Below are 115,343 nucleotides of genomic sequence, written 5' to 3'. Positions count from 1 at the left end.
TCTCCCAGGATACCTGCGGTTTTCCGAGTTGCAATTTTACTTGCAACTGCTACGTCGTCCATTAGAGCGGCGATATCATCCAAAACCGCGAATATTCCTGATGCCATATATGAATTTTTTAATTTAGTCCTAAAAATAAACAGATTTTGCTCAAAATCATCCAATCACTTAATTTAATTGAAAAAATGCACGAATTATTCATTAAAATCCACCTCGATAAAAGCAAATCATATACCAAAACTTACAGAGTCGCAGTCCCTTGCCTCCGCTTTTTAGGACCTGGGATCATTGGAAAATTCTCCTTAACAAAACCAAATTTTAATCATTGGTTTTACAGAAAAACCATTGGTTAATCCGAATATTATTTCGTTAATATTTTTAATTAATGAATATTATTCGTATCTTTGCATCAGTGAAGGAAAAAAACACATTTGTGTATAATGATCATTCAGCATCGCCTAATTATTACTTCCTTTAATTTTAGCGTCACGAATACTTGGTAAATTTTTACCTATTACATTCAACACGCCCTCTACTTCCCTTATTGGGAATCAATACAGCCTTATTGCATCTATCTACAGATATTGGCTTATGAAAAATTTAAAAAATTTATAAAAAGAATAAAATATGACAGATTTTAAAGTTGGAATTATTGGAGCTGGCCCTAGTGGTTTAGCTATGTTAAGAGCATTTGAATCAGAACAGAAAAAAGGTAATCCCATCCCAGAAATTAAATGTTATGAAAAACAAGATAATTGGGGCGGCATGTGGAACTATACCTGGAGAACGGGTGTAGGGAAATTTGGCGAACCATTGCATGGCAGCATGTATAAATACTTATGGTCTAACGGACCTAAAGAATGTTTAGAATTTGCGGATTATACCTTTTCGGAGCATTTTGGACAGGCAATCTCGTCCTACCCTCCTCGTGAAGTGTTGTTCGATTACATTCAAGGTCGAATCAAGAAAAGTAACGCCAGAGATTATATAAAATTCAATACAGTAGCCCGTTGGGTTGACTATATGGAAGATAAAAAGCAATTTAGGGTAGTATTTGATGACCTCCAAAAGAACGAGACCTTCGAAGAATACTTCGATTATCTTGTGGTTGGTACTGGTCACTTCTCCACTCCTAACATGCCTTATTTCAAAGGGATTGACAACTTCCCTGGAGCTGTAATGCATGCCCACGATTTCCGTGGAGCGGATCAATTCATCGGACAAAAGCTATTATTGATCGGTAGTAGTTATTCTGCGGAGGATATTGCGGTTCAATGTTTCAAACATGGCAGTGATTCAGTTACCATTTCCTATAGAACAAACCCTATTGGCACGAAATGGCCTGAAGGGATCAAGGAAAAACCATTGGTAACCCACTTTGACGGGAATACTGCTTATTTTAAAGATGGAACTACAGAAGATTTTGACGCGGTAATCCTTTGTACTGGTTATCAGCACAAATTCCCATTCCTTCCAGATGAATTGCGCTTGAAGACAAAGAACTGTCTATATCCAGACAATTTATATAAAGGTGTAGTATTCAATGAAAATGAGCGACTTATATTCTTAGGAATGCAAGATCAATACTATACATTTAATATGTTTGATACCCAAGCATGGTTCGCAAGGGATTATATGTTAGGAAGAATTGATTTCCCAGCTAAAGAAGAAAGAGATGCTGATATCAGGCAATGGATGGATTACGAAGCGAAAACTGTAACGGGTCCAGACCATGTGGATTTCCAAACGGATTACATCAAGAATTTGATCAGCTATACAGATTACCCTGCTTTCGATTTAGATCAGGTGGCAGAGATGTTTAAAAGCTGGTTAAACGATAAGGAAGTCAATATCTTGAACTATAGAGATCAAGTATATAAATCGGTAATGGACGGTACGAGTGCGGAACCACACCATACCCCTTGGATGAAAGAATTGGATGATAGCTTAGAGCGATATCTGAACGAAGTCACCATTGATGAAAAAGAATTAGATAAGGTTATAAATTACTAATGGAGAAAGCAGGGAATTTATTCTCTGCTTTTTTTAATAGCCACTGAATCAGTACTGTCCCAAAAAACAGTACTTTTTTAATGTATTAAAATTTAGAGGCTTACTTTAATCTATTGTTAAGAATGCTTAATTTAGGATATCACTATTAATAAATTACCTATGGCGACCCAATCTCAGAACATAACGGACTACCCGAATAATAACACCATTTTTTCAGTATGGAAATTCAAGGATGGTACAGACTACAAACCTGTTTTTGAAAGGCTATGTGCGTTGGTTTCCAATTTAAACCATTCATTCGTGGTTCGAACGCCAAATGGCAGAACCAGTTGCATCATGGGGATCAGCTATGAAGCTTGGAATAAGTTGGGCATGCCAACTCCAGCACCCAAAGAATTAAAAACTTTTGAAAAAATAGTTGGAGGTAAACATACAGCTGTCTCCACAGAAGGCGATTTGCATTTTCATCTTCGTGCCGAGAATGCTGGAATCTGTTATGAGATGGCGAAGGATATCTACGATATCATCAACCCGGTTGCAGACAATCTGGTAGAAGTTCATGGCTTTAGGTATTGGGATGGACGTTCTATCCTTGGCTTTGTGGATGGCACAGAGAATCCGATTGGCGATGAACGAGCTCAATTTGCTTTAGTTGGAGAAGAGGATCCTAAGTATGAAGGCGGTAGCTACCAGTTTGTTCAGAAATACATCCACAACCTCAAGGCTTGGGAAGAATTACCAACTACCGAACAGGAAAAGGCATTTGGTCGCTATAAACTGTCAGATGTTGAAATGACAGATGAAGTAAAACCAAAGAATGCGCATAGTGCATTGACAAGTATCACCGATGAAAATGGCAATGACCTCAAGATAGTACGAGATAACCTTCCCTTCTCGAATCCATCAAAAGGTGAATTTGGCACTTACTTTATTTCCTACGCCAATAAATTCTCTACAACTCAAAGGATGTTAGAGAATATGTTCTTAGGAGATCCCATTGGAAACTATGACCGGATATTGGATTTTAGCACCGCCGAAACCGGCACACTTTTCTTTGTAGCTACGCAGGAAATGCTAGATTCTTATTCGGCCACAACATAAATAAAATATTTTATTCAATAAATTTTCAGAAACCCTAGTATGATTTTCTTATAAATATCATTCTAGGGTTTCATTTTTATATCTACTTTTGTTGACTTCACCAAATAATTAATCGCTAATGAGAAATAAGCTTTTCAAAAGGAAGAGTCTAGAACTGATCATCAAGGAGAAAGGTCAGTCCGAAAGTATGAACAAGGTCCTTGGGGTTCGAGACTTAGTTTCTTTGGGAATTGCTGCCATTGTAGGTGCCGGAATATTCAGCACCATCGGTTTGGCTAGTTACGAGGGAGGCCCTGCCATTTCTCTTCTTTTTGTTTTTGTTGCTTTTGCCTGCGTCTTTACTGCGCTTTCCTATGCGCAATTTGCAAGTACCATCCCTGTTTCCGGAAGTGCCTATACCTATGCCTATGTGGCATTTGGGGAACTGTTCGCATGGATTATCGGCTGGGCCTTGGTCTTAGAATACGCCGTTTCCAATATTGTGGTATCCATTTCTTGGTCGCAATACTTTGTGACTATGCTGGAAGGCTTTGGCATCCATATCCCAGCATGGCTATCTATGGCGCCACAGTACGCCTTAGAAGCCCATCAAAAACTCGTAGAATTAGGTCCGGAGGCTTTGACCGTTGCGGATAAGCTTGGATTGAAAGCCTATGAATCTGCACCTAGAATAGGCGATTTGCCTATTATTTTCGACTTGCCTTCAGGGGTTATTATCACCTTGATCACTTGGTTGGTATATAGAGGGATTAAGGAGTCCAGAAGGGCCAGCAATATCATGGTAATGGTCAAGATAGGTGTGATATTGGCAATCATTGTCGGTGGAGCCTTCTTTGTCAATCCAGAAAACTGGGTTCCCTTTGCTCCTAATGGCATCCAAGGGGTCTTGGGCTCCGTAGCGGCCGTTTTCTTTGCCTTTATTGGATTTGATTCCATTTCCACCACCGCTGAAGAGTGTAAAAATCCGCAACGGGACCTTCCTAAAGCCATGATCATCACCTTATTGATCTGTACGGTATTATATGTCGGGATAACTTTGGTATTGACAGGAATGGTCAATTATACCGAACTGAACGTCAAAGATCCATTGGCATTTGTATTCAAGTATATTGGCGTAGATTATTTAGCCGGAATTATTTCTGTTACCTCCGTTATTGCTATTACCAGCGCTTTGTTGGTGTATCAATTGGCTCAACCCCGGATCTGGATGACGATGAGCCGTGATGGTCTGCTCTGGAAAAAGTTTGCTACAATCCATCCCAAATACAAGACCCCTTCCTTTGCGACCATCGTTACAGGCTTTGTTGTAGCTCTACCTTCCATGTTCTTCAAGATGGATTTCTTTGTTGATCTAACATCTGTAGGTACCTTTTTTGCCTTTATCTTGGTCTGTGCGGGAGTCCTTTATATGGATCATTCAGGTCTATCCAAGCAATCCAAGTTTAGGGTTCCTTATATCAATGGAAAATACCTGATCGGTTTAGGATTCATCATAGCTTGGGCATTGATCTGGAGATTCAACCAAGAAGCTATACAAGAATGGCAGCACCTGGATTTCCTGTATATCCTCGAACATAAAGTATTGATTTTGATCTTCTGGACAGTATGGATTATCCTTGCCATCATGGCATATAAATATAACTTTTCATTACTTCCAGTAATCGGCATACTGATCAATCTTTACTTAATGACTGAATTGGGAACAAGTAATTGGGTTATCTTTTTGATTTGGCTAGCCATAGGTTTAGTGGTCTATTTCTTTTATGGATATAAAAATTCAAGACTCAATAATCCTCCGCAAGAGGATATCAAATAAAACAGAACCGCATTTCATGGAATGCGGCTTTTTCATTTAACAGCATCACGATTAACAACAAAATTAGCGGTTATCAGGGATGGTTTTTATGCCACATTCTCCCCATTTTTGTGGAATAACATCATCATTAATGAAAAAACTATTATTCACGTTTTTATTTATTGGCTTTTGCCATCTAACATTGCTAGCACAAAACCAAAAGCTTCACAGAATCGACTATCGAACTACTACCGCTGGGAAGCTAAATAATCAGGATATCAATCCAGATAACTATTACTTTAGGGCTTGGTTCAATGACACTTTTATTAAGGTATCTGTCAATGAACAACCTAGTAGATTGCAGATTATCAACAAAAAGACAGATCGCTCTTTCTTGTTGTTTCCTGAATCTGAACAGTATTACATTTACAATGAGGGTAATGATAAGGAAGGAGGAAAGCAAGATGTGGAATCAGAGGGAAAAATTGAATTCGTCCCAGGAAAAACTAAAACAATAGCAGGAATTCCATGTAAGTTAGCCATTTTGACTGGTGAATTTTACCTTCAGGGCGAAGAGCTTAGCAAGATAGAAGTCTGGTATTCCGAAAAACTTCCAAAACTCTATTGGGATAATTTTGCCTTCCTAAAAGAAATACCTGGAGCGGTAATGGAGCTAAAAATCGGAGAAATTGGATTAATTGCATATAAGCTTACTCAAGAAAGCCTAAGTTATAGTGAATTTGAAATCCCTAGTTACTATTCTGAACTGGTAGTTGATAATGACGAGGGTGAATACTTGGAGGAAGACAGCACAATTTCCGATGACCCTCAAGTCGACGAAGACCGCTTTTTGTACCATGATGAAGCCGGGAACTTAATGGGCTTAAAGGATGAAAATGATAATCCGATCACCGAAGCTATTTACGCATATTTTGACTATTTCAATGGAGGGATAAGCACGGTCATCAATGCAGATAGTAAATATGGTGCAATGGACAAGGATGGTAATATCAAGATCCCTTTCAAATATGATTTTCTAGCTTATGACCCAGAATACCAACAATATATCTATGCAGAAAACGATAAATTCGGTATCCTAGGAGCCAATGACGAACCTATTATTAAAGCACAATATGACATGGTGAGCCATATGAGCCATGGGTATTTAACGGCTACTGTCGGCGAACATACTGGAATCTTGGATAGATCGGGTAAGGTAGTAGTACCTATCTCCCATCAACTCATCTTGGAATTCAATACAGAGGTTTTTGTGTCTAATGTAAAAGAACAATATGTCTTGTACAATATCAAACAGAACAAGATAATCTCTCCCGGCTATGATTTGATCTCCCTTTCTGAAAAAGACCCATTGCATCTTGTTCAAAAGGCAGGTAAATTCGGATATATTAATAATCAAGGAAAATTAATCATCCCTATTAAGTATAGTAGCGCAACTACTTTCGAAGATGGAATAGCATCAGTTATGGATTCCGATGATGGAGATGCTTACTTTATCAATAGCAAAGGTGAAAAAGTAACGATTGAATAATCTAATGAAAGCATAAACAGAGCCCAATTATTAGGCTCTGTTTATGTACTTTTGTTAACACACACAATAAAGCGAGAATGAACATTAACTTCAGAAAAATCTTATTATCTATATTTTATGTTTTTCTATATAGCATTCTTGCCCTCCTTCCCAACTCGGCAAATGCTCAGGACATCCTGAACAAATTGCAACAGGAATACGATCAGTTCAAACCTGATGATCCAAATAAATTCTTCAGCACTGGGAAATTGGCACAAGCCCTCTTTTTCAATCAACAAGAGGCTGAAGCCTTTAAATTACTCAAAAAGGACATCGCCATAGCCAGCAAATTAAGTGATGGCCGATATTCTGCATATCTGTATACCATTCTCGCCATCAATCAATTGATCATTGAAGAAACCAGCAATTCTCGACAGAGCATCTTGAAGGCCAAGTCCTTGGCAGACCGCAGCAAGGACATTGAAACCAAAGGATATGTCTACTATGGCTATGGATGGATATTGGCGCGACAGCAACAAGAGGTAGAGGCTGTCAAGCAATTCTTGATTGCACTAAGTTATTACGATCAAGCCAAGCAATCATCCACCCTATTCAATCGAAAAGCGAATGTCTATAAAGAACTGACATCCATCTATGCGAACTGGAATGAATTTGACTTGCAGGAAAAATACAGCAAATTAGCGCTAAATATTGCACTGAAACAGAAAGACCCCTTGACCATCTTTGATTCTTACATGTCCTTGGGCTATATGTATGAACAGAAATATTTAGAAGACCAAGCGAACCTAGCGTATAGAAATTCAGCAGAGCAATATTACCTCAAGGCATTGAACACCTATTTGGAAAAGCAAAATGAGATACCGATCCCATCAAACTTAGCTTTTGTAGCCAATAACCTATCGCATCTTTATTTCAAGTTCTATCCTGAAGAATACCGAGATAAAGCCACGCAATATGCTGAACTGGCGAAAACGAAGGGCTTAGAATCCAAGCAGTATAACTTGGTCGCTTCGGCTTATGGGATTTTATCTGAATTGGAATTACTAAAAGGAGACACCAAAAAAGCCAAAGAACATTTGCTTTCCTCCTTGGTTGAAATCAATAAATCCCAGGTTCAGGACCAACAGATTCTCATGAGCATCTATAATACCCTTTCCCATATCAGTGAGCAAGAGGGAAATTACCAAGAAGCCATTAATTACTATAAAGAATACACGACCCTCTTTACCAATGTCTATGACCAGGAAAAGCTGGGAATAGGCAAGCGCCTTGAAGCCCAATACGAAAAAGGAAAACAGGACCAAGAACTAGCCCTTTTGCAGGTTGAGGCAGAAAAGAAAGAACAACAGATCCAATTGATGGCCGCATTGGGAATCCAGCAGAAGCAGGAATTGGAAAACATGCGCCTGATCCAAGACAACCAATCCAAAGAATTGGAAGTATCTAAATTGACTGCAGAGAAACAATTTCAGGAAATCCAGATGTCTAAGTTGGAAGCCAAAAATAGAGCACAGGAAATCAGCAACTATCAACAGGAAATCAGCTTAAAAGATAAGATCAACACCTATTATATCGCTTTGATGATAGCTGCACTCACCCTATTGGCTGTTTTATTCTATGCCTATACGCAGCGTCTGAAGCACATGAAACAAAGGGAAAACTTCCATAACCTAGCTATCGAACAAGAAAGGCAAAATGCCAAGATTTCCATGCTTACAGCCCTACTTGATGGACAGGAACAGGAACGTGCTAGGATTGCCCGCGACCTGCATGATGGCTTGGGAGGGTTGCTTTCCGGCACCAAATTACAATTATCCCATCTGAACGATCAAACCTCCGTTGAGATCCAAGAAAAGATGCAAAAGGGGATTACCCAATTGGATATGGCAGTGGATGAGCTCCGTCGCGTTGCCCACAACCTAACGCCCGATCTTCTACAGAAGTTCGGTCTGCAGGAGGCCCTGAATGACTATGCCTCCAGAATGTGCCATGACAATCTAGAGATCGATGTGCAGTTCCTGCATTTCAATAACAGCATGAATCTCGACCAACAATTGGTGATCTATAGGATTATCCAAGAACTGGTCAATAACGCCATAAAACATGCCGAACCTTCCCAAATCATTATACAACTAGTGGAAGAAGACTCCGAATACCATATCACGGTGGAAGATGACGGAAAAGGATTTGACAGCAGCAATCACAGCAACAAATCTGCAGGTTTGCAGAATATACGATCAAGAGTAGAATTCCTAAAGGGTACATTAAATGTACAATCTGATATTGGACAAGGTAGTAGCTTTGAAATCAATATCCCAAAAACCAAACAAATATGATAAATATCGCAATCACTGACGACCATCCTCTACTATCGGAAGGCTTGAAAAATATCCTAGCCCAAGAACCAGATTTAAACATCATTGGTTGCTATCCTAATGCTCAAATCTTGATCAAAGCATTGGAAGAAACTACGATAGATGTCCTACTTTTGGATATCAATCTTTCTGATGCCAATGGATTGGAATTGATCAAACCCTTGTTAAAAAAACACAAGGACCTGAAGATCATTATGCTCAGTGTCCATAATGAATTTGCGGTCATCAACAGTGCTTTTCAAGAAGGGGCGCATGGCTATATCCAAAAGAATGCTTCCATAGATGAGATTAAGCTAGGTATCCAAGAAATCCTTTTTGGAAAGAAATTCCTGTGCAAACAGACTAAACTGATCATCGACAAGAAAAATAGCACGGAGTTGAAAAGCGTGCCTAAACTAACCCGTAGAGAGAAGGAAATATTGGCTGAGGCTGCACAGGGTTTAACCACATCACAAATTGCCGAAAAGCTATTTATCAGTCCGCATACCGTCGAGAGCCATCGCAAGAACTTGATTGAAAAATTCAAGACCAGCAACTTGAGTTCAGCAATAAAAATGGCCTTAGATTACGGCTTAATACGCGAATCTGTTGATTAGAAAGCCTTTTCAAACCATTTGCTCTCTTATTTGTTTATGATTAGTAAACTAATAGAGAATCAAGATGGAAGAAAAAGAAGATGAGCATGGAAACAAAATCAATAATGCCGAAGATGTAGACCCAAACAAGGTCCCTGAAACGGTCGTTAAAGAGAAGGATGATCAGCCTGCGGCGAATAACCTTAAGAGAACAATTATTATTGCAATTATTGTTTTGGCTATCATCTACTTTATCTATGAATTGGTTTTAAAAGGCCAATAATAAAAACATTAAAAAGGGAAAGGCTATCCAAATGGATAGCCTTTCCCTTTTTTAATACTCTTTATCTAGAACCCTATGGTCCTTCCGTGTTGGATCACAGCGTTTTTCTTGATCACAATGATACCCTCACAGATTGTATATTCTGGATAATCTCCGTCTTTCAATTGTTTTCCACCTTTAATGCGCACATCATTTCCAATCCTACAATTTTTATCCAAGATGGCATTCTCGATATAACAGCGTTCGCCCACCCCGATTGGAGGAGGAGCTTGGGAAGAAGTCAATTGAACGACCTCATTTAATTCCTCATAATAATCAGAACCCATCATATAGGTCATCTTTATCACAGTGCCTTCCCCTATCCTAGAGCGGATCCCAATAACAGAACGTTGAATCTTTTCCGCTAGGATAATACATCCATCCGCAATAATGGCATTGTTCAGCGTCGTTCCAGAAACTTTAGAAGGAGGCAACATACGCGCACGGGTATAGACCGTTTCGCCAAAAAGGTTGAATTCCGGAATATCATCGGTCAGCCCGATATTGGCTTCAAAGAAAGATGGAATTGTACCGATATCAGTCCAATAACTATCAAAAGGATAGCTCAATACATTGGAAGTTTCGATAGCATCTGGAATAATCTCCTTTCCAAAGTCCATCCCATTGTTTTCTTCCAGCATCCTTGACATTACGCCTTTCGAAAACACATAGATCCCCATGGAAGCCAGATAGTTTCTACCTTGTTTCTCCAGGTCTTCCGGTACTTCAGAAGTCCAATCGTCCAATAAATCTTTAGTAGGTTTCTCAATAAAGGAAATCACTTTATTATTCTCATCCGATTTCAGGATTCCGAAGCCAGGTGCTTCCTTAGCCGTCACTGGAATGGTTCCAATGGTAATTTCACCACCATTTTTGACATGGAAATCGACCATCGCTGAATAGTCCATTTGATAGAGTTGGTCCCCAGACAGGATCAGCACATAATCATAGTCCACATTCACCAAATTCTTTTGGGTCCTTCTTACCGCATCCGCAGTACCTTCAAACCAGCGATCACCTTCATTAGTCTGTTCCGCAGCCAAAATATCCACAAAACCCTTACTGAAAATACTGAAGTTGTAGGAGTTCTTGATATGCTTGTTCAATGAAGCCGAGTTGTATTGCGTCAGTACATAAATCTTATTGTAGCCAGAATTAAGACAATTTGAAATTGGGATATCAACCAATCTGTATTTTCCTGCAATAGGAACTGCTGGTTTCGAACGTTGGTCTGTCAACGGAAATAAGCGGGTTCCTCGACCCCCACCTAGTACTATAGAAACAACTTTATGCGACATATCATTTAAGTAATTGGTTATATAACTCTATATATTTTTTTGCCGATTTGTTCCAAGAATAATCCAATACCATCGCAGCGTCCCTTGTTTTGGTCAAGTTATCAGCATAACTCAAATATTTGATTGCTCTTTTCACGGTCTCAGCAGCTTCTTCAGCTTCCACATCATTGAAGAGAAAGCCATAGCCCCCCTCTTCAACATCCTTTACAGTATCTCTTAGACCCCCTATCTTGCGTACGACAGGAATAGTCCCATATTTCAATGCATACAGTTGGTTCAATCCACAGGGCTCTACACGCGAAGGCATAATCAATAGGTCTGAAGCCGCATAAACTCGGTGAGCTAATTGCTCATTATAGCCAAAGAATACTGCTAAATCACTCTTATAGTTAGGCGTGATAGCCTCTATTGATTGTTGAATGCCCGAATCACCAGAGCCTAGTATAAATATACTTAATTTACCTGAGTTTTTCTTCAAAAGATTCTGAATTAATTCAGGCAAAATATCTGCTCCTTTTTCGGTCGCAAATCGGCCGATATAGCTCAACAAAGGCTTGCTTGGATCTAATCCAAACTCCTTGCAAAAGGCCATTTTGTTTTCTGCTTTTCCCTGATTCACGGTCATCATCGAATATTGATGATCGATTAATGCATCAATTTCAGGATCCCAATAGGAAGTATCAATTCCATTTACAATCCCTACAGCCTTGGAGCGTTCATCTGAAAACAGATGCTGCAATCCATTGGCTTCAACAAATAGCTCTTTTAGGTAGCCTTCTGAAACGGTGGTATAGGCATCACAGCATTTGATGGCTGTGGCCAGTGGGTTGATCAGGCCATCCCAATCCAACAGCCCCCACTTCCAAGTATCGAATGATGGAAGGATAATCCCTTTGCTCCAGGACATCCAACCTTGATATTGTCCATTATGGACCGTAACGACGGTCTTCACATTTTTGAAAACATTGAATTCATTGCTCCATTTCGTTAAGAATGGAACCAACCCAACATGATGGTCATGGCAATGCAAGACATCTGGATGGATATCATTATATTTCAGGTAATGGAGGACAGCATGCTGGAATGCTATCCATTGATCTGCTTCATCTTGATAGCAATAGATCTCTTCCCGATCCAGTAGATTAGGGATCTTCAACAAATACAAGGGAAAACCCAGTTCATCCGTTTTCTCCTTCAATATTTCATAGGCCAATAAGCTTGAACCTTGTTGGAACTCTCCTTTTGCGACAACATCAAATTCATGATCTTGAACAAACTTCCTGTTGAAATAAGGCATGATCACTGATGCATCTATACCTAATTCCCTTTGGTATTTAGGCAAGGCACCAACCACATCAGCCAGTCCTCCGACTTTGGCTACAGGAAAACATTCTACACTTAAATGTATGACTTTCATTTGCCGAATTTTCTTTTAAATACCAAACCGCTCAATGGTGGCAGATCCACCACAATGGCCTGCTCCTGTCCCATCCAGGGTTCATTTTCTGTAATCAATTCTTTTTTAACCGATACCCCACTACCATTATAGGCCTGATCATCTGAATTCAAAACCAACTCCCATTTACCCGGATGTGGAACCCCCAACTTGAATTTCCTCCTGACAACCGGTGTTAGGTTGAGGACCACTACTAGGTCGTTTACCATATCATGGCCGCGCCTGCAATAAGCAAAGACACTTTGGTCCCGTTCGCCTAATTCTATCCAGAAGAAACCTTCCGGACTGAAGGCTTTCTCATAGAGTGCCGGATACTTTTTATAGATCTCATTTAATTTCGCTACGAAATCCTTCAAGCTGGAATGCGGCTTATATTGCATCAGGTGCCAATCCAAAGATTGATTGACATTCCACTCTGCAGTTTGTCCAAACTCACCACCCATAAAGAGCAATTTCGTTCCGATGAATGTAAACATATATAGGTATAAGGCCCTCAGGTTGGCAAACTTCTGCCATTCATCCCCCGGCATCTTATAGACCAAGGACTGTTTGCCATACACCACCTCATCATGGGATAAAGGCAGCATAAAGTTCTCCGTAAATCCGTATACGGTAGCAAATGTCAGCTTATCATGATGGTATGAGCGATTGATAGGATCTTCCTTAAAATAAGCTAAAGTATCGTGCATCCAGCCCATCATCCATTTCATCCCAAAACCCAATCCACCATTAAATGTAGCGCGGCTTACCCCTGTCCAAGAAGTAGACTCCTCGGCAATGGTCTGCACATTGGGATAGTATTTAGAGATCGCTTCATTGAATTCCTTCAAGAAAGCAACGGCTTCCAAGTTCTCATTCCCGCCCAGTTCATTCGGCTCCCATTCGCCAGCTTTCCTGGAATAGTCCAAATAAAGCATGGAGGCAACCGCATCGACACGAAGTCCATCAACATGATAGCGGTCCAACCAGAAAAAGGCATTACTGATCAAAAATGATTTCACCTCATTCCTGCCATAATTGAAAATATAGGATTGCCAATCAGGGTGGAATCCCTTTCGTGGATCTGCATGTTCATAGAGATGGGTTCCATCAAAATTATAAAGTCCATGCGCATCCCCCGGAAAATGGGATGGTACCCAATCCAAAATAACGCCAATATGGCTTTCATGCAACAGCTCGATCAATTTCATCAAGTCCTGGGGTCCTCCAAATCGGGAGCTCGCCGCATAATAACCCGTAATCTGATAGCCCCAAGAAGGATAATATGGATGCTCCATGATCGGCATAAACTCCACATGGGTAAATCCGGTTTCCTGGATATAAGGGATCAGTTGTTCTGCAATTTCCGTATAGCTCAAGAAACGGTCGGGATCCTTCGGGTCGCGCAACCAAGATCCCAGGTGCATTTCATAGACCGACATCGGTCTGTCCAGTGCATTATGTTCCCTTCTATTGAACATCCATTCCGAATCGCTCCAATCATACCAAGTCGTCGCAACAATAGAAGCTGTCTTGGGTGGAATCTCGGCATGTAGGGCAAACGGATCTGATTTCTCTAGATGTTCACCTGTATTGGAATGGATATGATATTTATAAACTTCCCCATTTTCCAATCCAGGAATAAAACCTTCCCAAATCCCAGAACTGTCCCATCGTACATGTAATTGATGCGAATGTGGATTCCATCCATTAAAATTCCCGACTACAGAAACTGTTTGGGCGTTTGGTGCCCACACCGCAAAATATACTCCCTTGACCCCGTTAATTAGAATCTCATGAGAACCAAATTTCTCATAAAGCTTATAATGCCGTCCAGATTTGAATAAAAAAACATCAAATTCGGACAATAAGGAGTGTACTTCAACTGGTTGAGGCATAGTATAGTGGTTTTTAGCTAGTTATTGTATGTTTACTTTTTTAAAATCTCTCTCTAATTTAATAAAACTATTCCCCTGCTCATCTTTTTGCAAAGCAGCTTTCATTCCATCAACTGTAATTTGTTTTGGCTCAAACGGTAAACCGATCAGGTACAAGTGGAAATCACTGTAATATGGAGTATACAGTCCTTCCTCTCCTTGTATTAAACTGACCTGCTTGGAATCACAGCTTGCAATAAAATTCTTCTCCACATAAACACCTTGTTCATAGGCAAAGGTTTCTCCATGATCGGAATATAGGTAGGATGCATGTTCACCTTCTGAATAGTACAGGTTCAATCGTAATGACTCAACCCTACGCTCTCCAGTAAACTGCATAACTGGATATTCAGGGATAATCGACCCACCGCGAACAAAGAATGGCATCTCATCCAATGGTGTATCTATGGTGTATTCCTGACCTCCTTCATAAAAACTGTTATCAAAATAGTAGTACCAAGTTCCCTCAGGCAAGTAAACGATCTTGTTCTGCTGACCTGGATGAAGAACTGGCGAAACCAACAATTGATTTCCAAAACCAAATTCTTCCTCACGAACCATGTTCTTCGCTTTTTCCTGCTCCATTAAGGCTACAGGTCTTAAGATAGGTTCGCCATATTTGTGTTGCAACCAAAATGTTGAATAGATATACGGTAACAACTTGTATCTCAACTCAATAAACTTTTTACAGATGGCCTCCCATTCTGGACCGAAGCTCCAAGGCTCACGATCGCGGGTATCACCTGCTGAGTGGACACGCATAAAGGGCGAGAATACCCCAAACTGCATCCAACGTGTGTACAATTCACCATCAGGTTCACCAGTGAAGCCTCCAATATCAGTTCCACAGAATGAAAGTCCCGATACGGATAGACGCTGTAACTGCAAGGTCCCGATTCGCAAATGTTCCCACGTTGCGATATTATCACCCGTCCATACCGATGAATACCTTTGTGTTCCGGCATAGGCCGCACGGGTAATGGTAAACGGACGTTTATTCTTATATAACTTCTTTAAACCATCATAGGTCGCACGCACCATCTGCATACCATAAACATTATGTGCTTTACGGTGTGAACCACGATGGCCTTCAAATTGATGCCTTACATCGTTCGGGAAAGTTCCTCTTCCAAATACCGCTGGCTCATTCATGTCATTCCAAAATCCTGCAACGCCATCCTCAACCAGACCTTTGTACAGAGTACCCCACCAAGACCTTACCTCCGGATTTGTAAAATCTGGGAATTGACATCTTCCCGGCCATACAAAGCCTTCCATAAAGTAATCATCCCCCCTACGGCAGAAATAATTGTTCTCTTGACCTTGCTTGAAAACCCAATAGCTATCATCCACCTTGATCCCTGGATCAATCATCACCACAGTTTTAAAGCCATTCGCATTTAGATCAGAAATCATCTTTTTCGGATCGGGGAAATAGCGTTTGTTCCAAGTAAAACAACGGTAGCCATCCATATAATCGATATCTAAATAGATCGCATCACATGGAATCTCCCTTTTTCTGAACTCGTAGGCAACCTCACGAACCTTATTCTCCGGATAGTAACTCCATCTACATTGATGGTAACCTAAGCCCCACATCGGCGGCATATAATGGGTACCCGTCAGTTTATGATAGCGTTTTACCACATCCATCATTTTCGGTCCTTGGATATAATAGTATAGCAGTTCACCACCTTCAGACCAGAAACTGGTTTGATCCTGATGTTCTGCTGCAAAATCAAAATAAGTCTTGAAGGTATTATCAAAGAAAATCCCATAAGCTTTACCTTCCGTCACACCCATATAAAATGGGATAGTTTTATAGAGCGGATCTTGGTTGAATGCATAGGAATAGGTATCGGAATTCCAGTTCCGCACCCTTTTACCTCTCAAGTTCAGGTTGGTCGCTTTATCGCCCAATCCAAAAAAAGCTTCATCAGCAGCTGCTTCCTTAGAACAATAGACATAATAGCCACCAAAATCCACATTCTCTTCCCAGTGCATTGGCGAATGGTCTTTGTTTAATACCTTCTCATTGGTATCGGCAAAGGAAATGGTAAAATCCGATTTACGGATCAAGCATATTGTTGAATTAGTTTTTACTTTGTAATATTCGTCATCTTCCAAAAGTTCATAACTCACATAGTTATCCTCTTTGAAACTGATGGCATAGGAAAAATCCACCAAAAATGAACCCTCTGGGGCCAACCGTACGCGGATGATATCCTCGGAGAAAACTTTCACTTCCACTTTCGAGCGACCGTCCGAAAAATAAAATGCATTTCGGTCTTGTGTATAGCCTTTAACTGTTGTTAGATAAAGCTTTTCAATATTAGGAAGGTCGAGAACTGGATTATTTACGTGATGGATTCCATCATCTAGTGTGTCAGGGTTAGGTATTAAATCATTTGCAAAATCGCCCTTCTTTGTTGTATCTGTCATAAAAAATTAATCTAAATAGGTAATAGACAGTGTAAATGTCAGTTTTAAATTACAATATATTTTATAGAAATCAATGTTATTAAATAAATTCGCTTGAACATGTCCTAAAATGTACAGTCATAGCTACATGATTTTACCGGATATTATCATTAAATTGTTGTAATACAAGAAAAAGGGAATAATTAGCTTTTAATTTCGTAATTTTGTAAGCCTTTTTAAAATCTAGCCCCAGTAAGGCTAGAGGGCATAATACATCAGTAGAATAACATGAAATTATCTCAATTCAACTTTAATCTTCCAGAGTCATTGCTAGCATCTGAACCTTCAGAACAAAGAGATGAATCTCGTTTAATGGTTTTACACCGCGATAGTGGAAAAATCGAACACAAGATCTTCAAAGATGTTCTGGATTATTTTGATGATAAAGATGTCATGATCTTGAACAACACAAAGGTTTTCCCTGCTCGTATGTATGGCAATAAAGAGAAAACTGGAGCGACGATCGAAGTATTCTTGTTGAGAGAGCTTAACAAAGAATTGCGCCTTTGGGATGTTTTGGTTGATCCTGCTCGTAAAATCCGTGTTGGTAACAAACTTTATTTCGGTGATGATGATCTATTGGTCGCTGAAGTAGTGGACAATACCACCTCACGTGGTCGTACTATCCGTTTCTTATTTGATGGCACTGATGAAGAGTTCCGTAAGAACATCGAAATCTTAGGGGAAACTCCACTTCCTAAATACATCAAAAGAAAAGCAACTCCTGAAGATAAATTCCGTTACCAAACCATTTACGCAAAAAATGAAGGTGCTGTTGCTGCTCCTACTGCAGGATTGCACTTCTCACGCGAATTGATGAAACGCCTGGAACTGAAAGGTGTAGATTTCGCCGAAGTTACGCTTCACGTGGGTCTAGGTACTTTCCGTACGGTTGAAGTAGAAGATTTAACAAAACATAAAATGGATTCTGAACAGTTCATCATTTCTGAAGAAGCTGCTCGCATCGTCAATACAGGTATCGATAACAAGCGCAAGATCTGTGCTGTAGGTACCACCTCTATGCGTGCTATCGAATCCTCAGTTTCTGCCGACAAACATTTGAAAGCAGCAAATGACTGGACTTCCAAGTTCATCTATCCTCCTTATGATTTCAGCATTGCTAACTCGATGATCACCAACTTCCATACTCCGCAATCAACCCTTTTGGTAATGATTGCAGCATTTGCTGGGTATGAAAACGTCATGAATGCTTATGAGGTAGCAGTTAAAGAGAAATACCGTTTCTATAGCTATGGAGACGCTATGTTGATTATTTAATAAATCACTCCTTAAATAAGAAAAACGCAGGTCAATGACCTGCGTTTTTTATTCCTTTTTATTTACTTTGTTCTATTAAACGCTATATTGAAGCTATGTCTACCCATTTTGTCATCATCGTTGCTGCCGGAACAGGCTCTAGGCTCGGAGGAAATCTCCCTAAGCAATTTCTGCAATTGGATGAAAAACCCATCCTGATGCATACCCTGGAGAAATTTGCGGCTTCACAGTCCAATCCGCAAATTGTCCTCGTCCTTTCCGAACAAATGTTTGCCCTTTGGGATGAACTCTGCAAAGAATTTGATTTCCATATCCCTCACCAAGTGACAAAAGGTGGAAACAGCAGGTTCCAGAGCGTAAAGAATGGAATTGAATTTATTAAAGGAAGCCCTAAGCTCAGCCAAGAGAGCAAAATCGCCGTACATGATGGTGCTAGGCCTATGGTGAGCAGTAAATTGATTGATGAGCTTTATTCGACTTGCAATGTGGATAAACCGGCGGTGATCCCTGCGGTACAGAGCACAAATTCGGTCAGGATGGGCAATCAGGATCAAAACCATGCCGTGGATAGGCAAATGGTCTGGTTGGTGCAGACTCCGCAGCTCTTTATGAGCAATCTATTGATTGAAGCCTACGAGCAGCCTGAAGAAAACTATTTTACGGATGATGCATCTGTGGTAGAAAAGTTGAGCAACAACTTATACCTACTCCCAGGTGACCAACAGAACCTGAAGATTACCTTTGAAGAAGACATAGCCATTGCTCAACAATTATTTAATAAAATTAAGCGTTACCTCTGATTATTCTCAATAATATCACAATAATGGCGATTACCAATAGGATGTGAATAATACCACCAGTAGCATAACCTCCAAAGAAGCTAATTGCCCAAATGATGACAAGAATAACTGCGATTAAATACAAAATATTTCCCATAGTAGTTAAAATTTGTGTTTTGTAAAATAGTTTATTCAATGATTCAATTTTCATTAGGATAAACAAGCCATTCAAACAAATTGTTTTAAACAGACAATTTTTTTTATAACAAATCAATAACTAACTGATCGTAAGACACATAAATTCCATCCGGTAACATGGCTTCGATCTCCACATGTTTGCCGAAGCGATGTGAAATATGGGTAAGGTAGGTTTTTTTGGGATTAATTCGATTGGAAACTTCAATAGCTTCCTCCAAAGTCAAATGCGAAATATGGGGTTCTCGCTGTAGGGCATTCAACACCAATACCTCCACACCTTCTAATAACTTAAAGGTTTCTTCAGATATAGTCTTGGCATCGGTGATATAGGCAAAATTATCGATCCTGAATCCCAAAACTGGCATTTTATAGTGCATCACCTCAATCGGCAAGATTGATTTCCCGTATAGCTCAAAAGCCTGTCCAGCAAAGATCTCCTCGAGCTCCAGTTGTGGCACACCAGGGTATTTATAATCACTGAAGGCATAATAAAATTCTTTCCTCAGCGCATCATGCGTAGCCTTATTGGAATAGATAGGGATAGATTGCTGTTGTTGGTAATTGAATGCACGAACATCATCTAGACCAGCAATATGGTCCTTATGGGAATGGGTCATCAATACCGCATCCAGGCGTTTGACCTCTTGGCGCAACATTTGGTACCTAAAGTCAGGTCCTGTATCTACAATGACGGTATAGCCATTGTATTCTATCAAAATCGAAGAACGCAAGCGATTATCTCGATTATCCTCCGAATGGCAGACTTCACATGGACATGCAATAACCGGAACTCCCTGCGAGGTTCCTGTACCTAAAAATGTTACTCTCAAACCGTAATTTTTGTCTTTTTTATTTGCTGGTAAAAAGCCTTTAACTTTTCTTGGATCAAACTCTCATCCACTTCCATGGTTTCCAAGATTTGCAATAAAGAAACCACTTTCATATCAACCGTAGAGAATTTGTTCACTACGACTACTCTAGCGTTCTGTAGAACACATGCTCCCGTCCTAAATGAACCTTTCTCATAGCGCAATTTATAGCCAAGATCACTGAACAGTGTCTCTAATTTATCTAAACTTCCTTGAGTTAATGAAATCATATTATCTCCTCCTCACAATTTAACAAAGCCTCAGGAATTTATCAATTCTTTGCAGCCTTTTTATTCGTAATAAATTTATGGGCATATTGGCTCAAAAAGCCAGATCCATACGCGATCAACTGCGTATAAGCTGCAATCACCGATAAGAAGGCAACCTTTAGTCTCTTGGTACTGACCAAGGCATGCAGAAAAAGTAAAATGGTATAGATTGCAAGGAATGAATTACCGATCAGGCCCAAAATATGCAAAAAATAAATCTCGTCCATGGTCAACAGATTGATGACATCGATCATGAGCAAGAACGCCAAACCCAACACAAATACGGCAGGCAAGGCATGCACAGGCTTTAATTCTTTCGGGTAAAGACAGTAGATATCGATCCTTCCCTTCCCAAAATTATAAGTCTGTTTATAGAACTGGGCAAAGCTCGTTCTTCGTTTATGGTATACAAATGCATCAGGGATCAAGCCAACCTTAAATCCAGCATTGATCATCCGGATACTGAATTCAATATCTTCTGAACGACGGGACAATTTAAACCCGCCCGTTTTCTCCCATACTTCACGGCTGACCCCCAGGTTAAAACTCCGAGGATGAAATTGACCGACATGGTTTTTATTGCCACGGATGCCCCCCGTTGTAAACGGACTGGTCATCGAATAGCTGATTGCTTTCTGTATGGCGGTAAAGGAAGAGTGTGCGGCATCTGGCCCACCAAAGGCGTCCAATTTATCTTTTTCAATCCCCTCGATTACCTTCAGTAGGTAATCCTCAGGAACAATGATATCAGAATCAAAAACAATAAAGAAATCACCCTTTGCTCTTTCAAAACCATAGTTCCTGGCAAAGCCTTGACCTTCATTTTCCTTAAAGAAATACTGTATGTCGAGCTTGTCCTTGAACTTATCTACAATATGTTCTGCTTTATTTTTCGACCCATCCTCCACTATGATGACCTCGAATTCCTTGTAGGTCTGGTCCAACAAAGAACTGAGCATTTCCTTGATCTCAACTGGCCTGTTATAGAGAGGAACGATAATTGAAAAAAACATATTAGATGACTTCGTCTACATGATATTTATTCCGATCGGAACCATTGCGCGATACCAGCTCGGCAACAAATCCTGTCAGGAATAATTGTGATCCAATGATGATGGCAACCAATGCCAAAAAGAACAAAGGCTGGTCGGTCACATTTCTATAAACGGTACCATTGGCGATGCTCATCAGTTTTTCGCAGATCAACCAGATGGTAATAAAGAATCCTAACAAGAAACTGATCACACCTAAGGGCCCGAAAAAGTGCATCGGCCTTTTGGCAAACTTACCCACAAAGAATATGGACATCAAATCCAGGAAACCTTTCACAAAACGTCCCGGACCAAATTTAGTGGTACCATACTTACGTGGATAGTGTTGAACGACCTGCTCCTGGATATTGCTGAAACCCGCCCATTTAGCCAACACAGGGATATAGCGGTGCATCTCACCATAGACCTCAATACTCTTCACCACATCCTTCTTGTAGGCTTTCAGGCCACAGTTGAAGTCATGCAGGTTATCAATGCCTGACATGCTACGGGTGGCGGAATTGAACAATTTGGTAGGAAGGGTTTTGGTCAATGGATCATAGCGCTTTTTCTTCCATCCCGAAACCAGGTCTGCACCTTGGTTCTTGATACGGTCATAAAGCTCAGGAATCTCATCAGGACTATCTTGAAGGTCAGCATCCATGGTAATCACGACATCGCCTTCAGCAGCCGCAAAACCAACGTTCAGCGCTGCAGATTTCCCATAGTTCCGTCTAAAACGGATACCTATAACATTCTCATTCTCTTTCTTCAAGCCCTTGATCACTTTCCAAGAACTGTCCTTACTCCCATCGTCAACCATAACGATTTCGTAAGTGAAATTATTGGCATCCATGACCCGCTTAATCCAAGCCGTCAATTCAGGAAGTGATTCTTCCTCGTTGTATAAAGGTATTACTACTGAAATGTCCATAATGAATAAAGAACAAAGGTATCATTTTTGGATGATACCTTTATCATATAAACGTTAGCGTTTGTTAAGCGTTATTATCGTTGTTATCTGTATTTTGCCAAGGATGTGCTTCATCCGAACTGCTTACAGGCTTGAACATTGGCTTTTCTTTTTTGAAGATTGCCGCAAAAATCAAAGCCAATACAAAGTATAAAAGTAGGGACACAGCCAAACCTTTCAAAACCTGTCCGATCGACAAAGAGCCTAGGGCCTCTTTCTGCTGATCTAACAATTCCAAGGTCGCATCAATCTGCTCATCAGGCAAATTATTAGCCTCCATCATTTCAATGGTCAAGTTTTGGGTGTTCTCAATTGCTTCTACCTGAAGGTTAGGATAGACCAAATTGAAAATATTGATGCCGATAAGGCCAATCGCAGCCGTAATGGCCAACATAATGAAGATATTCTTCAATGCAGTGGTGAAATCCCAATATCCGCCGTTCGCTTTCCTCAATTGCAATATAAAAAATACGGCAATGGCTAAGAAAACGACATAACTAACGAATATATTGACCACCGATGAAGTGACGATCGATGTAGCTGTTTTCGAGAAATAAAGGGAAATAATGGAAAGAACAAGGGAAATAACCCCTAAGATCACGCCATTGATAATGGCTTTTTTCTTTACATCATTTGTAGCGTTGATTGAATCCATAATTTATGAGTTGTAGTTTATGATTAATTGCAATAGAGCTAGATCCAAAGCTTTGTTCGGTGCAGCCTGAGCATAATCTTCTACCTGCCCTGCGTTTGGTTTCTGTTCATTAAAGAATGAGATCAATGGATAGAATAATTCAACCAGTTCATCATCCTCTGAAAGTCCAGCAGCAACTTTCGCAATCTCGCTATAATCACTTTCGATCAAGATCTGATTAGCAATTACCTTTTCGTAAATCCTATATTCATCCTGGAATTCATCTTCTTCCACCAATAGGAACTCTTTCAAGAAATCATCCAAAGAAGGTTCTACTTCGTCATCTTCACATTCTTTCAGGTATAATAGAATATTCAAAAGCTCTGAGCCACGGTCAAGTGTTTCCTCCTCGATCGCTTCCCATTCTTCTGAATCCAGATAATCCTCTTCCAATTTCTGAACATCCTCGGCGAAGAAGTTGATCATCAATAAGTCAAAGCTATATTCACGCAATTCTTCAAAGCGTTGGTTATCATCAAACACGGCATCCATGGCTTCAACTTTTTCCATAAACGCTGCGTCTAATTCAAATGCTGAAGCTAATCCTGGAAGGATAGCCTGTCCATCAATCTGTTCTACTTTAGCGTAATTATTGACTGCTGCCTCTAGGGCATTCTTTACTTTAGTATCCATATCTTATTTAATTGATGTGCAACTTATTATTGTTAATTACCGCTAATACTTGTCCGGTTAGCTCCTGCCCAAATAAAGGACTGTTTGCCGATTTAGATTTATTGGCTTTACTATCAAATATCCATTTTTTCGATGGACTAAACAAGACCAAATTTGCCTCTGCTCCTTCTTCGATCGAAGGAACTTCCTGTCCCAAGATCTTTCTAGGGTTAACGGCCAATTTCTCCACGATCTGTTCTGGACTCAATCCAGCTTTTACCAATAAAGGCAATACTGTCTGTGCTGCAATGATACCGTTTTTCGCAATCTGGAATTCCACTTGTTTGAACTCGATCTCCTGTGGGGTATGCTGAGAAACCACCGCATCGATCACGCCATCCTTCAATCCCTTGATCAATGCTTTCACATCTTTCTTGGTACGTAAAGGAGGACTGACTTTATAATTGCTATCAAAACCTTTTACATCTTCATCGGTAAAGACCAAGTTATGGGCAGCGACATCACAAGTCACCTTAATCCCCTTAGCCTTAGCCTTTTTGATCAAATCAACTGCTTCTTCAGTAGAAATGGTACTGAAATGGATTGGAGCCTCATTATACTCGGCAAGGAACAGATCCCGGGAGATCATGACAGACTCTGCAAGATTAGGGATCCCTTTCATCCCTAGGTAGGTACTTACCTCCCCTTCGTTCATCTTATTGTCTGCTGCGATGGAATCATCTTCCGGAAATGCCATGATCAAACCGCCAAAGCCTTTTGCATATAGTAAAGCACGAGACATTAATCCTGCCTGTTGTATACTGTGTGTACCGTCGCTGTAAGCTACGGCACCGGTTACTTTCATGTCATATAGTTCCGCCAACTCATTGCCTTCACGCTTCTTGCTCACGGTCCCTACCGGAAAAACATCCACTAGATTTCCTTTTGCAGAATTCACGATCAATGCTACTTCTGAACGGCTATGGATGGGTGGATTGGTGTTCGGCTGAACGGCAACTGCCGTAAAACCACCTGCTGCCGAAGCCGCAGTACCCGTCTGGATATCCTCTTTCGTTTCGTAACCCGGTTCCCCGAAATTAACGTTGAGGTCAAAAAATCCAACCGAAAGGAATGAATCCTTCCCATCGATCACCTGAAGCTTTTTGTCTTCCGTCTTGATGTTCTTGGCAATCTGTTCGATCTTGCCGTTTTTCACAAGTACGTCTACAGTAGACAAATGCAGCGGATGTCCTGCCGAAACCAAAGTCGCAGAATTAATTAATATTGTAGCCATGAATTGAATTGAAAATCAAAAAATTGTGCTGAATGCTGTTGTTTAAGTTGAGAAAACCAGCTAGCCTTCCAAAGGTTCTTTTCCAATGAGCATTTTCAAAGACCTTCTTCAAGTATAAAAACTCCTTATTCGAAGATATTAACAGCTGTTTCATCAAAAAACAAAAGTACAAAATTCAATGAATACTGTTACAAAAACTTTTAGGAATCCTTGTCGACCTCTTTTCCCAAAAAAATCCAGCCCAATTATCCAAAAATGAAAAATGGAATTTATTTACCCCAGCGAAAGGTATTTAACCCGCTTAGGTCAAAACCTGCGATATCTAAGGCTCGATCGACAACGGTGGCTGCCAACTCTTCAAAACTTTGCGGACGGCTGTAAAAAGAAGGCGAAGCCGGACAGATAATTCCACCTGCTTGCGTAATCAATGCCATATTCTGGATGTGGATGCTACTCAAAGGGGTTTCACGGGTGAGGAGAATCAGCTTTCTTCTTTCCTTCAGGATCACGTCGGCTGCCCTAGTGGTCAGGTCGGAAGAAACCCCATGTGCAATCCTAGCCATAGTTCCCATCGAACAAGGTACTACAAACATGCAATCGTACTTTGCAGAACCCGATGCAAATGGCGCCATAAAATCTCCCTTTTGGTAGGTCGGAAAATCATAGTCTTTGTAACTATCGTTGTCAAGTTCAAACTTCCAAACGTCCTTGGCATTGTCCGACATCACGATTCCGACAGCTTCAATTTGCTCGGAAAGCTGCTGCAGCTTGTCTAACAGCACTTTCGCATAAATAGATCCGGAGGCCCCGGTAATAGCTACAACAATTTTTCTTCTGCTCATGTTACAAATCTAAAAAACTTCCGCCATAGTACCTGCAACCCCCCTTTTTAAATTAAAATTTAGCTGTTTCAACAAATACAAATAAGTCAAAAAATACCTAATTGGAAACTAAATTTGACCCCTAAAGAAAAAAAGGGTCGAATTAGATTAATTCGACCCTACATCTACCTATGAAAAACATGCCCTTGGGGAGGGCATTACAAAAGTAAAAAAATCAACAGAAAAGTTATAAAACAAGGTGGTAGATTTCCTATTTTGTAGACAAACAGCTACAAAAATTAAATAGTGTTCGTACCCAAACAAAAAAAATTGTATAGATTACATTTATTAACCTAAAAAATTTTATAGCGAATCAGCGAATTTTAGGGGCCCAATAACTTTATTTTAACTTTTTTTTGTTTATTTCGTAACGCAAAATAAGGACTATGAGTTTGACAGTACTGGAAGAATATATTGAGACCGGAAACTACCAAGATTTAGATTTATTACTGAGCCAAAACCCTGACCTTGTCAAGGAGAATACCAGCCATGACATCTCAGCATTGCTGTTGGCCTGTTATTACCAGAAAAGCCAAATCGTTCAGGTTATCTTAAAATATATCAAGAGCATCACCATCCACGAAGCCTGTGCCGCAGGATTGACCGAGCAGGTACAGTTCATGGTCGACCAAAAACCCGATGTCATCAACGAACTTTCCTCACATGGCTTTTACCCCCTTGGTATCGCCTCCCACTTCGGAAAAGAAGATATCGTCCGCATCCTGCTGAGAAACGGTGCAAACCCTAATTCTTCTTCCCAAAATGGATATCAGGTCTTCCCTATCCACTCGGCATTGAGTAACGGACAGAACACGATCGCCAAAATGCTTATCGAAGCCGGAGCTGAAGTCAATGTGCTGCAATCTTCAAGGATCAGCCCTTTACACTTAGCTGCCCAACAAGGTAACATCGATATGATTATCGTTCTTTTGGAGCATGGTGCCAACATTGCCATTCGCAACGATTTTGGCCAGACGGCCTCGGATATGGCTGCCGAGAAAGGGTTCCCAGAGATCGCGGAAATCCTGAAGGCTTAATCCCTTCTGATAATCGACACCCCAATCCCACATTCCAGACAACGTTTGGAATTGCAATAGGCCGACCTTAAATGTAACACGGCCTGGGTTTCCAATGCATTGAACAGATCCATTCCAAAGCCCATATAGCGGCGGCAAACCGAATTGACCTCCGGATTCAACTGCTCCAACCATTGTAATGCCCGGTCCATATAGACCTGATTCCCGATATACTTCCCATAGGAAAATAATATGGGCACAAAGCTGTTTATCGCCAAGAGATGGAAAAACTGTTCGGTAATCCGGGTATTATGCTTAACCGACTCTTTCTCCAGATGGAAATGGGTATTCCAGAACTCTGGGATCTCCAATTGCTGGCAATAGGTCTTTAACTCTTCCAGACTATTCGCTTCCACGATCAGTGAAAACCAAGAAGCAAAACGACAGTACATAGAGGCGAGCTGCGCCAATTTTATGGTAGGGAAATTATAGGGTCGCATGCGCATAAACTTCCATTGGAAAGCGGAAATCTCAATCAACTGCTGGCTTTTCTTTAAATAATCATAATTTGCCTGTAGCTTCATTACATAGGGATCATCCCCTTTATAACATTTCAGGAAACCCGCCTGCCCAAAGAATAAGGCATGAATGTTTTCAGGATTATTCTTCATTTTTTGGATCAACTTCAAGGAAAGGATCTGGCTCAGGTCCTGAAAGGATTGTTTATTGACCTTCATGCCGAATGCACCGGCTAACATACCCAAACAGACTCTTTCCCAATCTCCCCTATAACTATTGAGCATCAGGACCACGATCTTATAGCGATGTTCCAATCGTTCGATCCCCATTCGGTTCAAGACCTGTATTTTTTGGTAGTCCGGCACCTTCCCCATTCCATAACTGCAAGGCAACCAATGGTTGTTTTGCAATAGTTGCTCTATCTTCTGTAACAAGGCATCATCCACTAGAGGCTTCAATTCCAAACAGGGAATCAGGGTGCCATCTTCTAAAAAACAATCCAAACGACCTTCCCAAACCACATGCAGAACAACCGCATTATAAGCCTTGTTCTTCTGATGCCCATGCTGGTTCCAATCATTGGGGTCCACGTGTATTTCAATATGCCCATGCCATTCCTGGTTATTTATCCTAAGATGTGCAAAAAGGAAATCCGGTCCAGCATCGGTATTGTAGTTTCCAGGCTGCACAACCTCAATCCTTTCTCCATTGCTGCCATGTAGGTCAAAAGGATTGAAAAGTCGATATCGCCAAATAAAGTGTAGGATATGCTCTGATATACGCATAGCTAAATATAAGATATTTAACTTTCAATTACGTATTTTAATTTTAAAAACAAGTTTATGCGAAATGAAGTTACACGCACTATCCACTAAGAGATTATAACGACCTCAAAAAAACATGATTCGATTTAGTTAGGAAGGTAAATTTTCAATTGATCAGAACCTACTTGTATCTCTTCTTTTAAGTCCCCTATTAATTTAGGGGCTTGAATACCCTCTGCCCATGATTCGGCACCTACAAATACGCGGGCTTCATCCCAAAGTCCTGCCTGGATAAACAGGTCAAGCGTCTTCCTTCCTCCTTCAACAATGATGGATTGCACATCCATCAAGTACAATTGATATAGGATTTGCTGCGGAAGGTAGAGATCAAAATTCTCCAGTTCTATATATTTTCGGTTCCCCTGCCAATCGGTTTTTTTCGCATTGAAAATAATGGTTTCTGCTGCTTCATCAAAAATCGAAAGGCTTTCCGGAAGTTCCAGGTTCTTGTCAATCAAAATGCGCTTCGGATTCCGACCTTGCCATTCCCTAACGGTGAGACTGGGATTATCGAGTTCTGCAGTCCTTTTTCCAACCAGAATTGCATCTTCCTCCGAACGCCATTTATGCACCAATTGCTTACTCGCCTGATTGCTGATCCAGCGCTGCCCCAATACCGGTGCGAAATATCCATCGGCCGTTTCTGCCCACTTCAAGATCACATAAGGCCTAAACTCTTTCAGCTTCGTAAAGAACCTGCGGTTCACCCACTTAGCATCATCCTCCATAACCCCTACTTCAGTGCGAATCCCCGCATCCTGCAACTTCTTTAAACCCAAACCATTGACCTTTGCGAAAGGATCCAAACAGGCAATCACAGCTTCCTTGAAGCCCATGTCCACGATCATGTCTGCACAAGGTGGAGTCTTCCCAAAATGCGCACAAGGTTCCAAACTCACATAGATCGTACTCTCTGAAAACAGTTCCCTGGCCTTCGCCTCCCCAACCTGATCGATCACTGATCGAACCGCATTCACCTCTGCATGTGGACCCCCATAAGGCGATGTATAACCCTCTCCTATAATTTCTCCATTATGGACAATCACTGCCCCCACCATCGGATTCGGACTGGTCTTGCCTGCCCCTAAGACAGCCAATTCCAAACATCGCTTCATGTATTGATTATGCATGCTTCAAAGTTAGTGAAATAGATTTGAGTATGGAGATAGGAGAATTGAGAAAACAACTTCCGGACTGTACATGACAATGACCTAATAATTCGCTTGCATATCACACAGATTTGTAGGGGCGTATCGCATACGCCCGGGGGCATTTGAACCAGGATGAATGGGATTTGGGGATCGACTCCGCTCACCCACCAGATGGACCAAGATCTGGGAATGAACCAGGATGAATGGGATTTGGGGATCGACTCCGCTCACCCACCGGATAGTCCAAGATCAGGGAATGAATCAGGATGGATGGGATTTGGGGATCGACGATCATCAGCGGAGCCGAGATGCCGCTCACCCACCGGATGGGCCAATAGCATGACCTAATAATTCGCTTGCATATCACACAGATTTGTAGGGGCGTATCGCATACGCCCGCAACATTACAGTTTGGAATTCCAAGTTATTTTAATCATCTCTTTCAAAAACACGTTCATGTTTGTATTATGCAGGGGTATTCATGAAATTCTTGCTGCAGGGTCTGTTGTCTTGTGTCTATTGTCTGATGTCTAAAAAACTTCTGGCGAGCTGCTTTTGACAGCTCGCCAGAAGTTTTTTTCCTACCTTTGTCTTATGGATTCTCTAGGCAGCTTAAGGCAAAAATTTGTGTCGGATTTATCGTCGATTTATGATCAAGATGAGGCAATGAGCCTATTTCAGATTGCTACCGAGCATTTGCTGGGTTATTCCAGGGTCCAGCTGAGCATGAAACTGCAGGAAAAGATTTCTGAGGAACAGGAAGCCAAATTCAATTCGCTACTGCAACAGCTTCAGACCGGCAGACCCATCCAACAGATCATTGGAAAGGCACCATTTTATGGAATGGAGTTTATCGTGTCGGAGGACACCTTAATTCCAAGACCTGAAACGGAAGAACTGGTACAGCTGATTATCTCCGAAAACAAGGGCAAATCCGAACTTGAAATAATCGATATCGGCACCGGGACTGGCTGTATTGCGATCAGCCTGAAAAAAGGCCTTGCCGAATCCCATGTATGCGCAGTGGACATTTCTCCAGAGGCTATTGCTATTGCCAAGGTGAATGCTCAACAAAACGGATACCCTGTCGATTTCCGTTGCTTGGACATCTTGGAATGGAACCTGGTCTTTGATCAGGAGCAATATGACATCATTGTCAGCAACCCGCCATACATCACCGATGATGAGAAAAGGGAGATGCACCGCAATGTACTGCATTTCGAGCCCCATACCGCTTTATTTGTGGAAGACTCGGCTCCATTGTTGTTTTACGATTACATCGCTTCATTCGCGCTAAAACACCTCAAAAAGGAAGGGACCCTTTATTTCGAGATCAACCAGTATCTTTCGGAAGAAACCAAGGAGCTCCTGATCAAGAAAGGTTTTGCGAAAGTTGATATTCTCCATGACATCAACTCAGTCCCTAGAATGATCAGGGCAAGGTATATTTAGGGCAACTTCTGTTTTCAAAGATGATATAACTTTTTAGGCTAAGGGATTTCCCATAAGGAATTCTATCTTTAGTACATAAACATTAGCTCATCAATATTTGTGAGCTACAATCCTCCTCTCCTAGCTTAATTCAAAATTTAAACCATCCCTTTTGATTTCTTTTGGACATTGGTTCATTCTTATTCGAGGCATATTCGGAATTTTCGCAATATGGCCCGAACATGGGTAAAACGATTCCCGAATGAAACCTCCTAATTATTCCAGCTCCCTCTTATTTCAATTTTTTAATGATTATAGGAAAAATGCTGGCTGCTGAAGACCGACAAAATGGTTGTTTCTGCAAGTTTTTAGGGGAAATTTGGGCAGAAACCACTTCAGTATATGTCTAGGCCAATATTTTAATTCATTTTTTCAAACTGAAAAACAGCGACTTATTTGATTATGGACAAATTTAAGTTCAAAAGATTTGGCACATATTAAGGATTTTTCTACCTTTGCATCACTTCAAACAACGAAGGGTTCTCGATAAAAGAACAACGATTCCGTAGCTCAGCTGGTAGAGCAATACACTTTTAATGTATGGGTCCTGGGTTCGAATCCCAGCGGGATCACAAAAAAAGCCTCACAGAAATGTGAGGCTTTTTTTGTGCCCGCCTGGGATTCGAATAATTGCATGTTCCGGATTGGGCTGAGGGCATGGCGGACATGCACCGCAGGCATCAATTTTGGTTCGATCCGGAGAAGGTTCAGGGTAAGTGTTTGGGGTTTGCGGGGCAGAACAAACTACCTAGTTCAGGGTAAGTGTCTGGGGATTGCGGGGCTGAACAAATCCCAGCGGGATCAGATCTAAAAAATCCCCAAGGCATTGTGCCCGCTCGGGATTCGAATAATTGCATGTTCCGGATTGGGCTGAGGGCATGGCGGACATGCACCGCAGGCACAAATTAAGGTTCGATCCGGAGAAGGTTCAGGGAATGTGTTTAGGGTTTGCGGGGCTGAACCAACCCTAGCGGGATCAGTTCAAGAGAATCTACAGGGCATTGTGCCAGCTAGGGGTATTCTAATATTATTTTGTCATGCTGAGGTTCATCCGAAGCATCTCGGAGAAACACAAAATCAAAATCAGAAAAATCATAGATTGCATTAGCGAACAGGTCCTCTATCTTCGATAGAGAATGACAGTCAGTTTTTTTTAATTGACGTACAGATTCTTCACTGATTGTTCAGAATCAATAGTAAGTAAAAGTAGATTTCTGATTTTACATCGGGATCAGACCAAAAGAATCTCCAAGTCATTGTGCCCGCTCGGGATGATCTAACATTATTTTTTTGTCATGCTGAGGTTCATCCGAAGCATCTCGGAGAAACACAAAATCAAAATCAAAAAAATCATAGATTGTATTAGCGAACAGGTCCTCTATCTTCGATAGAGAATGACAGTCAGTTTTTTTAATTGACGCACAGATTCTTCACTGATTGTTCAGAATCAACAGGAGGTAATGCCGACAGTAACTGGACGCCTGTCATCAATATTTTTTTGCTTTATTTTTCCATGATTTAACTGAATTATATTGTTATTGCCTTCCCACCCCGTGTGGGCTTTCGCAACAAAAGTCTTATGGAAATCGAAGCGGTACGGGAAAGTGGAAATCCGTGGAATTAGTTTGCAGGAAGTGGCGGTATTGACTTTAAAAAAATAAAACAGGAAACGTTTAGAAAGGATGTTTTAAAGATTAGAATTTCTTTTATAGAAAAAGCGAAGCTTTATTTGTTTTGGACTGTGTAACAGTTATATGTGTTTTGTAAGAAAACAAGGTAGGTAGGCCTTGATTGAAATTTTTGCACTATATTTAAAGTCTCTACTTCGATTGAAGTTTAGAGCAAAAAAAAAACACTAACGGTCATTTAATCGATAAAAACTAAAGAATTTATAAAATTCTTGCAAACCATTATAAAATGAAACAATTCACCCATTTACTATTTGCTTTACTTTTAATAAGCTTTTTTTCCTGTTCAAAGGATGACCTAACTTCAACTGATCCGTCATCTACATCCATCGATTTTGAAGGAGAGGGAGGCGTAAAGAATATATCTTTTACAAATAAAGATTGGAAAATCACAAAAGTGGTAAACCAAGATAACAATCAAACCATTTTTGGTAATATTTATTCGTTTGACGGAAATTTAATTCAAGAAAACAAAATATTGGAATTAGATAGCTTTGGAAGCTTAGAAGCAATTTGGTCTGATAAAGGATTTATTATTAAACATGAAACTGAAACATCTGTAGTCATTCAGCTAAAAGAAAATTTCACGAATAAGAATTTTCACTTTATCATTTTCTTAGAATCGGGTAACGACACGAAGGAAATAGCAATAAATCAAAAACCATCTCAAGGGTACACAATAAAAAACATTAAATACACCATAGAGAACAATGACAACGATTCGATATTTGTGGAAAAAGGGAGTACTCATTCCTTTAATATTAATTCGACTACACAACAGGGTTTTTCATTTGATCCTTTTATAAATTCATTTGAACTTTCTCAATTTAAAAGTAACTCCGAAAGTGCATTCCCTTGGAAATTGACAGACTCTATATCGATAGAAATTCCTGCTCAAATCATAGATAATAAAGTGTTTACAAATGATGCAACATCTTTTTATTCAAATAGCCTAATTCAAAAACACAGTAAGTTTAAAGGACAAATCACAGAAGTAGCAATACCGCAAGGTCAGTCCAAGTTTATCGTTGAGCTTGAATATCGAAAACGACAAGTATCCTACATACTACATTTAGTGAATAATAGGACAAACGAAGATAAAATTATTACAGGTAAATGGATTGAAACTGCACCAACCGGAAATTATAAAATCGAGTGGCAATAGTTATAAAATTAACACGGAGTCTAAGTTCAAGTACTTGGTGCTTTCCACACAACTAATCCTGTGCGGATTGGTTTCATATTACCGTGTTTCCATAGCTATAATATTGGCTTTTGGTTTCGGGCATGGATGGTATTTATTTCCTTGCCGAAATCCTCAAAGTGTTGTTTCAATATGTTGTGGAGATAATCTGTCAGCGTGATTTCCCCGTCTTCGAGAACACAGACGATACGGGATAATTTCTTGAAATAATCAGTCCGGTATCTATAACCGTCCAAACTCGACATCAAATGTGAAGCTTAACTTTCTGATCTCTAACGGGAAATTCTGAAATCTCGGTAGAAAGTGTAAATCCTTTGGACTCCAGCATACTTTTTTCATAACCTACTGTAGCGATATTAAGTTCATCTAAATAGATATGGAGTCAATTGTCGACTTGATTTACTTTCCATAATCTGAAAGTATTCAAAAAGTCCTTCGGACATCAATAAGGAGAGTATTTCACTTTCAGTATCTTGCAAGGAATATCTGTTTAAAAAATCCTAAATCAGGAAATTTACAGTATTCCTCCCGAGAATTCAGCTTGATCCCATGTTCAGGATTGGGTTGTGGGTATGGCGGACATGCACCGCAGGCAGCAATTTTGGTTCGATCCGGAGAAGGTTCAGGGATTGTGTTTGGGGTTTGTGGGGCTGAACCAACCCTAGCGGGATCACCTCTTGGGACAAATCTAAATTCAACAAGTTAGTTTCTTTTTTTATACCCTTATAATCCACTGGTATTCTGACATATATACACTGAATACACTATTGTCTTCGGGGTTCGACGTTGTGTTTTAGGCGTTTTAGGCGTTTCATGGTCTGTATGAATGTTACAAAACGGTTTGGTCGTATCAATATCATCATGATAAGAAAGTTTACATGAGATCATTATCATGTATAAAAAAAACAAAAGCATTTGCGTCCAAAGATTGATCAATCAGATTATTCCAGAGATATACATCCTTGAAGAGCATATTCACAGAGTCAAGAATAGTTGGTTCCTCTTTAACTGGATCAATAGGTTTGGGCGAATCTTGCTTACATCCGGCCAAAATTAGTAGTAAAGCGAGTCGGCTGAATATTCCATTCAATTTGGGCATGATCAATTTGGGTAAGTGTGTTACACGACATCTGCAACACCAATATTGTTACCGGTGCTGCAGATAATATGTTGAAGTAAAAACCTGTTACTCCACTTCGATTTCTATAAAGGTCTTGTCGTTGTTCGTAAAATACATGAAAACATCAGTCCAGTATCCCGGGGGATCCTTCTTTCCTGAGGAAAATCTTATAGGTAATGTACTGTATATCCTGTTTCCGTATTCATCCTTGTCGAAGCTCCCTTGGATGCCGTAATCGATGTGGAACTTGCCCGCTTTTTCCAGTCTGTATGATGTCCTGAAGGTATAAGTTCGATTATCTTGAGAATATCGTTGAAACCGTAAGTTTTCAGAATTTATGGAGTGAAATACGTTAGCATGTACATTAAGATTATCGACAAAAAAGACTTGGAAATCTGATATATAAAGATCACTCACTAACCATGAAAAATCTGGCAACTTTAAATTCTCCGCCAGAATTGTTCCATCAATCGAGATCGTGTCACCTACAGCATATACTTTCTTCCTGGGCACAAGCGTTAGCATTACCTTAGATCCCTCAATCCTGTCAATACCTTTAAACGACTCAAAATACTCAAGCTTTTTACATTGTGAAGCCGTGCAGAGTGACAAAATCACCACCGACAAGAATATCACCAGTCTTCTGTTTTTATTATTAATAGCCATATAACTTGAATAATTCTATAATTTCACCATTTGTATTTTTATTGGATACTGCGCAATAATCTTGCTTTTCAGTTTAGGTATTTCGGTAATATCATTCGTCAATAGCGCATAGATCTGTCCGAATGTAAAGCCCGAAACCCTATCGATTCCTTGGTAAACCGACTGGTCTCCTGGATAATTAGTTCCGCTTCTTAACTGTATCGAGTTAGTTTTCGTAGCCAAAAGGAACAGGATCATAAATCAGTGTACTGTCCTTTTCCAAAAGCAACACATCGTCTTGATCTTTAGGTAAGAAGCGAACATACAGATGCGTTGGCTCCAATGAGTTCCCATCCGGATAATCCGCCTGGGGAGCAACAGACATTAATAACTGAATTGCTTTTTTCATGTTTGGGAGAGAATATGGGTTTTCAAGTTTTTCTCCCAGACCGGAAACCGTTGTTGTGATTTCGTTTTCTGTTTCAGGCACTATGGACTTTTTTTGACATGATACTACAAAAATGGGAAGCATCATAAAAGTTAAGAAGCGTGTTCTTTTCATTTTAATTTTTTTCGCTAAAATATATACAGTTTATATATTAACTAATAATATTTATTTTTTTAATAATTTGTTAACATTAATCGTATTTCTAAAAAACTACAACAACACGCAACAATCACTGACTCCCAACAATCCTAAAAAACGGTGGAATAATGAGATTCTTAAAAAGATCCAAATTGACACATAAAATTGAAAACAAAGATTTTCAATAACTCGTATCATTAATCAAAGTTTCATCTGTTTATTATACTTAAGTTTAATGTAAAAAATATGAAGATAGGTTATGCAATAGATTCCATTAAGGACCAGAATTTGGATTTACAAATTAAAGCTCTGGAAAATGCTGGCAGTGACAAAATATATCAGGAGAAAATTTCGGGTTTTACAAAGAACCGCCCCGAACTTGATAGAATGACAGAACAATTTAAAAAGGGGATGAACTTTATGTGTGGTGATTGAACCGATTAGGAATAGAAAAGTTGAGCATTAATAATTAATCTCAAATAACGACACAACATGAAAAAAATCAACTATTTGAAAAAATATGGTATACCTCAAGATAGGATTGAATCTATATTGTCTATGACTAAAACGCCTAATAAAAGCTTTGCAAATGAGCAGGAAGAAATCTACCAAAGAATTTTCTTGAGTAATAGGAAAGCTCATAAAATAAAGCAGTCAAAGGTTATTAAAAAGATTTCTGGAAAACCTAATCCGTTTATGTAATCGTCAAACTTACTTGTTTCATTCATTGACAATTCAATCTCTTTTTGTGATAGTAAAATCGATTTAACCCCAGATGATACCTCATCCTTTTGCGGAGTACTTATGTAAATAGGTTTAGGTAGGTCAATCCAATTATTTCGTCCCGACCCTTTCTTAGCATATTCCTTAAGGAGATAGAATGAATTTCTAAACTCTATTTTAAATAGTCTGGTTAATATCGTAAATATTTGAACCTAAATCGAATGATTGTAAAGAATATTTTCCATCAATTGTTTTTAAAAACTTGCAACTGACTTGCTTGACAACTGCTCTTGTATAAATGTTTTACCCTCACTTCAAACTTTCCTTTCCCTCTTTGCTTCTTTGTGCTCAATAGTATTGGCAATCTCAACAATCGCCTTCGTATCTTTATCGAAAACTATAAAGCCAGAGGACTTTGTTGTTTGATTTGCTACTGAAGACCAATCAGAGTCGTAATGTACATTAATATGCGTATTAGTACTATATAGTTCTGTCATATGAAGCGAGAGGGTATATTTTATTAATTGTCTATTGTATCTACTCAAATAAAGCATTGATATTTTAGATCGAAGTTCAAGATAGTCTGACTGATCCGTAATATTATGTGACGGAACATCAAAGAAAACATTCATAAGAAGATTCTTTTATACTTAAAAGCCGATAGGAATTCACGTCAATCTTTTGGGATTAAACCTACTTTCAACTTATTCAATCGTCTCAAATCCTCCAATAAAAGGTTCGAGTTTAGTACCAGCGGGATCACAAAAAAAGCTTCAATCATAGATTGAGGCTTTTTTTGTGCCCGCTAGGGATTCGAATTGTTGCATGTTCCAGATTGGGCTCAGGGTATGGCGGACATGCACCGCAGGGATCAATTTTGGTTCGATCCGGAGAAGGTTCAGGGTATGTGTTTGGGGTTTGTCGGGCTGAACCAGATGAGAAATATAATGTTAATTTTTTAGCTATTGGTATAGTGATTATTTCCTGCTGTTTTATGTTGATAAGGCTGCTGAATAAGAGAAAAAATGGGTAAATGAAAGGACTTAAACAAATTTCGTTTAATTTAAACATATAGGTTTTAGTATATGCGAAAAAAGTGCCGTTGATTTATTTTGTCAAACGATTGGCAAAATAACAAAAACTATTAATCATTAAAAAAAACTGAAAAATAAAAAGATTAAATTTAGAAGAGATGGAACAAAATTATGCATCATGGGGATCTAAAGACTCTGTTACTGGACTTATGTGCGGTGCGGCGTTAGGACTCTCTATATTAGCAGATCCTTTATCTGCTTTAGGTGCAGCTCCAGCAATAGGCTGTTTGATTGGATTAATTGCTTAACTTAAAAGTATAACAAAATAAAAAAGATCACTTTTGACAACATGTCATGTTATTATGGAAAAGGTGCGACTCAATTTATTGATGGTGCATGTGCGGGGCTTGGTGGAGCTGGTTTGTTAGCATCAGCATTACGTATAGCATCAAATGTTCATCCAGTAGCGAAGGGTGTATATTGGGGAGCTGTAGCTGGTTGTGCCGGATGGGCTATCTATAGATTATCCCAATCTGTAAATTGGCTTTTTTAAACTTTATCTTGGAGATCGTCAACGAGAATTTGTCCTATTACAAGGAGAAGCATTTTTTTATATCCGTGAGATGATGAATATTTTCCTGACGATCTCTCTTCTTATTACACGCTTATTGATTTAATTAAATTGCAAAATAGGACATGAAATCACTTCGATTAATTCTAATAATAATAATGTTGAGCTCATTCACAGCGATGATGTTTTTTCTATTTTCCGAAAATGAAGTGCACAAAAAGTACGGCTATGCAGCGATGTTAATTCTCGTCATAGGTCTGGTTATAGTGCGTCAAATTGATAAAAGAAAATCGACCAATGAAAGTGAATAATTTTGTTCGATACCTGATAATAATCACAATCTATGCTTTAATTTCAACAGTTATTAATAACTCAATAATTAAGGACGATTTGTACGGATAAATCTACAGGGACAACTCTCAGATAAACAAATCACTTTGATTTTGGGAGAGCGGCAGAAATATACTTGGTTAGCTCATCTCATATCAACGATAATAATCACGGTAAAATTAGGGCTTATAGCATTTGTCTTATATTCAGGAAGCATAATTTGGGGTTACAAAACTAAATTCTCACGGATATTCAGATTGGTTTTAGGGGTCGAATTCATCTTCTTAATACCATTAATAATCAAAATTGTCTATTTCACTTTTACCCAAACCGATTATTCTCTGGAAGACGTGCAATACTTCTATCCCTTATCTCTTCTTAGGCCGGCCAAAATATTATAGCCTATTGGGTTATCCGTAAAGACATTTATATTGGAACTAGGATCTAATTTATCCATATCCGAACTAATCAATTTTGATCGTAAATCTCTATTCGCTTGGTCATTCCCACTAAAGGCTGGGTCGGTATTGTTGAAAATGGAGAAACCCCTATATACTTGGATTCGAACGACTTTATGAAGGAAAGTTTGATGAGTTTGGAGGAATCAAAGATCGGAACATTTTCCATCAATATGCAAACTTCACCAAGATTGACCCAGTTCTACAACGTTGGAAATTTCGATCCGGTTGAATTGACCAGTATAAATTTTTCAACTGAGATAAGACACGACTTTCAGAAGGGTGCATCGGCCTGTCAGTACACCTACATATCGTTTTATACAAATGAAGGAATTGTCATGATTCCAATATCGCAGAAGGGTTGCGTAGCAAAGTTAAACCTCATAAATCATGATCAGATCTTAAAAGGCAATGAAAACGATTTAAGTGGTTTTGGCACCGACATAAGCAGATGGACAAAGGTTGATGTCAGAAATGAACGGGAAGGGATAATGGTGTATTTAAATGGAGATTGGAAATACAAAATTATCAGGTCTTAATAATTACTATATTGTAATCGAAAAAGGAATGCTTATATGGCCGAAAATGCTTTATTGAAAAACATCTCAAAATATGTAAATCTTACACAAGATGAAATTTCAACATTTGAAAGTTTTTGGACAGAGAAAACATTGGAAAAGGGAGACTATCTCCTACGTAACGGCGATACCTGTCGTTATGATAGCTATGTCGTTTCGGGAGCCTTGAAAGCATTTTACATCAATGCTGACAATGGCAATGAAGAAATCCTGTTTTTCGCTATCGACGACTGGTGGGCCTCAGACTTAGATAGCTTTTCCAAACAGAAGCCATCCATATACAACATACAAGCCATAGAAAAAACGACCGTTTTACAGATTAGCCATTATTCTTTTCAGCAGTTACTGGTTGAACTTCCCTGTTTGGAGCGGTACTTTCGGCTAATATTGGAGAGTTATCTGGGTGTATTGCAAAAGAGAATTATCTCTAATAATGCGTACGATGCCGAAAGCAGATATTTTGCCTTTTTGGAAAACTACCCAAAAATTGCGTCCAAAGTACCCCAATATCTGATTGCATCCTATTTGGGTGTGTCAGCGGAATTTATTAGCCGTATCAAGAAAAAACATAAACCGTCTTGACCTACATCAATTTTTCCTAAATCAATTACCCTGAATTTTGCTTCATAAAAATTAAGAAGCAAATGAAACAACATCCTATTTTTCAGAATACCAATATATGGCATAGAGATTTGATTAACCGGACAGTAGTTGCACCCATGTCACGTGTGAGCGCTACTGCGGACGGCTTGGCTACGGAAGAAATGAAGGACTATTATTCCGCATTTGCAATTGGAGGATTTGCGGTAATCATTACCGAGGGCATCTACACCGATGTATACGGTAGCCAGAGTTATAACAACCAGCCTGCACTTGTAAACGATGCGCAAAGCGCTTCATGGGAAAAGGTAACCCGTGCTGTCCATCAATCGCCCACTCTGATATTTGCCCAGTTGATGCATACAGGTGCTTTATCGCAATATAGCGAGGACACCTTAGCCCCGTCTGCCTTAAAACCTGCTGGTGTAAAGATGGCTTCCTTTGCTGGTGAGGGGGCATTTCCAATCCCTAAAGAAATGGACTTGATTGATATTGAAAGAATGAAACAGGGCTTTATCGACGGAGCTGTAAACGCTTATAAGGCAGGCTTTGACGGCGTAGAAATTCACGGGGCAAATGGCTACCTGTTAGACCAATTCCTCACAGCGGAACTTAACCTCCGTAAGGACCATTATGGCGGCACTATGCAGAACCGTTTCCGTGTTATTGCTGAAATTATCGCTGGCATAAAGGCATCCGTACCGCAGGCTTTTATCGTCGGTCTACGGGTTTCAGAGGGGAAAGTAAATGACCTTACCTACCGCTGGGCTGACGGTATTGAAACTGCAAAAGAACTGGCAAAAGAAATAAAAGCGAGCCAGCCCGATTATGTTCACGTAGCGGTACAGACGGGCGAATGGGAACGGGACAGCTTTTTTGGAGACGGATCATCATTGGCCTCAGTTATCCGGCAGGCAACGGGTATTCCTGTAATCGCCAACGGAGGTTTCCATAATCTTGATAAAGCGGAAGTTGCCTTGAAAAACAACCACGCAACGCTAATCGCTATCGGAAAAGCAGCATTAGCAGACCCCCATTGGGTGATGAAAACAATCAACGGATTACCCCTGATTCCTTTTCACCGTGAAATGCTGTGGCCGGAGGCAACCCTTAGCCATACCCGGAAAATCATCAACAAATTAAATCTTGAAAGTAGTTAGAAAAGGAACGATGAAAATGAACAGATTATTGAAAACCGGCAATTATCTTTCAGTATATGCCGTCACAGGAAAAACGTTCGCACAAAGGAACACATCTATAAATCAATTAAATAAAAAATGAAAATTTCACAAATTAAAATTACGCCGGACGCATATGAACCATTCCGTCTCGCACAGGGACATCGTGTAGGTGATTTATTGTTTATTTCCGGACAGACCGCTATTGGCAAGGATGGAAATCTGGTAGGTATAGGCGACTTTGATGCCCAGGCACAAATGGCTTTTGAAAACCTGGACAAGGTATTGAAAGCCGGAGGTTCAAGTTTGAAGAACGTGGTTAAGGTCACTATCATGCTCCGGGATATGGAGAACTTTGAGAAGATTGTCGAATTGAGAGGAAAATACTTTACTCCCCCTTATCCGGCAGATACTATTTTTGAAGTATCCTCATTGTTTTCACCGGAGGCATTGATTGAGATTGAAGCCATTGCTGTAGTCGATGTTGAGGCAGATTGGGTAAAGTAATACGAAATTTAATAATTATTATCTTCAATATTTCCGCCCTGATTATTAAACAATAATGCAGGGCGTTTTATTATTAAATTTGATCCTATATTCATGGAGAGGAAAAATATCAATCATTAATGAATATTTTTAATAATATTTATTTGAAATGTAATATTGAAATAAAGGTCAATAAAATGAAAACAACTAATTTACTATTAGCAATCTGTTTAATTGTCTTGAATTCATGTATTTCAAACCAATTAGTTTTTCAAAAGAAGGACACTTTTCAATTAGATAATCTCCATATTAATAGTATTGCCCAAATTGAAAGTAGATCAAAAGATATAACTCCGAACCATAAAATTGGATTAGGAAAAGGATTATATCCTAATAAAAATAATTATACTTTAGGGATTCCTAAAACTTATAAAAGTTATGAAAAGCCAATTTTCAACCTTGAAACTCAATATTTCTATTCGGAAAAGGACAGCTTGGTAAAAGTAATTCTTTATCAATGGGACAATGTACAAAGTAAGAAAGATGAGCTATCTGAAGAAGGAAATTATGAGAAAAAATTTGAGTTATTTCAATTAAAATTTGATTCCTTAGCTAATTTACTTTGCCGTGAATTCGGGAATCCTATCGTTGAAAATATTGAAGACATTTCAGACTTTGGCGAGACTTATAGAGATGATTTAAAATTTAAAAGAGCGGATGGACTCAATGCATATTTATTTATGTTTAAAAGGAATATTAATGGCTACCGACAGATAAGACTTGTTCTATATAAAGATTAACATGAAAAAAATAATGAAAAGACTCTAACTAAATTTAAGGTAGACCTATTGAAGCCATAACTTTATGGGTGGTTACTTAAATTTGATTCCGGTTTTACAGCAAAACTGTCTAGGATGAATCTAATCATCTATTGTGTATATTCAAGTGTTACCCTTACGTTTAGAACAATTTTCTTGAGAAAAGGAATTTACATATTAGTATTAGGTGTTTTAACATCATGCAATCTTTACACTAGAAAAGAGGAGGTCTTGATTACTGATAAGGATTTTATTGAAAACTACCGAGAGCTATCTCCAGATAGTTCTATGGTATTAATAAATTACAGTATAGACTTAGGAGCATTCGGCGTTGGTCAATCAGGAACTTCAATTTTGAAAATACCTGATACAACCAAAAATCTTAGAGAATTTAATATTCCAAACAACTACACTCAAGTGAAATGGATTGATAATCAAAACATTTCAGCCATGTATGACATTCTACCATCCCTAAGAGAAGGTGTAAAATTCGAACCTAAAGATCTTGAAATCAATAAAATTAAAGTTCATGTTTCAGCTTTGGATTACATTGATCAAGGGTCACAGCAACAAATTGTCCACCGAGAAGTCTCTCCAAATGGAAGATATGAACTCGTCGTATACCGCTATTCGAAAGACATAAATAACTTAAATTTCATTCACATTTCTGTAATTCAACCGGGGAAAGAAATCCCAAAATATGGAAACTACTTTATTGCAGATCCGCAATCGGATTACGTTTTTTATGGGACATGGACTAGGGAAAGTGAACTCGTGTTTTATTCAAATTCTCAAGATGCAGAGTTAGTGCAGTATTATTTAGTTCAGAAGCGACCAAAAGTTAATTATAATATCATAAGGGACGATCAAAAATACAGCAATAAATATAGGTGGATTGAAAGGGGAAGTGATTTAAGTAATCACGAATAACAAAATGTTCCGAGTTTTGTACCTTCTAGAATAGATTAATTAAAAAACAGGTTAACATGCACCGCAGGCAGCAATTTTGGTTCGATCCAGAGAAGGTTCAGGGTAAGTGTTTGTGGATTGTGGGCCTAAACCAACTACCTCGTTCAGAGTTGAGTTCGGGAAATGAGAGGTTGAAAAAATCCTAGCAGTATCACAAAAGAAAGATAGTCCTGGGTTCAATTCTCCCTCCACAATCACTCTGTAAGGCACTAAATATTAGGTATTAATCAATATTTTTTTACTTTTATGGTATAATATTTTAGGTCATGAAGAACAATAAAGTGAATAGGAAGGAGATTGATACAAATTCTTTTGTTGCGATTCTTAAGAAATACAAGAAGAAGGTTTCTAAAACCGAAGAGTCTTCAAAGATTTTTTTGACTAAAGTGGGAATAATTGATAAGAGCGGAAATCTGGATGAAAATTATAAAAATCTATGTATTCCGCAGGAACAGGAATAGTATACGGTTTCCACGGATGTGACCGGTCTATTGCTGAAGAGATAATAAACCAAAAATTAACACTCAAAAATAGTGAAAATGAATATGACTGGGTTGGAAATGGCATGTATTTTTGGGAAAACATCCTGTTAAGGATCCTTGCGTAATAGGTGCTATTATTCATCTAGGTAATTGCTTGGATTTACTGGATTATGAAAACCTTAAAATCTTAAAAGCAGGTTTTGAGCTTTTAAAAGCCACAGAGAATGACAGGACCTGTTGGAGGAGAACCGTACAGATTCTTCACTGATCGTTCAGAATAGAAAGAAGGTTAACTTAGATTTCTGAATTTCCTGCGGTATAGATATTTGTTATTTCTTAAATATTCACATGTTTAATCCCTTCAATAATTGCTGACGGGTTATTTCAAAAATATTAAATTAGTCCTGCCTTGCCTGGTCTCCCTCCTCCCATTGAACATTCAATTAAGAATTGATATGAAATATATTGCTCCTTCATGAAAATAGGATATATTAGACAAGCGATCTCTCGAAAATGTTATCGTTTAAGATTATGCAAGAGTTTTATTTAAATGATTTTTTAAATATCCCTGGAATCAGTTCAGCCTCTGGAATAGAATTTTTGGAGGGTCAAATTTATATCGTATCAGACAACAGCAATTATCTTTATGATTACCGAATAACTGAGAATCTGCTCAATAGGCACGTCCTTTTACAAAGCCCCCAGATGGAAAGGATCGCAAAACCTCTAAAACTTGATCTGGAAGCAATGGTACTTACAGATGACAGGATATATACTTTCGGATCTGGTTCAACTGCTGTCCGGGAAAGAGGATTTTCTATTTCCAGAAACGACTGGAGTACCACTGAGCTAGACATGGGAAACCTGTACAGCGCCATGAAAAAATCAGCTAACATTTCCTCTTCTGATTTTAATATCGAAGGGGTAGCAATGCATGGAAACAGCTGGCTGTTCCTGAACCGTGGAAATGGTCCAGCTGGACGGAATGTAATTTTCAAAGTCGATGGAGATGATTTAATCAATGACTTCGTGATAACTTGCTTTGATATCAACTTACCACAAATCGACGGTCTGCTATTTGGTTTTTCAGGTGCTTCAGTGGTAGATGATACACTTTATTTCATCGCAACTGCAGAAGAAGGACTATCTACTTATGAAGACGGAGAAATCGGAGGAACAGTATTCGGAAAATTCGATTTAATAAATATGAGAATGGATCACTGTCAAAAAATATCGAATGATCAAAAATTCGAAGGGATTACATATTATGAATTGCAGCCCGATATGATTTCTTTCTTATTGTGTGAGGACAGCGATGGAAGTTCCGATTTAACTACTATTTACAGACTCGATTTCAACCTTCCATAAACAAAAACTCCTTTCGAGATTCCATTCAAGACTGTAAAAATCTATTTGAAGAAGTACAATCTTTCAATATGGTTAAGGCTTGTAGCTAAATTTAAATATTTGGCATGACTTTAGTTCCTTAATATCAACACACTACTATATTTTTTATGAAATTTTCTCTTCCAAGAAAGGGTAAATTGACCTTTGGGTTAATTTTTATCTTAAGTTCCGTTTTGTTTTCGGCATGCAGCAAATCTGAAAACGGTGAAATCCCCATTGACAGCAATATTGAAAAGGTTTTATTAGTTCCAGAGCAGGAAGAAGGTTATGGTGGCTACTATTATGAAGTACATACACCATTTGTATTTTTCAAAAATGGTCGCTTTATCCGATCTCCATACATTCCAATAAAAGAAATTAATGCAGACAAATATATCGCTGGGCAAGGTGAAGCTGTTGGAACTTGGACGGTTACTGGAGAAAAGGTGAATGTTACTTTTGAATCGGGTAATAAAAAAACCTACGATTGGTCAAATAATGTAGGTTATCCGCCAAATGCTGGACAAACACTTTCAGGTTCATATGAAACCATCTCTGGAGGAGGTACCATAGCAGTTGGAGGAGAGATAGGTATTATGAAATATACCAATATGAGTTTCACAAAAGATGGCTGGTACACAACCGAGAAAGTCTCTTCCACTGAAAGTAGCACAAATTCTGCCTATAAAACATCCAAAACATCTGGAAGATACACGCTGAATACAGATTATTCAATTACATTGAAAGCTAACAACGGACAAGAGAAAAAGTTATTCTTTTGTTGGTATGACAGTAAAAAGAATAGGGTTTTTAGACTTGCAGGACGCACGTTCAGTCCAGATAATTAAAGGAATAAGCACAAATTTGATCTAAGAATCGAGCAATAAATCATGGACCAAGTCCTAAGTCTCCGTATTAAAGGAAGTTTTTTGATGATTTCAAAAAACTTCCTTTTTATTTTGATGTGGCTAGGAATAGTTTCATAACCTGTGATCTAAGCAATTTATATAGTCAATATTAAGAGGAAAATTGATAACTCCTCCCCTTGATTGACTTCTGAAAGCTTCTGTCTTATTAATAAAAGAGGCTACAATTTATTGCTTGGATAACCTATCAATTCTCCTTTAAATTAGCCCCTAAATTGTTATTCAACATTAAGAATATTTGCTAGGATTACCCCAAAATTATGGGGCTTTTCTATAGCCAATCCGACATAATTTTTGTAAATTAGGGTATTCTCAACAGCACTAACAATATCCTGTTTTGACTATTATATTTATTCTTATCATTAGTTTTTTCGCTTCTTTGGTACGGTCAACTTTAGGTTTTGGTGAGGCGTTAATTGCAGTTCCGTTTTTCCTTTTATTCTTGCCCGTAGATGTTGCCGTTCCGCTGGCAGTTATGTTGTCCATTGTCATTGCTCTTGTGGTAGTGATACAAGACCATAAAAAGATCCATTTTCACAGTGCCAAATGGTTGATTATATATGCTGTTCTTGGCCTGCCTTTGGGTATCCTTATACTGACCTACGCAAATGAAACCATTGTAAAAACAGGACTTGGCTTACTTATTATATTGTATTCACTTTATTCCCTCTATTTTACAAAAAATAAGGCCTTGGAAGAGGACAATAAGTTTTGGCTTTTCATTTGCGGTTTTTTATCGGGCGTATTTGGCGGAGCCTATGGCTTAAATGGCCCGCCACTCGTTGTTTACGGAAATTTGAGACAATGGAGTGCAAAACATTTCAGAGCTACCTTACAGGCTTACTTTTTACCGGTCAGTCTGTTAAGTGTCGTGGGTTATTATTCCAAGGGATTGATTACGACACAAGTTAATATTTATTTTCTCTATTCGCTGATCACAACCATTCCAGCTATATTTTTAGGAAGGTACCTAAACCATAAATTAAAGGATGGGGCTTTCTTTAATTATGTTTATTGGGGGTTGATGCTAATCAGTGTTGTTTTGATTGTCAGCACTTTAGTGTAATTGAAAGAACAGTATTTAGGTTAAATAGTCTAAGAAGAACAAATTGGCTGTATAAATTTTATTGGTAGACTCCCATCAGGCAATGTCATTAAGTTAAGAAAAAAATAAATTTAGATTCTTCGTTACTTTTGAAGCGCAAAAGTACCAAACCGACGAAGGAGCTCACGGATACCAAAAAAACAACTCGAATCCGTAAACGCTTTGGCTCATTTAAGGTGGCTTTTCGCACGGGCTCCCGCACATGGATAGAATGCCTTGTTGTCGGGAATATCTTTCAGAAGATCATCCCTTTTAATGGGATGATCTTCTGAAAGCATTCCAAGGCCAATCCCAACGCACAGGGCAACGGCATTCTATCCATTTTTCCGCCACTGGAAATGAGCCGGAGGCTAAAGAACTTCCTACGGAAGGATGATGTTTGTTTAAGAAGGCAACCCACATAGTGGGTGAAATATTTTTCTGAAAATGAACAATACCCCTTTGTGTGCAATGTCAGTAAAGCAATTGCTAACGATGGGGAGATTTTCTTTGTACAAGAGGATATGTTCAGATTTTGGTTATCTAAACATGTACACAATAGTTTTCGATATCAGTACATATATAACGGAAAAAAGCCTGATTGTAGGAGTAAAAATTGGTAGTTTTAGATACTCCAATAAATCAAGGCGCTTATAATTATAAAAATTGACCATTGGAATAGCTTCAGAAACTTTTTATTAAGTGGACCGGATATAGCGACAACTATAAAGAAAACCAGAGCATTTAACATAAAGTAAATGCTCATAATTGTTAGCAGCATAGTACGATATGAAGTTAGCAGGTTAGTAAAATTCAATAAAGAAAGGACTGTGGCGATTATAAATAGGTCCATAGAGACAACATGGAAAGCACCTCTTGCCATTATCCAATTTTCTACTTTTTTAGCTTCGGAGGCCTTTGGAGAAATTGATTGAATATCCTTATCTCCCCAATAAAAATGGAAAACCAAAGCGATCAAAACAATTATGTTTGCTATTACCAATCTTGAGTCCATTTCATTTCAATTCTTAAAACCATTAATAAATTTTGGATTTTTACGAGGTACAATTTTGAGGTCAAAACCTATACTGAAAAAATTAATCATCCCACCAACTTGGTTTCTTTCCATTTCTAGATCCTGAAATCCGAGTTCCATTGACAGGATAGCAATCAATTGTTTCTTTGTCATAAAATATTACATACATAGATCCATCTTTTAAAGAAACCAGATTAACAAATCCATCAGAGTCGGTCTTAATTGAACAGATCTGATCTGGAAAATCTATGGGTTTTCCATTTCCGAAAGGGTTCAGCTCCACCATGGCATCTTCCTCATTGATACGTTTAATCTTTATCTCAATGCTAAATCCTTCAAAAGGGAGATTAAAAATATCGCCGTCTAATTCACCTTCAAAGCCTTTAAAGGAACCATCAATCTGTACTTTGTCGACGGAAATATCTTTACTACAACTTATTAGAAAAGTCATAGTAAACATTAAACTTATTATTGCATTGTTAAATTTCATACCTTGTTCTATTAATATATTTACTGGTTACAATTCTTGGGGTATAAGGCAGTAACCAATTACATAACTGCATAATCTCTGTTGTTCTTTCAGGTTCGGAATCCATGTTAACTCATTATTGAGGTTCGGAATATTTCACGAAATCAATGCTGATACCATTCGGATCTTGAATGGCAAAGTGTCTGTCACCCCAGGGCTCATCTCTGATTTCAATTTCAATTTTGACTCCTTTATTCTTCAATTCATGGTAAACCTTATCAACATCTTCAACTTCAATGGTTAAGTACATACCCTTTCCTTGAAAAGGTTGGTGGAAAAGGGGTTTCTGACTAGGATGATTTGGCAATAAGAAACTGACTTCTGCTTCTTTATTGGGAGTATGCAATAAAATATAAAATTCATTTTCAAACGTTACACCGAAGTCTAGCGTCTGCATATAAAACTCCTTAGTCTCCTTTAGTTTTTCTGTAATAATACCTGCGTTTAATTTCATTTTAATTTCGCTCATTCTTTTGTGAGATGTCTGAGAAAATAGGCTTGATGTAAAGCAAAATGATAACATTATTAATGCGATATGTTTCATGGAAATGATTTATTTAGTTGGAATAAAGTTGTTTCAATTACTAATTTTCCCATAGTATAAAACGGACTATATCTAGGTTCTAATTATTTCGGCTCTATCAGCTGCCTTTTAATTGTTTAAGTTGAAGCACATGCCTTTGAATATGAAATAAACAGAAATTCAACCATTCAAAAACACTCATGTACCCGAAAGGAATCATTTCAGTATTTCCACATCTTTCCTCGAAGTCCATGGTCGATATAGATTCATTAATCTCTCCTTTTAAATTCAGTAATTTTGCGCAGTGCTCTATTGCATCGTATTGATTTACTGCTGGAATCAAGAATTCGGGCGATTGGTATTTGACGCCCATGTCAAGCATTAAGTCTCGAATTCGCTGTACATTTAGGTCATAAGGTACTTCAGAAGAGAAAAGGGCTTCAGTTAAAAATCCCTTTAACCCAGAATTGGCCATTAAGATATGCTCAACAATCTGAGCAGCTGTCCAAGAAATAGTTGATTCAATATTGTAATTGACACTGGGGATTTTAGCAATAACAGATTCAATTTCTTCAAAAATCTTATCGTTCAACGTCAGCAATTCCTGTTTTTCCGATAGGTGTTTAAGGATTTTATTGCTGTGTTTCCATAGCTCAACGGTTTCTTCGAAGTGCACTTTATCCCTAAAACCGACTTGTGTTAATGTAAGACAGCAACTATACAAATCTATTTCCATGATCCGGAAAGATATGTTGCAATATTCCTCTGGGATATCCTCTACTTTCCAAAAAGAACTCCAATAGGTAAACTGCAAAAACTTATTTTCCTCAATCTCTTGGACCAGACCTTTGTCTGTGTATTCAATCCCTTCCCAAACACCTTTGAATTGAATAGGGGAACCTGGCTGCCAAGTGCTGGTTAAAGTAGCGTCCCAGGACAATTCATAGAATTCTTTTGATAAAAGTTTATTCCAAACTGTTTCTTTTGATGCGTAAATGTTTACGCTCTGTGAATATTTAATTTCTTTATTCATATAAATTGATTAGTTCCATATTTACCGCTTTTCATATTGGGTAAAATTCCAGTTCTTAAAGAAAAATGTATTGTAAAAAAAGGACAAAAACACAGCTCAGGGATCTACCAGTGAAATACTACTGGAAATAGCTGGGAAAAAGAGATAAGCTTTAAAATACCATCCTTTAGGTTTTTAATGCTTCTAAAAAGAGATTAATGTTTAAAATAACCTTTAGGGTTCTAAAAATATTGTCCTTGTAATATGTATTAAATAAGATGGGAATTGTTATAATTTTCAAAAGCCTTTACAGGTGTGATGCCATAAAAATCCTTGAATTCTTTAATGAAATGGGATTGATCATAATAACCCGCGTCAAAAAACAATTTATTTTGTCTTAAGTTCTGCTTAGATGGGTTTGTATTTAGAAATTTTTGGAAGCGGACTACCTTACTAAAAGTTTTGGCGGTATCACCGATATAAAATTCAAACAGCCTTCGCAATTGTCTCGGACTGATTCCAGTATCCAAGTCTTTTTGCAAATTGACTGAACCGCAGTTTTTCAAGATCATTTCTATACCAGCATAAAGTCTATTATCAGTATTAAATTGAGCTTTAGCATAAAGTGAAAGCAAGTAATTGTCTAATAAGCCTCTGATCACATCTGAAGATTGAGATTCATCAAAACGGGTTGAAATAAAATCTGATAAGTGAGGTACAACAGATTTCAAATGTTCTATCTGATGACTAAGTTCCAGAGCATTAATTTTGAAAAACTGTGGGAACATTGTAGGTAAGAAACGAATACCAATATAACTAAAGGAAGTACTCAAGGGGAATTCAGAATACTTTTTGAAAAAGCCCATGACATAATTTTCTTTTGGATTATTTAGGTCAAAAATGACATCGATACAACTGTCGGTTACCACCCGATACGTAAAGGGCTCTGCAAGTGGCTGGCAGGTTTTAAGTTGCCAATAACAGTAAATAAATGGTTGCAACCTATAATCGGGAAGATATTCCATATAGGCAACTTGATTTGCTGATATTTTAACAGTCGGTTGTATAGGATTAAATAACCCCCTTATTTGCATATCGATATTCACAGGTATTTAAATATTAGTTCTCCAGATTATTAATTTACACCTCTATCGGAGAAAATTTTCAATTATTAAGCCGTCCTTTAACAATGTTGAACATATAAGTAATTAACGAGAATTTTATTTTATTATTGAGTTCTCAATAGCATTTTAGAAGTTCCCGTAGGACTGTGTTAACTATTGAAAATTAGCACACTAACTTTTAACTATATTGTAAAAATCGGACATTTGTATTAATAATTACTTTAGAGAATTACATTGTTTTTGTTTGTCCGATAATTACAATTTCTTAGATAAATACATCAGTAATTTTGGAAAACAAATGTGAGCGTTTGAGCTAAGGTTCAATCAGATGCATTGTGATTAAAAATTATTACAGACAATCACTATTACAATTCACTTAAAAGACTAAAAAATGAAACAGAGATATAACTTACCTGACACAGATTCTGAGGGGTTCAGCGAATTGCTGAAATTAGAATCTTTCATGGATAAGATAGAATGGCTTATTCCATACAGATACTTAATAAAAGTTAGGGCTTCTCTGCTTAATAAATGTGCATATTGCCTTAACATGCATAGCAAAGAAGCTTTGGAAAAAGGGGTGAGTTCTGAAAAATTAAACACGCTCAAAGATTGGAAACATAGCGTCATCTTTGATGAATTAGAAAAAACCATTCTGGAATTCACAGATCATTTTACTCTAGTCAGTCAGCATGAATTTGATGAAGAACTTTTTCAAAAAGGAAGGAAATATTTTGACAACAAGCAAATTGCACAACTTGTAATGGCTATTGGGATGATAAATTTGTGGAATAGAGTGGTTATTAGCTCAGGAATTGAATAGATTATGACAACTACTTTAAAAATTAAACTATTCAGAATCCTTTGGTCAATCGGCTCGGGCATATTATTGATTTCTGGTGTCATGCATGTATACGGAATTTTCTTTAGCGAAGATTTATCGCCTAACCAACCTTCATTGATAGATGGAATGAAGAACACTAGTATTCAAATGGATCCTACTGGAACGATTTGGAATCTGTGGATTGGGTTTCATGCTATGTTTGGAATTTGCTTGATATTCATGGCACTTTCTATTTTATATCTCTTGTTCAGATACCATGAGCTTTTTTCAAGACAACGTTTTCTACAAGTTCTGACGATTTTAACCATTGTATCATTTGTATGGATAGGATATAGATATCTAATTCAAGATTTCTTAATTGGCATGTCAATTCCTTTTTTATTATTTATTACAGGCTTTTTTCTAACAAGTCGTTGGAAAATAAACAAACCACTGACTGATTGATCCTAGTAAATTGCTGACCAAATTATTTGGTCTTTCGGTCCGGATGTGGGAAAAATTTAAAATAGCGATAGATTTTTCCGAGACTCTCAGCTCTACCTCTCCTACTCCATGTGAATAAAATTTATTTCTTTATAGCTCTTTTAAAAACACTTTTGTTTATTATTGTTACCTATACAGCAATAGTCATCAATGTTCAATTTAAAACCAATCCCAAGTCAGCAAAACTTAAAATACTTCTTCTGGTTTTTAATTTTAAAACTCATGGTTGGAGCCATAACAAGTGGAATTGCTTATCTAATCGATCCTTCATCACTCCATAATCCAGCAGACAATTATGGAATATTATTTAGAATATCTCTGTTATTAATATTTGCTCCAATATTTGAAACTTTGATCAATCAGTTTCTTGTCATTGAAATATTAAGAAAGATAAAGATCCCCCCAGGCCTAATCATCTCTTTTTCCGCAATCCTTTTTGGTCTATCACACCATTACCACATTTTTTATATGATAGCTACAACTATCAGTGGAATTATTTACGCGTTATATTATTTAAAATTAAGGCCTCAAGGGATATTAAATGCTATTTTAGGAGTAGCGGGATTACACTTCTTTACAAACCTTGTGGCATTGCTAAGCGACCTATAAAGATTATCTTTAAAGTATATTATTACAGATAAATTCCTATTTACACTCGAAAAATCCTTTACCCTGGCCATGAAAATAGCGATAATCGGAAGTCACCAAGTTGGCAAAACCAGCTTAGCGGAGGAGCTTTTGGAGCATCTTCCAGATTATAGTTTGAACATAGAGCCTTATTATCAATTGGAGGCAGCAGGATTTGAGTTTTCAGGAACCCCAAATGCAGAGGATTTTGTAGAGCAGTTTAATTTCTCATCAAAATTGATTTTGCAGCCTGCAGACAATGTGATCTTTGACCGTTGCGCGTTGGATATCATGGCATACCTCAATGTGCTAGATCCCAATGGTGACATCCAATCTTATTATAAATCGGCACAAACGATCATGTCGGAAATCGACTTATTGGTATTTGTTCCAATAGAAGATCCAGATCGGATAGCAGAACATCTAATAACCTTTCCAAAACTTAGGGGTCAGGTCGATGAGGTACTGCATAATTGGGTTGATGATTTTGGAACAGAAGTCATAGAAGTCCATGGCAGCTTATCGGATCGCGTGGATCAGGTACTCCGTAGAATTAACTCGTAGAAACTTAATCAGCAATGTCTGTTAAGACTTATTTATTGATCGCTAAGAATCAGAACTATTATAGGGCTGATTCTATCCAACTATCAATGGTCTTGTACAGGTCTTGAGGAGTTGTTTCAGAATGCTTTATTTCACCGTTCCTATCGATCAACATATAATGTGGAATTGCTTCGATGTTATTTCTATCGTTAATAAATTTTTGCTGGGCTTTTGTAATATAGAAATGTTCACCAGTCAATTTTTCGGTAAAGTTATGCCATAGATTAAGGTCAGAGGTTTCATCGGTGAGATACAAGAAAACAACATCTTTATTGTTTTTATATTTTTCCTTAAGGGGTTTTAAGGTTTCAAAAGCTGATATGCATGGCCCACACCATGTAGCCCAAAAATCAACTAAAACTACCTTTCCCTTATATTTAGCGATGATATCCTGGAATACATCTTCTTTTTCAGCTAGAAATGGTAAGTAGTGGATATTCGCAGCAACAGCTTGAGATGAATTGAGTTCATTTTGGCGGAGCAGGCTGGTCTTGTAAATATTATTATTGAAATAATTTAGGACATCAAACTGCTGGGTAGCTGTTAAACTATTACCTGAAGCCATCTTTTCTAAATAGGCCATTGCAATCAGATGTTGATAGAATTCCTTTTCATCTGCACCCAAGTTGTTTTTAAATATACGTTTGAGGTAATCCTGATATTTAGTTGGACCTATTTTCAACAAATCAGGGAGATTAAGGGCTGAATCTCGAAGTATCTCTCGGTAAACGAGATTTGACATTGGAAGGTCCATGTCCAATAAGGCTGCTTTATCTTGAAGAACAGCTTGATAAAATTCATATCTCTTCTCCGGATTAGTATCTGATAGCATTTCCTTTTTTAAACCAAATGCAAATAAAATATCGGTAATTTCAATTATCCCATATCCTATTTCCCGAATATTGGTGTTTTCTGTAGAGGAATTTAAATGGGCCTGCTTCTTTTCGGTTCTTTCATTCAAATAATCCCTTAATTCATTCACGTTTTTTACATCAAAGGATTTGCGGGTCCAGGTATCGATGTTACTTTGGTTAAAAAAATAGTTCTTGAGTAAATCCGCGTACTGATCAGAATTCTGAAATATGTTTGTATAATCTCCTGAATAATTAATGACAAAATTATCATCCTTATCAAAGACAAATTCTATAGTATCGTTTCTATTGGGTTCAATAAAGGAGGAATAATATTTATTGGTTAAGATGAAGTAATAACTAGTCAGGTAGGGATTGAAGAATTTGGCAAAATAAGTTGAATCATTGAGCTTTTCAAGCTTTAAGAGCCTCTCCCCCGTGAGGGCATCTCCTTTACCAAAGGATTGTAGGTCGAAATCTTTTGGATAATTCCCCTTTAATTGAAATTGAATGCTGCTGAATCCGACTTGGTCCTTTTTTTGGGCAATGGCTTGAATTGTTGGTAGGAAAAATAAACAAAGAATAAATGCAAGGAACAAAGGACGCATAGATAAAAAAGTTAGTGGTTTTCAAAAGCTTAATTACCTTAATTTAGCGAAATAAAATGAAAAGTTTACGCAGTGGTAAATAGAATTACTATCAAAGCAGCATTTGGAGGAAGATATTGAAGGACCTCATTATCTATTCAACCCAAATAAAGGCCTGATAAACCTCACTTTTTTGATGATTAAAAATAAGCCAAAGCTTCCCAATACAGTCCCAATAACCACAATTATAAATTTAATCCAAGCATTCATCTCCAAGGGGAATATCCAATAAGAAATGGAGTATAATACGATCATATGTACGATATAAACCGGATAAACAGCCTCACATAACATCTTCAATGCTTTGCTGTTATGGTTAAAGTATTTATATCCAAAGGCGAATACGGTAAAAATCCAAAGATTGGATTCGATCACTAATAGCAGTGTATGAACTTTCATCTGGGGAGCAAAAAATCTGTTCATAAAAAGTACGACTGCGAGAGCTAATAACCAATACCTCCATTTCAGCAGCATATCCCAAAATACTGATCCTGACATCACAAAACAAAAGCCGAAAAAGAAAGAAATCAAGCCCATAAAGAACCCGTGCCAAGTCATTGCGTAGAGTTCGAAAATTGCAGGTTTAGTGCATAAGGCTTCAATCATAAATATCCCGATTACAGCTAATAGACCTAAGGGGCTGCTCAAGGTTCTTTTTATGGTTTGGACAATCTTCCCATCTGCATTTTTCTTCAGGTAATTGAAAATCGGAAATAGCAGGATAACATAAAGGAATATATTTCCTAGAAACCATAGGTGACCTGGATTGGGTAAATAAGTAGGTTTCAAAGAATAGTAAGACTGCAAAATAAAGATATGGATGGGCACAATGACCACAGACCCAAAGATAAAAGGTATGAAAATCCTTCGTCCTCGTTCCATAAAAAGCTGTTTCCACGTTCTGTTCTGCAAGGCAAAATAAACGCCCATCCCAGACACAAAAAACAGCAATGGAATCCTCCAAATATTAATGATGGCCATGACGGACCATAATGCTGGCAATGAAGTGTCATTTGTGATGAAACCAATCATGGTTCCCCAGCCTTGAAAGCCTATCGCGGTATGATAAATCAATAACAGACCGATAGCAATTACCCTCAAGGCATCAATATCATACCTTCTGATTCTGACGTTAGACATATTGAAATCGTAGAATTTATTTGAGTAATGAGGCTATCTGCGGTCTCGTCTTTTCTATATAGCCCATGTCCAATTTAAGGCCAGCAGGTTCCAACAATGCTCCGAATCCTTTATAGACTTCCTTCACTTCACTGAAAGGCCCTGAAACAGCCTGTAAAGCCGTCTGATCATAATTGTTCTTTATAGATTTATCTGCTCCCTTTGCTAGTAAGAGTTTTACGATTTCAGGTCTACAAAAAAATGCTGCAGTAAGTAATGGCGTAGAACCATCCTTGTTTTGGGCATTGATGTCCGCTTTGGCATCGATCAGCATCTTTGCCATTTCTGTTTTTCCAAATACCGCAGCCGTGATCAAAGGGCAGGATCCATTCATGGGTTCCTTTTCATTCAGGCTTTTTCCAGTCTGAATATATTGCTTGAAAGCATCCATATTGTCGGTAATGATGGCGGTATGGATATCGACCTTAGGCTTTTTTGATGATTTGGAATTATTCTGTCCATTACAAGCCGTTGTTAAGAATAAGCTGAAAAGAAATAGGGTCATTAACCCTAAGGTTCTAAAGGGGATTGAGTTAGTTTTCATCATTAAATATTATTGATTTTCAGATTTAAATGTTTCGATTTCTTTATAGAATTCTAAGGCCTTTCCTACAGATTTGCCTCCTGAACCGGCAATCAAAGTTTTGTACCATTTTTTGTCAAGGTTTTCGACCTTCTGGTTTTTATAGAGCCAATAAGCCAAATAGCTTAAACTGCTCGTGAGGAATAGCTGAAAGAGGATATAAGTCCAGCCTACCTGTGAAGGAAACCAGCTGTTGCTCAGATTTAAGGTGCTCCAAAAAGGCAACTGTAAGACCATGATTTTTGTATGTTTTACAATGGACAATTGCAATTTGGAAAGGTTCTGCTGAATTTCAGTAACACTGCCATCATAGTTGATGTTATTGGTCCAAACCAAATGTTTAATATAGTCATAGAGGCCTCGGAGATTGATTAGAAATATTGCCGATAATGATATCAAAAAATAGATGGGGCTGCTGGAATAATTCAAAAAGGCATAAACCAAAATATATCCAAGAATCAAAAGGTATAGGACAAATGACACAATACCGGCGGTTTTGAGCTTGATTAGTGACTTTAAAGTATTTTGCGCCTTTTGATTAATGGTCTCGACCAAAAGCTTTCTATTGATAGATAAGGATTGCTCAATCTTCTCGTTTTGAACTTTCCACATATTGATAAGTTCTATATCTTCCATTTTTACCCTCTATTATACTGTTCAAATTTTTGCTTCAATATTTTCTTAATCCTGCTGATTTTTGTTGCCACATTGGTCTCAGAAATTCCGACGATCTCAGCAATTTCCTTATAGCTCTTTTCATCCAGATATAACAGCATCAACGCCCTTTCCAATTCCCTAAGTTCCTGAATAAACTTTTGCAATAAACTGATCTCCTCTTCCCTGCCATCTTCACTTTGATCTTCAAAAAATAGGATGCTATCAGTAATAGGACCATTAACTTCTTTTCGTCTAGATTCCCTTCGAAAGGATGAAATAGACACATTCAACGCAATCTTGTAGATCCATGTAGAATAGGCAAACCGTTCATTATAATTATCAAAGGACTTCCAAAGCTGAACGATTATTTCCTGTACCAAATCCTTCCTGTCCTCAGCATCCTTGCAATAGGAATTAGCGACCTTATAGATGATCCCTTTGTTGGCTTGAACAACAGCAAGAAACTGATCAGACTTATATGTTGAATTCATTTTTAATTTGCGCAGTTAATACTGATTGAAATCTCTGTCCTTGTTTTCTGAATTATTCGCTTGGCCAGCAATAAAATCACAAGGAAAAGGATCTTTTTTTAATTGGATTGCTAAATAAATTTAGAATAATCTAGCCGGTGAATTAATAAATAACTCAATTCACTCTGATCTGTCAATCAATCATGGGTGCCGGGAAAAGTTATAGAAATATGTGATGTTTGGTTTCTTGCTCAAAAAAGTATTACCAGATCAAAACCTCCAGGAGAAATACATTCAGGAAAGCAATCTGGAATACACAATCATTCGACCAAGTGCATTAACAGCCGGCCTATCAGCAATTACTGTCTCTTCGGTAGCAATATATTCTATAATAACAGAGAATCGCTTCTGAAAGCACAATCAGTAGCTTATTTCGTAGTAATGATTGCTACTCCATTTTTCGCTCTATCGCCATAAAGAGAGTCTGCCTTATTTTGATTGAGGATCTCGAATGATTTTATCTTTTTTGGATTGCTTCTTTCAAAGCGGGTATAGTCTTCTTCTTTTCCATTCACGATTAACAAGGGAACATCTATTCTGTTAATTTGGTCCTGCTTTTTTTCCCAAGCATCCCAACCGCTAGGTCCAATCTTCAATTGGTATCGATGGCTCGTTTTCAATTGATATTCACCGTCTGATAAAGTCATCAGAAAACTCTCTTTAGCTTGCCTCTTGTCTACTACGGTTTCAATCCCTTCAAGGTATTTATGGAAACTTTCTAATTCTGCCTCAGACATTCCAGGTTCGTAACTTGAAATCTTATGTTTTTGACCAGCAGTTTGATAAGTGATTTCAAAAGGGAAATAGCCTGTTTTCTCCTTACTATTTGACTGAATATTGAGGAGCTTGGTCTTATCGATAAACTTGAGAAACTTTGTTTTTTCCTTATTAGATAAAGCCAATTTATGGTAGGTTCCACTTGTACTATCCATCCTACCTAGATTAGGGCGGATCTGCTGCCATAGAAAAAGTGAGTCATTGGAATACTCCAATTCAGCGATCCTCAGAAATTCTAAATCGGCAGATTTTACTTGTCCAAGGCTAAATAAAGGGCTTATTAAGGAGGCAAGGATAATGCAGATTTTATGTAGGAATGGGAATACTTTCATCTTGTCCGGTTTAATGAAGGATTGGCAATCTGTTTTTCACCAAGGTTAATAGCATGGTTAGCATAAATTTATTAAATATTTTTGAACAAACACGCTAATAACCAGAAACATAAGAATAAACCTTTATAATCTGGAAAAGTTTAAAGATTATGGTCGCATATTTCCTTTGTGCAAAAACACAAAAAGAAGCATCATAATATTGAAATCAATTAGAAATTGGACACTAATACTCCTTTATGAAAAAATTACAGATGTTATTTTTATTGCTTACAATTTCATGTACTGGAAATGTTAAACAAGAAAAGGAAATAAAAAATTCGGATACGGCAGTAGTACAGAAACAACCTGTTAATAATAAAGTTCCGCAGCGTTTAATATTAGGTGGTCCTGTAGAAAATTATATTGCCTCCCTTTCTAAATCCATTAAAGATCCCAAGTATTCACAAAACTTCGATTCCATTGAGGTTTACCACAGGAATTTGTTTATCGGTAAAAAGACCTTCTTGGCTCCTGACAGCACAAAAATCTTGGTAATTGTGGATTATCCCATCATCGGCATGATTAAATGGAAGGAGTCAAATCCAACACAAAAAAGCATTAAGGAAAAAGCGGCCAATAGATCTTATAAATACGGCATATTGAAAAAATCAAAGCTGTATCAATTGGATTTTGCTATCCCTAATCTAAGCTTCACCGATGATTGCTGTACAATAAAATATGCTAACGGTATCTTGACGGAAGGGATTAATAAAACTAAAACTATATATACCGAAGTAACAACAGAATGATCATTAAAGAACCCTTTCCTAGAATGAACTAAGTGGATACATCTGATAGCAGATTTTCATTTTTATACCTAAATGATCGATATATTTCCTTTCTCTTCTTTTCTATATATCGTTTTGACTTTCTACTGTATAGAATAGTGCTTATCTGCATCGGAAAACCTTTTTTCTGCATCATAAAAACCCTGATATACGAATATTTATGGTCTAAAACAGAGGGTTCTGGCAGTTTGATAACATACTCCAATGCAAAATCTGTATTAAAAAGCCTTTCAGCCTCAGTCTTCTCATAAATCTTAACTGACTTCTTGTAAGTAGTCGAGTCATAATCAGGATAAGCTATTTTTAAATCTGTTTTCACCTTATTGATTAATGGGTCTGGATCTAATATGGAACTCCGATCATAATAGCTGCTGTTTTCATTATGGTAGGACAAATAAATTACGATCTCCATATAAATACGGCATTCCTGTTGAGCGATTTCTAATCTGTTGATTTGACAAGTCAGAACTTTTTTGAGAATAGGATTTTCGTTATAGCAATCGGTAGAACCGTTTAAAATCACATATTTTGGTAATTTGAATTCAAGACCCAATGAATCTAAAAACTCTTCTTGCGAAAATCCTTGTCCCTGAGCATTGCAGATATTAAAAAACATAAGAATCCCAAGAAAAAAAGTCAGCTTCATAATTGTTAGAGTTAATATTTTGGACTATCGTTTTTTTGATAATCCTTTTTATTAGGATTATTTATTGAGAGATTTTCCATAAAACTTTAAATGGAATTCGATAACTTAACGTATTGAACCAATCAAAAAGATTGCAACATCTAACCAAATATGAACCATATAAATAAATCCATTGCTCTCCTTTTTTTGTCCCTATCCACTGTCACTCCTTTATTCGGACAATCTTGGATTGAAAGATCAATTAGGTTGGGGAAGGAAAGTTTGACGATTAGGCAATATATAGAGGACCCAAAATTAGCCAATTGGTTTCAGCCAGTTGATGAGAATGCGATTCCAACAATTGGTATTGAAGAATTTACCAAAAGATTAGGTAAAACCTACATCTTCCCAGAGGAAGCCATATTTCAAAAAGTTAAAGGCTTTGTAGAAGTTAGATTTTATGTAGATAAAAATGGAAAGGTCTTGAACTACTTCTTAGTTCAAGACCTCGGCTATGAAACAGGTTCACGACTTGTTAAGTTTTTTAAAGATAATGAATCCTGGATTCCTGCAACTTACAAGGGTAAAAATGTAGGCGTATGGATTAACTTTGTTCTTTTTCTAAATTTCCGTGATCTCACTATCACTTAAATTTTTAAAACAATATCCTTTTTATAGGCTTACAAATTCCTCCACTAAACTTTTCCAATCTTGATCAAACGCAATTAGAATCATTTTTCCTTCAGGACTAATCAGCACCTTTGTTGGATAGCCTTCAATCTTGTAATCACTCTGAACTTTTCCATCTGATATCAATACAGGAAAGCTGTATTTATTCTTACTGATAAAGTTTTTAAGATCAGCCTCTTGATCATAACAAGAGATCGTCAAGATCTTTAATTTATCCTCCATAAAGGCATATTTCTTTTCATAGAGCGAATTAAATTCTGGAAGCTCAGCAACACATGGACCACACCAGGTTCCCCAGAAGTCGATAAAGGTCCATTTGCCGGCAAAATGAGAAGGTGCAACTTCCTTTCCCCCCAAATCTTTCAGCAAAAATGCCGGTGCATTTTCAAGTTTTGGGAAAACATCAGCTTTCAAGAAATTTGAAAATCCAGCTTTATCATAGTTCTCATGATAAAATTGCTTCAACATGGCGAAACTCTTTGCCGGAGCTTTGGTAAATTCAGAAATATACTCTTTTAGAACAGTATCCTTTCCAGAACGCTTACTTAATTCGGCAAGATAATCCTCGGAATAGTCTTTCTTAGAGCCCGTAAAAAAGTTGTCGTAGTAGCTTTGATACTCATAATCAACATTCCCTTTTGGCGATAAATCATACGCGTTTTTCAAGTACTTCCATCCCAATTCTGAATCCTTATTCTTTAACGCTTCAAACATCGAAAAATTAACAAAAGCTAGATGAGCCTTATTGATAAGTCCTTTATCTTTAGCTTTATCTTCAGCAAGAAAAGCCAACCTTTTTTCGAGTTTCTTGTAATCCTCAAGATCAGTTCTGCCATTGGTAAATTGTTTTTGAGTCAACAAAATAATATATCTCCCAGCATTCCCATCCTTCCATTCAGCATCATCCATTGCGAACAATTCATCGATACCCTTTTGGATCGCTTGATTATCTGATGATTCCTTATAAGTTGCCCAGACTTTCATAGGACGAATAAAACGCTTCTCACGATCAGTAAGTTTCGTGAAAATGGCGTCCATGCGGTCCATTTCATTTTGGGTGTTTGATTTGATTCCTTGTGATAAGCCCGATTGTAAAAAATCATAAAGTCTATCGTCTGAAAGCAAAGTCGTAGTTTCCAGGAAATCTTCCATGTTCAATTCGTCAATCCCAACCTTATTAGAGAGGTGATAGGTATTGGCTAGGATTTTTGAAGGAACTTGCATGAGCAATTGATTATAACTATCGTAATCCTCCATAGTCTGGTAGGTGGGTAATATTATTTTTAAATAATTAGGATCAGAACCAAATTCCTTTCCATAATCACTGATGTATTGTGCAAATTTTACACTATCAACATCCTGATTGTTTTTGAAATACCTACTTCTATAACTACCTTTCAGAAGCATATTACTAAATTGGAGATCAAGCTTTTCTACTTTCGCCCCTTCATCTCTAGTAACTTCAGTTATTTGCCTACTGTTAAAAGTTTTCCCCTCAGAAGTAGATGACCCTTCAATTTTTAATGTTTTTTCTATTATATATTTTGATTTAGGATCAAATCTGATTTCAGAAGTAATCAGACTGTCTTTGCTATTTGTTCTTTCAACTAACCAAGACCTCCTATTTCTTTCCTTTATTTTATAAATTTGGTTTCCCAATTGAAATTCAGACTGCTTTAATTGTTCCGGTTTTACATTAGCAAAGTCATTGAAGTAGACATTGTGAAAAAGGTTATTATATTCATTATTGATTAAAAAAACTTCATCTTTCGTCAAGACTAAATTAAATTCATCTATAATTTTCCTCAACTTTTGATTGAATGCCGCAGTATCTTGGACAAGAATATTATCCTTAGTATTTAATGGGTAATTTATATAGGAAATTATGAAGTTTCTATAATTGGATGAAATGCCCAACTCATCACTTAGTTTGTCGGTTTTAAAAGTGGAGAAATTTACCGATTGATCCTTTAGATCAATTTCCTCTATTCCATCCAAACTCAATTCCAATTGTTTTTGTTTATTCGCATTTCTTGATTCATGAACAGAAACGTACAATGTCATTTGCGTAGAACTATCATCATTGACATTCGTCTGTACAATCTTATAATGGACGGGAAATTTTTGCGCAAAAGCCAACTGGGCAAATAGGACAAAAAAGAAAATGGCAATATTCTTCATGGTATAATAATTAGTTAACTAAAAATAACTCCTAAAGAGCATATTTCCAAAACATTAACCTTTTATTAACTATTGAAGAATATTGCCAATTGATTTACCAGAATTAGGTTAGTTCTAATTAATATGCAATACTATTATCCACATCATATTTCATTCCGGGATAATCCAAAATTCTACGCATCAAAGCCATCTGTCCGCACAAATAGTCTTCTCGACCTATGCACATGCCTATAAAGTTTAATTTATCCTCTTTAATAAAAGGCACCTGCATACCCATTTCAAATACCTCTGCCAAGGTTGCATCATCGTCATTCAACAGGGCTTGGTAAACTTGAGGTGAAATCTTGTGGAAATTATCAAGCAACTGCTTTAAGGTTGGATATTCCTTCTTTTCATCCAATGTCTTCCCCATATAAAATAAATCTTGATACGGATCTTCTTCTTTTATACCTAAAATATTGCCCATACTATAGCGAACATTCACATAATTTCCAGCCATCCAAACCAAATGGTTAGTCCTATTTTCAATTCTCTTCAGTGCGTCTTTTTCTGAAATACCGTCCAGAACATTGATAAAGGTCTGCGTATGCATTCTATAAGCAGGAATAATGACATTCAATTGTGCTGATTTTGCTGTGTCCATGATAATTAATTTATTAGTGTCTATCAAAGTTAGTCCATCTTGAAAAAGAAACACTTGTCCTATGGCAAGTATTAACCCTCGATATATTTCGTTGATATTGAATAAAATAAAATCTAACTTTGAATCCGCTCTCAAACAAGGATTAAAAACATAACGATTAAACCAGCACGAGTTTGAGGACAAAGGAACCAGTTAAACAGATACCAAAATGAAATTAATTGTCGATGAAAATATTGCACTGGAAAGAACTTCCACTGCTTATGTTTCAGAGTTGTTTCAGATTATACAATCCAATAGATCCTTTCTATCCGAGTTTCTCCCATGGGTGGAAGTTATGGTCAAGGAGCAAGATTTTAAAGCCTATATCCTCAATGCCATAATTAAAAACGAGGAAAATTATGAACATAGTTTTACCATTCTTTATCAAAGTGCGGCGGTTGGTCGAATTGGTTTACATCATATCAACCATCCGAATAAGGTTGCTGCCATTGGTTATTGGATCGATAAAGATCAAAATGGAAAAGGGATTGTAATCAAATCCTGCAAAAGATTGATTGCCTATGCTTTTGAAGATCTAAATTTAAATAGAATTGAAATCAAAGCCGCGGTCGAAAACCTTAAAAGTCAAGCCATCCCTCAAAAGCTAAACTTTCAGAAAGAAGGAGTATTGCGTGAAGCAGAATTTGTAAACCAAAAATATTTGGACCTTACTTTATATTCTTTATTGAAAAAAGAATACCAAGGAGAATAATGGAAAGCCTAGAACTCAGCACCTACATCATAAAGGACAAGAAATATAAGATTCGCGATATCAATCATATAGATACCAGCCAATTTATATCGCTGGATGATAGCGCCCTATTAGATCCAGATAAAATGGACCGTCACTATATTGATGGTGTACTGCTTATGAAATTCAACGGAGAAACGATTATGGATTTCACCTTTTGGGACGATATTGAAGATCTATGGCATTACTTTATCAATTCCTTTGAGGAATTGACCATACAGGATGAAAGCAGTTTTTCATTTCCAAGCCAGCCCCTGCCGGTTTCCATAAAAATTATTAAGGACAGAGTTCAGTTGGTTATTGGAAATAAATCGATCAATATGAAGGCAGAACAATTTATTGATGCCATGCTCCAAGAAGCCATTAAATTCTTTACAGCAATTATGTCGATATTTCCCAGGCAGGAAGCTGAATATCATCAAACAATCCTACGGATATATAAAATTAAACTGAGCTTAGAAGACAGATTTAAGTCCCACTGAAGGGGTTTTTAATTTTTTTCAAATTCCTTGTAACCTTTCCAGATGTCATTTACCCTAAATAAATACAAACGAATTAAAAAGGTAAAAACATGGAAAATACAATCAAAAATCAGTCACTGAATTCAACATTCAATTTATTGAAATATGTCTTTGTCGTTGTTCCAATTGTGGCAGGTGCTGACAAATTCACTAACTTACTTACAAATTGGGAACAGTATGTCAATCCATCGATTGCTGATCTTCTTCCCGTTTCAGCAGGGGTTTTTATGATGGTTGTAGGGATAATTGAAATTGTAGCTGGTTTAATCGTATTTAAGAAACCGGAAATTGGGGGTTATATCGTAGCAGCATGGCTAACACTGATCGCCCTTTCCTTATTAGTCGGATTTAATTATGTGGATGTAGCAGTGCGGGATTTGGTGATGGCGATTGCTGCATTATCAATGGCTAGATTAGCAAAAATTGTCGGACAATGATAAAAGAACAATTTGAGCAATTAACAGAGGTTGAAATCATCGATCGGATTTTGAATGGTGAGAAACCGCTTTATGAAATTATCGTAAGGCGGTTTAATTCCTACCTCTATAAAATCGGACGATCGTACAACTACAACCATGAAGATACCCAAGACCTGATGCAGGACACCTACATTGATGCGTTTAAATGCTTGACCCAATTTAAGCATGGCTCAAGTTTCAAGACCTGGATCATCAGGATCATGCTCAACAACTGCTATAGGAAGAAAATGAAGTTCAGTTTCAAAAAAGAAACTGTCAATGAGATTATCAACGAAAATGTAATGCCTATGTTCAACAACTCAAACAACGATGTGCAAAAAGAGATCTTCAGCCACGAATTGGGGAAAATTATCGAAGCTTCGCTCTTGAGAATTCCTGAAGAGTATAGGATGGTTTTCTCCTTGCGAGAAATCAATGGTTTGAATGTTGCTGAAACCTCTTCCCTGCTTGACATCAGCGAAGCAAACGTAAAGGTGCGTTTAAATCGGGCAAAAGCGATGTTGAGGACTGAAATCGAAAAAACTTATTCCCCTGAAGAACTATTTGAATTTAATCTCTGCTATTGCAATCCTTTTACAGAAAGAGTCATGAAGAAAATCCATGAATTATAGTGCAGTTTTTTTATATATCCATATCTATTATTTGAAAAAATGCGAAGTGAAAACTTCGCATTTTTTGTCTTAATAGGGAAAAATTAAGAGCTAAAGTCTTTTACTGTTTTGTTCCTTCAAAACTGTACATCTCTTCCCCTTCAGCTGTTACCTTGGTCACAAAAGACAGTGCCTTGTTGGATGTGGTATACACCAAAACCCCTTGTGGTTCAGACGCTTCAGTCAGCACCCCTCTTCCTGAATTATTGTACACTTGTACCTCCTTCACTGGAAGATTCAGCCCTGTGTTTTTTGCAGTAATCTTCACCTTATTGTTGCTTACCTTGGTAATTTCTACCAATTCATTAAATTTTTTCTCTCCACCGACAATATCAATGGTTCCTTTGAAGGTTCCTACCACCTCATCAATGCTTCCTGAATCTTGCTCAGGATTGTTTTCATCCTTTGAACAGCTAGCAAACAAAAAGCTCATGCCCACAAGCAAAAAGCAAATGGCAAAAAATGATTTTAATTTATTATCTCTTTTCATATTGAATTATTAAATCTTCTGGTAAAGAAAGTTTTGATTGAATAAATCAAAATTACCCCCTAAAGAAACCTAATCCAATACCCGAAAACTGGTAATATAAAACCCCTGCTTTTAGTTAAAAAGACATAATGCGTCGGCTTGCGACCTCCAGGAACTAAACCAAAAATCTCTTAAATTCATATCCTAACCTTTATCATCAACAATTTTTTCATAGCTCCTCTCCCCTTTTTCATTGATCATGACCAAACCAGAGCTTCCTTCATTGTTAAGGAAGAAATAACTGCTGTTTCCTTTTGGATGGGTGAATTTGATATGGGTCCCTTTGCTGTCCAGCTCCAACACTGCAGATGGGAATTCAGGATTCGGATTTTGAAGTTTAATGGAAGGAAAGCCATTTTCAATTGAAATGATCAATCGAGAGTTACATTCTGCATCTGTGATATGCAATTCTTCGGCTTTAATTATTTTCTTGGACATATTTGATCTATTGATAGTGGTTCATTAACTTTTGAAAGTTTTCCCTGAATTTGTCTGCCTTTGCATCAAAACCTGTATACCCAGCATCAAACACCCATTTCTTGATCGATGGAGCTTTCACCAAACCAAGCTGATGGTACTCTTCCTGTCTATCGATTCGTTCCTTGAGTGAGGCAAGCATCTGCAAGGAAAAATCAGCATTCGGCTCAATCCCTGTATCTAAAACACTCGGAGCAATAGCTACACTATCTAGGTGAAGTTGATAGGCTAGCTTAGCCGCTACACTCACCGCATCGGCACTGGTTTGTCCAGACCAATCCTCCGGTCTCCCCAAACCAATAATGAGCAATCTTTCAGCTTTGATCTTCCCAAGATTCTGGTCAATCAATAAAGTATCCAAGTAATTTCCGGAAAAAGCTTTCTGATCCCTTAATGAAAAAAGCAATCCGCCCATTGCAGCATTTAGATGCAAAAGACCGCCAACAGGTTGCTTTTGGTTTATCTCATGAGTAAATAAACAGGCACAGCTTAAAGCTACCTCAGCCATGGAGGCATCCCAAGTTACTAATTCTATTTCTACAGATTTGTAGCTGCCGATTGGGCTTCTTTGAACAGATGGATTTGACATAATACTTAAATCGAAAAGAAATTTTAATAATTTTGTGATTAAATTTTATAATCAAAACGTTGGGTTTTCAAAAATGTTTTATAGAAAAATAATTATTGCAAGTTCTTCAAACTAAGTTCATAACCATGAACTCATCCTAACCATTTTTGTATTGGCGTACAGTTCTTCAACCACGTTAACAACCATGGGGTCATCCTGACGCAGGAAAAATTTGAGCTAAATTTATCGGAAGGTGATGACAGCATGTTGGCAATGAAAATCAATTAGATCTTTTGTTTTTTAAATATAAAACCCCTTTTGGGGTTCCATTATTTTAGCAGACATGGCACGATAGCTTGGAAGTCGCGCTAAACCGATGTTCGATTAATCGAACATCGGTTTAGCATTAGCCCTATATTGTTTACCATCCATGCTAAAATAATTCATCCCCCGCTGGGGATGTATGGCGGATAAAAAATATTCTTCTGGAAAGGAAATATAGGTCTAAATACCTAGAAACACAGATTTAACAAACGTGTCATTGGTACGCAGGAAGGATCTCGGAACAATACAAACCATTTTTGTACTGGCGTACAATCCTTCAAACCACGTTAACAACTATGGGGTCATCCTGACGCAGGAAGGATCTCGGAATTAAACAAACTATTTTTGTATTAGCGTACAGGTCTTCAAACCACGTTAACAACCATAGGGTCATCCTGACGCAGGAAGGATCTCGGAACAATACAAACTATTTTTGTATTAGCGTACAGGTCCTAAATCTTCGATTTAGGATGACAAAATGTAGTGGGCATTTACGTACAGATTCTTCACTAATCGTTCAGAATTGGATATACCTGAGAGGGATTCAGAGTGCAGCGAAGAATCTATTTTTTATTTTTTTAAGGATTGCAGTTCATCCCGAATCGTAAGATGAGAGAACTATTTTTTATTGTTTTATTGTCGTAATGGAGATTCGTAGCAAAATATTTCACCCCTTCTAGGGGGTTTCAACCATTCAACCTAATTACCATTATTCTCATTCATCCAATCCCAAATCCTTAATCTTTTGCAGCAGATTGACCGTCTTATTCACATTGAATTTTTGCATTAGATTTCTACGATGCGTATCTACCGTAAATGGACTGACAAACATGATTTCAGCGATCTGAACTGAACTCAAGCCCTCAGAAAGATATTTTATCACCTCCCTTTCCCGTCGGGTAATTGGCGGGAATTCCTCCGCTAAGTTGACCTTCGAGCTACCCAAACTTTTTTGTGCATTCTGATCCAGATAAACTCCACCCTCATGGATATGGTTAATGGCTTTTACAATTTCATCCATCGCAGCACTTTTGAGCAAATACCCTGAAGCCCCAGCGTTCAGCATCCTAAGGATAACATTCCTATCATCCAAATTACTTAAAGCCAAAACTTGCAGATCAGGATGGACTTCCTTGAACTCCGTGCACAGGTCAACTCCATTCCCATCTGGCAATTGAATGTCCAACAAGAGCACATCAACTTCAACCTTTGAGATTAAATTCCGCAACTCACTAGCACTGGAAGTAGAGGCAACAATTTCAATAGTATCGTGTGTGGCAAGATAACTAGTCAATCCTTGGGTAATCAAAGGATGATCATCACAAATAACGGTTCTAATCATAATTTACAATTGACATTCAATAATAATATGCGTTCCTTCAGCAGGTTGGGAATCGATCTTCAATATCCCCCCAATAGATTTTACTCGGGATTCTAGATTATCCAATCCCATGTTTCTCTCTATACTGTCAGGCATAAAGCCCTTCCCATTATCTTCCACTTCAATCATGAGGTAAGCATTTTCTACGGAACATTGCAGCAATATTTTTTTTGCATCAGCATGCCGAACGGCATTGGTAATAAGTTCTTGCACAATTCTATAAATAGATAATTGAAGGTTCTTATCTTTTATTTCCTCCAATCCCTGCCCATAATAGGATATTGGAGTACTGCCGGATTGCATGGACCGACAGAAATGTCGGATTGCTTCATCCAGCCCATTCCTCTTCAGGACTGACGGTTCCAAATTTTGTGCTGTATGCCGTAAATCGACGATAACAGTTTCCAGTTCATTGACTACAATGGGCTAATCCTTTTGTTCAGAATCCCTAGCAATCCGTTCCACATTCATCTTTAGCCCTGTAACTCTACCCAATAGGCCATCATGAAGTTCTCTAGCCAGACGCTTTCGCTCCTGTTCCTCCCCATCGACCAAGGCCTTAGCCACATCAATTTCACGTTGTTGTTTGAGAAGAAGGGTATCCTTCATATTCCGCCTTTTCCGGACGTTCCATGCATACCAAATCCAGAGCCCAAAAATACTGGTCAATAGCAGCCCTCCGATCAGGATAGCCCTGTTCAATAAATTGCGATTTTCGAGAAGTACGATCTCTTGCTCCTTTTCCTTTGTCCTATACCGAGTCTCCAGCTCAGCCATTTGCTTTTTGAAGTCCAATGAACTCAGACTATCACTCATCTGTTTATGCTTGCGGATTAGTTGGTATGCAGCCCCCATATTACCCAATTTCGCCTCCATTTCCGCAAGATCACTCATCAAACCTAATCGGTTCTTGGTCATCACTGTCCCTCTTGGATCTTTTAATAACTCTTCAAGTTCAATCTTTGCCGCCTGATAATTTTCGATCAAATTATATACAACAACCTTTTCATACTTTAAATAATAGAAATCCCAATACGAGTTATATTCCTTTGCCCATTCCAGCCCTTTCTCAATACTCCTTAATGCCTCTTTGTAATTTTTCTTATGGATCTGTGACCTCGCTTTATTCTTATAATATACAGCGGCAAACTTCTTATCCTCCAACTTATTCAGCAAGCTCTCGGCCTTACTCAAAACCCTATCTCCTTTTTCTATTTCCTTCATCGAATAGAACAAATCAAACATATTGAGATAGGCAAATAATAGGTTTGCTGATTCTTGTTCAGGGGTTCGGACCAATGAAACTGCCTTTTCAAAATAATCTAAAGCTTTCTGATATTCTTTATTGTTATAAAATACCAATCCTACATCCGTAAAATAACTCAATAGCAGATCGTTATCCCCTGATTTTATGGCAAATGGAATACTATAGGTCAATGTGATATCCAAAAATGACTTATCATTATCAGCCTGTTGCTCCAGCGACCCGTAATTATGCCACAATCTTGCCCGATAACCATAGGCAGTAGGCCGGTCTATTTTCTTTAGGAATTCTTCCGCCTCTAGGTAGAGCTTTTGACTTCTTGGATTGTCATACCCATAGTATATTCCAGCTTCATAAAAAAGATAGATTCCTTGCAAGAAGTCCTTCCCTTCGATCAAAGGCTGTGCTTGTCTTAAGGTTTCAAAGGCTTTTGCTGTATCCCGATAGGACCAATAGTCCGAAAGTTTGACCAAGGCATTAAATTTCTCTTCTTTGGTTTTAGCTTGGTTGAGTTTCGATTCTAGAGCTGGAAGTTCCTGTCCACTGGCCATAATATGGAGTAGCAGCAGAAATATGGCGACAATATAGGCTCGAACGACAGGCATAAGTATGCATTAAGATACGTGGATTTTATCAAAAATGTTACGCTAATAATTAAAACTACTTAAAAACTAGTAGAAGGTTTTAGTCAATTTATAGTATTGCTATAAAAATGGGCTGGATTTAACTTTGTATTAAGCTTTAGAAATCGTCAAAAAGAAAAATGCTAACAAAGAAAAAATATAAATCCAGGTTTATGAGAACGATAAAAACAATCTTTCCTCTATTAATTGGAATAATACTTTCCATCTCAGCTTGCAGCAAAGATGACATCATGGGTGCTGATGGCAAAGCAATAAAATACCTGCCTGGTAGTTTGTATTGGTATTTTGCTGGCGAAGTGGGCTATATGGATTTTGGCTCAGGAAAATATAATGACAAATGGATAGGTATTGGCCCTGGTAATTCTAGGTATGATAGTTATGATATCAGTTGGGACAACAAAAAGACCCTGCTGACGATGGATGTTGAAGGTGCCTTTAATTTTACGGAAAGAAGATTTGTGCTTCGCGATAAAGGGGCAAAAATGGACTATAGTTCCTTACAGGATGGAAAAAACGTTTTTGATATCACCTATGAAGCCGATGATATTGAAATTACTGATGCCCATATTTCCCCAAATGAAAAATACCTGGTTTTAGATGCCCAACATTTTGCAGATATGCCAATTACGATCATTGACGCTACAAATGGAAATTTTATCAATTCATGGTATGTGAAGGGTGTAAGTTTTCTGAACTATGGTATCCCAGTCTGGACTGCTGATAATACGGTCTTTTTCAGGGTTGGCAACTCAGTTTTTAAGAGTTCAGCAGCAGATGGCTTTAAGACCGCTCCTAATGTATTTTCCCAACAAGGTATTAGTTCGGTTACTGTCAATCCGCAAGGCACAAAACTGGCATTCCGTAAGGATAGGCATTTGTGGATGTGCAATATTGATGGCAGCGACATGAAGCAGATCACTACCAGCGAATTGTCAGAAGTGGTAAGCTATGATGGCGAACATAGACCTACCTTCTCCCCTGACGGCAAGTACATAGCTTTTACAGGTGCAAGTAAAGGTGGTACACCTTGGAGCGACCATGACTATGCAGATGGATCATGGGTGGCATCTGTAGGTGGCAAGTATGGATACATCGTTATCATTCCTGCCGATGGAAAAATGTATGATCTGGAAAAGAAGGATAGCGGTGCTATTTGGCTCAAACAACCAGATGCAGATTATGCAGGAGTACCTTGTAGTGCGAATCTGATCTGGCGATAAATCAATGTATGATTCAACCTATCTAGGATAGGCTTCTCATAGTAATAAACAAAGTTTCAAAGAAGCAAACAGGCCAATTGGTCTGTTTGCTTTATTATTTCCAATCTATGAAATACTATCAAATTTTTCTAACCTGTAATTCCTCAAATAAAGAAAATAAGAAAATCCAAATGAAAGTATTACCACAATTAATTGGCCTTTATAGAGGAGCAAAATAAACGAAACAAAGAAAAACAGTGACAATATTTTAATAACCTTTAGAGGCTGCTTTCCTATTGCCATCATGGCTGATTTAATAAATAAAATAAAGATCAATAAGGAAATCAGGACTACCAGGAATTTACCGAAATCAAAAAAATAAATTGTTAAGATCCCCTCAGGTAAAATCAATATTATATAATAAGGAAAGGAATTGAAAAACTTTTGCGGTCTAGAAAATGGGAAAGTTAAGATAAACTTCATTTTACTTCCTTCAAAGACCACATTTTGATATATTAATATTGAATTCAATAAAGCTACAATGAGGGAAAGAAATATCAACACATTCCAAGTGAATCCCTCTACTGCAATTCCAAAGTATTTGACAATTACAACAATGGAAATGATACATACTACCTTCGTCCCTACGAATAGGGTTAAGTTAGTCTTCAATTGATTTATTAAGTTGAATATCCAATAATATTCCTTTGGGTTAATTGATGAATAAAATGCAGCTATTCTATTATGATTCTTGATATTGAACCTATTGAAATCAATCCAATAAATCATAATAAAATTTAGCAACAGGATATATAGAATAGACCAAAAACCAGTAAGTTTTCCAAGTAAAACATAACCTACTAAAAGAGAAAACAATCCATAAATTAAAATTGGTAAATTGATTAAGCTAAATATCCTCAGCCAACTTTTTATTCTTTCCTTCCTATCCAACACGAAAAAGGTATACTTAAGAAATTCTAATTTTTGGGTCTGGATCTCTGAACTAATAAATCTAAAAACGAGAGTAATGAAGAGAAAAGAAATAATCCAAAAAATTAGAATAAACAAAGGTTCTGTTGCAAATTGCAAGGCAAGGAATAATGTCCAAAAATCTCTATTATGTTCTAAAAAAACTCCTGCGATTTGAATAAAAAGGAAATAACTTGCAATAAGACAAAAAACAATAAAAAAGAGCTTGGCATATTTCTTATAAAACCCACGGACGAAAATCTGTATTAGCACATTACCCATAGCCGCATCTTTAAGGATTTATCTTGAATAGGATTTCCCTGACTTCAAAAGGTAGGTGATCAAGATGCGAAGTTAAAATGATTGTATTTCCCAATCCTGCTTGAATTATTAACTGCTTATTCAATACATCAATAGACTTTTGATCAAGTGTGATGTACGGTTCATCCAAAAGCAAAACCTCAGGCTTTCCAACAAATGCCAAAACTAATGAGAGCTTTTTCAACATGCCACTAGAATAGCTTGAAATTGGCAAATGATCCATGTAATTGGTCATATCAAATTCCAATAGCAATTCCTCAATATTAGTGTATTCATCACCTTTACAATGCATAAAGAATTGGAGAAGCTGAGTACCTGTTAGGAAGCCGGGAAATATGGGTTCTGTCTCTGAAAAACTAACATATTTAAGATAATCTTTCGGGGATTTTTTTAAAGAATAGTTTTTATATGAAATTTCCCCTTGAAACGAAAACAAGCCCGCTAAAGATTTCAAGAAAGTACTTTTTCCACTTCCATTTTCACCACGAATCCAATAAATACCCTTTTCAAATTCCAAAGATTCAATTTGAACGACTACTTTTCTTCCAAATACTTTCTTTAAATTCTCAACCTTCAACATAATTTATCTTTGTGAATAGGTTCTAAATTGTCGCTTTGTCAAATCAATTTTAAAAAAAATAGTTCATTCTCAACATAATAAATTGTTAATTAACTTTTTATTACATTTCAGATTATCTTATTTTTATACTTTATCAAAACTGATAATATGAGTATCCAAATTGTAATCATCTTTGTGCTGGCTCTTCTTTCCGTATCCATCATTGATACTTTAGGTCCAATAATCGCTAACAAATTCAAATTCAATTACGCATATTTCATCATCTTTTCATTTGCTACTTATTTTCTGAGTGGCTTTTTTTTATCGATGTTCGCAACGGCCAATACCGTTCTTTTTTTATCAGGAATGGTTGGCTTTTATGATGGAACAGTAGGGGTAGAAATTGCCAAACGCTTCAATGGATACCAAGAGGCAGATTTGAAATTTATCGAAACAAAGAAAAACATACTTGGGATAGTTTCATTCTGTCTAGCCCTTATTTTTGGCGGATTGGGCAGATTCCTTTATACCTTAATGATTGGATAGCTCTTTAAATCCTCTTTTATCCCAATATTTTCTCTAAAAATACCTACCAATAGGTATTTCCATCCACTATTTATTCCTGTATTTTAGAATAGGTTAAAATACACTTTGTGTATTGCAAACCAACAACCAATTATTACTATCACTTACACTAATGGCAAGCTATAATTGCCAATACCTAATTATTCCTGAATATGAAATGGCCCCTCTTTCTTTTCCTGATTCTTCCAATGCTTTCATTTGGACAAAATAAAACCGCAAATAAATTACAGCCCAATATTCAACCTACCTATGCAGATGCCGTATATCTTGCTGAATTGGAACAGAAATTCAATGATCCATTGGCAACTGACTTTTCTTTGATTTCAAACGAAATCAAAGGTATCTTAATAAAATACAACGTTGACATAAATGCTTCAGAATCGACTCAGAACAAATTATTAGCTGAATTGATAGACTATACAAAAGGCTATTTACCTACTGTAGATAAATTTAACTTAAACAAAGGTTCAAATATTGGAGGTTCAACTGGAACAAAAAAAGCAAACCTTCCCGAAGCAGTGAATCCTGCCAATGCACTGGGGTTCGGATGGGAAGCGGCGGCAATAAACGGTCTTTCAACTTTTATGGCAAACCGTTTCAAACAAGAAACTATTCACTTTGGTTTGAACCGACTTTTTAATCAGATCAAGGAAAAGGACGCAAAAATTTTCAATGCCTTGCTACCTGATACATATAAGGAGATTTGCAGCTTACAGTATAGCAATAATTACTATAGCGCTGACCTTGTTTTTTTGAGACAGGTCGTAGACAATGATCTGGAAAAGATTCATTACCGGATAGCTAAAGAGGTTAAAAATGTCTTCCCCAGAATACCTGATGAAGGAGCTGATATTTTAAAAATCGCTGCTAATATTCACTCCGATTTAGGAACAGGATTAACACTGCCTGGAATGTTTAGTAGGCTGGACAAAGAAACCTACTATAATGCTACGATTACCAAAGCAATCACACTAAACCATCTATTTTCCGAAGCTCTACGCGACATTGATGGAAGTGAAGGGACTTGGGTTGATATCCATAAATTAAAATCTCCAACGAGTGGGCAAAAAGTCGGCAAATTCTTTTTTGGATTATTAATGGAACAATTAAAACCATTCATTCCATCTGATAACCAAGATGAAAATTTAAAGAAAATCAACCAATTAATAACCTATTTTGAAGATCTCAACTCCGCTGCAGTTTTTTTGAAGAAAAACAACTTTAATCTAAATGTTGAACAAGGACTTCAACTGTTGAATATGTTGCAAACCTCAATTTCTACCCTAATAAAAACAGGTGATGAATTAGAAATCCTCCCGTATAGTTCCGAATATTTAATCCAATTTTCCAATTACCAAGATTTTGCTTCTTCCTTAGTCAAACGCGATTACCAAAAAGCCTTGATAACCATTTTGAAACAAATGATTAATTATCTGCCCGAGGAACAAGTAACTACTTACCGTAGATCCCTGATCTTTATGGTCCAACTTGCGGAAACAAAAGATGATAAGGACATGGAACAATTGCTGGAAGCCTATGCCCTGCCCATTGGTGGAAGTTCTATCAAAAGAAACAGCAATTTTAATGTCAGTTTAAATGGATATGTTGGTCTAACTGCCGGAAACGAGATAGCCTATGGTTCCGAAAACCAAGCAAAGACCAATATCGGATTAGCGGCACCCATTGGCGTATCGATCAATTTTAATAAAAATTTCACTGTATTTGCCAGCATCATTGATCTAGGAACCCTAGTCAATGTACGCTTGAACAATGACACCACCTTCTTTTCCAACTTAAAATTTGAACATTTCCTAGCCCCTGGAATAGGGCTCTATTATAACTTTAAAAAATCGCCAATTACCCTTGGCGCTCATTATAATTATATTCCAAATCTTAGAACCATAAAGATTGGAAATGGAGAAGCTGCCGTCACAGAAAAGAATGTTTCGGTCTCTCGCTTCAATGTTTCTTTATTGGTAGACATTCCATTTTTCACTCTTTACAATAAATAAAATTAACCAAAGGATATTTATTTCCTCAATCTGTCTCCAAATTGCCTTAATTCCTAATAAAACATTAAGTATATTTGGTATAGGACATCTATGAAGGATATGTTGAAGGATAAATTTGGGCGGACTATTAATTATTTGCGACTAGCTGTTGTTGACCGATGTAATCTTCGTTGCACCTACTGTATGCCCGAAAATGGTCTACATTGGATCAAGCAAAAAGAATTGATGACGGATGATGAAATAATCCGGCTTTGCAGCATCTTTACACAACTTGGCGTAGATAAGATCCGAATCACTGGTGGTGAACCTTTTGTAAGGAAAAACTGCATGGAATTGATCCAAAGAATATCCCAAATAAACAAGCTCAAAGAAGTAAGCATAACAACCAATGGAATCCTGACCGAACCCTTTATCCCTGAATTAAAAGCTCTTGGAATCAAATCGGTCAACCTTAGTTTGGATACCTTGGACGAGGATAGATTCTTCAAAATTACCCGTAGGAAGGAATTTCAGCAGGTCATGAAAACCATGGAGAGCCTCCTATCTCACAATATTCAAGTAAAAATCAATTGCGTAGTGATGGACGGTCAAAATATTGAGGACATTATTCCATTGGTCAACTTAGGCAAGAACTTGCCTATTGCGGTCAGATTCATTGAAGAAATGCCTTTCAATGGTGATAATAAAGAGATTTCTCTAAAATGGAACTATCACAAAATATACGAGCATATCCAAGAACATTTTGGAGACATCCAAAAACTGGACGACCCTAAAAGTTCGACCTCCTATAATTATAAAATCCCAGGATTTAAGGGTGAATTTGGCATCATCGCAGCCTATTCACGGAGCTTTTGCGGCAATTGCAATCGCGCTCGCGTCAGCCCATTAGGTATACTAAAAACCTGTCTATATGAAGGTGGAGGCATAAATTTAAAAGACGTACTCCGATCGGGCAAATCTGATGAGGAACTCAAGCAGATAATCATTCAATCCATTCATCATAAACCTAAAGATGGTTGGGAAGCTGAAAAAATCAGTTCTGATCCGAATGCAATTCATCAATCTATGGCAACTATTGGAGGGTAAAAATGGAAATGATTACCGTAGAACAGGCTGAAAAAATTATCCTCTCAGAAATAAGAGAGTTTGGGCTGGAAACCATTTCCATACAGCATGCCTTAGGCAGAGTGCTTGCTGAGGATCTGCTGGCAGACCGCGATTTACCGCCCTTTGATCGATCGACCGTTGATGGGATTGCTATCAATTACAAGGGACTGGAGAATGGAAATAATAGGTTTAAGATCCAAGGCGTTCAAGCTGCCGGTGAACAACCTATTCCGATCGATTCCATCGATAGCTGTGTTGAAATCATGACTGGAGCTGCCCTAGATCCTTCCTTGGATACCTTGATTCGATATGAAGATGTCATTATGAAGGATGGATATGCAAGCCTACAAACTGAGGTTAGCAAAAGTCAAAATATCCACCTCAAAGCTAAGGATAAAAGACAGGGTGATATTTTGGTTCCGGCCAACCAAATCGTCAGTCCGGCAATTATTGGAATTGCTGCTTCAATTGGAAAAATCAAGATCCAGGTCAAGAAATTACCCAAAGTAGCTATCATTTCCACGGGCGATGAAATGGTCAGTGCTGAATCCGTTCCCAATCCTTATCAATTAAGACGCTCCAATGGCATCAGCATACAAACTGCATTGAGCAAATATCAAATTTCAGCAGACACATTCCATCTCAACGATCATTTCGATGAAATCAAGGCAAAACTTTCTGAGCTCTTAATTCAATACGATGTGCTGGTCATAACTGGCGGCGTATCGATGGGGAAATTTGATTATTTACCGCAGGTGTGTAATAATTTGGGTATAAAACAGCTTTTCCATAAAATCAAGCAAAGACCCGGAAAACCATTATGGTTTGGAAAGTCCGTAGAGAACAAATTGCTCTTTGCCTTTCCGGGCAATCCAGTTTCCGTTTTTATGTGCTTACATCGCTACCTCATTCCTTGGTTGGAATCCTCATTGAGAATAAAGAAAGCTCCCCTATTTGCCATTTTACAGAATGACATTCAATTCCAGGCACCCTTACAGTATTTTGCCCAAGTTAAACTGAGGGTCAATCAACAAGGACAATTAACGGCTGCATCTGTGGATAGCAATGGATCTGGAGACTTTTCCCATCTCGCCGAAACAGATGCTTTTATTGAACTTCCCTTAGAAAAAAACAGTTTTAATAAGGGTGAAGTTTACCAAGTATGGACCTATAAATAAATCGTAAAGGATGACAGAATTTTCACATATCAATAAAAACCAGCAACCCAGTATCGTCAATATCATGGACAAAAAGGTATCCCAACGACACGCTGTAGCCAAAGCAAGTATTGAACTACCTGAAATGATGATGCAAAAACTGACTGCTGAGAACTTCAATACTGCTAAAGGTTCCATTATCCATACCGCGATTATTGCGGGGATTATGGGGGCAAAAAAAACAGGCGAACTCATTCCTTTATGCCATCCTATTGGTTTGGAAAATTGTGAGGTTGAAATAAAATTCAATTCAAATTCCCTTGATATCTATGCCACTGCCGAGGTAGAAGCAAAAACTGGGGTGGAGATGGAGGCCATGACAGCAGTTTCCATTGCTGCATTGACCATTTATGATATGTGCAAGGCATTGAGCCATGATATCATCATCAAGGAAATTAAACTGATGGAAAAAACAGGAGGAAAAAATGACTTCAAAAGATCAGAATAGCGTTGCTGAAATCTATGGACTGGTACTCGCAGGTGGTAAAAGCCGTAGAATGGGTAAACCAAAAGATCAAATCCATTGGCACGGAAAGGAACAAAGATATTTTGCAGCTGATTTGCTTGCAGAATACTGTGAAAAAGTCTTTATCTCATGCCGTGAAGATCAAACGCAAGATTTTGATCCAAATTATCAGGCTTTGACAGATACCTTTCTGAATATGGGTCCTTTCGGAGGGATCCTCTCTGCTTTCCATGCCCATCGCGACAAAGCCTGGTTGGTTGTTGCCTGTGACCTCCCTCTATTGGATAAAGATTCTTTGGCTAAACTCCTGCAAAACCGAGATCCTGATCAAATAGCGACAACCTATAAAAGTCCATTTGATGGCCATCCAGAACCTTTAATAACGATTTGGGAGCCAAAAAGCTATCCTTTATTGCTGAGTTTCCTAGCAAATGGGATTACCTGCCCCAGGAAAGTCCTGATCCATTCGGATTGCCTGATTTTAGACCCTAATAATCCTGATGCTTTAATGAATGTGAACAGTCCTGAGGATGCAGAAATAGCAGATAAAACACTTCAAGAACAAAAAAAAACTATAGATGGATCCTAATTTCGAAAGATATCAATGTCAAATTGCTTTACCCGGATTTGGTAACAAAGGGCAGCAATTGCTCCAAAATGCCAAAGTCCTAATTGTCGGAATGGGCGGTTTGGGTTGCCCTGCAGCCCAATATCTCGCTGCCTCCGGTATTGGAACCTTAGGATTGGTTGATGATGACCTCATTTCTCTATCCAATTTACACCGGCAGGTCCTATATGGACCACAAGATATCGGTAATTGGAAAGTAGAAGTTGCAGCAGAGCAACTTAAAATGCAGAACCCTGAGATCAATATTATCTCCTACCCAATCCGCTTGACCTCCAATAATATCATGGACCTAATCAATGAATACGACTTGATCTTGGAAGGAACCGATAACCTAGAAAGCAAATGCCTAATCAATGACGCCTCTGTACTAGCTGGAAAGCCTTTGGTTTATGGCGCAATTTACCAATATGAAGGACAGGTAAGTATTTGGAATGCTAAACTTCCGGATGGAACCTATTCCAGCAATTATAGGGATGTTTTCCATGATATTGAAAACACAGCAGTTCCAAATTGTAAAGAAGGCGGTGTCATACCCAGCTTAGCTGGAATTGTGGGTTGTATGCAAGCCAATGAAGCCATAAAGTACCTCACTGGCATGCAGGATATCCTAGCTGGAAAATTATGGATCATGGATACATCAACAGGCATATCAAGGATCATTAAACTAAAAAAATCAAATATTCAGATCAAGGCTCTACAGGAAAGCAATCCAACCATTGCTTTAGAAGAATATGAGCTCCATCCCGAAAAATTTGTCCTGTACGATGTAAGAGAACCAGATGAGCACGAAGAATTTAATATTGGCGGAAAAAACCTTCCATTGAACGACTTGCATCAACATCTAGAGGAATTTGCAACTATCAATGCTAAAGTTATTCTCTATTGTATGTCGGGAAAAAGAAGTAAAATAGCTGCACGTGTTATCAAGAAAGCTTATCCAGATTTAAAAGTCTACTCCCTAAAAAACGGTCTACTAGGCCTGTAATTAGTCAATAATTTCTTGATACGGCTTTGGCTTCCTTGTATTGGGTATGCCTACTAGCTCCTCAATGGTTTCTTCAATCATTTCACTCATGCTATTGAGTGCCAAATCATTCGCTTCTGCGCCAAAAGGTTCTTCGATTTCATCCGCTATGGCCTCAAATGCCACAAAAGTATAAGCGATAAATACCACGATTAAAGGCATAAACCAACCCAAGGAGTCCACTAAGCCAAAAGGCAGCATGGCACAATATATATAAACCGTCCGATGTAATAAGACGCTGTAACTATAGGGCAAAGGTGTAGAGATAATTCGTTCACAGCCTCCTAGGATATCAGAAAGCTTATCGAGGTTTTCATCCATTCTAGCTTGTTGAATGGAATCCATTCTCCCCTCCATTTTTGCTCCTTGCAGCTGCTCAGCCATCATCCGCATAATGGTTACAGGCTTATACTTGGAAGCCATAACGAGCTCATAACTTTCTGGATCCAACCTTTTCTCCATATCCTCCTTGGAATCGGTTCCTCGAAGCTGATGCTTTAATGCAAAAACAAAGGCACTGATCAAACGGATAAATCCAACAACGAATTCCTGGTTTTTCTCGCCATTATTTAAGGTCATGACCTGCCTAGCCAAAGCCCTGGAGGTATTCAACAAAGACCCCCACAATTTTCTACCTTCCCAAAAACGGTCATAGCTTGCATTGTTTCGGAATCCCAGGAAAAGGGCCAAAACAAAACCAAATAAAGTCAATGGAGCTGGATTTAAGGGAACTTTGAAATCCAATACGGTTCCATGGAAATAGGCAACCAAAACAGAAAAGACCAAAAGTAACAATAGTCTGGGTACCAATGCAGGTAATACCGAACCATGCCAAACAAAAAGCATCTTGAACCAATGCTCTTTCTTTCTAATAATCATATTATTTTAAATCTTAGCAGAATTAAATCAGCGTTTCGAAATTCTAAGGATCATTCCTGCACTTGGATTTAGCAAGAATTTCTCTTCCCAAAGGTAGCCTTAATCCTAGCTTCTCTCCAATTTATTTCCTTTTATTATGTTCCCCAACTATGGCCTTTGAATAGCACCTTGATACAACATTTGATCTACCTTTTTGTAAACTGCTGGATCATGTGGCTTAATTTTGATTTTCACATATTTTGATGCTGGCATATTACTCTCTTTAACCACGTTATTCACGGAAACTAGCACATTGGTCTCTGGGAAATAGGTTACCGTATTCTTTTCAGGAATCTGATAAGATACGATGATAAATAATGGGGCAACACGCTCAATACCATCATCAAAATTATAAAGATCCACTTTATCTCCGGCTTTGAGGCCTGCTTTATCAATATCCTTCTGGTTCATAAAAATAACCCGGCGCTCATTTTTAATGCCACGATAACGATCATCCAATCCATAAATTGTCGTATTGAACTGATCATGTGTCCTAGTGGTTGCCATCATATATTCATCATCGGCCAAGGTATTATCTGGAATCTCAGTTAAAGTAAATGGTGCCCTACCCTCTAATTTCTTAGCGAAATATTGTTTATCGCGCGCCTCATTAGGTAAGTAAAACCCTCCTTTTTCCCGAACGCGTACATTGTAATTATCAAAGCCCGGAATACATTGTTCTATATCATCCCTGACTGCATCGTAACTGTCATGATATCGTTTCCAATTCACCACAGAACGATTACCTAAGGTCTCCATAGCCATTCTGCAAACAATCTGTGTCTCATTGATCAAGTTATCTGAGACCGCATCCAACATTCCCTTGGACTGTTGAACGACACCCATAGAGTTTTCGGTAGAAATAATCTGAAGAACGCCATTTACAATATCCTTATCGCTTCGTCCATAAGTCGGCAGGATCAAAGCCTCTTTCCCATGTACCAAATGCCCCCTATTAAGTTTGGTAGACACACAGACCAAAAGATTAAGTTTGCGCAAGGCATTTGCAGTATAAGTTGTATCAGGTGTAGCGGAAAGGAAATTCCCACCCATACAGAACATAAATTTTATTTTTTCTTCATGCATCGCTTTAATGGCGCGCACTACATCATAACCATGCTTTCTAGGCACCTGAAATCCGTAGAAATTCTCAATTCTATCCAATTGTTCATTGGAAGGCTTTTCATCGATCAACATCGTCCTATTCCCTTGTACATTGCTATGTCCGCGTACCGGACAAACTCCAGCTCCGGGAATACCGATACTTCCTTTCAACAGCAAGATATTCAGGATTTCACGAATCATGTCTACACCATTAGGTTGTTGGGTCAGCCCCATTCCCCAGCTGATAATAATTCGTTTCTTGAAAGCAATCATTGCTGCAGCTTCATAGATCAGATCCTTGTCAACAGCAGCTTCTTTAGCTAACTCATCCAGATCATAATCTTTGAACTGTTGCAAGAACTCATCATAACCAACAGTTTTATTTTCAATAAATTGTTCATCGAATACCGAACCTGGATTCTTCTTTTCAAAATCAATCAAGAGCATTTCGATTGCCTTCAGAAGGGCCATATCTCCATTGATCTTAACAGGTAAATAAAGATCAGCTAGCTTAACTCCACCTTCCAAAACGCCCATCACACTCTGAGGATCTACAAATCCCATTAGACCGGCTTCAGGTAATGGATTGATGGCAATGATCTTTGCTCCATTCTTTTTCCCTTTTGCCAATGCACTCATCATTCGAGGCGCATTCGTCCCTGGATTTTGTCCAATGATGACAATAACATCCGTGTCATAAAAATCTTCTAAGGTCACTGTCCCTTTACCAATACCGATCGTAGGCCTTAAGGCAGAACCTGAAGTTTCATGGCACATATTAGAACAGTCAGGCATGTTATTGGTTCCAAATTCCTTGGCAAATAATTGGTAGACAAAAGATGCCTCGTTACTGGTTCTTCCCGAGGTATAAAACGCCGCTTGATCAGGTGATTCCAGTGCATTTAAATGGGATGCGATCTTTTTAAAAGCATCATCCCAACTGATGGGTTGATAATGGGTTGCCCCTTCTGGCAAAAACATCGGGTCGGTTAATCTGCCCATCTTCCCTATTTGGTAATCATCCAATTGGGCAAGATCAGCGACAGAATTTTCCTTAAAAAACTGGGGAGTAACACGCTTACTTGTAGCTTCCTCTGCCAAAGCTTTTGCACCATTCTCGCAATATTCACCTAGAACCGAACGCTCATCATCAGGATCCGGCCAAGCACAGCTCGGACAGTCAAAACCATCCATCTGATTCATTTTAAACAAGGCCCGACCTGCACGTACTACAGCTTTCTCCTCAAATAAATCACTGAATACTGCCAAAACCGCCGGGATCCCAGCCGCTTTCTTCTCAACAGGTGTCAGTTTTAGATCCAACAACCTAAAGGGATTTTCCGCACTAGGTTCCGTTTTTATCTCCTGCTCGATCAAATTTTTATCTAGTTCTTCCATAGCCGTGTGATTTTAGAGCTGCTTAACATATCATATTCGGATTCGGATAATTGTCGCTTTGGTCTTCCAAAGTATTGTCCAAACACACAAAATCCTTTTCTATCAACAACTTTACTTTCCCTGTAACCCCTTCAAAACCTACGATATCAGTTGAATACAGTTGCTCCAACATACTTACAGGAATTTTCAAGGTAATTTTATTATCGACATATTCTACTGATAATTCTGACACCTCCGCCTTTTCCACAGCATAAACAAAGGATTTTTCCAAAAACTCGGTTTTGCTCGAAATATTTCCATCTTGGTATAGCGAATTTACTTCCGATTGTGTCAATCGAATCCGTACAGAATTATCTTTTATTCTAATTTTCATGATAAATTTTTAATAGTCAAATTTGCTCCCTGATGATAGATATTGAATCTATTTTTCCCCAGGAAACCCAACAAACTAATATCAAACTCTTTCGCAAGCTTGATCGCAAGGCTTGAAGGTGCACCAATCGCTGCAATAACTGGAATACCTGCCATGGCAGCTTTTTGAACCAATTCAAAACTTGCCCGACCACTCAAGACCAAAATCCTTTCCCTCAAGGGCAACTGATCTTTCAAAAGAAAATATCCGATCAGTTTGTCCAAGGCATTATGTCTACCTACATCCTCCCGCAGCCCAAAGAGATTCGCCTCTATATCGAATATGCCGGAAGCATGGATCCCTCCTGTAGAGCTAAAATTATCCTGTAAGGACCTCAGTTTTTCAGATAGTTGATACAAGACGTCCAATTCAATGTTTAACGTCTTTTTCGACATGGACTGAAAGGTGCTGACCGTCCGGATAGACTCGATAGAACCCTTCCCACAGACACCACAACTTGAAGTGGTATAGAAATTCCGGTCCACGTTCATTAAATCTGGAATATATCCAGCTACAAGTTCAACAACAATACTGTTCTCATTGTTTCTGGAACATTCAGATTTAGCATGTTCAATGGTCTTGATTTGGCCCAGATTGGAAATAATCCCTTCCGTAAACAGAAAACCCGCAGCGAGCTCTATATCATTTCCCGGCGTCCGCATGGTAACCGATAGGTTCTTGGTCTTCATTTCAGACTCCTCTCCATACCGAACCTTGATTTCCAAAGGTTCTTCCACAGAAACATCATCCACAAAAGAACTTCCGCTCTTTTCTTTTACTTTAATGATCTCAAGTTTCTCAATGGAATTGTTTTTCAAGGCTTCTACATTCATCACCGTACAGTCTAATCTATTAAATATACGAAATTAATCCCTCTTCCTAAGGATGAGCTGACACCCATTCTTCCCCATTTTCAAAGATTTCCTTTTTCCAAATGGGCACCGTTTGCTTCAAGCTGTCAATAATAAATCGACAAGCATCAAAAACAGAATCCCGATGTCCATCGTTGACCACAATGATCACCGCGACCTCACCAGGATATAATGTCCCTACTCTATGCTGAATCACAATATTGCGGACGGCATATTTTGAAATGGCAGCCTCTGCAATTTTCCGCATTTCCTTTATCGCCATGGCTTCATAACATTCAAAGTCCAGCCGGACCACTGCTTTTCCTTTACTATGGTTGCGCACTGAACCTATAAAAGAAGCTATTCCTCCACTTTCAAGATCCTTTGAAATAGCTAAGCAACTTACTATATCAAGTTCATCTGCCGATATCTTTACCTCTATCATATTAGCCTCCACTAACTGGTGGAATCACTGCAATTTCATTTCCACTGTTTATTATTTGTGAATCTTCAGCATACTCTTCATCAATGGCAAGCATATAGGATTTAAGTTTGTTTAGCTGAGGATATCCCTCCTCAAGAACAGATCTTAAATCACTGACATTCAAACCTTCATTTACTTCCAGATGAATCTCTGATGAACCAAATATATCTTTTGCTATTCCAAAACCCAACACTGTAATCTTCATGCCATTCTATTTTACCAATATTTAATCAATACGTTTATTCCAGCTATAAAAACAAGAGCTGCTGTCATTCTTTTCACTATTAATGGGTTCCATTTAATGGACATCCTAGATCCGATCTGCCCTCCTATAAAAACGGAAAGACATAAAATCCCAATCCTAGAGAAATTCATCTCGACAGATAGTTTTGAAAACTGCCCAGCGATTCCAGATATAGAATTAACCAGAATAAATACGCTGGAAGTTGCTGCAATCTTCTTGGCGGTATCCCATTTTATTAAATTGAGCAATGGTGATAAAAATATTCCGCCCCCTATCCCCACCAATCCAGACAAAAAACCAATCCCTCCACCTAATAAACTGTTTTGGACCAAACTTGGTTTGAAATAATCTTTCCTTTCTTCATTCGTTTTTTTATCTGTTTGGACCCACAACAATACCGCAGCAAGGATTAAGGTAAAGCCTAAGATCATGAAGAAGGTTTCTTGGCTTAATTTCATGATGGCGCCTAAATACGCCATCGGAACACTGATCAAGGTTAGTGGCAGGATTTTGCGCCAATCAACCTGCTTATTCCTGAGATAGATGATGACTCCTCCAACAACCACGATCACATTGCAGATCAGTGCTGTAAGTCTAATCTCCTGATAAGGCAAGCTATACATGGCCAATACCGCCAAGTAACTTGAACCGCCTCCAAATCCAACAGATGAATACACAAAAGCGATTATCAGAAAAATTAACAGCAACTCCCAATGTTCCATACGCAGCCTTTATGTACAATAATTATTTCCGTTGAATGTTTAATCTTAATAGTTTCTTGGTCATTCAATTTAATAAAGATTTATGGGAATTTGTAGATAATTTAGGATGTCGCCCAAAATACTTCAAGTTCATTTTGAGCTGAATTGGAAGATTTCTTAATAAATTTCGATGATTGCCTTGACCTTATTCGAGGCATATTCGGAAAACGCCGAACTGGATAAAATAATTCTCGAACATGCCTCGAATAAGTCTCGAAGCAGGTCAGGATAATAACCTGTTTTAAAATCGAAAGTTGAGGAGGCTAGGTAGGATATTTTTCTATATCTCAAAGGAACATCGAGCGGCTTCTCGGCATCTGTGGATACCCGTCGAGATGAACATCGAGCGGCATCTCGGCTTCGATAACCGTCGAGATGCCAAAAATTCTCTGTTACTTTTGGAGCCCAAAAGTAACCAAACCGACGAAGGAGCATTGTTTACTTAGGCAGGCAACCCCCAGAGGGGGTGAAATCTTTGTAGAAAAATGTACCGTTTACCGGATAACCCCTGGAAGGGGTGAAATCTTTGTAGAAGGCTAATTCGTCATCCGTACAACCCCTAGCGGGGGTGAAATATTTTTCTGAAAATCCACTTTAAAGGGGTCAAATCAATAAAAAATAGTTCCCTCATCTTACGATTTCGGGATGACAGCAATCCTTAAAAAAAATAAAAAAATAGATTCTTCGCTGCGCTCTGAATCCCTCTCTGGGACACTTCCAATTCTGAACGAATAGTGAAGAATCTGTATGTAAATGTCCACAACATTTTGTCATCCTCCATCTTTGATGGAGGACCTGTACGCCAATACAATCATGGTTTGTATGGTCCGAGATCCTTCCTACTTCTCAGGATGACCCCAGAGTTGTTAACGAGGTTTGAAGAACTGTACGCCAATACAATCATTGTTTGTATAACTCCGAGATCCTTCCTTCGTCAGGATGACTCCAGAGTTGTTAACGAGGTTTGAAGAAATGTACGCCAAAACAATCAATGTTTGTATACCTCCGAGATCCTTCCTGCGTCAGGATGACCCCATGGTTGTGCACGTAGTTTGAAGGACCTGTACGCCAATACAATCATGGTTTGTATAGTTCTGAGAAACTTCGTGCCTTAGTTTGACACCGGAATAGGAATGCTGTTTTGCGAATTACTGCCCTGGAAGGGCAGAATTATTTTAGCAATGGGTTCAAACAATATAGGGGTAATGCAAAAACGATGTTCGATTAATCGAACATCGTTTTTGCGCGACTTCCAGGCTAACGTGCCATGCCTGCTAAAATAATGGAACCCCAAAAGGGGTTCTATCTTTAAAATACTAAAAGCTAATTTGTTTTCATTGACAACATGCTGCCATCACCTTCCGATAAAATTAGTCCAAATTTTTACTTCTCATGGTGACACTGAAAAAGGAAACCTAATTTGCGACAAACTGCCCCTCATGAAATCCCCTTTCAATAAAACTTACCTACACCTATTCCAAACCAAAAAGGGCTTTCTTCAGACCAAGAGCTGCCAATTCTGTTGAAAATTTTACTGCAGGGATATGATCCAAAGGATTTAACAAACCATAATCATGGATAAACCCATTATAGGTTTGAATGGTGGTAGGTACTCCTGCTTCATCCAATTTTCTGGCATAGGCTAAGCCTTCATCGAAAAGAATATCATTTTCAGCTAATTGAACCAATGCTGGAGGTAATCCTTTTAATTCCTCGATACTGGCATTGAAAGGGGTAGCATAGTATTCTTTTCTTTTACTTTCCTCGGGCAAATAGTTATCCCACATCCATTTCATCATATTGGAGGTCAAGAACCTTCCTTCTGCATATTTCTTCCAGGAATCTCTGCTGAAATCTGCATCCGTCACTGGCCATAATAGCAATTGGAACTTTATCTTCGGCCCACCTTTATCCTTTGCCATCAGGCAGGTTACTGCGGTCATATTGCCGCCAACGCTGTTTCCGGCAATGGCTAGATTTGAACCATCGACTCCGATTTCATCACCATTTTCGGAAACCCATTTTGTAGCAGCATAGATTTCATTGATGGCAACAGGGTATTTTGCTTCTGGGGAAGGCGTATAATCCACAAAAACTGCCGCTGCACCAGAGTTTACCACCAAATCCCGAACCAGGCGCCTATGGGTGGGGTAATCTCCTAAAATCCAGCCGCCACCGTGGATAAATATAAATACGGGCAGCTTTTTATCTTTGGACTTCTCTGGTTTAACGATATGGATATTGACCTTAATACCATCTTGGCTAATTTCTCTTTCCGATTCTGAAATCCCTGAATAGTCAACCTTCACTGATTTTTGAGCATCAACCAAGACTTGACGTGCATCTTCAGGAGACAGCGTCTCCAATGGCTCGCCACCGCTATTGTTGAGGCCATCTAAAAATTCACGGATTTGAACTATGATTTGTGGGTCTTTCTCTGCTTTTCTTTCTGACATAGTAATAGTGTTAAGATTTAAAAATTAGGGTTACGAAGGAAACATCGTAACAATTAGAATATATATACAACAAACAATCGGGCAAACTGTTGCAGAAAGCTGTTAATTACTGATTTCGAGGCTTTTCAAAACATGATGGTGCAGGATGGTCCTTGGGAATTATTTATTAACTTTAGTTAAACCCGGTCAGCAATAAAGGACCAATCATGTATAAACCAACTAGTCAAAAGATTTTTTCCTTCTATAAACCCGCATGCCTTTTGCTGGGCTTTTTGCTTTTGTTTTTCATAGTTTCAGCCCAAGAAGTTGTGGTTGAAACCCAGGAAATAACTAATACTGAAGCAGAGCCTTGGTGGGGTTGGGTATTTTTAGGGAGACTACACCCGATGCTGGTCCATTTTCCGGTTGCCCTGATTTTGGTTGCTGGCTTTATGGAGCTTGCGAAGCTCCGCAGCTTTCAATCCAATCTAAGGACAGGAACGAATTGGTTAATTTATATTGGGGCAGTTTCGGCAGTCCTTGCAGCTGGATTAGGGTTATTCTTGGCCAATACAGGTACATATTCTGGGGAAACATTTGAATGGCATCAATGGTCCGGTATCAGCACCGCCGTTTTTGGAGCCATTACCGCTCTTGTTCTCCTGCAGATCATGAAGCATGATAAAAAAGGATTGATCCCCATATATCGCACTTCGCTCCTCTTGACGGTCTTAAGTATTTTTATGGCAGGCCATTTTGGTGGATCCTTAACCCATGGACAAGATTATCTATTGAGCACTACGCCTTGGGCGCCTCAAGATGAGAACTTAGCTGAAATTGCAGGGGGAGTATCATCTGCAGAGTTTGATTTCGCCTCTTTTTCCACTGCATCCGATAGCTTAACCACGGAACAGCAGGTCAACTTGAACCTAGCGGTACGGACGATATTTGCCCACCATTGTTTTCAATGCCATGGCAGTGATAAAACCGAAGGAGAGTTACGCCTAGACCAAAAGGATATGGTCTTCAAGGGCGGTGAGTCTGGACAAGTCATACTACCTGGAGATTCAGAACACAGTGAATTGCTCCGTAGGGTTTCTCTCCCTCCCGGACATAAAGAAGCCATGCCAGGCAAAGGAAAACCACTGGGAGAAAAGGATATTGCCATAATCAAGTTATGGATCGATAAAGGTGCGCCTTGGCCAGATAATATTAAAGGAATTTTTCCAAATGCGCCATTGGAACCGCGAAAACCAGAATTACCAGCCGTTGTTGCAGGAATGGAAAATCCTGTAGACCGCTTGGTGAATGCTTATTTTAAGAAAAATGGAATACAATGGCAAAAACCTGTGGACGATCGCACCTATATCCGTCGAGTGTATTTCGATCTCATCGGGTTACCGCCTACGGATCAGGAAATCAAGAGTTTTGTAGCTGATGGTAATTCTGATAAGCGGGAGAAACTGGTCAATAGCCTCCTTGCTAAGGATCGAGAATACGCAACGCATTGGACAACCTTTTGGAACGATCTATTACGAAATGATTATTCTGGAACAGGCTATATCACCGGAGGACGCTTCAATATTTCTGATTGGTTATTTAAATCTCTGCAAACCAACAAGCCTTATAAACAATTTGCTATGGAATTACTGGATCCTACGGAAGAGTCCAAAGGCTTCATCAAGGGAATAGCCTGGAGAGGCGCAGTCAACAGCAGCCAGACCACCGCTATGCAGGCCGCGCAAAATGTTTCCCAGGCCTTATTAGGGGTCAACCTGAAATGTGCTTCTTGCCATGATAGCTTTGTGAGTGATTGGAAATTAGATGATGCCTATGCATTTGCCAATATATTTTCTGAAGAACAGCTGGAAATCAACCGCTGTGATATCCCTACTGGAAAAATGGCGGATACCCGTATTTTATGGCCAGAATTAGGAACCATCAGCAAAACCGGGACTGTAAAGGAAAAATCTAAAGAATTATCCCAACTCCTGACCCAACCTGAAAATGGCAGACTCTACCGGACTTTGGTGAACCGGATATGGGCGCAATTAATGGGTAGAGGAATCGTGTCTCCAACGGATGAAATGGACAAAAAGCCATGGAGCGCTGATCTATTGGATTGGATGGCAGTCAATTTTGTGGAAGAGGGCTATGATATCAAAAAATTACTGTATCTGATCACTACTTCGAAAACCTATCAACAACCTTCTATTGGATTGGAAGATCAGAGTGCGATCAATGCGCCAAACTTTGTCTTCAGGGGTATATTAAAAAAGAAACTCACTGCCGAACAATTTTCGGATGCCTTAAGTACGGTAGTATCTCCGGTATATACGATAGATGCCCTGAAATACAATCCACTTGCAGATCCTAAAGCCTATATGGATGCCTCTTCTTTTGTAAGGGCAGCCTTGGTCCAAAACGATCCATTCTTAACGGCCTTAGGGCGACCAAGCCGGGAAAACGTAATCAGCGTGCGTGAGGGTCATGTCACTCTCTTGCAAGCCATGGAATTGACAAATGGAACTAAATTAAACGAGACTTTGATTCAAGGAGCCAAGAAATGGCTGGCGCAATACAAAGACCCTAATGAATTGACCCAAGCTATATATGGACAAACTTTGGGAAGAAAGCCTAGTGCGGATGAATTAAAGATTGCCAATAAATTATTTGAAGGAAAGCTGGAAGAAGGTTCTGTGCAGGAACTTCTTTGGGCAATCGTATTACTCCCAGAATTTCAATTTATTGAATAAAAACAGATGGGATAAATGAATCGATCATGAAACTGAATTATAACCGAAGGGATTTCTTGAGGACCGCAGGTGTAGGAACCTTGGCGGCATTAGCTGCTGGCTCTCCCCTTTCTGCCTTGTTATCCTCCTGTTCGGGCAAAGGTACAGCAACTGCCGATTCTGTGATCCTGCTTTGGATGGCAGGTGGAATGGCACATACCGAAACCTTTGACCCCAAACGCTATACGCCTTATGAAAAAGGCTTGGACTCCAATAAGGTACTGAGCACTTTCAAATCCATCCCGACGGCATTGGATGGAATCGAATTTTCGGAAGGCTTGGAATCGATTGCTGCCATGATGGACAAAGGCACATTGATTCGCTCCTATATGGCGGCGGATTTAGGCCATATTCTACATTCTAGGCATCAATACCATTGGCATACCTGTTATGAACCACCCCAAACGGTGGCTGCTCCACATATTGGTTCATGGATCGCGCAGGAATTGGGTCCAAAAAACCCGGTAATCCCTGCTTTCATCAATATTGGACAACGCATGACCGTGGGTGAAGCGGAAGAACTCAAGGCATTCCATACTGCCGGTATATTAGGCAGTGAATTTGGTCCCTTTATGATTCCTGATCCCTCTTCAGGATTGGACTCCGTTAAACCGCCTGCAGGGATGTCCTTCAGTAGGTTCGAGCGTAGAAACCAACTTTATAATGAACTCTTAGGGAAAAACGCCATTGGCGACCTAGGCAGTGATTACCAAAAGGAATCCTTTAAGCGATCTATGGAACAGGCCTATAGATTACTTAAATCTCCTGAGGCGAAGACTTTTGATTTATCTGAGGAACCGAAGGAAACTTACGACATCTATAATACAGGAAAATTTGGCTTAGGTTGCCTGATGGCGCGCCGTTTGGTTGAACAAGGGGCACGCTTTATTTCGGTTACCAGTGAATATGAACCGTTCATGGGTTGGGATACCCATGAAAACGGCCATACCAGAGCCAAGGACATGAAGAAATTGATCGATGCACCCATCGCCCAATTATTGAAAGACCTAGAGCGTTCTGGCCACTTGGACCGCACCTTGGTAATATTAGCCAGTGAGTTCAGCCGCGATATGGTGATGGAAGGTAGGCCTGGTGCAGAAGTGCTGCATCAAGTTGATCAACCTGATATTATCAATGATATCAAGAACTATGGCATGCACAGGCACTTTACAGATGGAAGCTCCATCCTCATGTTTGGTGGCGGAGTCAAAAAAGGCTTTGTATATGGCAAAACGGCTGATGAAAGGCCCTGCAAAACAATAGAAAAACCAATTCGGATTGAAAGGATCCATCAATCTATCTACCATGCCCTTGGCATCGATCCGCAAAAAAATGTGGTGGTGGAAGGAAGACCGTTCTATACAACTCCCGACGGTGTGCATAAAGCAGAATTAGAGCTATTTATATAAAAAAGCCATGTTGGATATTCATCATGGCGAGTATACTTTAGGGAGCTTCTATCGTTGATAGACCCTGACGTAGTCGATAACATAGCTTTGAGGAAATAAACTATCATCTATTCCTTTTTGTCCACCTAGACCTCCTCCTATTGCCAAATTAAGGAGCAAATGGAATTTTTGGTCAAATGGCCATTCTGCTGCTGTTTTCCCTTCATTCTTAAATGTGAAATAGAGTTTCTTATCCGCATAGATCTTAATCTCATTGGCATCCCATTCCAAAACATAGGTATGAAACTTCTTGTGCGCATCGGGCAGGTAGGTGGATTTCCCTTTTTGGGTACCGATGACATGGTTATAGCTTTCGGTATGCACCGTACCCAAGACAGAATCAGGATGAGAACCTATATATTCCATGATATCAATCTCACCACTCTTTGGCCAACCCCCATAGGTATCTGCGGAAGGCATCATCCAGATAGCAGGCCATGTACCACGTCCAGTGGGTACCTTTGCCCTGATTTCAAAACGCCCATATTTCCAATCTCCTTTATGGATGGTCCTCAATCTCGCTGATGTATATTTCTTGCCGCCTGCATTCTGTCGTTTGGCCGTAATGGTCAAATAACCTTTTTTGACATAAGCATTGGAGGTATCATGAGCGGTATAATGTTGGGCTTCGTTATTACCCCAATTATAGGCATTCCCTTTGGTATCAAAACTCCATTTTGTGGAATCTGGTAAACCTTCGTAATTGAATTCATCTTGCCAGACTAATTTCCATTTCTTATTCTTCTTTTCCATTTTCTGGGAAAAGACAGTGCTGCTAATGCAGGAAAAAAGAAGGAGCATTGCAATGTGGAGTAAGTTTTTCATAGCGCTGTAATTTGCTATAACAAACATACGCAAAGTATCTTTCCTTTTTAAGAAGCGAAATTATTCCCCATCCTATTGATGAAGTTACTCGGTCGCAATCCAAAATGTTTATGGAAGTCCCTTGAAAAATTGGACTGTTCCGAATAGCCCACCATACTGGCAATTTGGGAAACGGTAAATTGGCGGAGCATGATTAATTCAGCTGCCTTTTCCAATTTCACCAACTTTATGATTTCATTGGGTTTGAGGTCGGAGAACTTACTGACCTTTCGATAGAGGGTAGGCCTACTCATATGCATCAATTCGGCTAAGAGATCGACGGTCATATCCGCTTCGGCAATATGCTCTTCAACGATAGTATACAATTTTTCTAAAAAATAATCAGAAGTATCAGCCTCTAGATCTGTTCTATTTCCAACAATGGAAAGGTTGCTGAAATATTCCCTTATCATCTGCCGATTGAACAATAAATTTTCAATTTGTACCAAAAGATATTCCAATGAAAATGGTTTCTCGATACAGACATCGGCTCCATGTCGCAATACTTCAATCTTCAGGTCGTAACCACGTTGCTCGGTAAGAAAGATCAAAGGAATATGACAATGCATAGGATCAGATTTGATTCGCTCACATAATTGAATCCCCTGCATTTCAGGCGACAAAATCTCTGCAATAACCAGCTGAATATTGTTTTTTAACAAAATCTGCTCAGCTTCCTCCATATTTTCTGCCCGTAGGATGATATAACTGCTCTTGAGTTCTTTGTATAGATAAGCCAATAATTCCTTATCACTCTCCACTAAAAGAATTTGTGGTTTTTGTAGTTCAGCATCGACAAGATTAGAACCCTCGGCAGTGGAATTCCAAGAGTTTTTTTTGATCAAGCATGGCGTATTAAACTGTACAGATATCGGCTTCATAAAATCAGTAATGTTTATAAATAAGTTTAATAGTTTAATCTAGGTCTAATCCTAATTTACAAAAAAAAACAACAATTAATCAAAGTTTATCATGCAACCACTTTTATGACAAACATTAACAAAAAGTTAACTAAAAAACACATTGAGACGAAATGATATAAAATTGAGACGATTTGACGTCAGAGAAAGACCTACTTTATTGACTTTTACATCAACAGAACTAATCAAATATGAACCACTCTATCCGCATGGACTATGCCCGGAATTTTATTTCGTGGCGATCCAAATTACGAAAGCCAATCTTACAGCAAGAAGCCCGAGGAGAAAACCCAAGTCGACAATCTAATTGACATAGATTGCAGCATGCTTAGGTTAAGGAGCTCCTCAACAAATTACTAAACCTTAAAACACAAACATTAGAAACAACCGTATGAAAAAGACTTTACTTAAAAAGTACCTGGTTACTATTATGGTTATCCTGCTATCGATTCCTGTTTTTTCACAAGAAAAGAACATTACTGGCTCGGTTAAAAATGAAGCTGGTGAAGCTTTAGCTGGAGCTACCATCCGAGTAAAAGGAACATCATTAGCTGTAACCACAGATAATCTGGGTGCTTTCAATTTAGCAGTTCCTAATGCTGCAACCGCATTAGAAGTATCCTTTGTAGGATACCAAAGCAAAGAAGTTGCTATAGCGGGCGAGCATATTGATATCCAACTGCAATCCTCTTCTGATCAGGGATTGGATGAGGTCGTAGTAATTGGCTATGGAACCGCAAGGAAGAAAGATTTAACTGGTTCGTTGGTCACTATTCAAGCCAAGAACTTTAACAAGGGTTTGATGACCGCCCCTGACCAATTAATCCAAGGTAAGACTCCTGGTGTCATGGTTATCAACAATACTGGCCAACCAGGCGGTTCTGCGACTGTTCGTATTCGTGGAAATTCCTCTATACGCGCCAGTAACAATCCTTTATTTGTATTAGATGGAGTGCCGATGTCTGGGAACTCGCCACTTCCTGCAGGTCGTGGAGGCTTTTCCTCGGACCGTGGAAATCCCTTGACTTACTTGAATCCTAGTGACATCGCCAGCATGGACATCTTGAAAGATGCTTCGGCAACGGCTATTTATGGGTCTAGAGGTGCGAATGGTGTAGTTATCATTACCACCAAGAAAGGTGTAGCTGGTGAACCAGTAGTTCAAATTGGAGCGTCTGCCGGTGTATCGGGCATGCGTCAATATCCAGATGTTTTGGATGCGGCAAGATTTAGAGAAGCCTTAAATTATTACACCCCATCTGAAGCAGCTAATTCTGATTTCGGTGGCAATGAGGATGCCTTCAAGGCAATTACTAGACAAGCCATTACACAAAACTACTATGGTGATGTTTCTGGCGGTTCTGAGTATGGTAAATACCGTCTATCGGCTGGATATTTAAACCAGAACGGTATCATCCGTGGTTCCCAACTTAAAAAATACACAGGTAACTTTACTGGGAATTTCAACTTCCTGGAAAATAAAAGATTAGGGTTGGATGTCTCTTTATTCCTTACCCAATTGGATAATAGGTATGCTCCTATCAATGCCATGGTAGGTGCTGAAGGAAATGTGATTTCACAAGCAATGCAATGGAATCCTACCCTACCGATAAGAGATGAAAATGGAAACTTAACTTTTGTCAGTACAACAACAAGAAATCCGCTGACGAGCATTGATGCATTCAAGGATCAATCGACCACGAATACCATGGTTGCCAATCTATCCCCTTATTACAAAATAACTGATGATTTGGAATACCGTTTCATTTACAGTGTTATGCGCCAAACTGGTGCTCGTGAAGGGATGTACCGCGCAGGTCTGATTGACCCTTCTGCTTCAGAAGTCGAGCAAGCATTTATCTCCAATAATGCAGAAACTAACCTGCAAATGACGCATACCCTTTCTTATAACAAGCAAATCAATCCAGATTGGAATATCAATGGTTTGATCGGTTATGAGTTCTTGAACTATAATTACAAGAATAACATGACCTTCGGAGGTGGATTTAAATACATGGGTCTTGATTATTTCGACTATCTGCAATATTCCACTGTGGCTACCCGCGATATTTCATCCTATAAAAGCCCTACCAACGAGCTGCAATCCATGTTCTTAAGGGGAGGTTTCAATTATAAAAACCGTTACTTATTTACAGGAACAGTTCGCCGTGATGGTTCCACCAAATTTGGTTCAAACAATAAATACGCGATCTTCCCGTCCCTAGCGGTTGCTTGGAATGTGAATGAAGAAGAATTCATGCAATCCAATGAGATCTTTGATCAATTGAAGCTTAGATTAGGTTGGGGTAAAACAGGTAACCAAGAGTTCCCATCTGGCGCTTCATTGAATAGGTTTATCTTTGGTAACCAAAGCATCAGCCAAGCCAACTACGGTAATGATGACCTGCGCTGGGAAACTTCATCAACCATCAACGTGGGCTTGGATTTCGCCATCTTGAAAAACAGATTGTACGGATCGATTGACTACTTCAATAAAAAGACCACCGATGCCTTGTTTGAGCAAACGCTTGCCCAACCATCACCTGCCGGATTAATCTGGGTAAACCTGGATGGTGAGATTGTCAATAAAGGTCTTGAAGTTGCCTTGACAGGTACCATCGTAAATACCAATGATTGGACTTGGGACTTGACCGGAAATGCGACTTTCCTACAAAACAGCGTTAGTGGTTTGGTCGGCTATTATGAAACTGGTGCCTTACGTGGACAAGGGTTTACAGGCGTATTGGGCCAAAGAATGGTGAACGGACAACCCTTGAATGTTTGGTATTTAGCACAATATGAGGGGATCGATCCTGATACAGGCATGAGCATGTATCGTGGTCAAGATGGTAGCATCAGCAGCCAAAATGACCCTGCAATCAATAAGTTCTATTCAAACAGCCCGAATCCAACTACACTACTGGGTATTTCAACAAATGTGAGTTATAAGAAACTGACCTTATCGGCGAATATGAATGGAGCTTTTGGTCATTATTTATTCAATAATACTGCAGCAACCGTATTGGGATTGAGTAACCTTTCTTCCAGAAATATCGGAGAACAATTCTTTGATACTTCGGTGAAGGAATCTACTTCCAATTCATCTGCTCCTTCTACACGCTTCTTGGAAAAAGGCGATTATCTTAAGTTAGCTAACCTTTCCTTGAGTTATTCATTGGGCAATATTGGCAAGACCTTTAAGAATTTCAATGTTTCCGTGACTGGACAAAACCTATTTATTTTCACTAAATACACTGGTTTTGACCCTGAAGTCAACACTGACGGATCAACCAATGGTATTCCTTCCTTAGGCATTGAATACCTGCCATACCCGCCTGCAAGGAATATTTTATTAGGTGTCAACTTTTCACTGTAATAAGGGAGGATAGCAACATATTATTGGTAACAATAAAACATTAGACAAATGAAATTAAGAACACTATTATATATCGCTTTGGCAGGAACTACGTTTGTTGGGATCCATTCCTGCACGAAACTGAACGAAGAATTTAGAAGTGAAATGGAGGAAGGGGAAGCATCCAACATTAATCCTGCGGAACTTTTGGTCACTGCTTACAACTCACTGAACACGCCATATCAACAAGAACAACGCTGGGTAATGCAGGAGATATCTACAGACGCAGCAATGGCTCCTACCCGCGGTGGCGACTGGGATGATAACGGTATGCATCGTGCCATTCACTTACATACTTGGAATGCGGACAATGGCTATATGAACGGGACCTTTGTGAGCTTAGGAACTGTCATCTACAACGCCGGAACGGTTTTACGCTATAATCCAAATCCTCAACAAGGTGCTGAAGCAAGGTTTGTCCGTGCATTGGCAATATTTGATCTATTGGATCTTTATGGCGTGGTGCCTATCCGCGAAGGGGAATCCATTGAAGATTTCAGGATTCCTCCTAATGTGCTACAGCCTCAAGCTGCGATAGATTTTTTGATCAAGGAGATGGAAGAAATCATTAATAGCTTACCCGATAATGGACCTAATTTGGCCTATGTCGCGAATAAGAATGCAGCCAAAACTCTATTGATGAAAGTCTACTTGAACAAAGGCACTTTCTTAAACCGCCAACAGCCAACCTTTGCTGCTGAAGACATGAACAAGGTTATTGCATTGGCAAAAGAAATTACAAGTTCAGGAAAATACACTGTAGCGGCCCCTGGTAAGTACTTTGATAATTTTGCACCTGATAACGATGTGAAATCTACGGAGAACATATTCACGCTATACAACGAAAATGGAGTCCGCGGTGGGAATGTTGATCGTACTTGGTATACTATCGCCCATTACAACCTTAATCCCGGTGGATGGAACGGATGGTGTACCCTATCAGACTACTACGACAAATTTGAATCGATAGATGAAAGAAGAGGGATTTACTATAATTACCCTGCGGATACCACATCTAACAGAAAGAAAAACTATGGTAGACAAAATGTGGGATTCTTTGCTGGTCAGCAATACAATTGGACGACCAACAAGCCTTTGATGGCGAGAAACCCTGCGAATGCTCCATTGGTATTTACGCGAGAGGTAACCATCAGGACTTCAGGAGCAACCCTTGAAACAGCTGGAATAAGACCGATGAAATATGCATTTGATTATGCAGTTGATGGACAAAGAAACAACGATTGGGTCGTTTATAGATATTCTGATGTGCTATTGATGCAGGCAGAGGCTATTTTAAGAGGAGGTACTGGAACTGCTGCGGAGGCTTTGACTATCGTCAATTCCATTCGTTCAAATCGCGGTATTGCAGCTTTCCCAAGCTTGACCTTGGAGAACCTGCTTGATGAAAGAGCAAGGGAACTGTATTGGGAAGGTTGGAGAAGACAGGACTTGATTCGTTTCGGGAAATTCTTGGATGCTTGGCAAGAGAAAGCTGCAGATCCAGATCCAAAGACTTTGGTTTATCCTATCCCAAGCCAACAGATCTCAGTGAATCCTAATCTTGTTCAAAATGAAGGGTATTAATTATAAAATAGAAATTTAAGTAGTTAGAGTAATTAGGTTAGTTCAAATAGAAACTCCCCGTACACCTTGCATCGGGGAGTTTCGCTTTTTTATAGAATTAGTTTTCTCCGACGGAAATCTTCGATTGCTTTTTCTCCGAAACCTTTTTGTTGATCAAGAACAATTCATCTCCTCTCAATTCATAAGTATGATCTTCGGTCCAGTTCCATGAGGTTGCATCTCTTAGATTGATGCCATTCGCTTTGAAGGAAACTAAGATCTGATTACCTTTTACTTCTAGATTGATCTCATCAAAGGTATCTTGAATGGTTGCACCATCAGGAGTTGTTGGACAATTCTTTAATTCTTCAAGGATCTTAGGCTCCGCACGGAACCACTGTCTCAAGAAATCCATTTGCTTTGAGGAGCATTGATAACCTAGATCTAAGGCCCAAAGGATCTTACATTTTAGGTTACTCCTATCCTCCTTTGCTTCACCATCCCAAGCGCATTCATTGCCGACAAAGGTGGCTATCAATCCTAATACTGCTCGTTCAGGGTCTGAAATGGTTTTGATATAATCTTCATTGAGGACTAGGCTGCTTACATCTGCCTTCACTTCCTGATTGTATTTCTTCTCTCGCCATAGAAATTTAACCTTCTTATCAGTCAATTGGATATTTTCTGGATTTGTATCTGCAGTACTTGCAATTGTATCAGTTGATACAGCATTTGTACTATCTGACTGACTTTCTTGAGTTGTTCCTTGTTTGCTGTTTTGCGTACATGATTGGATCGCAAATGCTAGAATAAGGACCAAAACAAAGGTTTTTGTGCATATTTTCTTCATATTATTAACCATTAGTGATACCTAAAAGTCAGAAAAATTGCTTTAAATTAAAAATCGTTCCCCCAAAGGTTTTAGGAAATGGAGAATTCGTAAGATTAACATAAAATAAGACAATTATCAGATTTAAAAACAAGCTATAAATGGTAAATTAGTAATGTTCAAAACAGGATATTCCTTGAACAACATATCCTTCTGATCGATAAATCAACTAATAAACAAACAAAAACAATGGACTGGAAACCAAAAAGTGATCGATATGACAAGATGATCTATAACCGATGTGGAAAAAGCGGATTACATTTGCCTGCAATCTCCTTAGGACTATGGCATAATTTCGGAGATGACACCCCTCACAGCAGAAAGGTTGAGATCTGCAAAACTGCCTTTGACCTAGGAATTAACCATTTTGATTTAGCTAATAACTACGGCCCGCCAGCTGGAAGTGCTGAATTGGCATTCGGAAGGATTTTAAAAGAGGAGTTTGCTGGCCTGAGAGATGAATTGATCATTTCCTCCAAAGCCGGTTACCTGATGTGGCCAGGTCCTTACGGGGAATGGGGAAGCCGTAAATATTTGATTTCAAGCTGTGATCAATCCTTAAAACGTATGGGTGTAGATTATGTCGATATTTTCTATTCGCATCGTTTTGATCCAAATACTCCATTAGAGGAAACGATGCTGGCTTTAGACCAGATTGTTCGTTCTGGAAAAGCTCTGTATGTGGGAATTTCTTCTTATAACACTCATAGGACAAAGGAAGCTTATGATATCTTAAAATCTTTAGGTACACCATTTATTATTCATCAACCTAGCTATTCCATGTTGAACCGATGGGTGGAAGAAGATCATCTCTTGGACACGCTGGAGGATTTAGGACTGGGATCCATTGTCTTCTCTCCTCTTGCTCAAGGTATGTTGACCAATAAATATTTAAACGAAGTCCCTCAAGACAGTCGTGCGAATCAGGATAAATCTCTGAATAAGAACTTTCTTACGGAGGAAAACCTAAAAAATATTTGGGCATTAAATGAAATTGCCGCAAGTAGAAATCAGACTTTAGCCCAAATGGCTATCGCTTGGGTATTAAAAAATGGCAAAGTAACTTCGGCATTGATTGGTGCTAGTAAAGTTCAACAGGTAATTGATTGCGTCGGTGCCTTAGACAATCTAGAATTTACAGAAACAGAATTAAAACAGGTCGATCAATATGCCAAAGATGGCGGGATCAACATCTGGCAACAATCTGCTGAATTGTAATTTTCCATAAGGATCAAAAAAGGTTCAAACAATGTTTGAGCCTTTTTTACATTAAGATTAAATGCAACACAGTTACATCTCCATTTCATCCTTTATATTTGTTATGTGAATTAGTCAATATTACATTAACAATTTATTCTTGATACTATGGAATTGAAACCTTTATATGACGTCATAATTATTGGCGGAAGCTATGCTGGTCTTTCTGCTGCAATGGCTTTAGGCCGTTCGTTGAAAAACACCCTAATCATTGATAATGGCATTCCTTGCAATCGGCAAACCCCTCATTCCCATAATTTCATTACCCAAGATGGAGAAAAACCAAAGGTTATTGCTGAAAGAGCTAGAGAACAGGTCGCTCAATACAAGAGCATTGAGTTCCTAAATGCTAAAGCTATAAAAGGTAAAAAGCTAGAGGGTAAATTTGAAATCCAGACCGAAGAAGGTGATAAAATCTTCGCAAAGAAATTAATCTTTGCTACCGGCATTAAAGATCTGCTCCCTGAAATCAAAGGCTTTACAGCATGTTGGGGAATTTCTGTCATCCATTGTCCCTATTGCCACGGATATGAGTTCAAGGGCAAAAAGACTGCTATTATGATTGACAATGAAAAGGCATTCCATATTGCCCAATTGGTAAACAATCTGACCGATAACATTACAATCTTGACCTCTGGAAAAACATACTTTTCCGATGTTCAACTTCAAAAATTAAAGGATCATCACATTGATATCATTGACAAAGAAGTTTTAGAAATTGTGCATCACCTAGGAAACATAAATGCAGTGACCTTTACTGATGGAAGCCAGGTCCCATTCGACGCAATTTATGCTTCAGTTCCATTTATACAGCACTCCCAAATCCCTCAAGAATTAGGATGTGAGTTAAATGAGCAAGGGTATATCAAAACTGATTCTTTCCAAATGACGAATATAGAAGGAGTATTTGCCTGCGGCGATAATACCAGTCCTATGCGCTCAGTGGCAAATGCTGTTGCTGCCGGAAACCTCACGGGAGCAATGGTTAATTATATCTTAACTGAAGAGAACTTCTAAAGGCTAATTATCGGCAATTAAAAGGGTTACAATTTGCTACTTTTTAAATCTTCGTTTTGATTCCTAAGGAAAAGCAAAAAAGATTTAAAAAGTAGGCAATTTCCCCTATTAATCAAACTGTGGCCCGTTGATTACCCCATCCAACCAAGTAATACGTTTGGTCAAGAAGTCTCGAACAAAACCTACATATTCTTGATGGGTCGCTGCAACAAACCAACTTTGATTGATATTCATACCTAGTACACCCCAACGTTTAAAGTTGTACCTCTGACTATAACTGATCTTTTTTGCTCTTTGATCAATATACTCGGGCATAGATTCCAATTTCGATTTAACCTCTTTCCAGCGAGACCTAACCAATTTCTTGAAACTAGGATCTACCATCAATTTATTCATCCATGCTCTTGGTTCATGCGCCTTATCCATCATCATAACCTCTTGGCTGTCTCCAAGTCGTTTATCGTTATTAAATCCAAGATCGAAATCCCAAACCGGACCTACATAGATCTTGGGATCTAAACTGCTCTTCTTATACATCCTCATGCTCCAAAGCAAATCCGAATTACCACAAATTTCATTTGCCAAATAGTAATTCACAAAACTTGGTAGATCAAAATAATCCTGATAATTGGAATTTACTTGATCTCCAATCTTGAACAAACTGTTCTCAAAAGTGCCTACATACTTGGTAATATACTCCAGTTGAGCCGGAGTAATATCATCCTCATCTGGGAATTTAACCGTGATAGGCATATTTTGATCAGTAATAAAATGTACAGGCTCAGAATAGGCATAACCATCACCTTCAAGGATAAAACCACCATTTTTCTCATCAATAGCGACGCGATCAATTCCTTCTTTGATATGCTCTGTTAGGGTATAATTCCCCATAAACTCTCCATTCAGGAACAACTCTACATACTGCTGACGAGGTGTATAACCCATATCTAATCTTCTGCTGACTTCAAAAGCAATCTCATTTCGCAACAATGACTGATCGCCATAGTTTGCCAATAGAGCCCAACTCTTATCAGCAGGCATTCCCAATAAAGCCACCTTCTTATCTAATTTTATTCTATATGGCTTTTTAGGCATCCACCAGGTGGAATTACCCCGACCTTTAACCTCTGTAACCCCTTCATAAACTACCTTTCCTTCAAATCCACTGGTTATTTTAATACTTCCTGTGATATAATCCTCTTTGCTTTCAATGGGTTTACCATCCGTAGAAAGGTAAATGGCTGGTAAGCCTGTATCCACAAATTTGACGATATAGGTTTTTCCATCACCATTTTCAGCCGCTACGGTATATTTTACCAGCTTAGAAAAATCCTGCTTATCCTTTCCACTGACCTGCTCGACATTATTAACCGTAACCTTAACCCCTTTATGTTCAAAGTCTGGTGTCAATGCTTGCACATTAGTACCCACCAAGGTTCGAGCAAAAATGGTATCTCCAATGATTTCCGTTTCAATCTCGTTCAATACATTCGGATGCTTATCGGCTGCAAAGACAAAACTAACAAGTTCGTTTTCAGCAGAAAGCTCCGGCTTAAACTTATCCTTTTGGCAAGAAAGAACTGCAATAAATAACAATGAGAAATACCAACAACGTTGGAAAGAAATTCTAGTTTTCATAAATAGTAAATAATTAGGTGAATGGTCAGGTGTAATAATGTGATTGGCGGTCAAATTCTTCAACCTGAACTTAAGCTTTTTTAGGTATCAAAATCCTGAAAAAACAAAAGCCATTTTATAAAAATATAAAACGGCTTTTGTTTAAACAAGTGGACCCAATATATTTATTTTCAATGGGTTTCATTGATAATAAAAATACGTTTATCCAAAGGCTTAATAGTCAGAATAAGCAGTCGGCGCACATAGTATGGTCACGTTCTTAGAAACATTATTTTGGTATTGAGGCATTTCACTCATTGGCTTGTAAAGCGGTCCAAATGCCTTCCAATGTTCTTCTCGGTCGGCCATATTCTCGAAAGTAGTCAAATACATCAAATTAGGCATCGTACTGCCAGCGATGACTTGACCATAGAAGACCGCATTGAAGTTCAATTTCTTAAAAATATCGATCTCGCCATTATTGAACATGGAAACCTTATTCGCAGCAAGCTTTTCAGTGGGCCCCTCATAGCTCCTCAGCTCATAGACTCTTTCACTTTTAGCGGCTTTCAGTTTTGGCAATTCCACAAATGGCATTCCATCAAATGCACGCATCAAAATGGTTTCTATCCTTTGGAATGGAGCATTGCTATGGGCTAAATCCAAATATGCCTTTCCGGCCTCCAGGTATTGCTTGTCTTTTTCCAGGTTGACATCCAGCTTTGCGAAATTCTCTAATCGTTCCGAATAAGTAAGGACATAAACAAGTTTATCAACATTTTCACTGTTCTTCAAAGGCTTAAACACGGCGACCTGTTTGAATCCAAGTTTATGCAAGGCAGGCAAGTAGGCATTCCCCAAATATTGATCTAATTGTTGTTCTTGCTGCGAATTCTGAAAATGATAGACCCTAAGTTGGATGTAGGTTGTTTTAGCTGCCGCAAGAGAAGTTCCTTGAATGAGTAAGAAAAGGAACACAGCAACAATGCGGAGCCGGCAAAATACAGATTGGATTGATTTTGACATATTATTTGACATAGGTTTAGGACCTTTCAATTCTAAGGAAAAGGTCAGTTTGAAAATAAATTATTGGATTAAAGGATTTCCTCTAAAGCAAGATAAAGATAATTAATTTTTGAAAATAATATACTGAAAAACATAACGTTCTAATGAGTATTAAATCCTAAAACTAATCTTTCAATTTATGTATGCAAAGGACCTGAAAAAAGGCAAATACGGACCATTTTATCATGGCACCAAAGCCGATTTAAAAGTAGGCGATCTATTGACAGCGGGAAGAAAATCAAACTATCACCCGGATGTTATCATGAACCATATATACTTCACCTTACAGGTCAATGGTGCCGGTTTAGCAGCCGAGCTAGCGCCCGGTGATGCCGAGCCGCGGGTTTATATGGTCGAAGTGACAGGTGATTTTGAGGACGACCCCAATGTTACGGATAAAAAATTCCCAGGCAACCCTACACAATCCTACCGAAGTAAAGCTGCCTTGAAAGTCCTAGCCGAGGTAAGTGATTGGCCGCGATTGAGTCCTGAAGAATTACAACGATGGCGCGATAACCTAGCAAAAATACATCGAGACCCCAATGCCATAATCATCAATTAATCTTTTTCTGATCTTTCAATCTTACCGTTTTAAAAATCCTTTTCGCCATTTCTTACTGGTTTTCATTCAGAGAATCAGCAGTAATCGTCAAAGAATTCCAATCCATTTTAACATGGATCCCAGTTATACCTTGACGGTCTCCAGTCTCCTTAATAAACCTAATTTTGGCTATTTGTTTCCAATTCTTTTGCTTTTTCAAGATCAGTCTCAGCCTCCGTATTTTTATTTAATTTCTTGTACAAACCTCCTCGCATTCGATAAACCCTAAAATCTTTAGGATTCATTTCTAGCGCCTGATTGTAATCTGTTAATGCCAGATCATACTTCTTCAGCTCTTCATAATTATTCGCCCGAAGGAAATAGTATTCATAAAAATCCGGATTCATTCCTATAGCCTTATTCAGGTCAGCTAATGCCTCGTTGTACATTTTGTTTGCATTGTATACCTTGGCCCTTTTATGATAGAGCTCCTCTTCCGACGGTTTCAGTTCAATGGCCTTATTGAAATCCTTTAAACTCATGGCATAATCCCCCATAAAATAATACATCGTACCTCGGTTCCTGAAGGATTCAAATTGCCTAGGATTAAACGCAATGGACTGATTGAGTTCCTTGACCGCCTCCAGATATTCTTTAGTATCTCCAAAAATATAGGCGCGAGCTTGATAGGCAGGTTCAAAGGTTGGACTTAGTTCACTAACCTTGTAATATGCGCTGAGGGCTGCTTTATAATCCTTCATCAAGGTCTTCACGACCCCTTTAGTAAAATAGGGCGTACTGTTATTCGGATTAATTCGAATTGATTGTTCCGCATCCTCCAAAGCTTCTTCAAACTCTTGGTTCATAAATTTGGCTATTGCCCTACGATAATATGCCACTGAAGAAGTGTCGGACAATGATATCGCTTGGGTAAAATCCACAATGGCATCTTCAATTTCACCATTATCAGTTTTGTATTTCCCTCTATTGATAAAACAAGGAACACAATCGCTTTCAACCTTAATGATTGCATCATAATCAGCGATTGCAGCATCAATATTATTCAAAACATAATAAGTTTCTCCCCTCAATTTAAGATATGGACCGGTACTGATGGGCTTTAGGCTTAGACCTGAATTAATGGCATCCATAGCCTTTCCATAATCCCCATTCAGGTAATACGCAGCAGCCAGATTAAGGTAAATGGAATCCACGGGCTTAATAGTCAATGCCGATGTATAACTTGAAATTGCTGCGGGGTATTGACCTAAATTATATTTTGCTTTTCCTTCTTGGAAATGATGAGTGACTTTGGAATTAACGGATTCTTGTGCAAAGCTAAGTTTGGAAAACAACAAACAAGTAGCTAAGCAAATAAGGAAAAATACGTAAGCACTTTTCCCTCTTTTTGGATTTGTTTTCATGGGTTTTCAATTGGTTCTTACATCAAATTTAGGAAATATTATTTGTAGTTCAGAGGGTACATTATTTGATTAAAAATCAGTGATAATAGAGAAAACTAATGGAGCAATAACAATCAATCCCTGCCATTTTTTTAAAATTAAAAATAGTGGTTGATTGAGCAGAGTCGAGTTCACAACCACAAAAAAAAGTCCCTAACCTAATTAGGAACTTTTACATTATTACTTAGTTAATAAACTACTCAGGCAAAATAATTAGCTGCTCAGAGCCTGAATAAAGTTGGTATGGTACATTTTTGATATGGGTATTACCCATAAAGCTTGATCCGTTTATTATCCCGAATCGTATGCTCGAAAATATGCAAGGCATCTCCAATAAATTTGCTTTTGCTCGCGATCATTTTTTGGAAGGTCGTCTTGATATTCGCTTCCAAGCTCTGCACATTATCCTGCCAACATTTCTCGGCCCTGATCTTGATCTCTGCATGTTCCGAGCTCAGATCTTCTAGATAATCATTGTACAAAAATTTATACGCTACAATACTGTTGATGTAATTGGTCAAATTCGGATCGCAGTAGGTAGATTCTATGGTATCTACATTTTCTTCTGGTTTCTTATTCAATTCTCGTGTCATAACAGATTGGTCTTAGATTCTTAGCAATTAAATTTCGTTGAACTTGATATATCAAAGTTAATGAACCTGTCCCCTGTTTTTTAGAGCACAAAAACGGCAAGTTGCAATTAGGTATTTATACGGAATGCTATTTCTTTGGAACAAACAATTCATTGGCTAAGGCGTAAATGACCAAGCCAACCGTGTTTTTAAGCCCCAGTTTATCCAAGATCCGCTGTCTATGGCTTTCAACGGTCCTCTTGCTCAAAAAGAGCTGCTCAGCAATTTCTATATTGGTATATTCTTCACAGATTAAGCGGATCACTTCTATTTCGCGCTCCGTCAACTGATCCTTAAGGTCAAAGGAGACTTTTTTATTGGGATTATTAAGGTATTGGTGCAGCAATTGGTAATCAGCAGCAGTAACATATACGCCGGTCTTATAAACTGTCTCCAGCGCCAGTTGCAAGGATTCTAAATCTATTACCTTAGGCAGGAAGCCTGAAACCCCCAACTTCAACATGTGCCCAATCATATTCGACTTGTAATGGGAAGATAAAATCAAGATCTTGATCTTCGGAAAGTTTGGCAAGAGCTGCTCCACCAGCACCAAACCGGAGATTGGTTCCATTTGGATATCTAGCAACAGGATATCAGGCAATTGACCTTCATCCATTGCCGAGAAATCAGCGATCAAGGTGCTAGGGTTTGTATTTTTATAGATTACCTCACAATTAGGAATCTTTCCTATCAACATACTCAGTCCTTCAACAAACAAGGACTCATCATCCATCAAAGCAATTTTCATCACACTCATCATACCGCCATTTTGGGAAATACCATCATTAATCTAGTTCCCTTACCTAATGAAGAACTCAATTTTGATTTACCATCTAATAATTCTACCCGATTGCTAATATTGGACACCCCCATCCCACTTCCATTTACCTTTTCAAAGCCTAGTCCATTATCCTTTAACAGGAAACTGAGGAAATAATGCCCATCTCTAACCAAGATCGATATCTTATTTGCCTTAGCATGCTTGATGGTGTTGCTGATAAATTCCAGGATTACCCGATAGATCTGTACTTCAAAATCAATAGGCCTTTCCTGATACTGCTGATGCAGGTACAGATCGACTTCATAACCAATCAAATTCTGTTTCATCTCTTCCAAGGTCAGGATCAACCCAAAATATTCCAGGTTCACTGGGTACATGCGATGCGAAATCTCTCGGGCAGAATCGATCAGCTGTTCGATCTTTTCGCTCAAGGCATCATATTGTTGCGACTCAATCTGTTCCTTATTGGAGATCAGATTAAGCTTCAGCACCTGCAATTTATTACCAATTTCATCATGCAATGTCCTGGCTATCCGCTTTCGTTCCTCTTCTTGGGTCTTGATCGCCAAAGCCTTAGTCTCCGTTTGAAATTTCAGCTCCTGTTCATGCCTGAGATCGTTCTCCTCCTGGATTTTCTTATAGTATTGGTTATAAAGGACGATTACGAATAGCACAATCATAATGGCCAAAATCAACAAGATGATTATCTCATAGATTTCGATGTAAATTTTCGAAAGGAAAAAAAGTAATACAGACATACGGCATATAAGCTACAGGACAGAATGTTGTTTATTGACCACAAATAGCCCGCATACTCGATCTTCAGATTACTCAATTGATTTAAAATCAAAAACAGTATGGTCGAAACAAAGTAATAGAGCAAGAGGGCAAACAATACCTGAAAGAGTCCGGGATTGTTTGATTTAAAACCCGACTTCAATGCATGTAATAAACACCTGCCTAATTCAAAAACTATTATAATATTGGAGATTGGTTTTATCCATTTCATCCAGGTCACGACCTGAATGAAATTGTGGATAGTAGCAGCTCCTATCAAAAATAAAAACAGCGCCAGGTATACCATGGACAACCTGCTTTTCTTAGATACTATACTATTGGTAAAATTCGTTAATAATAAGAGTTCCCCGGCAACAAAAATATTGAACAAAAACTCGGTTTTCTCTACAGAAAACACATAAATCAACAGTTTCGAAACAAGCTCGATCCCCAAGAGAAAAAGAAGAAAATACCTCAGATTCCTGGCTGGGACACTGAACTCAAAATGGTACTTAATATTCCAAAGACTCGCTAGCAACAACATGACATTGGACAAGCCAATTGTCAAGTAAAAAAAGAACATAATTTATCTTCATAAAATGGGTTAACCACCTTTTGGTTTACAAAATGGTGGACAAGGCTGCGACCAATTATATAAATTCGTCTGGATGGAATGCAATTTCGAATTTCCTAATACTGCCCCCTCATGGTGAACGAAAATTATCGTTGGCAACACCTCTGAATATATTTTTGAATATTTCAATGCAAATAATCCTATAATATCACGGCTCCCATCCTCCAGGTCCTCGATCGGAACATGGAATAAATTGAAGATGCTCTCGCCTTTTGTTTCCTTGATCTGTTTAAAGAACCAATCCGCCGACTCATTCCTCCAATCTTCCACTTGTTCCAAAATGGTATCCTGACATTCAATCTGATGCTGATATAACGGCTGTGACTCTTCCACGACCCGCGAAATCACCTTCAGATCACAGGATAAAACCGCTACCTTGGTTTGGGTCCTGACCTCCTGCTCCACAAATTTTATATCAGATTCCAACGGCCCTAAAAAGGAAATAGGATATTCTTTAAGATCCTTTTCTTGACCAGAAGGATCCAAAGGATAAAATATAACGATCGCCTTGTCATCATGGATTCCCATCTTGACAACAAAACATTCATTATCGTTATTCTTCAGTACCCATTTGATACTTTCTTCAGTTACCTTAAAAATGAAGTTCGAAGGAAATACCCTCAAAATTTCATTTATATTGCCTTTTGAAGATTGCCACTTTCGGATGGAAAGCTGACATTCCTTTCTATTTAGCATAATTGATCAGATTAGAGGCATAAAGATAAATAAACTATTCAAGCAATTCAATCAAATTAACCATTAATAACAATTACAACATACTGATTATTAATAATTTATAAAAATTATATTATTGAAATTATTTAATAATTTAAGACTCTATTTCAGCTTAGAAATTAATAATTAATCCGCTAAAATACAATGAAATAATTCACGATTTTAAGATAAATTTTCAAGCTTATATTTTTAGAGAACTTGCCTCCCTAAAAACAAAAAAACTCATCAAATGATGAGTTTAATATTTTAAAATGCCGTCCATTTGGCTTCAGACTGATTGGACTCCAATACCCGATCAATAAATAACATGCCCCGGATACCTTCTTCAATATTCGGATAAGCAGGAAAGGCAATTTCACTGCTATCCCCCGTTATTTTCTGCAACAGTCGAGCAGCGAAAGATTGATAGATATTGGCAAACGCTTCAATATAGCCTTCAGGGTGTCCCGTCGGTGTTCTGGTAAAGGCACCCGTCGCTTGGCACATCGAATAAACTTGATTGCCTCCAGTCCTATAGATCTGGATCGGTTGGTTATCCCATTTGACGAACAGAGAGTTCGGCTCCTCTTGCCTCCATTCCAAACCTGCTTTCTCTCCATAAATGCGGATCTTTAAAGCATTTTCTTCACCTGTCGCTACCTGTGATGCACTCAGCACTCCAGTTGCACCATCCTCAAATTTCAATAATACATCCCCATCATCATCAATTACCCGGTCGGTTCCGTAAATATTCAAATTCGCACATAGATGCGTTATTTTGAGCCCTGAAATATGCTCCGCTAAATGCGCCGCATGGGTACCGATATCGCCCATACAACCACTTTTCCCACTTCGGGCAGGATCTGTTCGCCATGCTGCCTGAACACTGCCTGTATTCTCGATTCCCTTGGTTAGCCAACCTTGTGGGTACTCCACAAAGATCTTGCGGATCTTGCCGATCAAGCCTTTTTCAACCAAATCTTTTGCCTGTTTTACCATCGGATAACCCACATAAGTATGGGTCAATGCCAACATCAAACCAGTTTCTTCAACCACTTTGGCCAAGGCTTTAGCTTCATCAAGGGTAAATGTTACCGGTTTATCGATAACAACATGGAAACCATTCCTCAAAGCCAAAACAGCAGGCTCAAAATGAGCATGGTTTGGTGTTACTATGGAAACGAAATCCATCCTGACATCCGCAGGCAATTCCATTTCCTTTTCGATCATTTCTTGAAAAGAAGAATAAACACGATCCGCTGGCAAGGCCAAATCTTTACCAGATTGGGCAGAAACCTCTGGTCGCGAACTGAATGCCCCGCATACCAAATCTATCTTCCCATCCAACAAGGCTGCAGATCGATGAACTGCACCAATAAAAGATCCCTGTCCCCCACCGATCATGCCCATCCTCAATTTTCTGTTTTCCATAATCACTTTAATTTTAACTTATACACTGAATTTATTTTCATAACCTTTTTTCACACTAATATGGGGACGGACTTACTGCAGACCAACCACCGTCTACAACAATCGTCTGCCCCGTAATATGCCGCGCTTGTTCACTGACCAGGAAAAGTGCGGTTTGGGCAATATCACTTGGGTAAGCAGCAGAACCGATCGGAGTCAGATGTGCCCAAGTCTTTTTATATTCTGGATCTTCCATTGTTCTTTCCGTCAATGTCGCCCCCGGTGCTACCG

General features: G+C 38.5%; 113 protein-coding genes and 1 tRNA gene (2 of these 114 only partly in view). 54 read left to right on the top strand and 60 right to left on the bottom strand.

What is annotated here, in order from left to right:
* Positions 1–107, bottom strand: the 5' end (the start) of a protein-coding gene (locus CKW03_RS07465; RefSeq protein WP_093095477.1) for a DUF808 domain-containing protein. The gene continues 766 nt to the left of window position 1, outside the view; 107 of the gene's 873 nt are visible here — the first part of the coding sequence; its start codon is at positions 105–107; its stop codon lies off the left edge, out of view.
* Between the two features lie 520 nt (positions 108–627).
* On the opposite strand from CKW03_RS07465, the gene CKW03_RS07460 reads away from it, so the two are divergent.
* From CKW03_RS07460 to CKW03_RS07430, 7 genes are all read left to right on the top strand, one after another.
* Positions 628–2,013 (top strand): trimethylamine monooxygenase, encoded by a 1,386-nt coding sequence (locus CKW03_RS07460; RefSeq protein WP_093095475.1) that lies wholly within the window; start codon positions 628–630, stop codon positions 2,011–2,013.
* A 159-nt stretch (positions 2,014–2,172) separates the two neighbouring features.
* Positions 2,173–3,114, top strand: coding sequence for a Dyp-type peroxidase (locus CKW03_RS07455; RefSeq protein ID WP_093095474.1), 942 nt, complete (start codon positions 2,173–2,175; stop codon positions 3,112–3,114).
* Between the two features lie 118 nt (positions 3,115–3,232).
* Positions 3,233–4,930, top strand: a complete 1,698-nt coding sequence (locus tag CKW03_RS07450; protein WP_093095472.1) for an APC family permease — start codon at positions 3,233–3,235, stop codon at positions 4,928–4,930.
* A gap of 130 nt (positions 4,931–5,060) precedes the next feature.
* Positions 5,061–6,458, top strand: coding sequence for a WG repeat-containing protein (locus CKW03_RS07445; protein WP_169918985.1), 1,398 nt, complete (start codon positions 5,061–5,063; stop codon positions 6,456–6,458).
* Between the two features lie 77 nt (positions 6,459–6,535).
* The gene (locus CKW03_RS07440; protein WP_093095470.1) at positions 6,536–8,794 is read left to right on the top strand and encodes an ATP-binding protein; all 2,259 of its coding nucleotides are present in this window, start codon (positions 6,536–6,538) and stop codon (positions 8,792–8,794) included.
* Positions 8,791–9,429, top strand: coding sequence for a response regulator transcription factor (locus CKW03_RS07435; protein ID WP_093095468.1), 639 nt, complete (start codon positions 8,791–8,793; stop codon positions 9,427–9,429). The genes CKW03_RS07440 and CKW03_RS07435 overlap by 4 nt, the downstream gene beginning before the upstream one ends.
* 64 nt (positions 9,430–9,493) lie before the next feature.
* Positions 9,494–9,691 carry a hypothetical protein gene (locus CKW03_RS07430; protein ID WP_093095467.1) on the top strand — a complete coding sequence of 66 codons (198 nt, stop codon included), beginning with the start codon at positions 9,494–9,496 and terminating at the stop codon, positions 9,689–9,691.
* Positions 9,692–9,756: 65 nt separating this feature from the next.
* Here CKW03_RS07430 and CKW03_RS07425 read toward each other — a convergent pair whose 3' ends face one another.
* The 4 genes from CKW03_RS07425 to CKW03_RS07410 are packed head-to-tail and all read right to left on the bottom strand — an operon-like array spanning position 9,757 to position 16,842.
* Complete coding sequence (locus CKW03_RS07425; protein WP_093095448.1) at positions 9,757–11,028, bottom strand: glucose-1-phosphate adenylyltransferase; 1,272 nt, start codon at positions 11,026–11,028, stop codon at positions 9,757–9,759.
* Position 11,029: 1 nt separating this feature from the next.
* Positions 11,030–12,445, bottom strand: a complete 1,416-nt coding sequence (locus CKW03_RS07420; protein ID WP_093095446.1) for a glycogen synthase — start codon at positions 12,443–12,445, stop codon at positions 11,030–11,032.
* The gene (gene glgB / locus CKW03_RS07415; protein WP_093095445.1) at positions 12,442–14,361 is read right to left on the bottom strand and encodes a 1,4-alpha-glucan branching protein GlgB; all 1,920 of its coding nucleotides are present in this window, start codon (positions 14,359–14,361) and stop codon (positions 12,442–12,444) included. Before glgB ends, CKW03_RS07420 begins: the two co-directional genes overlap by 4 nt.
* A 21-nt stretch (positions 14,362–14,382) precedes the next feature.
* Positions 14,383–16,842 (bottom strand): glycoside hydrolase family 31 protein, encoded by a 2,460-nt coding sequence (locus CKW03_RS07410; RefSeq protein WP_093095444.1) that lies wholly within the window; start codon positions 16,840–16,842, stop codon positions 14,383–14,385.
* Between the two features lie 267 nt (positions 16,843–17,109).
* Here CKW03_RS07410 and queA point away from each other — a divergent pair, with 267 nt between their 5' ends.
* The gene (gene queA / locus CKW03_RS07405) at positions 17,110–18,159 is read left to right on the top strand and encodes a tRNA preQ1(34) S-adenosylmethionine ribosyltransferase-isomerase QueA (RefSeq protein ID WP_093095442.1); all 1,050 of its coding nucleotides are present in this window, start codon (positions 17,110–17,112) and stop codon (positions 18,157–18,159) included.
* A gap of 95 nt (positions 18,160–18,254) precedes the next feature.
* Complete coding sequence (locus tag CKW03_RS07400) at positions 18,255–18,959, top strand: 2-C-methyl-D-erythritol 4-phosphate cytidylyltransferase (protein ID WP_093095441.1); 705 nt, start codon at positions 18,255–18,257, stop codon at positions 18,957–18,959.
* Here CKW03_RS07400 and CKW03_RS07395 read toward each other — a convergent pair.
* The 9 genes from CKW03_RS07395 to CKW03_RS07355 form a co-directional block, all read right to left on the bottom strand.
* Positions 18,943–19,095, bottom strand: a complete 153-nt coding sequence (locus CKW03_RS07395) for a lmo0937 family membrane protein (protein ID WP_139185413.1) — start codon at positions 19,093–19,095, stop codon at positions 18,943–18,945. The genes CKW03_RS07400 and CKW03_RS07395 overlap by 17 nt on opposite strands.
* A gap of 103 nt (positions 19,096–19,198) precedes the next feature.
* On the bottom strand, positions 19,199–19,966 hold the full coding sequence (locus CKW03_RS07390) for an MBL fold metallo-hydrolase (protein ID WP_093095438.1): 768 nt from the start codon (positions 19,964–19,966) through the stop codon (positions 19,199–19,201).
* On the bottom strand, positions 19,963–20,235 hold the full coding sequence (locus CKW03_RS07385) for a hypothetical protein (RefSeq protein WP_093095437.1): 273 nt from the start codon (positions 20,233–20,235) through the stop codon (positions 19,963–19,965). The genes CKW03_RS07390 and CKW03_RS07385 overlap by 4 nt, the downstream gene beginning before the upstream one ends.
* Before the next feature lie 41 nt (positions 20,236–20,276).
* The gene (locus CKW03_RS07380) at positions 20,277–21,287 is read right to left on the bottom strand and encodes a glycosyltransferase (RefSeq protein WP_093095435.1); all 1,011 of its coding nucleotides are present in this window, start codon (positions 21,285–21,287) and stop codon (positions 20,277–20,279) included.
* 1 nt (position 21,288) lies between these two features.
* Positions 21,289–22,239 carry a glycosyltransferase family 2 protein gene (locus CKW03_RS07375; protein ID WP_093095434.1) on the bottom strand — a complete coding sequence of 317 codons (951 nt, stop codon included), beginning with the start codon at positions 22,237–22,239 and terminating at the stop codon, positions 21,289–21,291.
* A gap of 64 nt (positions 22,240–22,303) precedes the next feature.
* Positions 22,304–22,933, bottom strand: coding sequence for a DUF4199 domain-containing protein (locus tag CKW03_RS07370; RefSeq protein ID WP_093095433.1), 630 nt, complete (start codon positions 22,931–22,933; stop codon positions 22,304–22,306).
* Between the two features lie 3 nt (positions 22,934–22,936).
* Positions 22,937–23,605: a hypothetical protein gene (locus CKW03_RS07365; protein ID WP_093095431.1), complete on the bottom strand. Its 669-nt coding sequence runs from the start codon at positions 23,603–23,605 to the stop codon at positions 22,937–22,939.
* 7 nt (positions 23,606–23,612) lie between these two features.
* Positions 23,613–24,878 carry a dihydroorotase gene (locus CKW03_RS07360; RefSeq protein WP_093095430.1) on the bottom strand — a complete coding sequence of 422 codons (1,266 nt, stop codon included), beginning with the start codon at positions 24,876–24,878 and terminating at the stop codon, positions 23,613–23,615.
* Between the two features lie 269 nt (positions 24,879–25,147).
* Positions 25,148–25,720, bottom strand: coding sequence for a UbiX family flavin prenyltransferase (locus CKW03_RS07355; RefSeq protein ID WP_093095428.1), 573 nt, complete (start codon positions 25,718–25,720; stop codon positions 25,148–25,150).
* Between the two features lie 425 nt (positions 25,721–26,145).
* Between CKW03_RS07355 and CKW03_RS07350 the strand changes: the two genes are divergently transcribed.
* Complete coding sequence (locus tag CKW03_RS07350; protein WP_093095425.1) at positions 26,146–26,796, top strand: ankyrin repeat domain-containing protein; 651 nt, start codon at positions 26,146–26,148, stop codon at positions 26,794–26,796.
* On the opposite strand, the gene CKW03_RS07345 is transcribed toward CKW03_RS07350, so the two are convergent.
* Complete coding sequence (locus tag CKW03_RS07345; RefSeq protein WP_093095424.1) at positions 26,793–28,079, bottom strand: DUF2851 family protein; 1,287 nt, start codon at positions 28,077–28,079, stop codon at positions 26,793–26,795. The two genes, CKW03_RS07350 and CKW03_RS07345, sit on opposite strands and share 4 nt — an antisense overlap.
* Before the next feature lie 125 nt (positions 28,080–28,204).
* Positions 28,205–29,248, bottom strand: coding sequence for a bifunctional diaminohydroxyphosphoribosylaminopyrimidine deaminase/5-amino-6-(5-phosphoribosylamino)uracil reductase RibD (ribD, locus tag CKW03_RS07340; RefSeq protein WP_236736438.1), 1,044 nt, complete (start codon positions 29,246–29,248; stop codon positions 28,205–28,207).
* Positions 29,249–29,401: 153 nt separating this feature from the next.
* Between ribD and CKW03_RS07335 the strand changes: the two genes are divergently transcribed.
* From CKW03_RS07335 to CKW03_RS07320, 4 genes are all read left to right on the top strand, one after another.
* Positions 29,402–29,617 (top strand): hypothetical protein, encoded by a 216-nt coding sequence (locus tag CKW03_RS07335; protein ID WP_093095420.1) that lies wholly within the window; start codon positions 29,402–29,404, stop codon positions 29,615–29,617.
* A gap of 279 nt (positions 29,618–29,896) precedes the next feature.
* A complete protein-coding gene (gene prmC, locus CKW03_RS07330; protein ID WP_236736437.1) occupies positions 29,897–30,721 on the top strand; it encodes a peptide chain release factor N(5)-glutamine methyltransferase in 825 nt (274 codons plus the stop codon).
* Positions 30,722–31,259: 538 nt separating this feature from the next.
* A tRNA-Lys gene (locus tag CKW03_RS07325) sits at positions 31,260–31,332 on the top strand.
* Positions 31,333–32,677: 1,345 nt separating this feature from the next.
* Positions 32,678–33,613: a hypothetical protein gene (locus CKW03_RS07320; RefSeq protein WP_093095418.1), complete on the top strand. Its 936-nt coding sequence runs from the start codon at positions 32,678–32,680 to the stop codon at positions 33,611–33,613.
* A gap of 95 nt (positions 33,614–33,708) precedes the next feature.
* On the opposite strand, the gene CKW03_RS07315 is transcribed toward CKW03_RS07320, so the two are convergent.
* The 4 genes from CKW03_RS07315 to CKW03_RS07295 all read right to left on the bottom strand — a co-directional run bounded on the left by CKW03_RS07315 (position 33,709) and on the right by CKW03_RS07295 (position 35,979).
* Positions 33,709–33,897: a DUF3408 domain-containing protein gene (locus tag CKW03_RS07315; RefSeq protein ID WP_093095416.1), complete on the bottom strand. Its 189-nt coding sequence runs from the start codon at positions 33,895–33,897 to the stop codon at positions 33,709–33,711.
* Between the two features lie 941 nt (positions 33,898–34,838).
* Positions 34,839–35,297: a hypothetical protein gene (locus CKW03_RS07305; protein WP_147120821.1), complete on the bottom strand. Its 459-nt coding sequence runs from the start codon at positions 35,295–35,297 to the stop codon at positions 34,839–34,841.
* Positions 35,298–35,453: 156 nt separating this feature from the next.
* Positions 35,454–35,660, bottom strand: a complete 207-nt coding sequence (locus CKW03_RS07300) for a hypothetical protein (protein WP_139185411.1) — start codon at positions 35,658–35,660, stop codon at positions 35,454–35,456.
* Entirely contained in the window at positions 35,644–35,979 is a 336-nt protein-coding gene (locus CKW03_RS07295) for a hypothetical protein (protein WP_139185410.1), read from the bottom strand. The genes CKW03_RS07300 and CKW03_RS07295 overlap by 17 nt, the downstream gene beginning before the upstream one ends.
* 270 nt (positions 35,980–36,249) lie before the next feature.
* Here CKW03_RS07295 and CKW03_RS07285 point away from each other — a divergent pair, with 270 nt between their 5' ends.
* The 14 genes from CKW03_RS07285 (at position 36,250) to CKW03_RS07215 (ending at position 47,608) form a co-directional block, all read left to right on the top strand.
* Positions 36,250–36,438, top strand: coding sequence for a recombinase family protein (locus tag CKW03_RS07285; RefSeq protein WP_093095405.1), 189 nt, complete (start codon positions 36,250–36,252; stop codon positions 36,436–36,438).
* Between the two features lie 57 nt (positions 36,439–36,495).
* The gene (locus CKW03_RS07280; protein WP_093095403.1) at positions 36,496–36,705 is read left to right on the top strand and encodes a hypothetical protein; all 210 of its coding nucleotides are present in this window, start codon (positions 36,496–36,498) and stop codon (positions 36,703–36,705) included.
* A gap of 1,213 nt (positions 36,706–37,918) precedes the next feature.
* Positions 37,919–38,068 carry a hypothetical protein gene (locus tag CKW03_RS20335; RefSeq protein ID WP_157739425.1) on the top strand — a complete coding sequence of 50 codons (150 nt, stop codon included), beginning with the start codon at positions 37,919–37,921 and terminating at the stop codon, positions 38,066–38,068.
* Positions 38,069–38,109: 41 nt separating this feature from the next.
* Positions 38,110–38,313: a hypothetical protein gene (locus CKW03_RS07270; protein WP_093095400.1), complete on the top strand. Its 204-nt coding sequence runs from the start codon at positions 38,110–38,112 to the stop codon at positions 38,311–38,313.
* A gap of 922 nt (positions 38,314–39,235) precedes the next feature.
* Complete coding sequence (locus CKW03_RS07260) at positions 39,236–39,658, top strand: hypothetical protein (protein ID WP_139185409.1); 423 nt, start codon at positions 39,236–39,238, stop codon at positions 39,656–39,658.
* A 36-nt stretch (positions 39,659–39,694) separates the two neighbouring features.
* Positions 39,695–40,279 carry a Crp/Fnr family transcriptional regulator gene (locus CKW03_RS07255; RefSeq protein ID WP_093095396.1) on the top strand — a complete coding sequence of 195 codons (585 nt, stop codon included), beginning with the start codon at positions 39,695–39,697 and terminating at the stop codon, positions 40,277–40,279.
* A gap of 62 nt (positions 40,280–40,341) precedes the next feature.
* The gene (locus tag CKW03_RS07250; protein WP_093095394.1) at positions 40,342–41,457 is read left to right on the top strand and encodes an oxidoreductase; all 1,116 of its coding nucleotides are present in this window, start codon (positions 40,342–40,344) and stop codon (positions 41,455–41,457) included.
* A gap of 117 nt (positions 41,458–41,574) precedes the next feature.
* The gene (locus tag CKW03_RS07245) at positions 41,575–41,982 is read left to right on the top strand and encodes a RidA family protein (protein WP_093095392.1); all 408 of its coding nucleotides are present in this window, start codon (positions 41,575–41,577) and stop codon (positions 41,980–41,982) included.
* Positions 41,983–42,158: 176 nt separating this feature from the next.
* Entirely contained in the window at positions 42,159–42,761 is a 603-nt protein-coding gene (locus CKW03_RS07240) for a hypothetical protein (RefSeq protein WP_093095391.1), read from the top strand.
* A 174-nt stretch (positions 42,762–42,935) separates the two neighbouring features.
* A complete protein-coding gene (locus tag CKW03_RS07235; protein ID WP_157739423.1) occupies positions 42,936–43,709 on the top strand; it encodes a hypothetical protein in 774 nt (257 codons plus the stop codon).
* 305 nt (positions 43,710–44,014) lie between these two features.
* Positions 44,015–44,209 carry a hypothetical protein gene (locus tag CKW03_RS07230; protein WP_093095388.1) on the top strand — a complete coding sequence of 65 codons (195 nt, stop codon included), beginning with the start codon at positions 44,015–44,017 and terminating at the stop codon, positions 44,207–44,209.
* A 552-nt stretch (positions 44,210–44,761) separates the two neighbouring features.
* Positions 44,762–45,598: a DUF6929 family protein gene (locus tag CKW03_RS07225; protein WP_095067862.1), complete on the top strand. Its 837-nt coding sequence runs from the start codon at positions 44,762–44,764 to the stop codon at positions 45,596–45,598.
* Positions 45,599–45,744: 146 nt separating this feature from the next.
* Positions 45,745–46,464, top strand: a complete 720-nt coding sequence (locus CKW03_RS07220) for a hypothetical protein (RefSeq protein WP_093095385.1) — start codon at positions 45,745–45,747, stop codon at positions 46,462–46,464.
* A 415-nt stretch (positions 46,465–46,879) separates the two neighbouring features.
* Entirely contained in the window at positions 46,880–47,608 is a 729-nt protein-coding gene (locus CKW03_RS07215; protein ID WP_093095384.1) for a sulfite exporter TauE/SafE family protein, read from the top strand.
* A 1,115-nt stretch (positions 47,609–48,723) separates the two neighbouring features.
* Here the strand turns inward: CKW03_RS07215 and CKW03_RS07205 are convergent.
* From CKW03_RS07205 to CKW03_RS07190, 4 genes are all read right to left on the bottom strand, one after another.
* Positions 48,724–49,113: a hypothetical protein gene (locus tag CKW03_RS07205; RefSeq protein ID WP_093095381.1), complete on the bottom strand. Its 390-nt coding sequence runs from the start codon at positions 49,111–49,113 to the stop codon at positions 48,724–48,726.
* A gap of 154 nt (positions 49,114–49,267) precedes the next feature.
* Complete coding sequence (locus CKW03_RS07200; RefSeq protein WP_236736436.1) at positions 49,268–49,660, bottom strand: VOC family protein; 393 nt, start codon at positions 49,658–49,660, stop codon at positions 49,268–49,270.
* A 172-nt stretch (positions 49,661–49,832) separates the two neighbouring features.
* Entirely contained in the window at positions 49,833–50,747 is a 915-nt protein-coding gene (locus tag CKW03_RS07195; protein WP_093095379.1) for an SRPBCC domain-containing protein, read from the bottom strand.
* Between the two features lie 248 nt (positions 50,748–50,995).
* The gene (locus CKW03_RS07190) at positions 50,996–51,832 is read right to left on the bottom strand and encodes an AraC family transcriptional regulator (protein WP_236736435.1); all 837 of its coding nucleotides are present in this window, start codon (positions 51,830–51,832) and stop codon (positions 50,996–50,998) included.
* Between the two features lie 409 nt (positions 51,833–52,241).
* On the opposite strand from CKW03_RS07190, the gene CKW03_RS07185 reads away from it, so the two are divergent.
* From CKW03_RS07185 to CKW03_RS07170, 4 genes are all read left to right on the top strand, one after another.
* Positions 52,242–52,673 carry a carboxymuconolactone decarboxylase family protein gene (locus CKW03_RS07185; protein WP_093095376.1) on the top strand — a complete coding sequence of 144 codons (432 nt, stop codon included), beginning with the start codon at positions 52,242–52,244 and terminating at the stop codon, positions 52,671–52,673.
* A 3-nt stretch (positions 52,674–52,676) separates the two neighbouring features.
* Entirely contained in the window at positions 52,677–53,138 is a 462-nt protein-coding gene (locus tag CKW03_RS07180; RefSeq protein ID WP_093095375.1) for an LIC_13387 family protein, read from the top strand.
* 189 nt (positions 53,139–53,327) lie between these two features.
* Positions 53,328–53,786 carry a CPBP family intramembrane glutamic endopeptidase gene (locus CKW03_RS07175; protein WP_093095374.1) on the top strand — a complete coding sequence of 153 codons (459 nt, stop codon included), beginning with the start codon at positions 53,328–53,330 and terminating at the stop codon, positions 53,784–53,786.
* 69 nt (positions 53,787–53,855) lie between these two features.
* The gene (locus CKW03_RS07170; protein WP_093095372.1) at positions 53,856–54,368 is read left to right on the top strand and encodes an AAA family ATPase; all 513 of its coding nucleotides are present in this window, start codon (positions 53,856–53,858) and stop codon (positions 54,366–54,368) included.
* Positions 54,369–54,426: 58 nt separating this feature from the next.
* On the opposite strand, the gene CKW03_RS07165 is transcribed toward CKW03_RS07170, so the two are convergent.
* The 5 genes from CKW03_RS07165 to CKW03_RS07145 form a co-directional block, all read right to left on the bottom strand.
* Positions 54,427–55,866, bottom strand: a complete 1,440-nt coding sequence (locus CKW03_RS07165) for a TlpA family protein disulfide reductase (protein ID WP_093095371.1) — start codon at positions 55,864–55,866, stop codon at positions 54,427–54,429.
* A 129-nt stretch (positions 55,867–55,995) separates the two neighbouring features.
* Positions 55,996–57,045, bottom strand: coding sequence for an acyltransferase family protein (locus CKW03_RS07160; RefSeq protein WP_093095370.1), 1,050 nt, complete (start codon positions 57,043–57,045; stop codon positions 55,996–55,998).
* Positions 57,046–57,061: 16 nt separating this feature from the next.
* Positions 57,062–57,631, bottom strand: coding sequence for an ankyrin repeat domain-containing protein (locus tag CKW03_RS07155; RefSeq protein ID WP_093095369.1), 570 nt, complete (start codon positions 57,629–57,631; stop codon positions 57,062–57,064).
* A gap of 6 nt (positions 57,632–57,637) precedes the next feature.
* Entirely contained in the window at positions 57,638–58,303 is a 666-nt protein-coding gene (locus CKW03_RS07150) for a hypothetical protein (RefSeq protein WP_093095367.1), read from the bottom strand.
* Positions 58,304–58,305: 2 nt separating this feature from the next.
* The gene (locus tag CKW03_RS07145; protein ID WP_093095366.1) at positions 58,306–58,815 is read right to left on the bottom strand and encodes an RNA polymerase sigma factor; all 510 of its coding nucleotides are present in this window, start codon (positions 58,813–58,815) and stop codon (positions 58,306–58,308) included.
* Positions 58,816–59,029: 214 nt separating this feature from the next.
* Between CKW03_RS07145 and CKW03_RS20895 the strand changes: the two genes are divergently transcribed.
* Positions 59,030–59,206 carry an NAD(P)H-binding protein gene (locus tag CKW03_RS20895; RefSeq protein ID WP_197700987.1) on the top strand — a complete coding sequence of 59 codons (177 nt, stop codon included), beginning with the start codon at positions 59,030–59,032 and terminating at the stop codon, positions 59,204–59,206.
* A gap of 16 nt (positions 59,207–59,222) precedes the next feature.
* Here CKW03_RS20895 and CKW03_RS07140 read toward each other — a convergent pair whose 3' ends face one another.
* The gene (locus tag CKW03_RS07140; RefSeq protein ID WP_093095365.1) at positions 59,223–59,963 is read right to left on the bottom strand and encodes a hypothetical protein; all 741 of its coding nucleotides are present in this window, start codon (positions 59,961–59,963) and stop codon (positions 59,223–59,225) included.
* Between the two features lie 236 nt (positions 59,964–60,199).
* Here CKW03_RS07140 and CKW03_RS07135 point away from each other — a divergent pair, with 236 nt between their 5' ends.
* Positions 60,200–60,751 (top strand): hypothetical protein, encoded by a 552-nt coding sequence (locus CKW03_RS07135; protein ID WP_093095363.1) that lies wholly within the window; start codon positions 60,200–60,202, stop codon positions 60,749–60,751.
* Positions 60,752–60,779: 28 nt separating this feature from the next.
* Here the strand turns inward: CKW03_RS07135 and CKW03_RS07130 are convergent, their stop codons facing one another.
* Complete coding sequence (locus CKW03_RS07130) at positions 60,780–61,436, bottom strand: hypothetical protein (protein WP_139185407.1); 657 nt, start codon at positions 61,434–61,436, stop codon at positions 60,780–60,782.
* Positions 61,437–61,586: 150 nt separating this feature from the next.
* Between CKW03_RS07130 and CKW03_RS07125 the strand changes: the two genes are divergently transcribed.
* Positions 61,587–62,066 carry an energy transducer TonB gene (locus CKW03_RS07125; RefSeq protein ID WP_093095360.1) on the top strand — a complete coding sequence of 160 codons (480 nt, stop codon included), beginning with the start codon at positions 61,587–61,589 and terminating at the stop codon, positions 62,064–62,066.
* A gap of 21 nt (positions 62,067–62,087) precedes the next feature.
* Here CKW03_RS07125 and CKW03_RS07120 read toward each other — a convergent pair whose 3' ends face one another.
* Together CKW03_RS07120 and CKW03_RS07115 are read right to left on the bottom strand one after the other, a co-directional pair.
* Positions 62,088–64,286, bottom strand: coding sequence for a TlpA family protein disulfide reductase (locus CKW03_RS07120; protein ID WP_093095359.1), 2,199 nt, complete (start codon positions 64,284–64,286; stop codon positions 62,088–62,090).
* A gap of 118 nt (positions 64,287–64,404) precedes the next feature.
* A complete protein-coding gene (locus tag CKW03_RS07115) occupies positions 64,405–64,929 on the bottom strand; it encodes a DinB family protein (protein WP_093095357.1) in 525 nt (174 codons plus the stop codon).
* Positions 64,930–65,137: 208 nt separating this feature from the next.
* On the opposite strand from CKW03_RS07115, the gene CKW03_RS07110 reads away from it, so the two are divergent.
* From CKW03_RS07110 to CKW03_RS07095, 4 genes are all read left to right on the top strand, one after another.
* Positions 65,138–65,680, top strand: a complete 543-nt coding sequence (locus CKW03_RS07110; protein ID WP_093095355.1) for a GNAT family N-acetyltransferase — start codon at positions 65,138–65,140, stop codon at positions 65,678–65,680.
* Positions 65,680–66,201 carry a hypothetical protein gene (locus tag CKW03_RS07105; protein WP_093095354.1) on the top strand — a complete coding sequence of 174 codons (522 nt, stop codon included), beginning with the start codon at positions 65,680–65,682 and terminating at the stop codon, positions 66,199–66,201. Before CKW03_RS07110 ends, CKW03_RS07105 begins: the two co-directional genes overlap by 1 nt.
* Before the next feature lie 89 nt (positions 66,202–66,290).
* Positions 66,291–66,677 (top strand): hypothetical protein, encoded by a 387-nt coding sequence (locus tag CKW03_RS07100; protein ID WP_093095351.1) that lies wholly within the window; start codon positions 66,291–66,293, stop codon positions 66,675–66,677.
* Positions 66,674–67,330 (top strand): sigma-70 family RNA polymerase sigma factor, encoded by a 657-nt coding sequence (locus CKW03_RS07095; RefSeq protein ID WP_093095349.1) that lies wholly within the window; start codon positions 66,674–66,676, stop codon positions 67,328–67,330. The genes CKW03_RS07100 and CKW03_RS07095 overlap by 4 nt, the downstream gene beginning before the upstream one ends.
* Positions 67,331–67,430: 100 nt before the next feature.
* Here CKW03_RS07095 and CKW03_RS07090 read toward each other — a convergent pair whose 3' ends face one another.
* The 6 genes from CKW03_RS07090 to CKW03_RS07065 form a co-directional block, all read right to left on the bottom strand.
* The gene (locus CKW03_RS07090) at positions 67,431–67,859 is read right to left on the bottom strand and encodes a hypothetical protein (RefSeq protein ID WP_093095347.1); all 429 of its coding nucleotides are present in this window, start codon (positions 67,857–67,859) and stop codon (positions 67,431–67,433) included.
* Positions 67,860–68,042: 183 nt separating this feature from the next.
* Positions 68,043–68,336 carry a hypothetical protein gene (locus CKW03_RS07085; protein ID WP_093095344.1) on the bottom strand — a complete coding sequence of 98 codons (294 nt, stop codon included), beginning with the start codon at positions 68,334–68,336 and terminating at the stop codon, positions 68,043–68,045.
* A gap of 7 nt (positions 68,337–68,343) precedes the next feature.
* Positions 68,344–68,964, bottom strand: a complete 621-nt coding sequence (locus tag CKW03_RS07080; protein WP_093095342.1) for a M17 family peptidase N-terminal domain-containing protein — start codon at positions 68,962–68,964, stop codon at positions 68,344–68,346.
* 1,018 nt (positions 68,965–69,982) lie between these two features.
* The gene (locus CKW03_RS07075; RefSeq protein WP_093095340.1) at positions 69,983–70,609 is read right to left on the bottom strand and encodes a response regulator; all 627 of its coding nucleotides are present in this window, start codon (positions 70,607–70,609) and stop codon (positions 69,983–69,985) included.
* A gap of 3 nt (positions 70,610–70,612) precedes the next feature.
* Complete coding sequence (locus tag CKW03_RS20575; protein WP_139185406.1) at positions 70,613–71,014, bottom strand: sensor histidine kinase; 402 nt, start codon at positions 71,012–71,014, stop codon at positions 70,613–70,615.
* Between the two features lie 60 nt (positions 71,015–71,074).
* The gene (locus CKW03_RS07065; RefSeq protein ID WP_093095335.1) at positions 71,075–72,517 is read right to left on the bottom strand and encodes an ATP-binding protein; all 1,443 of its coding nucleotides are present in this window, start codon (positions 72,515–72,517) and stop codon (positions 71,075–71,077) included.
* A 191-nt stretch (positions 72,518–72,708) separates the two neighbouring features.
* On the opposite strand from CKW03_RS07065, the gene CKW03_RS07060 reads away from it, so the two are divergent.
* Positions 72,709–73,776, top strand: coding sequence for a TolB family protein (locus tag CKW03_RS07060; RefSeq protein WP_157739419.1), 1,068 nt, complete (start codon positions 72,709–72,711; stop codon positions 73,774–73,776).
* 1,240 nt (positions 73,777–75,016) lie between these two features.
* Here the strand turns inward: CKW03_RS07060 and CKW03_RS07050 are convergent.
* Positions 75,017–75,625, bottom strand: a complete 609-nt coding sequence (locus CKW03_RS07050; protein WP_093095328.1) for an ABC transporter ATP-binding protein — start codon at positions 75,623–75,625, stop codon at positions 75,017–75,019.
* Between the two features lie 147 nt (positions 75,626–75,772).
* Here CKW03_RS07050 and CKW03_RS07045 point away from each other — a divergent pair, with 147 nt between their 5' ends.
* From CKW03_RS07045 to CKW03_RS07015, 7 genes are all read left to right on the top strand, one after another.
* On the top strand, positions 75,773–76,150 hold the full coding sequence (locus CKW03_RS07045; RefSeq protein ID WP_093095326.1) for a hypothetical protein: 378 nt from the start codon (positions 75,773–75,775) through the stop codon (positions 76,148–76,150).
* A 191-nt stretch (positions 76,151–76,341) separates the two neighbouring features.
* Entirely contained in the window at positions 76,342–78,201 is a 1,860-nt protein-coding gene (locus CKW03_RS07040; protein WP_095067860.1) for a hypothetical protein, read from the top strand.
* Positions 78,202–78,291: 90 nt separating this feature from the next.
* Positions 78,292–79,287, top strand: a complete 996-nt coding sequence (moaA, locus tag CKW03_RS07035; RefSeq protein ID WP_307724209.1) for a GTP 3',8-cyclase MoaA — start codon at positions 78,292–78,294, stop codon at positions 79,285–79,287.
* A 2-nt stretch (positions 79,288–79,289) separates the two neighbouring features.
* On the top strand, positions 79,290–80,486 hold the full coding sequence (locus tag CKW03_RS07030) for a molybdopterin molybdotransferase MoeA (protein ID WP_093095323.1): 1,197 nt from the start codon (positions 79,290–79,292) through the stop codon (positions 80,484–80,486).
* A 10-nt stretch (positions 80,487–80,496) separates the two neighbouring features.
* Positions 80,497–80,973 (top strand): cyclic pyranopterin monophosphate synthase MoaC, encoded by a 477-nt coding sequence (gene moaC, locus CKW03_RS07025; protein WP_093095320.1) that lies wholly within the window; start codon positions 80,497–80,499, stop codon positions 80,971–80,973.
* Entirely contained in the window at positions 80,951–81,580 is a 630-nt protein-coding gene (locus tag CKW03_RS07020) for an NTP transferase domain-containing protein (protein WP_093095318.1), read from the top strand. The genes moaC and CKW03_RS07020 overlap by 23 nt, the downstream gene beginning before the upstream one ends.
* The gene (locus CKW03_RS07015; protein ID WP_093095316.1) at positions 81,570–82,604 is read left to right on the top strand and encodes a HesA/MoeB/ThiF family protein; all 1,035 of its coding nucleotides are present in this window, start codon (positions 81,570–81,572) and stop codon (positions 82,602–82,604) included. Before CKW03_RS07020 ends, CKW03_RS07015 begins: the two co-directional genes overlap by 11 nt.
* Here CKW03_RS07015 and CKW03_RS07010 read toward each other — a convergent pair whose 3' ends face one another.
* From CKW03_RS07010 to CKW03_RS06975, 8 genes are all read right to left on the bottom strand, one after another.
* Positions 82,605–83,522 carry a bestrophin family protein gene (locus CKW03_RS07010; protein WP_093095314.1) on the bottom strand — a complete coding sequence of 306 codons (918 nt, stop codon included), beginning with the start codon at positions 83,520–83,522 and terminating at the stop codon, positions 82,605–82,607.
* 147 nt (positions 83,523–83,669) lie between these two features.
* A complete protein-coding gene (locus CKW03_RS07005; protein WP_093095312.1) occupies positions 83,670–86,063 on the bottom strand; it encodes an FdhF/YdeP family oxidoreductase in 2,394 nt (797 codons plus the stop codon).
* A gap of 22 nt (positions 86,064–86,085) precedes the next feature.
* Positions 86,086–86,436 carry a DUF7009 family protein gene (locus CKW03_RS07000; RefSeq protein ID WP_093095310.1) on the bottom strand — a complete coding sequence of 117 codons (351 nt, stop codon included), beginning with the start codon at positions 86,434–86,436 and terminating at the stop codon, positions 86,086–86,088.
* Positions 86,433–87,308, bottom strand: coding sequence for a formate dehydrogenase accessory sulfurtransferase FdhD (gene fdhD, locus CKW03_RS06995; RefSeq protein ID WP_093095308.1), 876 nt, complete (start codon positions 87,306–87,308; stop codon positions 86,433–86,435). Before fdhD ends, CKW03_RS07000 begins: the two co-directional genes overlap by 4 nt.
* 46 nt (positions 87,309–87,354) lie before the next feature.
* Positions 87,355–87,771: a molybdenum cofactor biosynthesis protein MoaE gene (locus tag CKW03_RS06990; RefSeq protein WP_093095306.1), complete on the bottom strand. Its 417-nt coding sequence runs from the start codon at positions 87,769–87,771 to the stop codon at positions 87,355–87,357.
* Between the two features lies 1 nt (position 87,772).
* Positions 87,773–88,015, bottom strand: coding sequence for a MoaD/ThiS family protein (locus CKW03_RS06985; protein ID WP_093095305.1), 243 nt, complete (start codon positions 88,013–88,015; stop codon positions 87,773–87,775).
* Positions 88,016–88,026: 11 nt separating this feature from the next.
* Positions 88,027–88,776, bottom strand: coding sequence for a sulfite exporter TauE/SafE family protein (locus CKW03_RS06980; RefSeq protein ID WP_093095303.1), 750 nt, complete (start codon positions 88,774–88,776; stop codon positions 88,027–88,029).
* A gap of 1,511 nt (positions 88,777–90,287) precedes the next feature.
* A complete protein-coding gene (locus CKW03_RS06975; RefSeq protein WP_093095299.1) occupies positions 90,288–91,271 on the bottom strand; it encodes an alpha/beta hydrolase in 984 nt (327 codons plus the stop codon).
* A 206-nt stretch (positions 91,272–91,477) separates the two neighbouring features.
* Between CKW03_RS06975 and CKW03_RS06970 the strand changes: the two genes are divergently transcribed.
* Together CKW03_RS06970 and CKW03_RS06965 are read left to right on the top strand one after the other, a co-directional pair.
* Entirely contained in the window at positions 91,478–94,006 is a 2,529-nt protein-coding gene (locus tag CKW03_RS06970) for a DUF1549 domain-containing protein (RefSeq protein WP_197700986.1), read from the top strand.
* A 26-nt stretch (positions 94,007–94,032) separates the two neighbouring features.
* A complete protein-coding gene (locus tag CKW03_RS06965) occupies positions 94,033–95,454 on the top strand; it encodes a DUF1501 domain-containing protein (RefSeq protein WP_093095297.1) in 1,422 nt (473 codons plus the stop codon).
* Between the two features lie 48 nt (positions 95,455–95,502).
* Here the strand turns inward: CKW03_RS06965 and CKW03_RS06960 are convergent, their stop codons facing one another.
* Together CKW03_RS06960 and CKW03_RS06955 are read right to left on the bottom strand one after the other, a co-directional pair.
* Positions 95,503–96,246: a glycoside hydrolase family 16 protein gene (locus CKW03_RS06960; RefSeq protein WP_093095296.1), complete on the bottom strand. Its 744-nt coding sequence runs from the start codon at positions 96,244–96,246 to the stop codon at positions 95,503–95,505.
* Positions 96,247–96,365: 119 nt separating this feature from the next.
* Positions 96,366–97,238, bottom strand: a complete 873-nt coding sequence (locus CKW03_RS06955) for a response regulator transcription factor (RefSeq protein WP_093095295.1) — start codon at positions 97,236–97,238, stop codon at positions 96,366–96,368.
* A gap of 430 nt (positions 97,239–97,668) precedes the next feature.
* On the opposite strand from CKW03_RS06955, the gene CKW03_RS06950 reads away from it, so the two are divergent.
* Positions 97,669–100,653, top strand: a complete 2,985-nt coding sequence (locus CKW03_RS06950; protein WP_093095292.1) for a SusC/RagA family TonB-linked outer membrane protein — start codon at positions 97,669–97,671, stop codon at positions 100,651–100,653.
* 48 nt (positions 100,654–100,701) lie between these two features.
* Positions 100,702–102,276, top strand: coding sequence for a RagB/SusD family nutrient uptake outer membrane protein (locus CKW03_RS06945; protein WP_093095290.1), 1,575 nt, complete (start codon positions 100,702–100,704; stop codon positions 102,274–102,276).
* Positions 102,277–102,373: 97 nt separating this feature from the next.
* On the opposite strand, the gene CKW03_RS06940 is transcribed toward CKW03_RS06945, so the two are convergent.
* On the bottom strand, positions 102,374–103,105 hold the full coding sequence (locus CKW03_RS06940; RefSeq protein ID WP_093095288.1) for a hypothetical protein: 732 nt from the start codon (positions 103,103–103,105) through the stop codon (positions 102,374–102,376).
* 228 nt (positions 103,106–103,333) lie between these two features.
* Here CKW03_RS06940 and mgrA point away from each other — a divergent pair, with 228 nt between their 5' ends.
* Complete coding sequence (gene mgrA, locus CKW03_RS06935) at positions 103,334–104,362, top strand: L-glyceraldehyde 3-phosphate reductase (protein ID WP_093095287.1); 1,029 nt, start codon at positions 103,334–103,336, stop codon at positions 104,360–104,362.
* Between the two features lie 147 nt (positions 104,363–104,509).
* On the top strand, positions 104,510–105,418 hold the full coding sequence (locus CKW03_RS06930) for an NAD(P)/FAD-dependent oxidoreductase (RefSeq protein WP_093095286.1): 909 nt from the start codon (positions 104,510–104,512) through the stop codon (positions 105,416–105,418).
* A 108-nt stretch (positions 105,419–105,526) separates the two neighbouring features.
* Here CKW03_RS06930 and CKW03_RS06925 read toward each other — a convergent pair whose 3' ends face one another.
* Positions 105,527–107,056, bottom strand: a complete 1,530-nt coding sequence (locus tag CKW03_RS06925) for a CotH kinase family protein (RefSeq protein WP_093095284.1) — start codon at positions 107,054–107,056, stop codon at positions 105,527–105,529.
* 213 nt (positions 107,057–107,269) lie between these two features.
* Positions 107,270–108,061: an NIPSNAP family protein gene (locus tag CKW03_RS06920; RefSeq protein ID WP_093095283.1), complete on the bottom strand. Its 792-nt coding sequence runs from the start codon at positions 108,059–108,061 to the stop codon at positions 107,270–107,272.
* A 178-nt stretch (positions 108,062–108,239) separates the two neighbouring features.
* On the opposite strand from CKW03_RS06920, the gene arr reads away from it, so the two are divergent.
* The gene (gene arr / locus CKW03_RS06915; RefSeq protein ID WP_093095282.1) at positions 108,240–108,662 is read left to right on the top strand and encodes an NAD(+)--rifampin ADP-ribosyltransferase; all 423 of its coding nucleotides are present in this window, start codon (positions 108,240–108,242) and stop codon (positions 108,660–108,662) included.
* Positions 108,663–108,820: 158 nt separating this feature from the next.
* On the opposite strand, the gene CKW03_RS06910 is transcribed toward arr, so the two are convergent.
* The 7 genes from CKW03_RS06910 to CKW03_RS06875 form a co-directional block, all read right to left on the bottom strand.
* Positions 108,821–110,065 (bottom strand): tetratricopeptide repeat protein, encoded by a 1,245-nt coding sequence (locus CKW03_RS06910; RefSeq protein ID WP_093095280.1) that lies wholly within the window; start codon positions 110,063–110,065, stop codon positions 108,821–108,823.
* A gap of 305 nt (positions 110,066–110,370) precedes the next feature.
* Positions 110,371–110,697: a hypothetical protein gene (locus CKW03_RS06905; RefSeq protein WP_093095279.1), complete on the bottom strand. Its 327-nt coding sequence runs from the start codon at positions 110,695–110,697 to the stop codon at positions 110,371–110,373.
* A 127-nt stretch (positions 110,698–110,824) separates the two neighbouring features.
* Positions 110,825–111,496, bottom strand: a complete 672-nt coding sequence (locus tag CKW03_RS06900) for a response regulator transcription factor (RefSeq protein WP_093095278.1) — start codon at positions 111,494–111,496, stop codon at positions 110,825–110,827.
* On the bottom strand, positions 111,493–112,197 hold the full coding sequence (locus CKW03_RS06895; RefSeq protein ID WP_186811874.1) for a sensor histidine kinase: 705 nt from the start codon (positions 112,195–112,197) through the stop codon (positions 111,493–111,495). Before CKW03_RS06895 ends, CKW03_RS06900 begins: the two co-directional genes overlap by 4 nt.
* A 701-nt stretch (positions 112,198–112,898) precedes the next feature.
* Positions 112,899–113,624, bottom strand: coding sequence for a hypothetical protein (locus CKW03_RS06885; RefSeq protein ID WP_093095274.1), 726 nt, complete (start codon positions 113,622–113,624; stop codon positions 112,899–112,901).
* Between the two features lie 285 nt (positions 113,625–113,909).
* Positions 113,910–115,073 carry a Gfo/Idh/MocA family protein gene (locus tag CKW03_RS06880; RefSeq protein ID WP_169918983.1) on the bottom strand — a complete coding sequence of 388 codons (1,164 nt, stop codon included), beginning with the start codon at positions 115,071–115,073 and terminating at the stop codon, positions 113,910–113,912.
* A 55-nt stretch (positions 115,074–115,128) separates the two neighbouring features.
* Positions 115,129–115,343: the final stretch of an SDR family NAD(P)-dependent oxidoreductase gene (locus CKW03_RS06875; RefSeq protein WP_093095272.1), read on the bottom strand. Its footprint extends 550 nt past the window's final position; only the last 215 of its 765 coding nucleotides appear in the window; its start codon lies off the right edge, out of view — the gene reads right to left on this strand; its stop codon occupies positions 115,129–115,131.

The sequence above is a fragment of the Sphingobacterium mizutaii genome, assembly GCF_900187125.1.
GTDB classification, from domain to species: Bacteria; Bacteroidota; Bacteroidia; order Sphingobacteriales; family Sphingobacteriaceae; genus Sphingobacterium; species Sphingobacterium mizutaii.
This window is presented reverse-complemented; position numbering and strand designations above follow the sequence as displayed.

Bases quoted from the DNA above. Each gene is read 5' to 3' on its own strand.
- CKW03_RS07355 (WP_093095428.1), bottom strand. From the start codon at position 25,720: ATGAGCAGAAGAAAAATTGTTGTAGCTATTACCGGGGCCTCCGGATCT.
- CKW03_RS07345 (WP_093095424.1), bottom strand. From the start codon at position 28,079: ATGCGTATATCAGAGCATATCCTACACTTTATTTGGCGATATCGACTT.
- CKW03_RS07130 (WP_139185407.1), bottom strand. From the start codon at position 61,436: ATGAAGCTGACTTTTTTTCTTGGGATTCTTATGTTTTTTAATATCTGC.
- CKW03_RS06985 (WP_093095305.1), bottom strand. From the start codon at position 88,015: ATGAAGATTACAGTGTTGGGTTTTGGAATAGCAAAAGATATATTTGGT.
- CKW03_RS07045 (WP_093095326.1), top strand. From the start codon at position 75,773: ATGAGTATCCAAATTGTAATCATCTTTGTGCTGGCTCTTCTTTCCGTA.
- CKW03_RS07410 (WP_093095444.1), bottom strand. From the start codon at position 16,842: ATGACAGATACAACAAAGAAGGGCGATTTTGCAAATGATTTAATACCT.
- CKW03_RS07295 (WP_139185410.1), bottom strand. From the start codon at position 35,979: ATGAAAAGAACACGCTTCTTAACTTTTATGATGCTTCCCATTTTTGTA.
- CKW03_RS07000 (WP_093095310.1), bottom strand. From the start codon at position 86,436: ATGAAAATTAGAATAAAAGATAATTCTGTACGGATTCGATTGACACAA.
- CKW03_RS07090 (WP_093095347.1), bottom strand. From the start codon at position 67,859: ATGAAAAGAGATAATAAATTAAAATCATTTTTTGCCATTTGCTTTTTG.
- CKW03_RS07125 (WP_093095360.1), top strand. From the start codon at position 61,587: ATGAACCATATAAATAAATCCATTGCTCTCCTTTTTTTGTCCCTATCC.
- CKW03_RS07445 (WP_169918985.1), top strand. From the start codon at position 5,061: ATGAAAAAACTATTATTCACGTTTTTATTTATTGGCTTTTGCCATCTA.
- CKW03_RS07150 (WP_093095367.1), bottom strand. From the start codon at position 58,303: ATGGAAGATATAGAACTTATCAATATGTGGAAAGTTCAAAACGAGAAG.
- CKW03_RS07255 (WP_093095396.1), top strand. From the start codon at position 39,695: ATGGCCGAAAATGCTTTATTGAAAAACATCTCAAAATATGTAAATCTT.
- CKW03_RS07185 (WP_093095376.1), top strand. From the start codon at position 52,242: ATGAAACAGAGATATAACTTACCTGACACAGATTCTGAGGGGTTCAGC.
- CKW03_RS07395 (WP_139185413.1), bottom strand. From the start codon at position 19,095: ATGGGAAATATTTTGTATTTAATCGCAGTTATTCTTGTCATCATTTGG.
- CKW03_RS06970 (WP_197700986.1), top strand. From the start codon at position 91,478: ATGTATAAACCAACTAGTCAAAAGATTTTTTCCTTCTATAAACCCGCA.
- CKW03_RS07030 (WP_093095323.1), top strand. From the start codon at position 79,290: ATGGAAATGATTACCGTAGAACAGGCTGAAAAAATTATCCTCTCAGAA.
- CKW03_RS20335 (WP_157739425.1), top strand. From the start codon at position 37,919: ATGGAACAAAATTATGCATCATGGGGATCTAAAGACTCTGTTACTGGA.
- CKW03_RS06960 (WP_093095296.1), bottom strand. From the start codon at position 96,246: ATGGAAAAGAAGAATAAGAAATGGAAATTAGTCTGGCAAGATGAATTC.
- CKW03_RS07400 (WP_093095441.1), top strand. From the start codon at position 18,255: ATGTCTACCCATTTTGTCATCATCGTTGCTGCCGGAACAGGCTCTAGG.
- CKW03_RS07140 (WP_093095365.1), bottom strand. From the start codon at position 59,963: ATGAAAGTATTCCCATTCCTACATAAAATCTGCATTATCCTTGCCTCC.
- moaC (WP_093095320.1), top strand. From the start codon at position 80,497: ATGACAGAATTTTCACATATCAATAAAAACCAGCAACCCAGTATCGTC.
- CKW03_RS07365 (WP_093095431.1), bottom strand. From the start codon at position 23,605: ATGGATACTAAAGTAAAGAATGCCCTAGAGGCAGCAGTCAATAATTAC.
- CKW03_RS07075 (WP_093095340.1), bottom strand. From the start codon at position 70,609: ATGATTAGAACCGTTATTTGTGATGATCATCCTTTGATTACCCAAGGA.
- CKW03_RS06980 (WP_093095303.1), bottom strand. From the start codon at position 88,776: ATGGAACATTGGGAGTTGCTGTTAATTTTTCTGATAATCGCTTTTGTG.
- CKW03_RS07250 (WP_093095394.1), top strand. From the start codon at position 40,342: ATGAAACAACATCCTATTTTTCAGAATACCAATATATGGCATAGAGAT.
- CKW03_RS07080 (WP_093095342.1), bottom strand. From the start codon at position 68,964: ATGTCAAATCCATCTGTTCAAAGAAGCCCAATCGGCAGCTACAAATCT.
- CKW03_RS06965 (WP_093095297.1), top strand. From the start codon at position 94,033: ATGAAACTGAATTATAACCGAAGGGATTTCTTGAGGACCGCAGGTGTA.
- CKW03_RS07435 (WP_093095468.1), top strand. From the start codon at position 8,791: ATGATAAATATCGCAATCACTGACGACCATCCTCTACTATCGGAAGGC.
- CKW03_RS07225 (WP_095067862.1), top strand. From the start codon at position 44,762: ATGCAAGAGTTTTATTTAAATGATTTTTTAAATATCCCTGGAATCAGT.
- CKW03_RS07010 (WP_093095314.1), bottom strand. From the start codon at position 83,522: ATGATTATTAGAAAGAAAGAGCATTGGTTCAAGATGCTTTTTGTTTGG.
- CKW03_RS07105 (WP_093095354.1), top strand. From the start codon at position 65,680: ATGGAAAGCCTAGAACTCAGCACCTACATCATAAAGGACAAGAAATAT.
- CKW03_RS07005 (WP_093095312.1), bottom strand. From the start codon at position 86,063: ATGGAAGAACTAGATAAAAATTTGATCGAGCAGGAGATAAAAACGGAA.
- CKW03_RS07440 (WP_093095470.1), top strand. From the start codon at position 6,536: ATGAACATTAACTTCAGAAAAATCTTATTATCTATATTTTATGTTTTT.
- CKW03_RS07195 (WP_093095379.1), bottom strand. From the start codon at position 50,747: ATGAATAAAGAAATTAAATATTCACAGAGCGTAAACATTTACGCATCA.
- CKW03_RS07065 (WP_093095335.1), bottom strand. From the start codon at position 72,517: ATGCCTGTCGTTCGAGCCTATATTGTCGCCATATTTCTGCTGCTACTC.
- CKW03_RS06905 (WP_093095279.1), bottom strand. From the start codon at position 110,697: ATGACACGAGAATTGAATAAGAAACCAGAAGAAAATGTAGATACCATA.
- CKW03_RS07085 (WP_093095344.1), bottom strand. From the start codon at position 68,336: ATGTCCAAGAAAATAATTAAAGCCGAAGAATTGCATATCACAGATGCA.
- arr (WP_093095282.1), top strand. From the start codon at position 108,240: ATGTATGCAAAGGACCTGAAAAAAGGCAAATACGGACCATTTTATCAT.
- CKW03_RS06990 (WP_093095306.1), bottom strand. From the start codon at position 87,771: ATGATAGAGGTAAAGATATCGGCAGATGAACTTGATATAGTAAGTTGC.
- CKW03_RS06950 (WP_093095292.1), top strand. From the start codon at position 97,669: ATGAAAAAGACTTTACTTAAAAAGTACCTGGTTACTATTATGGTTATC.
- CKW03_RS07050 (WP_093095328.1), bottom strand. From the start codon at position 75,625: ATGTTGAAGGTTGAGAATTTAAAGAAAGTATTTGGAAGAAAAGTAGTC.
- CKW03_RS06880 (WP_169918983.1), bottom strand. From the start codon at position 115,073: ATGGAAAACAGAAAATTGAGGATGGGCATGATCGGTGGGGGACAGGGA.
- CKW03_RS06895 (WP_186811874.1), bottom strand. From the start codon at position 112,197: ATGATTGTGCTATTCGTAATCGTCCTTTATAACCAATACTATAAGAAA.
- CKW03_RS07285 (WP_093095405.1), top strand. From the start codon at position 36,250: ATGAAGATAGGTTATGCAATAGATTCCATTAAGGACCAGAATTTGGAT.
- CKW03_RS06955 (WP_093095295.1), bottom strand. From the start codon at position 97,238: ATGAAGCCGATATCTGTACAGTTTAATACGCCATGCTTGATCAAAAAA.
- CKW03_RS07430 (WP_093095467.1), top strand. From the start codon at position 9,494: ATGGAAGAAAAAGAAGATGAGCATGGAAACAAAATCAATAATGCCGAA.
- CKW03_RS07145 (WP_093095366.1), bottom strand. From the start codon at position 58,815: ATGAATTCAACATATAAGTCTGATCAGTTTCTTGCTGTTGTTCAAGCC.
- CKW03_RS07015 (WP_093095316.1), top strand. From the start codon at position 81,570: ATGGATCCTAATTTCGAAAGATATCAATGTCAAATTGCTTTACCCGGA.
- mgrA (WP_093095287.1), top strand. From the start codon at position 103,334: ATGGACTGGAAACCAAAAAGTGATCGATATGACAAGATGATCTATAAC.
- CKW03_RS07165 (WP_093095371.1), bottom strand. From the start codon at position 55,866: ATGCGTCCTTTGTTCCTTGCATTTATTCTTTGTTTATTTTTCCTACCA.
- CKW03_RS07220 (WP_093095385.1), top strand. From the start codon at position 45,745: ATGAAATTTTCTCTTCCAAGAAAGGGTAAATTGACCTTTGGGTTAATT.
- CKW03_RS07155 (WP_093095369.1), bottom strand. From the start codon at position 57,631: ATGATGAAAACTAACTCAATCCCCTTTAGAACCTTAGGGTTAATGACC.
- CKW03_RS07455 (WP_093095474.1), top strand. From the start codon at position 2,173: ATGGCGACCCAATCTCAGAACATAACGGACTACCCGAATAATAACACC.
- CKW03_RS07420 (WP_093095446.1), bottom strand. From the start codon at position 12,445: ATGAAAGTCATACATTTAAGTGTAGAATGTTTTCCTGTAGCCAAAGTC.
- CKW03_RS06930 (WP_093095286.1), top strand. From the start codon at position 104,510: ATGGAATTGAAACCTTTATATGACGTCATAATTATTGGCGGAAGCTAT.
- CKW03_RS07245 (WP_093095392.1), top strand. From the start codon at position 41,575: ATGAAAATTTCACAAATTAAAATTACGCCGGACGCATATGAACCATTC.
- CKW03_RS07335 (WP_093095420.1), top strand. From the start codon at position 29,402: ATGAATGGGATTTGGGGATCGACTCCGCTCACCCACCAGATGGACCAA.
- CKW03_RS07100 (WP_093095351.1), top strand. From the start codon at position 66,291: ATGGAAAATACAATCAAAAATCAGTCACTGAATTCAACATTCAATTTA.
- CKW03_RS06945 (WP_093095290.1), top strand. From the start codon at position 100,702: ATGAAATTAAGAACACTATTATATATCGCTTTGGCAGGAACTACGTTT.
- CKW03_RS06925 (WP_093095284.1), bottom strand. From the start codon at position 107,056: ATGAAAACTAGAATTTCTTTCCAACGTTGTTGGTATTTCTCATTGTTA.
- CKW03_RS07110 (WP_093095355.1), top strand. From the start codon at position 65,138: ATGAAATTAATTGTCGATGAAAATATTGCACTGGAAAGAACTTCCACT.
- CKW03_RS07385 (WP_093095437.1), bottom strand. From the start codon at position 20,235: ATGATTTCATTAACTCAAGGAAGTTTAGATAAATTAGAGACACTGTTC.
- CKW03_RS07450 (WP_093095472.1), top strand. From the start codon at position 3,233: ATGAGAAATAAGCTTTTCAAAAGGAAGAGTCTAGAACTGATCATCAAG.
- moaA (WP_307724209.1), top strand. From the start codon at position 78,292: ATGAAGGATATGTTGAAGGATAAATTTGGGCGGACTATTAATTATTTG.
- CKW03_RS07020 (WP_093095318.1), top strand. From the start codon at position 80,951: ATGACTTCAAAAGATCAGAATAGCGTTGCTGAAATCTATGGACTGGTA.
- CKW03_RS06885 (WP_093095274.1), bottom strand. From the start codon at position 113,624: ATGCTAAATAGAAAGGAATGTCAGCTTTCCATCCGAAAGTGGCAATCT.
- CKW03_RS07350 (WP_093095425.1), top strand. From the start codon at position 26,146: ATGAGTTTGACAGTACTGGAAGAATATATTGAGACCGGAAACTACCAA.
- CKW03_RS07200 (WP_236736436.1), bottom strand. From the start codon at position 49,660: ATGAGCGAAATTAAAATGAAATTAAACGCAGGTATTATTACAGAAAAA.
- CKW03_RS07060 (WP_157739419.1), top strand. From the start codon at position 72,709: ATGAGAACGATAAAAACAATCTTTCCTCTATTAATTGGAATAATACTT.
- CKW03_RS07160 (WP_093095370.1), bottom strand. From the start codon at position 57,045: ATGTCTAACGTCAGAATCAGAAGGTATGATATTGATGCCTTGAGGGTA.
- CKW03_RS07315 (WP_093095416.1), bottom strand. From the start codon at position 33,897: ATGTCGAGTTTGGACGGTTATAGATACCGGACTGATTATTTCAAGAAA.
- CKW03_RS07040 (WP_095067860.1), top strand. From the start codon at position 76,342: ATGAAATGGCCCCTCTTTCTTTTCCTGATTCTTCCAATGCTTTCATTT.
- CKW03_RS06900 (WP_093095278.1), bottom strand. From the start codon at position 111,496: ATGATGAGTGTGATGAAAATTGCTTTGATGGATGATGAGTCCTTGTTT.
- CKW03_RS07370 (WP_093095433.1), bottom strand. From the start codon at position 22,933: ATGGATTCAATCAACGCTACAAATGATGTAAAGAAAAAAGCCATTATC.
- CKW03_RS07270 (WP_093095400.1), top strand. From the start codon at position 38,110: ATGTCATGTTATTATGGAAAAGGTGCGACTCAATTTATTGATGGTGCA.
- CKW03_RS07280 (WP_093095403.1), top strand. From the start codon at position 36,496: ATGAAAAAAATCAACTATTTGAAAAAATATGGTATACCTCAAGATAGG.
- CKW03_RS07305 (WP_147120821.1), bottom strand. From the start codon at position 35,297: ATGCTAACGCTTGTGCCCAGGAAGAAAGTATATGCTGTAGGTGACACG.
- CKW03_RS07320 (WP_093095418.1), top strand. From the start codon at position 32,678: ATGAAACAATTCACCCATTTACTATTTGCTTTACTTTTAATAAGCTTT.
- CKW03_RS20895 (WP_197700987.1), top strand. From the start codon at position 59,030: ATGTTTGGTTTCTTGCTCAAAAAAGTATTACCAGATCAAAACCTCCAG.
- CKW03_RS07175 (WP_093095374.1), top strand. From the start codon at position 53,328: ATGTTCAATTTAAAACCAATCCCAAGTCAGCAAAACTTAAAATACTTC.
- CKW03_RS07460 (WP_093095475.1), top strand. From the start codon at position 628: ATGACAGATTTTAAAGTTGGAATTATTGGAGCTGGCCCTAGTGGTTTA.
- CKW03_RS07170 (WP_093095372.1), top strand. From the start codon at position 53,856: ATGAAAATAGCGATAATCGGAAGTCACCAAGTTGGCAAAACCAGCTTA.
- CKW03_RS07380 (WP_093095435.1), bottom strand. From the start codon at position 21,287: ATGTTTTTTTCAATTATCGTTCCTCTCTATAACAGGCCAGTTGAGATC.
- CKW03_RS07425 (WP_093095448.1), bottom strand. From the start codon at position 11,028: ATGTCGCATAAAGTTGTTTCTATAGTACTAGGTGGGGGTCGAGGAACC.
- CKW03_RS06910 (WP_093095280.1), bottom strand. From the start codon at position 110,065: ATGAAAACAAATCCAAAAAGAGGGAAAAGTGCTTACGTATTTTTCCTT.
- CKW03_RS07205 (WP_093095381.1), bottom strand. From the start codon at position 49,113: ATGACTTTTCTAATAAGTTGTAGTAAAGATATTTCCGTCGACAAAGTA.
- CKW03_RS07180 (WP_093095375.1), top strand. From the start codon at position 52,677: ATGACAACTACTTTAAAAATTAAACTATTCAGAATCCTTTGGTCAATC.
- CKW03_RS07360 (WP_093095430.1), bottom strand. From the start codon at position 24,878: ATGGCTACAATATTAATTAATTCTGCGACTTTGGTTTCGGCAGGACAT.
- CKW03_RS07115 (WP_093095357.1), bottom strand. From the start codon at position 64,929: ATGGACACAGCAAAATCAGCACAATTGAATGTCATTATTCCTGCTTAT.
- CKW03_RS07135 (WP_093095363.1), top strand. From the start codon at position 60,200: ATGAAAAAATTACAGATGTTATTTTTATTGCTTACAATTTCATGTACT.
- glgB (WP_093095445.1), bottom strand. From the start codon at position 14,361: ATGCCTCAACCAGTTGAAGTACACTCCTTATTGTCCGAATTTGATGTT.
- CKW03_RS06975 (WP_093095299.1), bottom strand. From the start codon at position 91,271: ATGTCAGAAAGAAAAGCAGAGAAAGACCCACAAATCATAGTTCAAATC.
- CKW03_RS07375 (WP_093095434.1), bottom strand. From the start codon at position 22,239: ATGGACATTTCAGTAGTAATACCTTTATACAACGAGGAAGAATCACTT.
- CKW03_RS07240 (WP_093095391.1), top strand. From the start codon at position 42,159: ATGAAAACAACTAATTTACTATTAGCAATCTGTTTAATTGTCTTGAAT.
- queA (WP_093095442.1), top strand. From the start codon at position 17,110: ATGAAATTATCTCAATTCAACTTTAATCTTCCAGAGTCATTGCTAGCA.
- ribD (WP_236736438.1), bottom strand. From the start codon at position 29,248: ATGCATAATCAATACATGAAGCGATGTTTGGAATTGGCTGTCTTAGGG.
- CKW03_RS07120 (WP_093095359.1), bottom strand. From the start codon at position 64,286: ATGAAGAATATTGCCATTTTCTTTTTTGTCCTATTTGCCCAGTTGGCT.
- fdhD (WP_093095308.1), bottom strand. From the start codon at position 87,308: ATGAATGTAGAAGCCTTGAAAAACAATTCCATTGAGAAACTTGAGATC.
- CKW03_RS07230 (WP_093095388.1), top strand. From the start codon at position 44,015: ATGAAGAACAATAAAGTGAATAGGAAGGAGATTGATACAAATTCTTTT.
- CKW03_RS06940 (WP_093095288.1), bottom strand. From the start codon at position 103,105: ATGAAGAAAATATGCACAAAAACCTTTGTTTTGGTCCTTATTCTAGCA.
- CKW03_RS07260 (WP_139185409.1), top strand. From the start codon at position 39,236: ATGAAGGAAAGTTTGATGAGTTTGGAGGAATCAAAGATCGGAACATTT.
- CKW03_RS06920 (WP_093095283.1), bottom strand. From the start codon at position 108,061: ATGTCAAAATCAATCCAATCTGTATTTTGCCGGCTCCGCATTGTTGCT.
- CKW03_RS07095 (WP_093095349.1), top strand. From the start codon at position 66,674: ATGATAAAAGAACAATTTGAGCAATTAACAGAGGTTGAAATCATCGAT.